Source organism: Mariniflexile aquimaris, from assembly GCF_042676825.1.
GTDB lineage: Bacteria > Bacteroidota > Bacteroidia > Flavobacteriales > Flavobacteriaceae > Mariniflexile > Mariniflexile aquimaris.
The window spans coordinates 692,059-807,401 of record NZ_JBHTIB010000002.1; the positions used below are offsets into that span (position 1 = coordinate 692,059).

The window sequence follows — 115,343 nt, forward strand, 5'->3', positions numbered from 1 at the left end:
CAATAGAATTACCCAAGGCAATAGTTCCATTTGCAAAACTTTCCATTTCGAAAACGCCTAAAGGCCCATTCCAAAGGATGGTTTTACACTGCATTACAACATCGTTAAAGATTTTAATCGTTTTTGGCCCTGCATCAACACCTTGCCATCCATCAGGAATTTTATCTATATCAACTACTTGTGTGTTGGCATCGTTACTAAACGCATCGGCAGCGATAACATCTACAGGAATATGTACTTGTACATTTTTAGCTTTGGCTTTTTTCAAAATCTCTAAAGCCAATTCTTGTTTATCGTCTTCACAAATAGAATCCCCTATTTTACCACCTTGAGCTTTAATGAATGTAAACGACATGCCGCCTCCAATAATTAAATGATCTACAGCATCTAAAATATTTTCGATAATAGTAATTTTTGAAGATACTTTTGCACCACCTAAAACTGCTAAAACCGGTTTTTCGCCAGTTTTTAATACTTTATCGATACTTTCAATTTCTTGAGCTAATAAATACCCAAAACATTTACTTTGTGGAAAAAATTGCGCCACAATTGTAGTAGAAGCGTGTGCTCTGTGTGCTGTACCAAACGCATCATTTACATAAACATCGCCTAATTTGGCAAGTTTTTCAGCAAATCCTTTATCTCCAGCTTCTTCTTCTTTATAAAAACGCAAGTTTTCTAATAATAATACTTGACCTGGTTTTAGGTTTGCAGCAGCAGTTTCAGCCTTTTCACCAATACAATCAGGCACAAATGTTACTTCAACGCCTAAGATATCTTCTACTTTCTTTACAATATGTTGTAATGAAAATTGATCTTGAAAGCCTTTTGGACGCCCTAAGTGAGACATTAAAATACAGCTTCCACCATCTTCTAATATTTTAATAATAGTTGGTTTTGCAGATACAATTCTGGTATCGTCTGTTACTACAAAATTTTCATCTAAAGGCACATTAAAGTCTACACGAATTAATGCTTTTTTGTTTTTGAAATTAAAATCGTTAAGCGTTTTCATTTATATCTATTTTATTTTTTTAAGTATTTGATATACAAAAGTAACTAATTAAAAATAGCTACAAAACCTGTTTTTAAACGAAAACGATGTAGCTTGAAAATAAATTAACAATGTTTCATGTTTTTTGCGTTAGGGATTGAAGTGGCATCCTTTTTTGCCATTAAAAGCAAAAAAGATACAACGGAAAGCCCGACCTTTATTCTGAACTTATTTCAGGATAAAGGTAACGCCCTATTGCTAATTTAGGTTTTACCATCTAACAAAAATTGTGTAGGTTTGTTTCATGCTATTCTCGGAAGTTTTAGGACAAGAACATATTAAAAATCATTTAACACAAAGTGTTGAAAATGGTAGAGTTCCGCACGCGCAATTATTTGTTGGTGCCGAGGGCTGTGGTACCTTACCCATGGCAATTGCTTATGCTCAATATTTGCTGTGTGGCAACACAAATGGCGAGAATACCAATGGTAATGAAGCCTGTAATTTAAAGTTTAACAACATTTCTCACCCCGATTTGCATTTTGCTTTTCCAGTAACTACCAGCGATAAGGCTAAAAGTCATCCCGTTTCGAGTCATTACTTAGAAGAATGGCGCCAACTAATTAAGGAACAGCCTTATGGTAATTTGTTTGACTGGTATAAACTTTTAGGAGTTGATAATAAACAGGGGCAAATTGGTGTTGATGAGGCACAAGATATTGTAAAAGCTTTAGCGCTAAAATCGTACGAAGGTGGTTATAAAGTGATGCTTATTTGGATGGCCGATAAAATGAATACTGCCTGTGCCAATAAACTTCTAAAACTTATTGAAGAGCCACCGAATAAAACCGTTTTTATTCTTATTACGGAAGATGAAGAGCAAATAATAAATACGATAAGATCGCGCTGCCAGGTGTTGCATTTTCCGCCATTAGCTGAAAATGTAATTAAAGACGCCTTGATTAAAAATTACAGTTTAGATTTGGCGGTAGCTACAAAAATAGCGCATCAAGCAAATGGTAATTATAACAAGGCCTGCGATTTGGTGTATCATGATTCTGAAGATTTACAGTTTGAAGAATGGTTTGTTTTCTGGATTCGTAGTGCTTTTAAAGCAAAAGGAAACAAAGCTGCCATTCATGATCTCATCTCATGGAGCGATGATATTGCTAAAACGGGTCGTGAAACACAAAAGCAATTTTTATTGTTTTGCTTAGACTTTTTTAGGCAAGCCATGTTGCTTAATTATAACGCGACAGATTTAGTGTATTTAGAACCTAAAACTTCTACTTTTAAACTGGAAAACTTTGCACCATTTGTGCATAATAATAACATTTTAGAAATTAGCGAAGAGCTACAAGATGCTGTTTATCATATAGAACGCAACGGAAATTCTAAAATTATTCTTACCGACTTATCTATTAAGTTAACCCGCCTGTTACATAAAAAGTCTGAATAATGAGTGCAAGCGCCGATGTGTGGTTTGTTATTATTAATCCAACGTCGGGTAATGGTCGCGCAAAGAAAAAATGGCCCACTATTAAACGCTTATTAGTGCAACATGGGTTCCATTTTAAATACGCGTTTACAGAATACCCTGGTCACGCACAATTACTTGTTAATCAATATATTAAACATAATTTTTCCAGATTCATTAGTGTTGGTGGCGATGGTACTTTACACGGCATTGTAAATGGTATTATGACGCAAACAGATGTGCCTTTTGCAAACATTAAAGTGGGCGTTATTCCGATAGGTACTGGTAATGATTGGGTTAAAACACACCAGATTCCAAGAGATATAGAACGTGCTATTCAACTAATTAAAAAAGAGCAATGTTCACAACAGGATATAGGAAAAATTGAGTTTTTAAATAGCGAGCTCCCTCCTGTTTACTTTAATAATTTAGCAGGAATAGGGTTTGATGCCTATGTTGTTAGCAAGGTTTCTAAACATAAAAATCTAGGTGCCATAGCCTACTTGCTGGCGGCTGTTATTGGTCTGTTTTCATTTAAGAATTTCAATTCTAAAGTCATAATTAATTCTGAAGAAATAAGTGGAAAAACTTTAATGATTCTTATAGGTTTATGTAAATATTCCGGAGGAGGCATGCAACTTACACATCATCCGAATCCGGTTGATGGTTTATTTGATGTTAGCATTGTAGAAAATTTAAGCAAATTCGAGATACTAAAACATCTACCAAAGCTTTTTAACGGTAAGATATATACAGTAAAACAGGTACAACACCTAAAAACAACATCGTTAAAAATTTATGTAGAACCAGATGCATGTCTTTTAGTAGAAGCCGACGGTGAACTTGTAGGAGCGGGCGCTATAGAGCTTAGTCTTATACCCAAAGCGCTTTCGTTTTATTGCTAAAAAAAGCCTCTTTAAACAGGTGTTTAAAGAGGCTTTCGTATTGATTATCAGTTATTTAACTATTTTTTATACTCCTTATTTAATTCTTCTAAAATAGTTTTTGTTAAATCGTTTTCTTCAGCACCATACATTACAGTTGCAGCAGCATCACTAGTACCTAAGATATAAGTATACCCATTCTTTTTACCGTAATCTTTTACGTGTTTTTTAACTTTACTAATTACAGAATCAATTTCAACTTGAAAATCTTGTTGTAATTTTTGTTGCTCCATTTGCATTCTTTGTTGAAGCACTTGTTGTTTTTGCTGTAATCCACCCATTAATTCTTGCGCTTTTGCTTGCGACGATTTTTGAGCCGTTAGTTGAGTTTCTTGAACTTCTAACTGAAACGCTTTACCAACACTATCAGCTCTTTTTCTAAAAGCTTCTTCGATACCTTGATATTTTGTTTCAAGATCTTTCTTTTCTTGATAATCGTTAATAACCGTTCCGTTATTTACAAATCCAATTTTTGCTTGTTGTTGGCATGACGATAGCACTAACATGAATGCAGCTACGTAAAATATATTTTTCATTATTTAATTATTTATGATTCCGACAAAAGTAGTAAAGTAAAGTATATTTCGTGTTGAAAACTCTTGGATTTTAATATATAACATATTTCTATTTTGAAAACAGTTTGTTATAATTAAATACTATTAAAAATGACTTTATAACAAGCTTTTTGACGCATTTTAAAAAATTAGGCGGTAGTTTGGTTGTTTGCACACCTAAAAAGGCTTTAAATCGCCTCAAATTAGTTTTTAGTCGCTTTTATGACATAAATTAACGAAGAAACTTGTTTTGTTTTAACAGAAAACAAATTTGAAAGGGTAGCGACGCGAATTGCATTGAAAAATTTCATTTTTCCATGTTTATATTTTTCAGAAAGCAAACTCACATAAAACGCATCAAAATACATTGGTTTTATTTTTACGAGTTCTAATGAAACTTTGTTTACTAGTTTAGACATGGATGCTTTATTAAAATGCCAAAGGTGTCTAGGAACATCATATGCCGCCCAAAATTCTTTATAATATTGCGCATCGTAACTTTTATAATTTGGAACCGCAATAATTAAAGTGCCGGTAGGTTTTAATAGTTTTTTAAACGTTGCCATATCTTCTTCAAGATTTGGTAAATGTTCCAATACATGCCAAAGTGTAACAACATCAAAACTTTGGGGCTGCAACTTTACTAACTGATCGACATCAAAAACCGAATCCTTATTTTTTTTGTTCGCAATACTTCGGGCCTGCTCATTGGGTTCAACTCCTGTAACCTTCCAATTATTTTGTTTTGCTACTTGAATAAAATCGCCAGTGCCACAACCAACATCTAAAAGTGTTTTAGATTCTGCGTGACAACTTTCTATTAATTTTAATTTTTTCTTTAATGAAATTTTACGAACTAGGTGATAAACTTTTTCAAATAGATTTCGTTTAGCATCGGTATGCGAAATATAATCTTCGCTTTCGTAATAATTAGGTAAATCTTGTGCGGCTGGTTTTGGGAAGGTTTCCAAAAAGCCATATTCTGTATTCTCGATTAATTGAAACATTTCTCCAGAAACGGAATGATCTTTTACTTTTAATAACGGCGTTTTTGATTTTTCTTTAACCACAGATACGAAACTATTATTGATAGAAATTTATGTGTTCCACGTGGAACGTATATTTTTTTACTCCAACTATCGACCCATATATACCAGAAGCACCGATATATCATTTGGTGATACACCGCTAATTCTTGATGCCTGCGAAACCGTAGTAGGTTGTATTTTTTTTAGTTTTTCTCGCGCTTCAAAACTCATCGACTTTATCTGAGAGTAATCAAAATTAGCAGGTATTTTTACATACTCTAGTCTGCTTAATTTATCCGCATTATTTTTTTCCTTTGAAATATATCCTGAATACTTCACCTGGATTTCGGCTTGTTCAATGACTTCATTATCCAAGTCGTTATCTTTGATATAAGTTTCAACTGCTTCAAATTTTCGCATATCTTCTATACCAATATTTGGTCTGGAAAATATTTTAAACATCTTATCCGATTGTCTAATTAATGACGAATCTCTAGATTCTAAAACCGGATTTGCATCTTCAGGCTTTACACTTGTTTCAGCAAAAAACTGAACAAACTTTTCTGCCGCTTCATGCTTCTCCTCCATTCTACGCAAACGCTTTTCACTCGCTAATCCTATTTCGTATCCTTTAGGCGTTAATCGTAAATCAGCATTATCCTGTCGTAATAAGGTTCTGTATTCCGCTCTCGAGGTAAACATGCGATAAGGTTCTTCGGTCCCTTTAGTAATTAAATCGTCAATTAAAACACCAATATAAGCTTCGTCTCTCTTAAGTGTAAACGGGTCTTTTTCTTGAACTTTTAAACTCGCATTTATTCCAGCCATCAAACCTTGTGACGCCGCTTCTTCATATCCGGTCGTTCCATTAATTTGTCCAGCAAAATACAAACCCTCTATAAGCTTAGTTTCTAAAGTATGTTTTAATTGCGTAGGCGGGAAATAATCGTACTCAATTGCATAACCCGGTCTAAAGAATTTTACATTCTCGAAACCTACTACCGAACGCAAAGCTTTGAACTGAACGTCTTCCGGAAGAGATGTCGAAAACCCATTTACATAAACCTCACAGGTATTCCAGCCTTCTGGCTCTACAAATAACTGATGTCTGTCTTTATCAGCAAAACGATTAATCTTATCTTCGATCGATGGACAATAACGAGGTCCTAAACTTTTAATTCTACCATTAAACATAGGCGACCTATCGAACCCTGTTCGAAGTAAATCATGCACTACTTCACTCGTATAAGTCATATAACAAGAACGCTGATTTTGCAATGGTTTTGTTATATCTAAATAAGAGAATTTTTCCGGATTTTCATCACCAGGTTGTTCAATCATTTTTGAATAATCTAACGAGCGTCCATCCACACGAGGCGGTGTTCCAGTTTTCATACGTCCTGAATCAAAACCTAAATCAACCAACTGCTCTGTGATACCTGTAGCTGCTTTTTCGCCAGCTCTTCCTCCCCCAAAATTTTTATCACCAATATGAATTAATCCATTCAAAAAAGTACCGTTTGTTAATACAACGGACTTTGCTCTTATCTCAACACCAAGGGATGTTTTTACACCAACTACCTTATGGTTTTCGATGAGTAATCCCGAAACCATTTCCTGATAAAAATCTAAATTCGGCGTGCCTTCTAGCATTAATCTCCAATCTTCAGCAAAACGCATGCGATCACTTTGAACTCTCGGACTCCACATAGCAGGTCCTTTAGATTTATTGAGCATCTTAAATTGTATCGCAGAGGTGTCTGAAACGATACCCGAATAGCCTCCAAGCGCATCAATTTCTCGTACAATTTGCCCTTTAGCAATTCCGCCCATAGCAGGATTACAAGACATTTGTGCAATATTTTGTAGATTCATTGTAACAAGCAATGTCTTACTCCCCATGTTGGCAGCAGCAGCAGCAGCTTCACTTCCTGCATGTCCTGCACCAACTACAATAACATCGTAAACATCATTAAACATAACTTATATTTTGTATTGTTCCACGTGGAACATAGTTTGATTTTTAATTTTGAATATGCAAATATACACTGAAATCTTTTAATCAGGCAAGTTGCGCTAAGTAGTGGTTTTCTTTGCTTCGCATTAAGGCTGCCTCTTTTTTAGATTTATCCTTGTACCCACAATAATGTAGAATGCCATGCACCATAACCCGATGCAATTCTTCGTGTACCATAACCCCGAAATCTGCAGCGTTATCTATCACTCTTTCAATAGATATATAAATATCCCCCTGTATACTTTTTCCGACCGAGTAATCAAAGCTAATTATATCGGTTAAAGTGTCATGATTTAGGAACTCCACATTCAGTTTATGCAAATATGCATCATCACAAAAGATGTAATTCACCTCTTCTAATTCGCAGCCTTCTTCCTTAATAACTCCGCTAATCCACGCCTCTAATACCGATTCGTTATCCAGCGAAAACTCTGTTTCGTAATTAAAACTAATCATTGCTTTGCTTAAAATACTCTTGTACTTTCATTTTATAAATTTGGCGCAAAGGTAATGTTTGTCTGTTTAATATTTCAGTAGTATTAAAATATTGCTTCGCCGTTGGTATTTGACTATTGGAGTTACTATTGTACTCAACATCATTTGTTTTAGATTGACGCTTATTATCTTCACCTTGCTGAAAACTTGCCTTCTCCAATTTTAATAATTGATGTTTTAAATCCATCATTTTCTGTAGCGTTTGGTTTGTGAATCCTTTGTTTAATAAATCTAATTCTATCTCTTCCATTCTTCTTAATAAAGAATTACTTGTGGCGTTCTTACCTTCCTTCGCCATTTGTTCCTGCAATGCGTTTCGCAACTCTTGTTGTTGTTGGTAAATTTGATATAACAAACCATTTAAATCTTCGCGGGTTCCTTCCTTATTTCCGCCTTCTTTACCATCATTTCCTTTGTTATTTCCTTGCTTCCCGTCCTCGCCTTCCTTTCCGTTTTCACCACTTTGTTTGCCATTCTCTTGCTTAGGTTTTCCAGATTCACCTTTCTTTAAACCTTCTTCCATCATCTTATTAAGTTCTTCCTGACTCATAATTATATCTGGCAATTGCATATCTCCATTACCACCTTTTCCAGCAGACATACTTAAATTTTCCTGCATATTATCTAACACATCACTTAAGAAATCCGTTAAATTATTTGCTGCTGTTATGGTGAATTGCTGATTGGAAATCCCTTGAAAAACGCGACTGTCTGAAAATAATTCGAGTGCCTTATCAATATTATAATACACCTCGGTGATTTGTTTATTAACCTCTTCTGATAACTTTGGTTGACGAAGCGATAACGCAAACAAACTATCGTCTACATGTTCAAAATGTTCTTTTAAACTATTTTGTTTTTTTAAATAACTAGCAAATTTGTTATGATTTTCTTCAACTGATTTAAACTGATTCATCAGCTTTTCTTGGTCGAAAGAGAATACCAAAATATTATCCAGAATTTGTCTTAACATATACACATCTTCTTCCATCTGCTCGCCGCTTCCAGCCTGCATCATACTCTGCATTTGCTGACTCATTTTCTTCATTTTTTGAGCCGCCGCTTTTTGACTTTTTTGTGCATTTTTTAAATTTTGACTTTTATCTGTATCTTGACTTTTCTCTTTTTTAATCAATTCATCAGAAGCATTTTGTTGCTCTTTTTTAATCTCAATTTCCTCTAACTTATCTTGAGGAATATCGATAGGTTTTTTTAAAGCGGCTCCTTCTTTCTTTAATTCTTCTAATTGTTTTTTAAAATCATCAAAAGCTTTATTAAGTGCATCCTGTTCCTCTTTCGTGTTTTTTTCTTCAGGTACGTTTGCTAATTTTTCTTGATCTTTGGCAAGATTTTCTAAATCATCTTTTAGCTTATCGAGTTTCTTTTCAACATAAAACCGCTTCGTTAACTCTAACAATTGTTCAAGACTTCGTTTTTTGTTTTTGTTCTGTTTTCCTAATTCTTGTAATTTCTGAGCTAGTTCTTCCTTGTTAATTTTATCTTGAACTTTTTGCAATTCCTCTAAAAGCTTTTCATCCTTTTTTAGTTGTTCTTCATTCTCTTTTAATCGTTCTTTTAAATCTTCAGCAAACCTATCTTCTTCTTTATTCTCTTTTAAAAAATCTTCGAGATTATCTTTCAACTTTTTATTGAAATTCTTCATTAACTCATCTTGCTGTTCCTGACGTTTTAAAAATGATTCGAGCTTCTTTTTATCATTAAAATTTAAACGTGGTTTTTCCTTTTGTGTTTTTGATAATTCTTCTAATTGCTTTTCCTGTTCATCAAATTTTCCTAAAGATTTATTCAAATCTTTTATTGATTGACTCTGAGCATTCAGCTGTTTTGTTACTTCTTCTTCTTTCGTGCGTTTTCTATAACTAAAGGTATTACTTTTTACACTTTTATACTTGTTAACTTCATCATTATCATATACTTGGAAGTACAATTGATAGGGAATACCTGCCTCAATATTTAAATTATTAGGAAAAGCCGTTATAAAATCTGAAACATTTGAATTTGATACCGGAATAGTAACACTTTTCTTTGAAGATTCATTATCACTTGGATAGTAAACAAGCTCTAATTTATTAAAACCATAATCATCGCTTAGTGTGCCATGAAAGTAAAGTGTTTGTAAATCTAAACTATCCTTTTTCATTTTAACATCAATCACAGGAAATTCATCCTTTACCACATCAATAGTAAAAGCTAGATTTTCATAATCTTTTAGGTTACTATTACTGGTACTTATAGCATAGTTGAAATTATTAAATACGCGTTTCGAAACATTGAACTTTCCAGAATTACCACCAGCAAACGCCACTGTATCCTTAGCATATAATTGCACACTTTCCGTAGATTTGGTTGTTAGTAACCAAGTAATCTTAGTGCCTTCTGGCACCATGGCATTACCAGTACTTTTTAAAATGGTTCGTTTATTTTTAGTGTAAGCTGGATAATCTAAAACCATTTCGAAACTTACCAGCGTCGGCACTGAAATTATCTGTAAAGTATACGGTTTCGAGGTAACATTATTAGCCATTAATTCAAACTCGATATCCTCTTTAGGTTGTGAAAAGATAAATTCGAATTCACCCAACCCTGTTTGTTTTAAAAAATAAACTTCGTCGTTATAAACGATTTGAGCGTTTTCTGGAATTATCTCCCCAGCCGTTTTAATTAGTAATTTAAAATCTTGGTTTTCGATGGCTTTCAAATTTGAATTCACAACAAAAAACTGAAACGGTGCTGGTGGCTCATAAGCTGTTTTATAATGCACAACGCGTTCTAAACTTGAATTTAACCAAGTACCATTTCCAAATAAAAAACTTACCAAAAGTATGATAACAGGTATCACAGCATATTTTACATACTTAATATTCCCTTTAAAATTAATTGCCAGTTTAAATGGAATGGGACTTAATTGAACAGATTTCTGTTCTATACTTGCCATCAATAATTCTGTTTGTAACGGATTCTTATGAAGTTGTAAAACATTCAATAACTTATCGCCTACTTCAGGAAAATGGTTTCCAATAATCTTAGATGCCTGCTCGTGATTAATTCCTTGCTGAAGCTTAAATAATTTTGCTAATGGAATAAAAATGAATTTAACAAGCAACCCTAACTCAACCCCTACGAATAACCAAAATAAAACAGTTCTCGCCAAGGTATTAAGCCATAAAACATGCTCAATAAAAATGGTAACTAAAAAATACAACAACCCAAACGCAATAAACAAAATTGTTCCTTTAAACAATTCGTTAATGTAAAACCGTCTTACGAATGCCTCTAATTTAGCCTCAATATTGTTAAAATTACTTTGCATCTCTTTTAATTAACCCACTAAACTACAATTTTATTTTTTACACTCTTTATAATTATGTGTTAATTGTATCTTTGCAGCAAATTTACAAAACATGACCAAAAATGTTCGTGTGCGTTTTGCACCAAGCCCAACCGGACCCTTACACATAGGAGGTGTTCGTACTGCATTATTTAATTATTTATTTGCTAAAAAACACAACGGTACGTTTATTCTACGCATAGAAGACACCGACCAAAATCGTTATGTGGAAGGTGCAGAACAATATATTATTGATGCTTTAAACTGGTGCGGAATTCCCTTTGATGAAGGTATTAACAAGAATGAAAAATTTGGTCCGTATAGACAAAGCGAACGCAAACATTTATACAAAAAATACGCAGATGAATTAATTGCTAGCGGCAACGCTTATTATGCATTTGATACTGCTGAAACTTTAGATTTCCACAGAACCGATCATGAAGCTAAAGGAAAAACATTTATTTATAACTGGCATAATCGTTTAAAGTTAAATAATTCGTTATCCCTTAGCGCTGAAGAAGTACAGGCTAAATTAGATGCTGGCGACGAGTACGTTATTCGCTTTAAAAGTCCGCAAGACGAAACTTTACATTTAACAGACATTATTCGCGGCGACATTAAAATAGATACCAATATTCTAGACGATAAAGTTTTATTTAAAAGCGATGGCATGCCAACTTATCATTTAGCAAATATTGTGGACGATCATTTAATGGAAATTACGCATGTTATCCGTGGAGAAGAATGGTTGCCAAGTTTAGCCTTACATTACCAATTATACAAAGCATTTGGGTGGGAAACTCCAGAATTTGCACATTTACCATTAATTTTAAAACCAACCGGAAAAGGTAAATTAAGCAAACGCGATGGCGATAAACTAGGCTTTCCTGTGTTTCCGTTATTATGGAAAGATCCAATTACGAACGAAGTTTCACGAGGCTATAAAGAAGATGGGTATTTCCCGGAAGCTATGGTAAATTTCTTAGCATTTTTAGGATGGAATCCAGGAACAGAGCAAGAACTATTCAGTCTTGATGAACTTATTAACGCTTTTGAATTGGAGCGTGTTAATAAATCTGGTGCTCGTTTCGATCCTGATAAAATTAAGTGGTTTAATCATCACTACATGCAAGAGCAACATAATGATGAATTAGCTGAAGCTTTTAAAAATATACAACCAGAATTAGCGACTATCGATGTTAATTACATTTCGATTGTAGTAGGAATGATTAAAGAACGTGCAACCTTTATATCCGATTTTTGGGCACTTAGCTCCTACTTCTTTCAAGCGCCTGAAACCTACGATGAAAAAGCCTCTAAAAAAGCTTTTAAAGAAGGGACAAAGGAACTTTTAACCACTGTAATTACCCTAATAAACACTACAGAAGATTTTTCTGTTGAATCGCTTCAAACAGCTATTAAAGGCTGGATAACTTCAAATAACATTGGATTTGGTCAAGTTATGATGCCCCTACGATTGGCTTTAGTTGGCGAATTACAAGGACCAGATGTGTTTGATATTATGTTTATGATTGGAAAAGTGGAATCTGTTAAACGCATAGAAAAAGCAGTTTCTATTTTGTAATGAAAGCTTACGAAACCCATAATAACATATGGTTAAAAAATAGACCACAAAGCTGTTTTTGTTACGCCATGTAACTCCTGCATTTTGTTAGCACTTTTTAATAGACATTATGTGAGAAATATTTTGTTATAAAACAAGGTATTAATCTCACGAATGCGATGCGTTGTAATTTTTTCATAGTATCTTTAGAGTTAAATTTATAACAACTTTTTAAATAACATACTATGAGTCTATTTTTTCCAATTGTAATTTTCTTCGGATTAATTATTTTAATCTCCTCATTTTTTACAGTAAAACAACAAAGTGCTGCTATTATAGAACGCTTCGGCAAATTTCAAAGCATTCGTCATTCTGGTTTACAATTAAAAATCCCATTAATCGATAGAGTTGCTGGCCGATTAAGTTTAAAAATTCAGCAGTTAGACGTTATCATCGAAACTAAAACTTTAGATGATGTTTTTGTTCGTCTAAAAGTATCTGTTCAGTACCGTGTTTTAAACCAAAAAGTTTACGATGCGTTTTATAAATTAGATTATCCGCACGACCAAATAACCAGCTATGTATTTGATGTAGTTCGTGCAGAAGTTCCTAAAATGAAATTAGACGATGTTTTCGTTAAAAAAGATGATATCGCTTTAGCTGTTAAAGCAGAACTAAATGACGCTATGCTTGATTACGGATTTGATATTATAAAAACATTAGTTACAGATATCGATCCAGATGCGCAAGTTAAAGAAGCCATGAACCGAATTAATGCTGCCGATAGAGAAAAAACCGCAGCACAATATGAAGGTGATGCAGCACGAATCCTAATTGTAGAAAAAGCAAAAGCTGAAGCAGAAAGCAAACGTTTACAAGGCCAAGGTATTGCAGATCAACGTCGTGAAATTGCGCGTGGTTTGGAAGAATCTGTACAAGTATTAAACAAAGTGGGAATCAATTCGCAAGAAGCATCGGCTTTAATTGTGGTTACTCAACATTATGACACGCTACAATCAATAGGTCAGCACACCAATAGCAACCTTATTTTACTGCCTAATTCACCACAAGCAGGTAGCAATATGTTAAATGATATGCTGGCAAGTTTTACCGCAAGTAATCAAATAGGTGAAGCTATGAAAGAAGCAAAACTGAATAAGGAAAAAGAATAATTATTTGTTTCAAATTAATTCAACCCCGGATTTAAATTTCGGGGTTTTTTTATGCCTTAAACGGATGCCGTTCTTCCCATGTTTGTTTCGGATTCATCAATCCGAAAATCTGCTTTAACAAAGCATTCATCACGTAATTTGTATGTTTAATGTAAACAACCATCGCTTCTGCCTTCGCTCCTACAGAACTTTTTATTTCCATAGCAGTTCTCGCATAAACAACCGTTTCAAATTTATTGTGAATACCAAATTCTAGCATGCTGTAAAGCATATTTAAATAGAGCTGATTTTTGTATTGGTGCGCCGTATCATATCCTAAAAAATAAGTTTCAAGATGCTGATTATTCAAAATAAGTGTAAAAAATCCAACAAGCTCATTATTTAGATAATACCCAAAAACCTTAAATTTTTCTTCTAATTGAAGCTTCAAACAATAAAAATGATTTTCGGGCAATATAAAGGTGTTAAATTTAGCGTTGTTAGAAACGTTTAGATAGAGCGCATGTAATCTCTTAGAACACGTTTTAATGGCTTCTAAATCCATTTCTTCGCAAACTATGCCGTTTAGTTTATTTCTAGCGCTTTTAAACCTTTGTTTGTACTTTTTATTCAAGGCATTTAAATAATCCGTTTTCGTTAACCAATCTGGATTCACCTTTAAAATCATATTAGGCTGTACAGAAACTTTATGCAATGTATTGCTGTTGAAAAAATCATTTTCTAAATGAACAGCATCGTTCAAAAAATAATCTTTAAACATAATAACGCGTATGGTTTTGTTTAATTTTTCCTTTATCTCTTTCTTAATGGTTTCAACAGCATCAAAAACCAAATTTAAAAACTCCCTTTGCGTGATGTGTTCTTTCTGAAAAAACAACCCATGTTGCCCTGTATGCGTTATATTACCAACCACTAAAATATTTCCTTTTAAAACTTTAGAAACAGTATCTCGAACAAATTCCTTTAAACAAGAAACTTCTGTTTTTCGAAACATATCTTTTAAATACAATTGCACACGTTGTATGATAGCGACACCGACTAATTGCTCATTTTCAAAAATTCCGACATAAAAAAGTTGAATGTTATTAGGCGAGCCATTTTCGAGTGCTTTTAGATATTTTGATTGTAAAAAAACATCGTGTACCACCAATTGATCCCAAGAATCTGGTAAGCTTTGAAACGATGAATAAATTTTAAATGATTTCAATATGAAAAATAAAAAGACCGAAGTTAAACACCTCAGTCTCTATTTATGTTAATTAATTACAAAAATTATCTCCAGCCACAAATAATTGCTCCCATAACACCTAAAGTAACTATCCAATAGCCACTATTTATAAAAATGTATTTAGCGCTTTTTCGTTCAAATAATGCGTTCGTACCAATAATGGGTAGCGCAATAAATATCCCGGTAAAAACACCATGAAATGCTCCGTGTTTAAAAGTTCTAAAGACATCACTATAGTCTGCTAAAAAAGCAGCGTAAGAAGGTAATGCATTGGCTTCGTCGCCACCAACTAAGCTAAAAGCGCCCATTTGATGAATTACAATTCCTGGTAATGCTGTTGCTAATAGAAATGCGAAAACTAATGCCAAACCAAAAATTTTAAGCATGTTACCACCTTTAATTTGTTCGTCGGTCATGCCTGCTGCCTGCATCCAGGCGGTTCCAAAAACTTTGGGGTTGTACCAAATAAATCCGACAACTAATGCCGAAACAGCTGCAACAACTATTGCAAGCGGGTTTAATAAATCCATAATATTTTAATTTTAGTTAGTAGTTAAATATAGCTAAAATTACAATATGTGTTAAATTATTATGAATACACTAAACATTTTATTTTAAAAGCTTTGCTTCTGAAACTAAAATATCGTTAGAATCTTGTAACGCTGTATTAATGAATGCTTCAACGTCTTCAGTCCGTTTTAATCCGTTTTCAAGCAATACGCCTAAAGTTATCATAGTCGCAATACGCGTTCCAACTTTTTTAGCGGCAGTATTAAACCATGGCTCCAATTCGTCATAACTAACATTTTTAGCTAATGTTTTAATTTCTGCCTTCGCTTTTTGTTGTTTTTCTTCTGGTAAATTCGTGTATTTTTTACCTAATTGCTGAATAACATCAATCGCCTTGCGTTGTGGTTGTGAATTACTTGGTTGTGGCTTAGCAGTTTTAGATTCTTCTTTATTTGAAGTATCTATTTTTGCCCAGGTATCGCGCAATCCAACCGTTTTATTGAAAACTAATTTCGATGCAGTTGCATCTTTATCGACATTAAAATAACCTAAACGTTGAAACTGAAACCTGTCTCCTACTTTCGCTTCGGTTAAACTTGGTTCTACATAAGCTTCGATGATTTTTAAAGACTCCGGATTTAAAAATTCCATAAAATCTTTATCCTCATGACTGTCTGGAGATTCATCCATAAACAATCTATCGTATTCTCTAACTTCTGCTTTTACAGCATGTTTTATAGAAACCCAATGCAAAGTTCCTTTTACTTTTTTAGATGTATCTTCAGAATAGGTACAATGAATTTCTGTAATGTTTCCATCAGCATCTTTTACCACAGATTCCGCTTTAATAATATACGCGTTTTTAAGTCGAACTTCACCACCTAGTTTTAGCCTGAAAAACTTACTGCCTGCTACTTCTTTAAAGTCTTCCTTTTCAATATATAATTCTCTGGAGAACGGAACTTTTCGAAAACCAGCACTCTCATCTTCCTGATTGTTTTCTGCTTCCAACCATTCCTCTTTTCCTTCTGGATAATTAGTGATTACCAATTTCACCGGATCTAAAACGGCCATAACGCGTGGTGCTGTTTTATTTAAATCTTCGCGAATACAGAATTCTAAAAGCGATACATCAATAACATTATCGCGTTTAGCAACTCCCACTGTTTCAACAAACTTTCTAAGCGAATTTGGTGTATAACCTCTTCGGCGTAAGCCAGAAATGGTTGGCATTCTTGGGTCGTCCCAACCACGAACAATGCCATCTTCTACCAATTTAAGCAACTTTCGTTTACTCATAATGGTATAGCTTAGGTTTAAGCGTGCAAATTCACGTTGTTTAGGTCTTACTAAATTAGGGTCTACAATCTGATCTAAAAACCAATCGTACAACTCTCTGTGCGGTTTAAACTCTAAAGAACAAAGCGAATGAGAAATCTGTTCTATATAATCACTTTCGCCATGTGTCCAATCGTACATAGGATAAATACACCAGTCATTACCCGTTCTGTGATGATGCTTTTTTAGAATACGATACATTATAGGATCGCGCATCAACATATTGGGATGCTGCATATCTATTTTGGCACGTAAAATATGAGAACCTTCTTCAAATTCACCGGCCTTCATACGTTCGAATAACTCTAAATTTTCAGCCACACTCCTATTTCTATACGGCCCATCAACACCGGGTTGTGTTGGTGTTCCTTTTTGTTCTGCCATGGCTTCGCTACTTTGCGAATCTACATACGCCTTTCCTTCTTTTATAAACTGTACCGCCCAGTCGTATAATTGCTGAAAATAGTCTGAAGAATACAATTCTTTATCCCACTTATAACCTAACCAGGAAACATCTTCTTTAATGGCATCTACATATTCCTGCTCTTCTTTTGCAGGGTTGGTATCATCAAATCGAAGATTTACAGGGGCATTATAGGTTTCTCCAAAACCAAAACTAATACCAATGGCTTTTGTATGTCCAATGTGTAAATAGCCATTAGGTTCTGGCGGAAAACGAAAACGTAATTTATCTTTTGGCATTCCATTAGCCAAATCTTCTTCAATAATTTGCTCTAAAAAGTTCAGAGATTTTCTTTCTTCAGACATAAAAATGTATAGCAATAGGTAATTAAACTAAAATATTGTGTAAAATTAGGTAATTTTACCGACTTAAAAATGCATAACATGGGAATAATAAAAGTAGAAAACATTCGAATATTTGCGCACCACGGCTGTTTATCTGAAGAAACTAAAATTGGAAGTGATTATCGGGTAGACTTAAAAGTTACAGCCAATTTACAAACCTCTGCAAAATCAGACAAACTATCTGATACTGTGGATTATGTATTTTTAAATCGCATAATAAAACAAGAAATGGCAACCCCTTCTTACTTACTGGAAACGGTTGCAAAGCGTATATTAAACCGAATTTTTTCTGAAGATACCATGGTTAAAAAAGCAACTGTTTGGATTAGTAAAATAAACCCACCAATAGGTGGCGATGTGGAGATGGTAACCATAAAAATGACCGAAAAGCGGAAAAAGTAATTTTAAATGTTGTAAAGTCTTTATTTTTTTTAAATTTGCACACACAATTAGGGTGTCGTGGCCGAGTGGTTAGGCAGAGGTCTGCAAAACCTTGTACAGCGGTTCAAATCCGCTCGACACCTCAAAAAAAAGCTTTCAGTTTATTCTGGAAGCTTTTCTTTTATAGGGCTAATACGTTCTAAACGATCCTTAATAAGTTTCTTTTCTTTAGGAAAAAAGCCTTGTACCAATAGTAAAACACCAAATCCTAAAATAACTAAAGCAATAATTTTTTTGGTTTTATAGATTAGTCTTGGTGTTAATCGACTTCGTAATTTTTTAGCAACCACAATTTTAATAAGATCCACTAAAAAATAAACAATTAAAATGGTGCTTAAAAATACGATCACTCCATCGGTAGACGAGGTTAATGAATTACCTAAAACAATAAAAGCAACCCAACCAAATAATACACCAATATTGATAAAATTTAGCAAAAAGCCTTTTAAAAAGAGTTTTCCGTAGCCTTTTTTAATTTCTACTTTATGGTATTCTTTTACAATACTTCTAAAAGATTTTGATGTTTTAATAAACGTGATAAAGCCATAAGCCACTAATAAAACACCTCCAAAAATTAAAAAACTAGGATCGTCTTTAACTTTCTCTAAAAGCCTGTTGGTACTAAAAAATGCTACTAGAATAAAAATTACATCTGCCAGCATAACTCCACAATCGAAGATTAAAGCGCTTCTAAATCCTTTGGTTGCGCTAGTTTCTAGAAGCACAAAAAATACTGGCCCTATAGTAAACGCTAGAATAAATCCGAAAGGAATGGCTGCGACAATATCATCAAACATAATAGAAAGTAGCTTTACACAAAGTAAAGAAATATTTTAAACTATATTCTTTCTTTTACGTTCTATTTAACAGAAAACCCATTGTTTACAATGGGTTTTCTAATTATTATTTTATAAATTTTAATTGACTCTGCTTATTCGTCCTCCAAGAACTTTACTCTCATTTACAGTTTCAGGGTTGCCATAAATATATACATCGCCACCTGCTCTAATTTTAACATCTACTAACTTTGTAGCATTTACATGTGCTTCACCAGCAGCATTAATGGTTACATCGCTTTTTTCGGTTTCCAAAGCTTCACCGCTATAAACACCACCTGTTAACAACGATACATTTTGAGATTCACACGTTCCTGAGCTTTTAATTTTTCCGCCAGTTACTGCTTTAACAGTCATGTATTTAACATTAACAGGCACATCAATAGAACCGCCTTCTTGAGCTCTTAAATTTAAATCGTATTGTTTAATCGCCTCTTTACTGTATGCCTTGGCGCCTTCATTAACATCAATAATATCAATAGCTTTGTAGTATAAAACAACCTTGGTTTTACTACCATCAAAAATTTTCTCGATATTCATTTTAATTTTAAGCGTGCCGTTTTTGTTGTTGATTAAAACATCTTCGCTGTTATTTCCGGTAATAACGACTTTGTTTTCTTTGGCGTTTACTAATTCGACTTCGATTAAATCGTACACTTTAAGTTCGGTGAAATCACCAATTGATTTTTCTATTGGATTTTGAGCTGTAGTAATTCCTGAAATTAAAATAGCTGCTACTAAGATTACATGTTTCATTTTATATTTTTTTTAATAAACGTATTAAATCAATAATTATTCCGTTGTAAATTAATTTTATGAAAACTTTAAATTTTCTTCAATTTTTTGACTAAACTTTCGGATAAGTTATATAACCATCTTACTTGTTCGGATACTAATTTGGTTTCGTGCAATTGTTGTCTCATTTCTTTTGAAATTGGCAGTCCTATTTCAATTTCTTTATCTCTCGCTGAAGATAAATTTTGAAAATAATCTTCATAACGTTTTGATGCCTGTGCTAATTCATCAGTATCTAAAATTAGGTCTGATGCCTCTTCATTATTTAATAATCTTTTAGCCGCATCTAAATTAAACAAAATATGCTTGATATAAATTTCAAATTGTTGGGGAACTTTGCGAGTTTCATTGGTACGTATAAACATACCTAATGATGAAAGTGACGACAAATACGTGTTTAAAATAGTAATCAGTTCATAAATTACAGCACTGTTTTCTTGCTTAGATTTTGGATCTCTAATTAACCTTTGATACGCTGCATTTAAATTACCGACCTCTAAAAATGCTTCTTTTCTGGCTAAGCTATAGGTAGTTGATATTTCACCTTTTACATGGTAAAATGTATCGATTTCTTTTAAAAAAACTATGAATGCCTGAACGGAATTGCTAAAATATTCTTTAATATTTTTAGATTCCCAGGCTGGCCAGAAAAAGTAATTTCCAATAAATGCTAAAGAAGAACCAATTAAGGTATCAAAAACCCGAAACTTAATAACTGTTAGAATGTTTGGATGGATTAAGGCAAACATAAAAATAACATACATGGTGATAAATACTGCCGCATTACGATAGTTGTTTTTTACTAAAGAAAACCCAATTATTAAAGAAGTGGCAGCAATTATGGCATACAGTAATTGGTTTTGTGTTAATAAAACAATGCCAACACCAATGGCAGCTCCAATTAATGTACCTACAACAAGTTGCACAGTGCGTTCTTTGGTTAACCCATAACTGGGTCTCATAATAACCACGATGGTTAATAAGATCCAATACGATTGCTGCATTTCAATAACATTACCGATAATAAAACCAATTAACATGGTTACCGTTAAGCGTAATGAATGCCTGAATATGGGTGACTTAAAACTAAAGTTGGCCGTTAGTTTTTTAATGTCGTAATCTTGCGGTGTAATAAATTGTTCGGCATCTTTTATAGATCTAATCTTATCGTTTTTAGAGTAATTATCTAATATCCTCACTATATCATAAAGATTACCTATTTGTTTTTCCTGGTAGGTTTTATAGTTTAATAAAAAAATTACACCTTCTCTCGACTTTGGCAAACCAACACTAACTTTATAAGTTTGAATATGGCTTTCTATTTGCTTTAGAATTGCTTTAGAATTATTATTAAACGTAAGCTTTTCTTCTTTTAAGATAACTTTAGAAACATGATTTAATCGTTCTGAAATTTCAAAAATTAATGATTGAAACGCCTCTGAAATCTCATGATGGTCTTTGAATAATGTATCAAACTTTTCATAATCGATGGTATTAGAAATAGCCAACTCATAAAGCTCCATAATTTTAGAAAAAATAAGCTGTTGCCGTCTGGTTCTGTTACTAAAACCTGAGCTAACTCTTTTTTCTAAGATAACTTCCCGAATGGTTTCGTGAAGCTCGTTAATTTCTGTTTGAAGCTTAAAATTTTCTTCAAGAAGCTGGCTTCTATTGTTGGTTTCGACTAAAAGTTGTCCACGATTATGAATAAATTCTGATGTTTTTTCAATCAATTTTACAAACAAAAAATCTACCTGAACTGTTGAAAAAGCTATTTGGGTTAACATGGTTAGAACTAAAAACCAAAATCCTCCTAAAGCTATAAATAGCGCATGTGCTAAAATGGATATTTCTGCACCTTTATGTGTAAATGCTAAAACAAAGGCTAATAACCCTGTTAATGAAATTAATGAGGCTCTAAAACCAAATACCGAAATATAAGAAACCGAGAAAACTACAACAATTAACAACGGTATTAAAACCCAAAAGTAACTACTAAAATAACCAACTAACAGGGTGATGGAAAAAGCTAAAATAATGGAAGTTAGTATGCCGTAAAACTTATGTTTTAAACTACCAGGTACATCGGATGGTGCACATAAAATAGCTCCTAAAGCGATGCTAAACCCAATATCTAACCTATTAAAAGAAAATATTGATATTAGTACAGGTATAGCCATAGCTAAAGCCACTAAAAAGGCTTTAATGAAATGTACACTCTTAAAATATCTAATTAAATTATTAATCATAAACTAAGTTTCAAATTTAATAAGTATTTTTAGGTTAGTCTGTTTCTTATGAAGATTTAAACTTAAATTAGTATTAAAATAAATTTAAACAGATTTACTACTGCATAATTTATAAATGCTTTAAAATAGCATACACTATTTTACAAACTTACACGCTGTATTTAATTAAATCTTATTGATAAAAATTTTAAATGAAAGCCTAAACTTTAATACATAAAGTGCACATGATGCAGCTGCGTTAGGGATTGAACGGTTTGTTTTAAATCCCTTTTTTTTCTTTAAAAAAAGGATTGAGTAGTGAAAGCCCGACGCTAGCTGTACCCAAAAAGTACAGCTAGCGTAACGCCAAAATTTTTAGATTAAAACTTTTATTCTGCCTTACCTATTAAATTAAAATCGAGGTGTTTTTTAACTAAATCGGTGTTTTTAACTTTTACAACGACTTCATCACCAAGTTGATACATGGTTTTTGTAGTTCTACCTATCATAGCATACAACTCTTGATCGAAGGCATAATGATCGTCTTTCATATCGCGAACGCTAACCATACCTTCGCATTTATTCGATATGATTTCTACGTAAATTCCCCAGTCGGTAACGCCTGAAATAACACCTATAAAATTTTCGTCTTTATGATCTTGCATAAATTTAATCTGCATGTATTTTATGGAGTCGCGTTCTGCCTTGGTTGCCAAATTTTCCATGTTAGAGGAATGGTTGCATTTTTCTTCGTAAATATCTTCGTTTACCGAATTTCCACCATCTAAATAATGTTGTAATAAGCGATGTGCCATGACATCGGGATATCTACGAATGGGCGATGTAAAATGGCTGTAATAGTTAAATGCTAAACCATAATGACCGATATTGTGAGTAGAATATTCGGCTTTGCTCATACTTCTAATCGCCAATGTATCTACTAAATTTTGTTCTTTTTTACCATTCACTTCCTTAAGTAAATAGTTAAGTGAAGCCGAGGTGGTTTTACGATCTTTAAAGTTTAATTTGTATCCAAACTTAGACACAATACCTTGTAATGTTGCTAATTTACTATCGTCTGGTTCATCATGAACACGATACACAAAAGTCTTTTTCGGGTCTTTTTTACCAACAAACTCTGAAACCTTTCTGTTGGCTAACAACATAAATTCTTCGATGAGTTTATTAGAATCTTTACTGGTTTTAAAGAAAACACCAACCGGATTTGCATGCTCGTCTAAATTGAATTTTACCTCTACTTTGTCAAAAGAAATGGCTCCAGCACTCATACGTTTTACACGCATTTTTTTAGCTAGTTGATCCATTTTTAAAATGGCTTGTGCTATATCTTGGGTGGTATTATAAGCTTCTCCAGTAAGTGAAACTTCTTTTGGAATGGTTGTATCGATTTTATCTAATTGAGAGGTTTCGTCTGCGCTCAACCTGACATTATTTTCTATAACAGCTTGGGCTTCTTCGTAAGCAAAACGGGCATCGCTATAGGTTACGGTTCTGCCAAACCATTCGTTTTTAATGTCACATTTATCATTCATTTGAAACACTGCTGAAAATGTTAATTTCTCTTCATGTGGTCTCAAAGAACAGGCATTGTTAGATAATACTTCTGGAAGCATGGGTACTACCCTATCTACCAAATAAATAGAGGTGGCGCGTTCGTAAGCTTCGTCATCTAAAACAGTGCCTTCTTGAACGTAATGCGATACATCGGCAATATGAATGCCTATTTCATACAAACCATTTTTTAATACTTTAAACGAAAGGGCATCATCAAAATCTTTCGCATCTTTTGGATCGATGGTAAAGGTTAAATCTTGACGCATATCGCGACGTTTAGCAATTTCTTCTTTTGTAATTGAAGTATCTAATTGATTTGCAAATTGTTCTACCTCATAAGGAAACTCAGAAGGTAAGCCATATTCTGCCAAAATAGAATGTATTTCGGTATTATGATCTCCAGGTTTTCCAAGAACCTGAACTATTTTTCCATAAGGAGAATCGGCGTTTTCTGGCCAATCTTCCAATCTCACCAAAACCTTATCGCCGTCTTCGGCTTTATTAATTTTATTGATAGGTACAAAAATATCTTTGTACATTTTATTACTATCGGCTACTACAAAGGCAAAATTCTTTTTTTCCTGAATTTGAATGGTACCGACATATTCTGTTTTTTCTCGTTTTAAAACCTGAGTAATTTCGCCTTCCATCTTACCACGATGGCGGCGTTTGTAAACATAAAATTCTACTTCATCGCCATTTAAGGCTTTATTCATATTGTTAGATGCAATAAAAATATCGTCATCAAAATCATCCGAAATAATATAACCAGATCCTTTTGCAGATAAATCTAAAATACCAGTATGATATTCGGTGTTAATAACTGCTTTAAATTTACCACGTTCTACTTCTTCTATCTCTTTTTTACCTTGTAAATCGCGTAATTTTTTTATAATTTGATTTCTGCTACTAGCATCGTTAACACCAATTTTAGCAGCAATTTGTTTGTAATTGTAAGATTGATTTCTATCTTTTTTTAAAATACTTAAGATTGTATTTGTAAGGTTGGAAATACCTTTATTGGATTTCCCTTTTTTCTTTCTTGTCATTTAATTTTTTGTAATCATATTCTTTTCCTAAAGATACATAGGAATTTGTTATTTTAAACTTAATAATAGAGAAGATGTTTGCATTAAGTTTATGCAAAGTTACGGTTTATTTAATTAACCATATTTCTTAAAGGTTAAATTAACTTAAAACAAGTTATCCACATTATATATAATATCAAATATTTCTTTTAAAATTTTAAAAAATAAAATGATGATGATGATTGGTTGTTAATAGCGGTATAACTTTTTTAAATTTTATTTTGATAACATTCAATTTACATTCTATTAATAAGTAATTAACATGTTATATTAATTTAAAAGCTTCATTTTTAAGTATTTTAAATTTTATATAAACAGTTGTTAACAACTAAAAAACACGGTTAATTATTAATAACTTTTTTAAAAAAGGCTGTTTATATGCTTCTTTTTATAGCTCATAACATTTCAAAAAAAAGTGACTTAAATTTTTGGTGATTTGGAGTTGATTTTTGATTGAAAAAATTAATGGATTTTCAATATTTTATTTTTAAAAAATTATAAACACTTATTAACAAGTAATGAATAGTATAATACACATGGTTTATAATTATTACCTTTGTAATTGTTTACAATAAATATATAAAAATGAAAATATCTATAGGCAACGATCACGCCGGTACCGATTACAAATTTGCTATTTTAAAACATTTAGAATCAAAAGGTTATAAAGTTATTAACCATGGAACCGATGCTAATGATAGCGTAGATTATGCCGATTTTGTACATCCTGTAGCCGAAGACGTTGAAACTAAAAAAGCCGATTTTGGTATTTTACTTTGTGGTAGTGCTAATGGTGTGGCAATGACTGCTAATAAACATCAAAACATACGTGCTGGGTTATGTTGGAACAAGGAAATTGTACATCTTATACGCAGCCATAATAATGCCAATATTTTATGTATTCCGGCGCGATTTACTGCAGAACAACAAGTTATAGAAATGGTTGATGTTTTTTTAAATACAGCTTTTGAAGGTGGGCGTCATCAATCACGAATCGATAAAATACCAGTTTCTTGCTAAATGGGTCATTCTCATAGTCATTCGCACTCCCATAGCCATAACGATCTTAAAGGACGCAACCTTTTAATATCTATTTTATTAAATATCCTTATTACTGTTTCGCAGGTAATAGGTGGTTTGGTATCTGGTAGTTTGGCGCTTTTAAGCGACGCACTTCATAATTTTAGCGACGTACTTTCTTTGGTGGTGAGTTATGTAGCTAATAAACTGTCTAAAAAACAAGCTTCTATTCACAGAACCTTTGGTTATAAACGCGCCGAAATTTTAGCAGCTTTTATAAATGCCGCCACGTTAATAATTGTGGCTATTTTGTTAATAATTGAAGCTATTAAACGATTCCAAAATCCTGAAGACATAAAAACAGGTTTAGTTATCTGGTTATCGCTACTTGGTATTATTGCTAACGGAGTAAGCGTGCTTTTATTAAAAAAGGACTCTAATTCGAATATGAATATGCGTAGCGCGTATTTACACTTATTAACAGATATGATGGCGAGTGTTGCGGTACTTATAGGTGGTTTATTAATGAAGTTTTACCAGATTTACTGGGTAGATAGTGCCTTAACTTTAGCCATTGCCATTTATTTAATTTGGATGGGTTACGATTTGTTAAAAACGTCCACAAAAGTACTCATGTTATTTACTCCAGAATCGGTGCCTATAAAAGAGATTGTTGCTGAAATTAGTGCTTTTGAAGCTATTAAAAATGTACATCATGTGCATGTATGGCAGTTAAATGAAGACGAGGTTCATTTAGAAGCTCATATTGATTTTAATTATGATATAACACTTTCTCAGTTTGATGCTATTTTAGATGACATTGAAGAATTAATGTATCATAAATACGATATTAATCATGTTAACATTCAACCAGAATTTGGTAAATGCGATGTGAAAGATTTGATTGTTCAGGATTAACAAATCCCTTCGAAAAAGGAATCTGATTAATATTTTAAGATGCACAATTAGTAGTTTAACTTAATAAGATTGCCATGACTTTTTAAAGTTTTGTAATACCATTTATGATAACAACCGAAGTAAAAACCTTTTCAGAATTAACGCTTCAAGAATTATACAGAATTTTACAATTACGAAGTGAAGTATTTGTAGTAGAACAAGATTGTGTGTATCAGGATATTGATGGAAAGGATGAAAAAGCACTACATGTTTTAGGTTTTAAAAACAACAAGATTATTGCTTATACCCGACTGTTTAAAGCGGGCGATTATTTTGAATATGCCAGCATAGGTCGCGTGGTTGTTGCAAAAAACGAACGCGCTTTTAAATATGGCTACGATATTATGGATGTTTCTATAAAGGCAATCAAAACGCATTTTAAGGAGCAAAAAATAAAAATTTCGGCGCAAGCGCATTTAAAATCTTTTTATAACAACTGTGGTTTTATTGAAATTGGCGACGAATATTTAGAAGACGATATTCCGCATATCGCCATGATACGAGAATAACTTTTCGGCATTTATAATGAAGTATTATGTCAGGTTGAGCGCAGTCGAAACCTATTACCGAAATTTTAAACCTCTTGATTGCTCTTAAAGGCACACTTAAAACCAATAAAATTTTAGCGTTTCAGAGCAAAATAGCCTCTAATAGTTTCGCCTGTAGTTAAAGAAATTACATACCAATAAGTATCTGTTTTTAAGAGTTCTCCCTTAAAACTACCATTCCAACCTATCGAATTCGTAGGAAGGTATTTTAATAACTTCCCGAAACGGTCGAAAATGGCGATGTTTTTAATGCTGTTATTAAAATCCTGAACCTTCCAATAATCATGAATACCATCATTATTAGGTGTAAAGTATTTTGGAATATAATAATCTTCGGTGATAATCAACACACTAAAACTACTTTCGTTCGTAGCGCAAAACGATTCGTTATAAATATAAATAATTTGAGAATTGTTAATAATGTCACCTGCAAAAAGAGGCGTTCCAGTACCACCAGATTGTGTAAAATAATTGCCATATGTAAGCGCTGGCAAGGTGTAAGTTGTCTGGGTAAATACACTATCTAAAGTATCAACATTCACAAAAATACGGCATTGGTCTTGTGCAGACACGTAGTTTGAAAACGTTGCCGGATTCCAAATAGCATGCGCTGCAGACGGGTTATCTACCACCACACAATTTAAATTTATATTATCGCTAAAATTTACAATAGTATTACTGTTGTTACCGTTTCTAAGATTTAGCTTACATAATTCGTTGTTGCTGCAATCTAAAGTAGTGAGGCTGGAATTTTGAGTAAAATCAAGTTCCGCTAATTGATTGTTGTTACAATAGATGGTTTGTAAACTTTTGTTATTGGTGACATTTAAAGTGGTTAAAAAATTTTGTTCGCAAGATAAGTAAGTCAGGTTGGTATTGTTATTAACATTCAAACTCGTCAATTGGTTATTACCGCATTGAAATCTGTTTAAGGTTTTGTTATTGGTAACGTTAAGGCTTGTAATTTGATTTTGTTCGCACACCAACACATTTAAGTTTGGGTTGTTTAAAGTATTTAAACTTGTTAAGTTATTATCCCAACAAACTAACGAAATCAACCCCGTGTTTTTTGTAACATCTAAGTTTGATAATTGGTTACTATGGCACCAAAATATTTTCAATTTAGTTAGCAGTGTAACGTCTATGGAAGTTATCTGATTATTATACATAAACAATTCTTCCAGTTTGGTGTTTTTAGAAAGATCTAAACTGGTTAAAAAATTTACAGCACAGTTAAGGGTTATTAAATTTGTAAACGCTTCTATTCCTGTTAAATCTGAAATATTTTTACTGGCCACATCTAAATTGGTAATGCCAATAATATTTGCGGTTGGCACAAACCCATCTATCGGTGCGGTATCGAAGCCCTGAAGAATTAATTCCTGTTCAAAATTTGGGTCGGGAATCGCGGTATTTTGAGACACACCCACAACACCTATAAAGGTTAAAAAAAAACCGACATAGTATTTTTTAGTTACCCACATAGGTTATTAATATTTCTACGCGTCTGTCAAATTTTGGGTCGCCGCCAAGCGGAAATTTGCGGCGTAAACCAATGCGCCTCATACGTTTTTTATCCACCCCTTTTTTTGCAAAATAATCATAAATATATTGCGCGCGCGCTTCAGAGAGGTTTCTAAGATTGGTTTTTCTATCAACCGCATCTCTGCTGTTTTGTGTACAACAAACATGGCCTTGTATGGTAAAATAAATATCCTTTCGCTCCACTAAAACGTTTGCAATCGATTCCAGCAATTTCTTAGATTCTGGTATTACCTGACTGTATCCTGTTTTAAATAAAATGTTTTCAAACACTATTTTATCGCCTACTTTAAGATCGCCTTTTAATAGTTCGGGAACGTCTTTCTTTTTAGTTTCAATAGGTTGTTCTTTCTTTACTTCAACAACGGGTTTAGGAGGTTTCGCTTTTACTAAAATTTCTACTTTTCTGTTTAAACCACGTATTTTAACAACATTTTGTTCATTCACTATTTTTAACAACACCTCCCCTTTTCCATCAACATTACTTATTAAATCTTCACTAATTTCATTGTTAGAAAAAATGGTTTTAATAGCGTTTGCACGATTTTGAGATAGTTTTAAGTTATAGGAATCGGCACCTCTATCGTCGCAAAATCCAAAAATGGAAATCGATTCAATATCGATATCTGCTAAGGATGAAATAAAAAGAAGCAACCGGTTTTCTTCGGTGGAATGTATGTCGTATTTATCGGTATCAAAATACACTTCATGTTTTAATTCCTCTTGAGAAAAAACAAGGGTAGCATGAAGCATAATTAATATTGAAACCAATAGTTTGTTCATAGATTGGAGGATTGAACTCGATATAAATATACTATATTTAATGAATTCTTATAAAAACAAGCCCTCTTTTAAGGCTAATTACAACTTCCGCAGGTCTAAAAACACCTAGATTATTTTAAATAGCCCATATAGTTAGACGAATTACCAAGTATCTCGGTTGCTTTTTTAATTTTTTCGTCGTGGGCTTTATAGTATTCAAATAAGCCTTCTCGATACACGTAACGCTTAATAATTTCTTCGGTTATTAAGTCGAGTAAATACGATTTGTTTTCGTCTATTACAGCCGTTTTAGATTTATTTAAATTTGAAATTAAGGTATTGTAATCTGTCTGAATCTTATCGTTTAGAGATTCTTTTTTAGATGTTTCAAAGGCTTTTTTAAGTGCCTTTTCCGTTTCCGTTTCAAAAGAAAAATTATTGGTTTTTAAATGGTTTTTAAAGTTAACAAAATCGGCATCGGTAAACACTAAATTAGATACGTCTTGTTTTGGGTGTTTGTAATAATAATCGGTTGCGAAATTAAAAATTAAGTCGGTGTTTGCCAGCGCATCAATAACTGCCGATTTTTTAGATGTATTAAAGGCCACATCTGGAAACACGCCACCGCCATCAAAAACTTTTCTTCCATTTTTGGTTTTAAAGACATTGTAGTTTTCTTGTTTTACACGGGTAGCTTCCCCTTTTTCGTCTTTATGTGCGTAATCAAGCGCTTGTATGCATCTTCCTGAAGGTGTATAATAACGAGAAATGGTAATTTTTACTTGAGTGCCGTAAGTAAGTTCTTTTGGGCGTTGTACCAAGCCTTTTCCAAAACTTCTTGTTCCAACAATTACAGCACGGTCTAAATCTTGTAAAGAGCCGGCAACAATTTCGCTTGCCGACGCACTACCCCCATCAATAATAACTACAATGGGTATTTGCGTATCAATTGGTTCGTTTTGTGTGATATAGGTTTTGTTGTATTTTTTAACTTTCGATTTTGTAGTTACCACCAACTGCCCTTTCGGAACAAACAGATTCACAATATTTATAGCTTCGTTAAGCAAACCACCAGGGTTTCCGCGTAAATCTAAAATGATGCGTTCGGCACCTTGGGCTTTTAAATCGCGCAGCGCATAATTGGTTTCGGCTGATGCTTTATCGTTAAATCGGCTTAAAACAATATAACCGGTTTTAGTATTAACCATCGAAAAATACGGAACCGCTTTTATTTCTACTTCGGCGCGTTTAATGGTTGCGGTTTGTGTTTTTCCTTGGCGTTTAAAAGTTACTTCTACAGAGGAATCAGTAGCTCCTTTTAGCAATTCGCCAGCATCTTCTTTATAAGTTTCTATGAGGGTATTACCAACTTTAATAATTTCGTCGCCCGCTTTTAAACCCGCTTTATCGGCAGGATAATCTTTATAAGGTTCTACAATTATAAGTTTGTCTTTTAAGGTTTTTACTTTAGCGCCAATGCCTGTGTAATCGCCTGTATTATTAATTCTAGCCGCTTCAACATCTTGCTCGTTCATAAAATTAGTGTATGGATCTAAATCGGCCAACATACTTTTTATAGCTGTGTCCATTAAATCGCCCGGGTTGGTTTCATCCACATAATTCATGTTGAGTTCTTTAAAAAGCGTGGTGAAAATTTCTAATTGTTTCGCAATTTCAAAAAAATCATTTCTAAACGCTGTGGTTGTTAAAAACAAGACACATGCTAAAGCTGGAATTATTATCCTTTTTTTCAATACATATTTCATGGCTTTTCTATTTTAGGTTCTGAAACAGCTTTTAAAAATTTTTCAAATAGGAGATTCATCTGAGTTTCAATCTGTTTTAAAGTGGGTTTCTCTTTGCCAATATACAAAATCATAAACGCGTATTGTGTTGTAATGTTGTTAAAATAGGCCGCTTTGTTTATTCTATAAGATTCTCTCAATAAACGTTTTATGCGATTTCTATCTACGGCCAATTTAAAATAGCGCTTACTTACAGAAACGCCTGTTTTTGCTTTTACATCATCGTTAAAAGTTGTTGGTATATAAACCAATCTTAACGGATATGCAGAAACAGATTTTCCGGTAGCAAATAACTGATCGATTAGAATTTTGCTTTTTAGTTTGTCTTTTTTAGAATAGCTCGCCACCATAAATTTTATTATAACTGCAAAAGTAACAATATCAGTTAACACTACGCATGTAATGTACTTTCATGATAAAAATCATAGGTAAAATGGGCTAATAATAGTAACTTAACGAAGTTAAACACGTTTGTGCAATAGCGATGGGAGATTTAAATGTTTCTAAATTTAAAACTAAAAAAGACAGAGCTAATTATATTCATCATATTTTAAACGACATTGAAGCGCTTGATTTAATGATTGAAAGAGAGCTGTTTGAAGAAGGCACCTTGCGAATAGGGGCAGAACAAGAACTGTGTTTAGTTAATGAAAATTTTTTACCAGCAAGCAGATCCATTGAAGTACTTGATAGTATCGACGACCCACATTTTACTACCGAAATCGGGAATTATAACTTAGAAATTAATCTGGATGTATTAGAATTAAAGTCCGATTGTTTCTCTAAACTGCACAAACACTTAGATGCATTATTAGAAAAAGCCAAACAAGTTGCTGCTAAAAAAGATATTAAATTGGTGCTTACGGGCATTTTGCCATCACTATCGGTAAGTGACGTGGACGAAGAAAACATCACAAACTTAAAACGCTATGAGTTATTAAACGAAATTATAAAACGTCATAGAAATCAAAGTTTTAATATTCACATAAAAGGGGTAGACGAGCTAAACCTATTGCACGATTCGGTGATGTTAGAAGGCTGCAATACCAGTTTTCAAATGCATTTGCAACTCAATCCTAAAGATTTTGTAGATAATTATAACTGGGCGCAGGCTATTGCAGGCCCCGTATTAAGTATTTGTACCAATTCGCCTTTGCTTTTCGGAAAAGAGCTGTGGCGCGAAACACGCATTGCCTTATTTACACAAAGTATTGATACGCGCGCCAATTCATATTTATTAAACGAAAAACAAGCGCGGGTAAGTTTTGGTCATAAATGGCATACCGGAAGTGTGTCAGATATTTTTAAAGACAACATTTCAAGATACAGAAGCTTTATAACCACCAATTTCTCGAAAGATAGTGTGGATATGATTAACAACAACGAAACACCAAAATTAAGCGCCTTACGTCTTCATAACGGGACAGTTTATCCTTGGAACCGTCTTTGTTATGGCACTTATAAAGGGAAACCCAATTTAAGAATAGAAAACCGCTACATTCCTGCGGGACCTACAACAACCGATGAAATTGCCAACTTAATGTTTTGGGTAGGAGTGATGCTTGGGAAACCTAAAAAATTCAACAACATCCATACGCAATGGGATTTTAAAGATGTTAAAACTAATTTCTTTAATGCAGCACGTTACGGTATGGCAACGCAGTTTTACTGGAATGGTGCCTTTATAAGCAGTCACAAATTAATTTTAAACGAACTAATTCCAATGGCTTACAAAGGCTTATACAGCGTGGGTATTACGCAAAAAGACACCGAGTATTATTTAAAAGTTATAAAAGATAGAGTAGAAGGTACTAACGGATCGGAATGGATTGTTAGAAACTACCGGCAATTACAAAAAAAATTCAAGCCATTTGAAGCGATGCAAGTGCTAACGGCCAACATGTATAAAAAACAAGAAAAAGGCTATCCCGTGTCTACTTGGGGTAAATTGCATGAGTCTGATGAATCACCATTTAAACAACAGCGCATTGTAAAACACGTTATGAGTTCCGATATTTTTTCGGTAGGTAAAAATGATAGTATTGCGTTGGTTTTAAGTATTATGAAGTGGAAAAACATTCATCATATGCCTGTTATTAGTAGCAATCGTAAATTGTTAGGATTATTAAGTTATACCGATGTAAAAGCTTTTGCAGAATCTAAGAAAGGACAGAATGCATCCGTTCAAAGAATAATGAAAAAAGATATTGTAACCATTGATGAAAACACAACCGTTGAAGCGGCTCAAAAAATTATGAAAGCACATGCTATTGGCAGTCTTCCGGTAGTAAGTCAGAATAAATTAGTAGGACTAATTACACATAACGATTTTTGAAAATATGATACATGTTTATAGTAAAGCCCTAGATAACAAAATAGCTGTAAACAAAATACTTGCACATATAAAAGGCCCAAAAAAAGGGCCTACAATAGTATTTTTTGGAGGCATACATGGTAACGAAACTTCGGGTGTTTTTGCCTTAAAAGACGCTTTAGATAGTATTAACCCCGTGCATGTTCACGGAACTATTTATGGTATTGTAGGTAATTTTAGAGCGCTGCAATTACAACAACGTTTTGTAGACGAAGATTTAAACAGACTTTGGACCAAAGACCGCATTACCGAAATTAAAAACAAAACCGAATTAAACACCGAAGAAAAGGCGCTTTTAGAGTTGTTAGATATTTTAAACACTATTTTAGAAAACAACAAACCACCGTTTTACTTTATAGATTTACACAGTACCTCGAGTAAAACCCTGCCTTTTATCACAATTAATGATGCTTTAATAAACAGAAAATTTGCCAGTCAGTTTCCCGTACCTGTGGTATTAGGCATCGAAGAATATTTAAACGGACCCTTATTAAGTTATATAAACGAATTGGGTTATGTAAGTCTCGGGTTCGAATCTGGGCAACACGACGATTTACGCGCCATTACAAACAACATTGCCTTTATTTATTTAAGTCTTGTGTATTCTGGCAGTTTAGAAAAGAAAGGTATTGTAAAATTTAAAAGTTATTACGAGCAGTTAAAAACTCAGGCCGCCAATATGGTTAATATGTTCGAGGTTATTTATCTGCACCGAATACATCCTACCGATTCATTTAAGATGCTTAATGGGTTTAAAAGTTTTCAACCCGTAGTAAAAGGAACACCACTAGCTACCAGTAACAGTGCCGAAATAAAAGCCGCTTATTCAGGTATTATGTTTATGCCATTATACCAGCAACGAGGCGACGACGGATTTTTTATTATCAAGATTATTAACCCGTTTTTATTAAGACTATCCATTGTATTACGCCGCGTTAAGTTTGATGGCTTATTAGTGGCATTACCGGGGGTTTCGTGGCTTAATAAAAAGGAAGGCATTTTGCAAGTAAACCTAAAAGTAGCCAAGTATTTTGCCAAATCGCTATTTCATTTATTGGGCTACAGAAACAGGCATCTTACACCCACACATTTGCGTTTAAATAATCGCGAACGCGTAGCAAAAACGGCCATTTATAAAAAGGAGAAGTGGTATTAAAACCTTAAAGCTAGCACAAACGGTGTGGTTATCTATTAATTTTTTTATTAAGAATTTGGTATGGTATTTTCTAAAAAAAAATGCTGTAGGCAGGTACATTGGTCGTCTAAAAAACCTTCAATTTCTTCAATAAATTCTGGAGTTTGTACTTGCCTGTTAATGGTTAAATGTATTACTAGTTTATTAGGTTCGGGATTCAATCCGGTGGTAATGGTCCAAGCTAGGGCATTCGGGCATTCCTTCAGCGCAAAACGAAATCCACCTTTAATGAGTGCTCGGGTTAATGTAAATTCGCCCCAAATACCGCCAATTTGAGCTTCGGCAGATGCTATATTTCCAATTACAAAAATATCATTTGTTAATAATTCTAACTGGTTTAACGTGAATGTATTTTGAATAAACTGCTCTTGGGTCTGAATGTTAAGAACTCGAAAAAATTCCATAGTAAATACGATTGCTTTTCAATTTTACAAAAAGAGGCTGCTTGTAAGACTTAACGACTGCAGATCTTCATTCTTTTTACCAGTTGCCTGCTCTTTTTCAATGAGAATAGCGATGCTTTTCTTCAGTAAACTGCTTATCTCTTTTGATGGGGCGTAGACAGACATACGTGCTAGGGCATCCATCAAATCCGACACATCGGTGCCATGTATATCGGTGTAAGGCCATGCTTCGCCATTAATTACCGGGGCGAGATACTTAAAAGCCAGCATTAAACTTTTACCATCTTTGGTTTTATAGTTCCACATATCTAATCCAACTTTATCACCAACCATGGCTATACTAGTAAGTGCATCTAAATTATAGCAGCTATAGAAAAAGGAACGGGTACGTGCTATTTCGTGCGTTTGTTTGCCTTCGGCATCCAACTGCTGTTCCAGACTTTGTTGTGCCAAGTTTACCATGTCTTTCGCTAAGGGCTTATTGCCTAAATACAAAGCCAAAGTTGCCACTTGGTATTTGTACCAGGATGCATGGTTATTGTTTTGATTGTTTTCGGTTTTACCTAAGTTGCTTTCTGTTAACCAGGTAACATAATCTGTTAACCATTGGTTTATTTTTTGCGTGTCGTTTTGGGTCCAATGTGCAGACTTTGAAAGTATGGCAACAGCATCGGGTACTACGGCGGCAATAGATTTCCCATCCAGAATGCCCGAGGAGCGTCTTTTGGAATACCCAGGTACACTTTGTGCATATTCCAAATGCGGATGCATACGTGTAGTGTCGTCTAGAAACCAGGTTTTTAGCATACTGGCGGCTTTTTCAGCATAGCGTTCATCGCCTGAAAAATAATAGGCAAGACTTAAGCTTTTTACGCCACCAGTCATGGTGCCCAATCTTTTTCTATCTACCGCATCGGTTTGGGTGTCGGGGTTGGTTTCGCCATCTTTTCGTATCCAAGGCAATCCGTTCGATACTTCTGGATTTGGCCACCAATAACGACTGATACTTAAATAATCGTGTTTGTTTCCCGAAGGCGGCACGATGGTTTTATCCATTACTGTAGGATTCTTGATGCTGAGTAATTTGTTTGCTGAAGCAATAAGTGCTTTATAAGCAATTTGAGTACGCTCTGAAGCGGTACCATCATGCAGTTTTTGCTTCACTTTTGCCAGCACCATGCTATCTAATTGAATACTAACTGTAGAAAATCCTTTGGCGTTTAATAACATAAATAAGGCTAAAACACAGGTAAACTTTTCAACTTTTAACATCTTTTAGTTTTTTTATTAAATACTGATAAGGTACAGATTGCTTGGTTTCTCACATTGTTGTAAAACACTGTAACATGGCTTTTTTAAAAGTACTTATTTTAAATAAATAATCTTATAAGAGAAGCGTATTAATTTTTTCTATCCATGCATCGTTTTCTAGCTTTTTTGCTCCATGATTTGTTTCTACATCATATTGCTTTTGTAAAAGCCGGCATTCCTTATAAAACGCATTATATTCATCCCAATACTTTGAAAATCGTTGTTCTTTGGCAGATTTTAATGCAGCAAACCGTTGTCTAATTTTTCGAGCATAAAGCTCTGCAATATCAAAATGCAGCTGTTCGTGGTTTAATAAATTGACGTCTGCAGAAATAGTCCAAGAATGATTTGTATAAAAATGAGCCTGAACTGTTAAGTCCTGATAATTCAATATATGATCTTGCGCATCTACTTTAACATTTTCTGGAATAATATCTATTTTATAACTGGTAACGGCGTAGGCAAAAATATCAGGATTCATGGTGCCTTTATAATCATGCCACTGTAACTTATTGGTTTTACTCCAAGGGATAATGTTAGCATCAACAGATATCTTATTTTCTTGAGAAAATAAAGAATTGCACACGAAGCAGAGCGTAAAAAATGTTGAAAACAGTTTCAAAATTCACTTTTTATTATTCTCTTTATTAATATCGGCCATAAAGTTTTTGGGATCTATTTCTACGCTTTTCACGTCTTTTTTAGCAGCAAACGTATAGGTAGGGTATGCCCAAGCCCAATCTTTTATAAGGGTTGCGGTAGTTGGTTTTTCGCCACGCATCATTTGTAAAGGGATGTAAAAATCTTCGGTATTTCCATCGTTGTAAGTTACGGTAACATCAATAGGCATAGGCATTAAGCCAATACGTTCTAGAGTTACGTTGTTGCCATCAATGGATTTTACAGCATAATCGATGGTGTTGGTGGTTTGTGCAAAATCTGTTAAATACCAATCGAGCTCTAATCCCGAAACTATTTCGGCAGTACGAATAATGTCCAACGGTTTAGGGTGCTTAAACACGAAGTCGTTAAAGTATTTTTTGATGGTGCGTTCTAAATTTTCTTCACCCATAATATATCCTAACTGCGCTAAAAACACCGCGCCTTTACTGTAAGAGGCAATACTATAGGCTCGGTTAAAGTTATAACGGTCGCCATGCGTAGTTAGAGGTTGTTCTCTACCGGATTTTGCCAGATAAATATAGGCGTTGTAGGCGTCTTCGGAAGGGTTTTGTTTGCCTTCGTTAAAAAGATCGTTTAAAGCTTTATATTCTATATAGGTGGAAAACCCCTCGTCCATCCAAGGATGTTTCGATTCGTTGTTTGCTAACAAAAACTGAAACCAGGTGTGCGCCATTTCGTGTGCTACAACGCCCTTTGTTAAACCTTCGTAAGTGCCTTCACCCAACAAAAGCGTGCACATGCCATATTCCATTCCGCCATCGCCTCCTTGAATAATAGAGTATTGCTTATAAGGATAGTTGCCCACAAGGTTGCTGTAATATTGCATAAACTCGACTGCTTTTGGCTGCATGCGTTTCCAGTTGTCTTTTTGCTCGCTGGTCATGGTGTTTTTATATAAAAAATGCAGCATCGGGCCATTAGGTACCTGCATGGTATCGTGAATATAATCTGGGTCGGCAGCCCAGGTAAAATCGTGCACCATGGGCGCCACAAAATGCCAGGTTAGTTTATTGGTTTTTGGTCTATTCACCTTTCCAGTTTCGTAACCATAACCAATGTCGTTAGGGTTTTGTAAATAACCGGTGCCACCAAGAATGTAGTTTTTATCGATGGTAATTTTCACATCAAAATCGCCCCAAACACCAAAAAATTCGCGCCCAATATATGGGTCGGCATGCCAGCCCTCAAAATCGTATTCGGCCATCTTAGGATACCATTGCGCCATAGATAAGGCGACACCTTCTTTATTATTTCTACCAGAACGACGAATTTGAACGGGTACCTGACCATTAAAATCCATTTTAAAAGTTACACGTTCTCCGGGTTGAATAGGTTTTGCTAACGTAACTTCTAAAATTGTACCTACGGTTTCGTAGTTTAAAGCAACACCATTTTGAGATAAAGCGTTTACTTTAATATAACCAATTTCGTGAGGTTGCAGTTTACTTATGCGGTCTTTTACACGCTGGTCTGGATCGGCAATGGTTCGAGAACGCACATCCATTTCGCTACCAGGTTGAAAAGCATTAAAAAATAAGTGATAAAAAACACGGTTTAAAACATCGGGAGAATTATTGGTATAAACCAGCGTTTGTTTGCCTTTATATTGATAGGTTTTTACATCCATATCAATATCCATTTTATAATCTACATGTTGTTGCCAGTATGCTGAGGTTGCTGTATTTTGAGAGGTTTGGAAACTAGCTGTAGGTGATTGTGCCGTGCTACAAGACCAAATGAAGCAAATACAAAGTAGGGAGAAAATGAAACGTTGCATGTGTTTTTGTTTGAATAAGGTTATAGGTTACTATTGCGTGTTTTTTAATAAATTGCCGTAAAATAATAAAAAAATAGATTCTGAATTTCGCTCAGAATCTATTTTAAATCATTTAATCTGCGTAATAAACTGAAACATTTTCAGTGCTATAAACAAAATTATTGTCTTTAATTTAATTTAGACATTTGATCTGCCATAATTAAGGCATTGTAAGCATTTACAATTCTTTCAGATTTACATAAATCGGCAAATGGTTTTACATTATTGGTGTCGCCACCTACAATGACTTTTGTTTTTACTGGTAATCCGGAATTCATTATTATTTGTTTTACCTGAGCTGCAGATAATTTAGGATAATACGAACGAATTAAAGCGGCAACACCAGCAACTGCAGGAGCCGCCATAGAAGTTCCTCCTTTAGTATCGTATTCGTTTTCTGGAGTCGTTGAGTACACTTTTGCTCCCGGAGCGAAGACATCTACGTTTGCTTTTCCATAATTTGAAAAACTTGCAACCATATTAGAGCCATATTTTGGCTCTAAAGCACCAACACGAATATAGGTATCTGAAATTTCTACACCATTAATATTATCGTCTGGGAAATTTGGTTCTACATCAACATTATTGCTATCGTTTCCTGCGGCATGTACAAATAAAACATCTTTTTCAGCGGCGTATGCAATGGCTTCACGAACCCAGTCGCTGTGTGGAGAAAAACTTTTTCCGAAACTACCATTAATTATTTTAGCTCCGTTATCTACGGCATATCGTATAGCAAGCGCTACATCTTTATCGTATTCGTCGCCGTTTGGAACCGCGCGAACAGACATGATTTGTACATTGTTAGCAACACCATTTGCACCTTTACCATTGTTACGTTCTGCAGCAATAATTCCAGCTACGTGTGTACCATGACTTTCGCTTTTCTTAACTGGTTTTACGTTTCCGTTACCGTAAAATTTAGTACTCAAATCTTCCGGATCATCGCCATTTACGCGACCTTTAAAGCTTTTATTTAGGTTGTAATTTAAGCGTTCGTTAATGCTTTCTAAACCTTCGTTAATTTCTTTTATAGCATCCGCTAAAGAATCCATACCGTTACTATACATGTATTTTGCAATTTGTACAGCTTTATTTAAATCGGCATCTTCAGATTTAATAGCATTTACTTCGGCTTTAGTGTAATCTTTTTTACCTAAATGTTTTGCTAGTAATTCATCGGTATTTGTAAGCTGCATATAAATTTGATCGTATTGTGTTTTTCTACCTAGCCATTTTTGGTATTCAACATCATAAAGTTTTTGTGCAGCTTCATAATCTGGATTTGAAGTATCGCCACTAGCCAATATGCGCACATATTCTAATTGCTCGTCGTATCCATCACCTAAAAAGTTCCATCCATGAACATCGTCAACATAACCATTTTTATCATCGTCAATGCCATTATTTGGTATTTCTCCTTTGTTGGTCCACAGTACATCGTTTAAGTCTTCGTGGTCTATATCGATACCAGAATCTATAACGCCAACAATAACGGTAGCTCCTTTTCTGTTTTTAATAATTTCGGCGTAGGCTTTATCAACACTCATACCAGGTATGGTATCTTTTACTAAATCTAAATGCCCCCAGTTGTGTTTTTCAGCTTCGGTTAATTCCGAAATTTTTAAAGGCGTAGAATCAATATTTTCAATTGGGGTTGACAGGATTGCTGCAGTACCGCCGCAACCTGAGAATAAAACGGCGATAAAAGCCGTTAGTAGCATTGTTTTAATTGTTTTCATCTGTTTTTATTTGAATTAGTCACTTTTATTTGAATATATCTTGTGAAGTAAGGATATTACTTACTTTAAAACCACGTTCGGCAGTATCGATGGTTATAATTTCGTTATGCGCATCGTGTTCTAAGAATAAATAATAGTTGTTTTTTGCCGCTGTACTTAGAAATTTTTCTTTTTCGTCGAGGGTTATTAACGGTCTTGTATCATAACTCATTACAAACGAAATGGGTAAATGTCCAAGCGTTGGTAATAAATCGGCCATATAAGCTATGGTTTTATCTTTGTACTGTATTAGCGGAATCATTTGTTTATCGGTATGTCCGTCTGCAAAAAAGATATCGAATCCGAGTTCAGAATTTTTTAGCGTATCACCTGTTGGAAGTGCCATAAATTTTAACTGACCGCTTTCTTGCATGGGCAATATGTTTTCTTTTAAAAACGATGCTTTTTCTCTTTTATTGGGTTGAGTGGCCCATTTCCAATGGTCTTCGTTCGTCCAAAAATGAGCATTTTTAAAGGCGGGTTCGTAACCTGTTTTATCACGATTCCATTGGATGCTTCCACCGCAGTGGTCGAAATGTAAATGAGTCATAAACACATCGGTAATATCATCGCGATGAAAACCATGTTTTTTTAGAGATCCATCTAATGTGGCATCACCCGATAAATAATAGTATCCAAAAAATTTATCAGATTGCTTATTTCCCATTCCGGTATCAATCAATATCAATCGGTCACCATCCTCAATTAAGAGACTTCGAGTGGTTAAATCGATCATATTATTCGCGTCGGAAGGATTTGTTTTTTGCCATATAGATTTTGGAACTACTCCAAACATAGCGCCTCCATCAAGCTTAAAATTGCCTGTGATAATAGAGTATAAATTCATAGAAATGTAAAATTATGAAAATCGTTACAATTTTACGGGAAAATTATGGTTTTGTTAAGAGATTGTAGGTGATATAAGGCATTTGTTTAGAAAATAAAAAGGATTAATTTTGTGCACATTAGCATCTTCGCACAGCTACATCAAAAATATCTTTGTTACTTAATTTGAATTAATGACGTCTTTGAGTCGTTTACCAAAATCAAAAAGGGCTTTTATTTCTTTTGTACTTGCTAAACGCTCTTTGCCAAACAACAATAAAGCGCGTCCGTTAGATTCTACGTGATAATACGGATTGCTTTCAAAAAAATGGGTGATATCGTCATTAAAAAATTGTTGTATTGCTTTTTCATTGTCGCCTAATAACCGAAATCTATTAGAAAAATCGCTATGGTTTTGTATCGGGATGTCTTTAAAACCCGCAAAAGCGTAAACTTTTTCTAGAAACCCTTCTCTGTCTAGAGTGAATTCTGGAATGGTATTGTTTAATTTAATATGAAGCATCGTGGTTCTAATGACTTCTTTGGCAATAAATTCACCTTCAGAAAATTCAATATCGAATAATTTTATGGTGCTATTTTTATAGTTTAAAACGTTATAAATATGATCGATTGTTTTTGTGTTGAAAAATAGGAAATTGTTTAAAAAATCGACTTCATGAATATTTTTTGAATGATAGCTTAGATTATAATCTACAGCCAAACTTTCCATACTGGTTTGCCGGCGTGTTAAGTTGTTTTTTATGATGTTTGGAACGGGTAGTAACCGCCTTAACGCAAACGGATGTTTGGAATCGGTGTCGTGCATATCCAATCCAATAACATCAAAATGACCACCTCTTTTTTTAAATAATTCTTGGTAACTATGCATATTTTCCATGACCGTATGATCTACAAAACTGCATAATGAAAAATCTACAATAACATCTTGGTCTTCGGGAACTGCGTCTAGTTTGTTTTTTAATTTATAATAATTTAAAAAGCTACAAAAGTGTTTGACGCTGACGTAGAAATTGTGCTGACCTTCTTGTTCGCGATACATTAAAACGTTAGGTTTTAAAACATTTTTAGCGAATAAAGTTATGTTTTTATTGAGAATAAAATGAATGATTAAAGTGGTAATTACACCAGCGATAATACCTGTAATTAAGCCAACTTTTAGGGTAACTATAAGGGTGACAAAAAAGATAATAAGTTGTTCCTTACCTATATAGAAAATTTTTCGGATTACGTTTGGTGAGGCTAATTTATAGCCTGTATAAACAAGGATTGCCATGAGTGCTGGAAGCGGAATGCGCTTTAATTGTGTGCTAAACAAGCCTATAAATAATAATAAAAAAGTAGCATGAAAGAAATTGGACGAGCGGTTCGTGGCGCCATTATTTACATTCACCGAGCTACGAGCAATAACGGTAACCACGTTTAGTCCACCTAAAAGCCCACTAAAAACGGTTGCAATACCAAGGCCTTTAAGGTCTTTATTAACATTCGATCTTCTTCTTTCGGGATCTAACTTATCGACTGCCTTGATACTTAAAAGCGACTCAATACTAGCTATAAGCGTAATGGCGAATACGCTACTCCAAAACGGAAAAGTGGCAAAATTTGTAAAATTGGGCAGTTTTATATCATCAATAATCGTTTGAAACGTTGGAATACCCGAAATCATATATTGTTTCGCAATGGGATTATCTTGGTGAAGTACCAATTCAAAATAATAACTAAAGCCAATAGATAAAATAACAATCCACATTGGAGCTGGAATAAGCTGTAGATATTTATTTCTAATTTTAGAATAAAACAGCATAATCACCAAGCCTAAAACCCCAGCCGAAGCCGCATATATTAGGCCTTCGTTTTTATATTGCAAAGCATCGGCTATGGTAATTGGCGTTTCGAAAAGATAATCGAGGGTATCTTCGCGTTTAATTTTATGCGCCAGCATAATATGAAATTGCTTGCCGAGAATAATAAGTCCAATGGCCGCTAGCATTCCTTGTATGGCAGATGACGGAAAAAAATCTGCCAGCTTACCCATTCTAAAAAAACCAAGTAGCAATATTAAAAACCCCGAACAGATGATAGCGGCATAAGCACTTTCTAAACCAAGCGTTGTGATAGCTACCAAAAGTACCCCGACCATCCCATTTCCTGGTCCGGTAATAGTAACGTTGCTGCCACCTAAAATGGCTACCATGACACCACCTACTACAGCTGCAATAATGCCCGAAATAGGTGGTGCATCGCTAGCCATGGCAAGACCTAAACCAAGTGGCAAAGCAATTAAGCTTACCACGAAACCCGAAAATATATTTTGCGGGATAGTTTTAAAAAAACTTTTTATTTTATTTTTTCTAGGACTCATTGCAGTATTAATACATCGGTTGGCAATTCGGTTAAAATGTGTTCGATATCGTGCGGAAACAATCGATCCCAAAATGTCATTTTGGTAGGCGCATTCATAACTAATAAATCGGCACGCGATATTTGAGCATAATGCCCAATAGAATACCCTTGCTGACCAAAAATAGGTTGTGTTTTTATAGTAATATTTTCGGTGTATTCTTTAGGAATGTGTGCGATAATATCTTTTATTCTGGCGTTTTCTCTAAGTTTTATACGCTCTTTTATAATGTTGGTTCTACGTAATGAGATATCGTCGTCTACTTTAATTTTTATTTCTTCTTGTTTTATTTCTTCAACAATGGTAATCTTTTCGGCTTGCAATTGGTTTGCTACGTAAAACGCTGAAGCTATGGTGCGTTCTGTTTTAGGGTCTTTTAGCCCATTTACTACAATATGTTGGCAGGGAACTCGATTTACCGAAGGCTTTATTAGCAATAAAATAGAACATTTTGCTTTGCGCGTAAGTTTTCGGGCAATAGAACCTAAATAATATTTTAAAAACCGCTCCTGTTGTAAAGCTCCCAGAATTAACAAATCGATGTTTTGTTCTTCAGTAGTTTTTAAAATAACATCTACGGGGTTACCCATTTTAAAAATCACTTCATAATCTAAGGCGTCTTTTTTAAATGGTGCTAAAATAATTTTAAGGGCTTTTATTTTGTCTTCAGAAGGGTCACCAACATGAATTAAAAATAATTTAGATTCAAAAAAAACGGCAAGTCTTGCCGCCTCAAAGAGGTTTGCTTTTAAATTGGGTGAAAAAGCCACACCTATACCAATACTTTTAAAAGGTTTTAGAGACACTTAAATTGTAAATAAATTTCGAAAGACGTAAGATAGTATTTTTTAAAAACATGAAGCCGTTAAATGAAAATTAGATACAAAAAGTGTTGATTTTATGCGTTATTATTGGGTTTCTAAAGAACTATGTAGATAATTGGTTTTAAATAATCTGTTTTTCTTATTTTAGACCATTCAATATAAAACCGATTTATGCTAGAACTCGCAGGCATCATTATTTTAGGCATATTAGCACAATGGGTGGCATGGAAATTAAAAATACCGGCAATTTTACCCTTAATACTTATAGGCTTATTGGTTGGACCTATTGCCTCAGAATTTATTAGTCCCGATGGAAGTAAATGGATAGAACCCGTATGGAATGGCACAAAGGGGTTATTTCCGGGTGATGGATTGTTTTATTTTGTGTCGCTCGCTATTAGTATTATTCTTTTTGAAGGCGGACTAACTTTAAAACGTTCTGAAATAAAAAATGTAGGGCAAGTTATTACCAAGTTAATCACACTAGGGTCTGCAATTACGTTTTTTGGAGCGGGTATTTTAGCGCATTTGCTGTTTAATTTAAGTTGGGACATAGCCTTTCTGTTTTCTGGATTAATTATAGTTACTGGGCCTACAGTTATAACACCCATATTAAGAAACATTCCCCTTAAAAAGGATGTATCTGCGGTATTAAAATGGGAGGGTATTTTAATTGATCCCATAGGAGCGTTAGTAGCTGTATTGGTTTTTGAATTTATTAGCGTTGAAGGCGATAGTGGTTTCACAATTACGGCTTTAATTGAGTTTGGAAAAATTGTACTTTTTGGTACCACCTTCGGTTTCACCTTTGCGCATGCATTGGCGTTTGCTATTAACAGGAATTTTATACCGCATTATCTTTTAAATGTAGTTTCACTTTCCACCGTATTATTGGTTTTTGTAGAATCTGAAGTTTTTGCTCACGAATCTGGTTTATTAGCGGTTGTGGTGATGGGCATGGTTTTAGGTAATGCGAAGTTGGACAACATAAAGGAACTGCTATATTTCAAAGAATCTTTAAGTGTTTTACTCATATCTATTTTATTTATTCTTTTGGCAGCAAACATAAATTATGAAGATTTACTGCTTTTAATTACGTGGAAATCTGCTATGTTATTTGCTGCTGTGGTGTTTGTAATAAGGCCTATTGGCGTTTTTTTATGTACTTTGGGTTCTCCATTAAAAATTAATGAAAAAGTCTTTATAAGTTGGGTTGGACCTCGTGGAATTGTTGCTGCTGGAATCGCTTCGCTTTTTGGTAGCAAATTAATAAGTCAGGGTGTAGCGGGAGCTGAATATATTACACCTTTGGTATTTATGATTGTTTTAGGAACCGTATTGCTTAATGCTACCACAGCGCGTCCTTTTGCCAAACTAGTAGGTGTTTTTCTTAAACGATCTGAAGGTGTTTTAATAGTGGGTGCCTCACTTTTTTCGAGACTTATTGGTAAATATTTAGAGGACAATGGGAGACATGTAGTGTTAATAGATAGTAATCAAGCGAATATACAACTAGCGCAAGACATGGGATTAGAAGCGATGAACGTCGATATTTATTCAGACATCCTGCATGATAATATAGAGCTGAGTGATGTTGGGTTTTTAATGGCACTAACGGGCAGTGGAGACATTAATAATTATGTTATTGAAAAATTTTCGGAACAATTTGGAGAAAGTGGCACCTATAGGTTGGTACACAGAGACGAAATTCTAGATCCAAATAACAGTCCGAAAGAAGGATTATTTTCGCATACAGACGATTATATTTCACTAACCGAGGTAGCAAGAAAATATCCTAAAATTCATGAGATTGAACTTAAGGATCGCGCACATTATGAAGAACTTATTGAAATTACAACACATGATGAAGATATTATACCATTGTTGGTTAAGGATAAACACGGTGTTTTAGAGATAATTTCTTCTTACAATAAAAATGTGGGTAAAATAGAAAAAGGCTTCAAGTTGGTGTACCTTGGGAAGCCTTTTAATTTAAAACCTCATAAAGAAACGTTATAACGTTTATGCTTTTATATGGAGTTCGGTAAATTCTTTACTTACTATTATAGAATTATCTCCATTTAGTTTTACGTCTTCAAATAACATCTCTTCATTATTTATTTGAACTGTAGAAATTTTGAATGGTAACCCATGGAATTTAATCTTTATTTGGTCATAAGGCGTAATGTATTTACCCGATTTAAATTGCTGAATAATTAATGAATTCTCTTTTCCAACTAATTTGAAATTTCTTAGACTATAGCGTCCTTTAATATAATCATAACCATCTTGAGCATCTTCAAAAACCTGCGAGGTTTCCTCCCCTTGTTTGTAATAAACATTTAAAACCAATTGCTCTATTTCTTTTTCACCAACATATTGCTGAACAGGGTATTTTGGTATCATAGCGCCTTCTTTCACAAAAATTGGCATGCTATCTAAATCAGCATCTACCCATAGTTCTTGGCCACCTTCAACCACTTCGTTTGTCCAGAAATTATACCAATTTCCAACAGGGAAATACATACGTCTTCCTTTTGCATTAGGTTCAGTGATTGGGCAAGCCAATATCTTTTCACCAAAAATAAATTCATCGTTTCTGTAGTGGGTGTGGGGGTCGGTTTGGTCGAATAACACTAACGATTTTAAAATTGGAACACCCTCGTTAGCATATCTCCAAAAGGCGGTATATAAATACGGTAATAACTGGTATCTTAGTTCAATAAATTTTCGGACAATGTTGGTAATATTAGTGCCAAAAGCCCAAGGTTCTTGGTCGCCATGATCGCCAGATGAATGAGTTCTGCAAAAAGGATGGAAAATACCTAATTGTATCCAGCGTGCATAAAGCTCACCGTTTGGTTGTTCGGCAAATCCTCCGATATCGGAGCCTATAAAAGAATATCCAGACATACACATACGTTGTGCTTGAATATTGGCGATAGATAAATGCTCCCAAGTGGCAATATTATCTCCTGTCCAGCTAGAGGTATAGCGTTGCGTCCCAGAATACGCTGCACGGGTAATTACAAAAGGACGTTTAGGGAATGAGAATTTTTTAAGTCCTTGATAGGTGGCTCTCGCCATTTGCATGCCGTAAACATTATGTGCTTTTCGGTGGCTGCAAGGGTTACCATCGTAATCGTGTCGAACATCATTTGGAAACGATTTTCCAGGAACATCCATTACCGCAGGTTCGTTCATATCGTTCCAAACACCTTTAACGCCTATATCTTCTACGAGTTCTTTAAATAAATCTGACCACCAATCGCGTACTTCGGGGTTTGTAAAGTCTGGGAAATAGCACTCCCCAGGCCACACTTTACCCTTCATATAAGGACCATCGGCACGTTTACAGAAATAATCATTTTCTAATCCTTCTTGATAAATAGAATATTCTTCATCTATTTTAATTCCTGGATCTATAATAACAATGGTTTTAAAGCCATCGTCTGCTAATTCTTTTACCATCCGTTTCGGATCTGGAAAATATTCTTTATTCCAAGTAAAGCATCTAAAGCCATCCATATAGTCGATGTCTAAATAAAGCGCATCGCAAGGAATTTTTAATTTTCTGAATTTATTCGCGATTTCTTTAACCTTAGATTCTGGATAATAGCTCCATTTACATTGATGGTATCCTAAGGTCCATAAAGCAGGTAATTCGTGAGGTTTTCCGGTTAAGTCTGTATAAATAGAAACCACATCGGCCATGGCAGGTCCATAAATGAAATAGTAATTCATTTCGCCGCCTTGGGCCCAAAAACTGGTAATATTTCTACGTTCATGGCAAAAATCGAAACTAGAGCGGAAGCTGTTATCGAAAAAGATTCCGTAAGACTTATCGTGATGTAATCCGGTGTAAAAAGGGATGGCTTTATATAACGGATCTGTGGTTTTTACATAAGCAAAAGAGTCTGTTACCCAATTATCAAAACGTTTTCCTTTAAGGTTATTATCAACAGGTTTATCGCCTAAGCCGTAGAAGCTTTCACCTTCTTGAGCAGCTTTAGTCATTTTAACAATGTTACCACCAAACTCATAACTTTCTTCCCAGTGAAATCCTATTTCATCTTCGCAAATAAGTGTTTTGTCTTTGACATCAAACAAAGCTATGCGCATATCGTTTTTAGCAACATGACAGATAATTTTTGAAGTCGTAATTATATATTTATCGGCTTCTTCTGTAACTTCAAGAAAATTATAACCTCTGCTGGCGTATTTTGTTATGGCATAAGAGAAATCTTTTTCAAAAATGCCGGTTGTGGTATATCTAAATCTTAAAACACTATCGCGCTGTACGGTAATTTGCAACACAACGTTGTTTTCTGAGGTAAACGATAAGGTGTCAAGGTTTTTTTTGTAAGAAATTATGTTTGTTGGGAATAAATTCCCTTTATATTCTAATTCAGTATTTAAAATCATAGTATGGAACGTGTAATTAAGCGACGAAATTACTAAAAATTAAGCACGTATTACGTTAGATTCTATTAAAAAAATAAGGTCGAAATTATCTAAATTACAATATAACAACTATTTATTTCACAACTTCCTAACAAATGTTATTTAAATTGAAAAACAGTAACCGCTAATGGCGGAAGTGTTATTTCTGCTGAATAATCTTTGCCATTCCAAGCCTGTTTTTTCGCAGTTAATTCGTTAGCGTTTGATACGCCGCTACCTCCAAATGCTTCAGAATCACTATTGAAAATTTCAACAAGTTTACCCTTATGCGGAAGCCCAATACGATAGTTTTCCCTTACAGTTGGTGTTAAGTTGCAAACAACCACCACATTGTCTTCGGGGGTGTTTCCTTTTCTAATATAAGAGATTACACAGTTTTCGTGGTCGCCATAATTAATCCACTCAAAGCCTTCGCCAGTAAAAGCTTTTTCGAACAACGCAGGCGTCGTTTTATAAAAAGCATTTAAATTTTTAAAATAGTTTTGGAAATCTTTGTGAGGTTTGAATTCTAACAAATTCCAATCTAAACTTTCTTGAAAATTCCATTCGTTATATTGTGCAAATTCGCCACCCATAAACAACAATTTGGTGCCTGGATGCGTAAACATGTAACCATATAATAAACGTAAGTTAGCAAAACGCTGCCACTCGTCTCCTGGCATTCTTCCTAAAATAGAGTTTTTACCGTAAACCACTTCATCATGCGAAAGCGGAAGCATAAAATTCTCTGAAAAGGCATAAGCTAAACTAAAAGTAATATCATTTTGATGGAATTTTCTATACACCGGATCTTTTGCGAAGTACTCTAAGGTATCGTGCATCCAACCCATCATCCATTTCATTCCAAAGCCCAATCCACCTAAAAATACAGGTTTTGAAACTCCTGGAAAGGCTGTAGATTCTTCAGCAATCATTTGAATATCGGGGAATGAAGCATAAGCTTCTTGATTTAGTTCTTTAAGAAATTCGATGGCTGCAAGATTTTCTCTTCCACCAAAGATATTAGGCTCCCATTCACCATCTTCACGTGAATAATCTAGGAACAGCATCGACGCCACCGCATCTACACGTAAACCATCGGCGTGGTATTGATCCATCCAAAACAATGCATTACTTATTAAGAACGATTTTACTTCGTTACGTTCGTAATTAAAAATTAAACTTTTCCAATCTTGATGGTATCCTTTGCGTCGGTCTGGGTGTTCGTATAAGTTAGAACCATCAAAAAAGCCTAAGCCATGAGCGTCTTCTGGGAAATGAGATGGTACCCAATCTAGTATAATTCCTATATCGTTTTGATGTAATTTATCGACTAAATATTTAAATTCTTCCGGATATCCAAATCGAGATGTTGGTGCAAAGTAACCTGTTAACTGGTAACCCCAAGACGGATCATAAGGATATTCCATAATAGGCATTAATTCTACGTGTGTAAAATTCATGTCTTTTACATAGGTTACTAAATCGTCTGCTAATTCGTAGTACGATAAAAAACGATCTTCTTCTAAATGGCGTTTCCAAGAACCTAAATGAACTTCGTAAACCGAGTAAGGTGCGTCTAAAGCATTGTGTTTTTTACGCTTTTTCATCCAATCGGTATCTTTCCATTTATAAGAATCCTTCCATACTATGGATGCCGTTTTAGGTGGATGTTCGCATCTGCGCGCATACGGGTCTGCTTTTTCCGTTTTAATGTCGTTATTATGGCTCTGTATTTTGTATTTATAAATATTCCCTTGACCAACTAAAGGAATAAAGCCTTCCCAGATACCACTAGAATCCCAACGCACGTTTAATTGGTGTTCGCCTTCAATCCAATAATTAAAATCTCCAATAACCGAAACTTGTTTTGCGCTTGGTGCCCAAACAGCAAAATACGTTCCCTCAATGCCGTTAACTGTGGTTATGTGAGAACCAAATTTTTCATAAAGTCTGTAGTGTTTACCTGCTTTGAAAAGGTTGATATCGAATTCTGTAAATAAACTGTAAACTTGTACTTGAGCCATAAATTAGTGATTTATAATATTAGAAATTCCTTTTAAGGGAATCACTGCCCATTCTGGGCGTGAATTGAGTTCGTAACCTAGTTCGTAAACTGCTTTTTCTAGTAAGCAGTATTTTAATATAAAAATACGCTCTTGGTTATATCCTAAGTTTAAATTAGCATTTTGAGTTTCGGTAACATAAGTACCTAAAAAGATACCAGTAATGTAATTATATAGTGTTTCTCCTGCCTGAAATAATTGTTCTTGAGACAAGGTATTAAAACTGTCTTTATTGTTGAAAATGGTCGCGTAAATCGCATAATGAAACGACCTAAACAAACCTGCCACATCTTTTAATGGTGGTTGTTTTACTTTTCTATCGCGAATCGTACTTTCGGGTTCGCCTTCAAAATCTAGGATATAAAAATCGTTGTCCTTTACTAGAATTTGCCCTAAATGATAGTCGCCATGAACCCGAATGCGTTCGCCTTTTAATTTGGTCCAATCAAAGTTTGTGAATTGCTTACGGATTTTATTTTTCTTGCTTAAAAAATCCTGAGCCAATTGTAAAACGAAACCATCTAACTTATGCAAGTTATTTTCGATGATGTTGAGTCTGTTTTGAAACTGGTGTATCAATCTGTTTTTTAGCCAAACCGTGTAGTCGCCATTAAATTGAGACGGGGTAAAGGCCGTTTCTTCGAACTCAGAGCCCAACGCGATATGCATCTCAGCGGTTCGTTTGGCTAAGGTTTGAATTTTTGTAAAAAGATTTAATCCTGCCCAATCAATGATTTGTGGAGGTATGTCTGCAATAGTTAATCGCTGATACAGTTCCGTTTCCGGAAGCGTATTAATGTTAATATTTTTTTCTTTGATATTTAAGAATACGGTAAATAGTTCTTTAAGCATATAATCCCAGGCATCGCCTTGGTTGGGCACCATTTCCTGCATTAAGGCAATGGTTATATAATCGTTATCTACACTTACCAGATTGATGCTTCCTAAATAAGATGGCGTGTTTTTGAATTCTTTTTTTTCTGATAAAAACCGACTCATTTCGTAATCGGGGTTTTTATCCGAAAAAATACGCCTAAAAAATTTCAGCACATATTTTTCGTTGTAAACCAGCGATGTGTTGCTTTGTTCTAAGCCCATAAAACGAGAGGACTTGTAAACGGCATCAGTAAACGATAAACTTTTATGATATTGTACTTTTGTGGTATCTTTTGGTAATGCCGTTGCAATTCTTTCAAACACCAATTTTCTAAACGCGTCTAAATTAACAGCATCAATTATATAGCCTTTTTGGTTTTTAATGCTAATTGGTAGAATTCTATCTTTTGGAGCAAAATTTTCGTCGGTTACAAAAGCAATTGGTAAAAAATAATGTTGGTAAAAGGCTTCAATAAAATCGACTTCTAAAATTAAGCCAAAATAAATTTCTCCGTGTTGCTGAATTTTAAAATATTCGGATAACTCAATGTATTTTATGGTGCTAGCTTTACCACCAAACCAACGTTGTTTTACAATATAAGCTTCTAAAACATCCGATAAAAAAAGTTTTAAAAAAGAACCATTATCTAATAACTCCTCCCACGATTCGTTAAAATCGTAAGTCGGTGTTAAATTATTAGATACCGGTTCTTTAAGCATACTATTTAGTTATTTTGAAAATATGAAACGGTAGTGTTGGATGCAACTCTACAAAATTCCATTCGTTGGTCCAATTATAAATATTAAAGGTTATTAAATCTTTAATCTGAATATTATGTCCGGGATTAACACCTAATTCATGTAGCGGTAGCTGAAGCGTACCTTGCTGTAAATTAAAGGCATCTAAACTAATTACGATTAACACTTCGTTTGTTTTCGCATCATTCCATTTATAAAAAGCTATTAAATTAGAGTTTTCTATGAAACAGAATTTTATATTATTGGTTTGCTGAAGTGCTTCATTTTCATGACGGATGTAATTGATTTTTGTAATTAAGGTGGTTAATTTATTTTCAATGTTCCAGTCGTAATGCGTAATTTGAAATTTTTCAGAATTTAAGTATTCTTCACGTCCTAAAAGTGCATCGCTTAACATGTATTCGTAAACCGGACCATAAAGCCCAATACTAGAACTTAGTGTTGCTGCTAACACATAGCGCTGAATATGTTTCGATTCGTTGGCGCCTTGTAAATGCATGGGATTAATATCTGGCGTATTTGGCCAAAAATTAGGCTGCATGTATTCGCGAAGCTCCGTTTTTGTTAACTCTTCAACATATTCTGTAAGTTCGTGTTTATTGTTGCGCCATGTAAAATAGGTGTACGATTGTGTATAGCCTTGTTTTGCTAACTGCGCCATTACTTTTGGTGCTGTAAAGGCCTCGGCTAAAAATATTACATCGGGGTGTTTTGCTTTAACCTGTGCAATAATCCAATTCCAGAAATAAAAAGGTTTGGTGTGCGGGTTATCCACTCTAAATACATGGATGCCGCAGTCTATCCAATACATTAAAATATCTAAGCATTCGTTCCAGAGCGCTTTGTAGTCTTCGGTTTCCCAATAAATTGGAAGAATATCTTGGTATTTTTTCGGCGGATTTTCGGCATATTGTACGGTGCCATCTGGTCGCCATTTAAACCATTGTGGGTGTTCTTTAACCCACGGATGATCTGGCGCTGCTTGTAAAGCATAATCCATGGCAATCTCAATATTCTGTTCTTTTGCTCTGTGAATTAAACTTTTAAAATCGTCTAAAGAACCCAACTGCGGATGGATAGCTTTGTGCCCTCCATAATGCGACCCAACGCCCCATGTAGAACCTACATCACCTTCAACGGTGGTGGTGGTATTATTTTTACCTTTTCTGTTAACTTCTCCAATAGGATGAATAGGAGGTAAGTATAAGGTGTCGAATCCCATTTTAGCTACTCTGGGTAACAAGCGTTCGCAGTCTTTAAAAGTACCGTGTACTCCAGGATCCTCGGAAGCAGAGCGTGGGAAAAACTCGTACCACGTACTAAAACGCGCTTTTTTTCTATCGACATAAACGCGGTATTCTTTGCTGGTATTCGCTAATATTTTTTTCGGATTACTATAAAAAATATGATGCAGACGGCCGCTTGTGGCCTCCTTTATCGCTTCATCATAATTGTTACCGTTAGGAAAAATATTTTTTAGATGGTCTAGATACAGTTTGTCGTCGTGAGATAAACTATCGTAAACTTCATTTAAGTACCCTACGCCTTCTAACAATTCTGAATTTACATGCTGATTATCGGCAATTTTTCGTTCTATACCATGTTGCCAATTTAAAGCATAATCTACCCAAGCCTCTATTTTGTAGCTATAAAAACCTTGTTTTTCAACGGTAAAAGAACCTTCCCATTCGTTATTAACCGTAAGATGAATGCGGTTTTCTCTCCAGTTTTTCTCTCGTTCATGTTTATATAAAACAGATGCCGCTAATACATCGTGTCCATCTGCGAGAATATGTGCTTTTATATTTACTATTTCGTTAACAACACGTTTTATAAAAAAATCACCTCCGTTAATACTAGGATACACATAATCTATTACAACTCTTCTTTGGTCTTGCATGGTGTTTAGTTAGTTTTAAGATAGTAAATGTAGTAAATTATTAGTTTACTACTTTTTATAGAATATACTTACGAATACAATAAGTTACAAATTAAATTACATAACCTACAGGTATGGTTGCGCCTTTTTTAATTACAACAATACCATCTTTAATAACATACATATCGGTTTCTTTGTCTTCTAAATGTTTTCCTCCATTTATTCGTACATCATCGCCTATACGACAGTTTTTATCAATGATTGCATTTTTTATAAAGCAGCGTTCGCCAATTCCCATTAAGATTCTAATCTTATAATTCTCAATTTCTTCAAGGGTTTCGTAATAATCGCAACCCATCATATAAGTGTTTATGATGGTTGTTTCTTTACCAATTCTGGAGCGTACTCCAATAACCGATTTTTCAATTTTTGCAGCACCTATTATACAGCCTTCTGCAATAACCGATTTAGAAAGTGTGCTTCCCAAAATTTTTGAAGTTGGTAGCATTCTGGCGCGTGTATAGATACGTTTGTTTTTGTCGTATAAATCGAATTTAGGAATGTCGTCTGTAAGTCCAATATTGGCTTCAAAAAAGGAGTCGATATTTCCAATATCGGTCCAGTAGCCTTCATATTGATAACTTAATGTTTTGTGTTCTGCGATAGATTGTGGAATAATTTCTTTACCAAAATCTATGGTTGAAGGGTCGTTCATTAAATCAACCAAAAGTTCTCGGTTAAAAATATAAATACCCATAGAGGCTAGATAATTTCTACCTTGAGCTTTCATGTCGTCACTAACCTCAGAGGACCAATCTGGCAACAAACTAGCATCAGGTTTTTCTATAAACGAAGTTACAACGTTTTCGTCATTAGCTTTTAAAATTCCAAATGATGTGGCATCTTTGGCGTTTACCGGAATGGTTGCGATAGATATTTCGGCTTTACTTGCCTCATGAGCATCAATCATTTTATCATAATCCATTTGATAAAGCTGATCACCAGAAAGAATTAACGCATATTCAAAATCGTGTCTTAAAAAGTGGTGCATACTTTGTCTTACGGCATCGGCAGTACCTTGAAACCAGCCTTTATTCGTTGGAGTTTGTTCTGCAGCTAATACATCTACAAAGGCACTGCTAAAAAAACTAAAATGATAGGTGTCTTTAATGTGACGATTAAGTGATGCCGAATTAAATTGTGTTAATACAAAAATGCGTTTAATATCGGCATTAATACAGTTAGAAATTGGGATATCAACTAATCTATATTTCCCGGCGATAGGAACAGCGGGTTTTGATCTTGTTTCTGTTAAAGGGTAAAGTCTTGAGCCTTGGCCTCCACCTAAAATTATGGATAAAACTTTGTTATTTATCATGGTTATATAGTTTAGAATTATACTTCAGTTTAGTGTTAGTTTTAATAGCAGCAATTTTAAATTAACGATTTGTAGAGATCTTCGACTTGTTTTGCAATAGCGCTCCAATCGAAATAATCTTCAACACGTTTTCTACCATTTAAAGCCATTTTATTTCTTAAGGCATCATCATTAATTAAATCGTTAATGCCTTTAGCAAGGTCTCTTGAAAATTTATCAGGGTTTACAGGTTCGAATGGTGCTTCTTTTTGTTGTTCTAGAGGAATTAAAATACCTGTTTCTCCAGGTATCACCACTTCTTTTATACCACCAACAGCACTTGCCACAACCGCGGTGTTACACGCCATAGCTTCAATATTTATGATTCCGAAAGGTTCGTAGATAGACGGACAACAAAATACATCGGCGTGCGAGTATAATTGAATAACTTCCTGTTTTTCAAGCATTTTGTCAATCCAAATAACATTATTACGTGTCTTTTTTACTTCGTTAACGGCGTCTTCCATTTCTTTACCTATCTCTTTGGTGTCTGGAGCGCCGGCACATAAAATAATTTGCGTATCTGGATCTATGTACTTTATGGCGTTTACTAAATGGATAATTCCTTTTTGTCTTGTAATTCTACCAACAAATAATACATAGGGTTTCGTTTTATCTATACCATAGGCATCGAGCGTGGTGGTTTCAGAAGTTACGATATATTGTTGCAGGTTAATTCCGTTATAAATAACCTTAATTTTACTTTCATCAACATTAAAATGTTTTAAAACATCTTCTTTAGTTTCTTTAGAAACGGCAATGATAGCATCTGCCATTTCAATCGCTGTTTTTTCTACCCAAGAAGAGGCATCATAACCTCTGCCTAATTGTTCGCGTTTCCAAGGTCTTAATGGTTCTAATGAGTGCGTGGTAATTACCAAAGGAATGCCGTAGCATAGTTTCGCAATTATGCCAGCAAACTGGGCATACCAAGTGTGGCAATGCACAATGTCGGCATCAACGATATCGGCATTCATATGTACACAAGTACTTAATGTTTGAAATACCGATTTAAGTTGCGGATCTGAATCATTAAATATTGGGTTATCATATGGAAATCCTTTAACCGACAAGTTGTTTGAATTTTCGTTTTGGTCGCCAAAACATCTTACATCAACATCCATTAATTTAGCTAATTCTGCGGCTAAATATTCAACATGAACACCAGCGCCTCCGTAAACATAAGGTGGAAATTCTCTGGTATAAAAAAGTGCTTTCATAATAGTTTTTTAAAATTAAGTTGTGCAGATTTAAACTAAAATTTGGTGATTTGAACTTACAGCTTTGAGTAAAACATTAAGTCATAAAATATTTTTGTTAATATTTAGCCTATGAAATAAAAAACTAAACCTCACTGCGCTTATAAACTTACAAAATTATTGTTAATAACTTTGTTGAAATTGCATTTTTAAGAAAAAAAGAGTAATAAAGAGAATTATTGAAATTATCTTTAAAAAAAAGCAAAAAAACAAGGCAATATTGCCTTGTTTTTTTGCTTTAAGAAATAGAATTGTGAATTAAAGATAAAAATATAGTCTAAATAAGGAATTTAAACAAGGGAGTTATTAACTATTTTAATTAATCGTAATTCCTGCGAAGGCAGGAATCTTTAAACTGGAATTTAAAAAACGTTGAGAAACGATCTTAATTATCACTATAATTAGCCATCCCATTTAGGAGATTCCTTTTTTCAAAGGAATCTCAAACACTGACCTTTAAAAAAGAGGAGTAACTATAATTACAATTAGAAATCCGCGTTAAGAGATTCCTTTTTTCAAAGGAATAGTTAGTCATTCAATTTTAAAACCGCCATAAACGCTTGTTGCATAAATTCCTGCGAAGGCAGGAATCTCAAACCTGACCTTTAAAAAAAAGGAGTAACTATAATTACATTCAGAAATCCGCGTTAAGAGATTCCTTTTTTCAAAGGAATTCTAAGTTAGTTGTTCAATTATAAAACCGTGATAAACGCTTGTTGCATAAATTCCTGCGTAGGCAGGAATCTTAAACACTGACCTTTAAAAAGAAGAGTAACTATAATTACAATTAGAAATCTGCTTTAAGAGATTCCTTTTTTTCAAAGGAATGCTAAATTAATCGTTCAATTTTAATACTGCCATAAACGCTTGTTGCATAAATTCCTGCGTAGTCAGGAATCTCAAACACTGACCTTTAAAAAAGAGGAGTACCTATAATTACATTCAGAAATCCGCGTTAAGAGATTCCTTTTTTCAAAGGAATAATTAATCGTTTAATTTTAAAACAGCCATAAACGCTTGTTGAGGTATTTCTACATTCCCCACTTGACGCATACGTTTTTTACCTTTTTTCTGTTTTTCTAAAAGTTTACGTTTACGCGAAATATCACCACCGTAACATTTGGCGGTAACATCTTTACGAAGTGCTTTAATAGTTTCGCGCGAAATAATTTTAGCTCCGATAGCTGCTTGGATTGGAATATCGAATTGCTGACGCGGAATTAACTCCCGCAACTTTTCACACATTTTTTTACCAATATTTTGAGCATTATCGGCGTGAATTAAGGCTGAAAGTGCATCAACAGGTTGCGAATTAAGTAAAATATCTAAACGCACCAGTTTTGAAGTTTTCATCCCAATCGGATGGTAATCAAAAGAAGCATAGCCTTTAGAAACGGTTTTTAATCTATCGTAAAAATCGAATACAATTTCAGCTAGAGGCATTTCAAAAGTTAACTCTACACGTTCGGTTGTTAAATACGTTTGATTTAATACAATACCACGTTTTTCAATACAAAGCGACATTACGTTACCCACAAAATCAGATTTTGTAATAATGGTGGCTTTAATATAAGGTTCTTCAACACGGTTTACGGTTGAAGGATCTGGTAAATCAGACGGATTATTTACAATAAATGGAACGTCTGGGTTTTTGTTAGTATAGGCGTTATACGACACGTTGGGAACGGTTGTAATAACCGTCATATCGAACTCGCGCTCTAAGCGTTCTTGTACAATTTCCATATGAAGCATACCTAAGAACCCACAACGGAAACCAAAACCTAATGCAGCAGAACTTTCTGGGATAAATACTAACGAGGCATCGTTTAATTGAAGTTTTTCCATAGAACTTCTAAGCTCTTCGTAATCTTCTGTGTCTACCGGATAAATACCAGCAAATACCATAGGTTTTACATCTTCAAATCCTTCTACAATGTTGGTGGTTGGTTTTGCGAAATCGGTAATAGTATCACCTACTTTTACTTCTTTGGCAGTTTTAATACCTGTAATTAAATAACCAACATCGCCTGTTTTTACACTTTGTTTTGCTACTTGTGTTAATTTAAGCGTTCCTACTTCATCGGCATAATAATCTTTATCGGTTGCAACAAATTTAATTTTTTGACCTTTTTTAATCTCACCATGAAAAACTCTAAAATAGGTTTCAATCCCTCTAAAAGAATTATAAACAGAGTCAAAAATTAACGCTTGCAATGGAGCGTCTGGATCGCCTTTTGGAGCTGGGATACGTTCAATAACTGCTTCTAAAATTTTATCAACTCCAAAACCTGTTTTTCCGCTGGCGTGAATAACATCTTCTGGTTTACAGCCTAATAAATCAACAATATCATCGGTTACTTCTTCTGGATTGGCACTTGGTAAATCGACTTTATTAAGAACAGGAATTATTTCTAAGTCGTTTTCTAGAGCTAAATAAAGGTTCGAAATGGTTTGTGCTTGAATACTTTGTGCGGCATCAACAATAAGTAACGCCCCTTCGCAGGCAGCGATAGAACGCGAAACTTCATATGAGAAATCTACGTGTCCTGGGGTGTCTATAAGGTTCAAAGTATATTTTTCCCCTTTATAAATATAGTCCATTTGTATGGCGTGCGATTTGATAGTAATACCACGTTCGCGTTCCAAATCCATGTTATCGAGTAACTGGTTTTGCTTTTCTCTTTCGGTTACGGTACCCGTAAAATCTAACAAACGGTCGGCAAGCGTACTTTTACCGTGATCGATATGTGCAATAATGCAAAAGTTTCTAATGTTCTTCATAAAGGAATCTCTACTTAAAAAGATGCTGCAAAGATAGTTTAATTATTTTCTAAAATCCTCAATCCTGCCATTCAGCTATAAATAAATTGGTATCGCGTCCGCCTCCATTGTTTCTATTTGAAGAAAATGCTAAATATTTACCATCGTTTGAAAACACCGGAAATGCATCAAAGGTATCGCCATGTGTTACACGCTCTAAGTTTTTTCCATCGATATCTATTAAATAAAGATTGAAAGGAAAACCACGCTCTGCTTCAAAATTTGATGAAAATAATATCTTTTTGCCCGAAGGATGAAAAAACGGACTCCAGTTCGCATTTCCTAAAAAGGTTAGCTGTTTTAAATTGCTACCATCGGCATTACAAATATAAAGTTCCATATCGGTAGGTTCTACAAGACCTTCGGCTAATAAATCCTTATAGTCTTTAATTTCTTGTTCTGTTTTTGGACGGGACGAACGGAAAATAATTTTTGTGCCGTCTGGCGAGAAAAAGGCGCCGCCATCATAACCTAATTGGTTTGTTATTTGTTTAACATTGCTGCCATCTAGATTCATAGTATATAATTCTAAATCGCCACTTCTCATAGACGTAAACACAATTTTATCGCCTTTTGGCGATACGGTAGCTTCGGCATCATAGCCTTTTTCGTTGGTTAATTGCTTTACGATGTTGCCTTGTAAATCGGCCATAAAAATGTCGAAACTATCGTAAACAGGCCAAATATATTTGCCGTTTTTCCTCAAAGGTGTTTCAGGGCAATTGTCATCAGCTAAATGGGTTGAGGCATAAATAATATGTTTATTATCTGGCAAAAAGTAAGCGCAGGTAGTACGTCCTTTTCCAGTACTTATCATGGGTGGCGCTATACTATCAAAGGATTCGTCGCGGTTCATTAAAAACATTTGGTCGCAACTTACATTCCATTTCGAGAAATTAGACTGGAAAACTAATTGTTTATCGTCGAAACTCCAATATGCTTCAGCGTTATCGCCTCCATGTGTAACTTGACGAATCGATTTAAAATGAATTTCTCCCGGATAAATCAATGAGTCAGTAACAGTTTCGATTTCAGCGTTTTTATCTACGTTGGTTTTTACCACTTTTTTACAAGCAATAACCACAAAAAGTAATGCAACAATGTATATGCGTTTCATAGTAAATATTAACTAAATTTGTACAAAACTAACATATATACATATGAAATATAGCATTATACTCGTTTTTTTCATCATTTTAGGCGCCTGTAAAAATGTAGATTCTAAAGTAATTTCCATAAAGGAAGATGTAACATTTTTGTCTGATGATAAGTTAGAAGGACGTCAAACAGGTACCAAAGGCGAACAAGCTGCGGCCGATTATATTGCAAACCGATTTAAAACTTTGGGATTAGCACCAAAAGGCACCGAAGGATATTTGCAAAAATTTTCATTTAAACCTAAAACCAATCCGCATCAAGTAGTTACATACACTGTTAAAGATGGCGATAGCACCATTACAGGAATTAATATTGTTGGGTTTTTAAATAATAAAGCGGAAAACACCATAGTTATTGGGGCGCATTTTGACCATTTGGGCTACGGAGCAGAAGGGTCGTTACACCGCGGGGAGCGTGCCATACATAATGGAGCAGACGATAATGCCAGTGGGGTATCGGTGCTGTTAAATTTGGCTAGTAAACTTAAAAATGCTAATACCAATAATAACTATTTGTTTATTGCTTTTTCGGGTGAAGAAATGGGCTTGTTAGGCTCCAATTATTTTGTAAAAAATCCGACTATCGATATTAAAAAAGTCAATTACATGATTAATATGGATATGGTTGGTAGATTAAAAGCCGATAGTACACTGGCTGTTTATGGTGTAGGAACGTCTCCAATCTTAAGGCAAACCTTAAAAGCACATAACACGAAATTTAAACTTATTGATAAGGAATCTGGTGTTGGCCCAAGCGATCACACCTCGTTTTATAATGCAGATATTCCGGTGTTGCATTTTTTCACTGGTCAGCATGAAGATTACCATAAACCCAGTGATGACGCCGATAAATTGAATATTGAAGGCATGGAGCTAATTTCAAACTATATTTTCAATGTTATTTCAGATTTAGACAATAATGGCAAATTAGCGTTTAGAAAAACAAAAAATGAAAGTGAAAATGTGCCGCGATTTAAAGTGGGTTTAGGGGTGATTCCCGATTATTTATTCGATGGAAAAGGCATGCGTATTGATGGAATTAGCGAAGATAAACCTGCACAAAAAGCAGGATTACAAAAAGGAGACATCGTTATAAAAATTGGCGACAGCACCATTGTAGATATGATGAGTTACATGCGCGCTTTATCTGCTTTCGAAACAGGGCAACGAACCAAAGTAGTTGTAGATAGAAACGGAAAACAAGTGGAGGCCGAAATAGAGTTTTAACTAAGTAATTCATTTTCAGTACTTTTGTTAAGCTTTTAATGGCGATTTAGCGCCAATATTTTTTATAGTAACTTTGGAGTTAACAAAAAAATAAGCTTATGAAAATTACCTTTTCGCTATTTGTTTTTGTTCTAGGAATGTTGGGAGCTATGGCTCAAATAAATGGTGCTGCAACAAAATTTGCATTACCTAGTGGTTTAAATGAATCTTCCGGCGCTATTTTTTTCAATAATAGACTCATTACCCATAACGATTCGGGTGGCGAAACTAAGCTTTACGAACTCGATACAATATCTGGAATAATTCAAAGAGAAGTCACCATATCTAACGCCACAAATGTAGACTGGGAAGATCTTGCCCAAGACGAAAACAGCATATATATTGGAGATATTGGAAATAATAACGGAAACAGAACAGATTTAAAAATATACAAAATTAACAAAACCGATTATTTAAGTTCTACTTCTGTTGCTGCCGAAACTATTGCGTTTAGTTATGCCAATCAGGTCGATTTTACTTCAAACACCAATAATACAGAGTGGGATGCCGAAGCACTTGTTTGTTTTGATAATTCTAATTTAATGCTGTTTAGTAAAAACTGGGTGAATGGCACAACGTTGGCCTATTTAGTTTCTAAAACTCCGGGTAACTATGCTTTAAATCCTTTGGCAACATCTTTAAACAGTGGCGGATTAATTTCAGGAGGCAGTTTTAACCCATATACTGGAAAACTTTATTTAGTAGGATATACTCAGGCACTTCAACCCTTTGTATGGGTTAGTGAAAATTACAATAGTAACGATATTTTTTCGGGAACAAACACCCAAACCATATTAAGTGTGTTTGGAATGGAACAAGCAGAAGCCATTACCTACGTAAATGCGAACAGGTATTTTATGACCTCAGAATCATTTTCGCAATCCTTTGGTGGCCTTACTTTTTCAGACAACGCGAAAGTCATGGCATTTAACACCAACGATGCTACTTTGTCATCAAACATGGGATTTATAGAACATAAAAATATAATGTATCCAAATCCCGTAGATACATATTTAAATATGCAACACCCAAATATCGATTTCATAGAAATATGCGATATCAAGTCGGTACAGGTTTATAAAGGAGATGATGAGGTTGTAGATATGAGTGCTTTTAGCAAAGGCGTTTATGTTGTAAAAATTAATTTTAAAGATCAGACTTCAAGGTTAGAAAAGCTCGTCAAAAAATAAATAGTTTCAAAAATATACCCGAGATTTCTTCAATGTTTTATTTTAATTAAAAAACCTTAATTTTGCGCAAAATAAATTTACTTGGTAAAAATAGATAACATAGAACTTCCAGATTTTCCATTGCTGTTAGCGCCCATGGAAGATGTTAGCGATCCACCGTTTCGTGCCTTGTGCAAGGAGCAAGGTGCCGATGTAGTTTATACCGAATTTGTATCGAGCGAAGGCTTAATTCGTAATGCCGCAAAAAGCGTTATGAAGTTAGATATTTATGAAAAGGAGCGTCCGGTTGGTATTCAAATCTTTGGAGCCAATTTAGAAAGCATGCTGCAAACCATAGATATTGTAGCAGAATCTAAGCCAGATATTATCGACATAAATTTTGGTTGCCCAGTAAAAAAAGTAGTAAGTAAAGGCGCGGGCGCGGGCATTTTAAAAGATGTTTGCCTCATGGAACAACTTACTGCCGAAATGGTAAAACGCACCAACATTCCCATAACCGTAAAAACGCGTTTAGGGTGGGATCACGACTCTATTAGAATTGTTGAGGTTGCCGAAAGATTACAAGATGTAGGTTGTAAAGCCATTGCCATACATGGCAGAACGCGCGCACAAATGTATAAAGGCAATGCCGATTGGAAACCCATTGCCGATGTTAAAAATAACCCACGAATGCACATTCCTGTATTCGGGAATGGCGATGTAGATACTCCCGAAAAAGCTGTAGAAATGCGCGATAGCTACGGTTTGGATGGCGCCATGATTGGGCGCGCCAGCATAGGGAATCCTTGGTTTTTTAAACAAGTAAAACACTTTTTTAAAACCGGCGAACATTTAGCGCCAATTTCTATAGAAGAACGTGTAGAAGCTGCTCGCAGACACCTGCAAATGGCCATAGCTTGGAAAGGTGAAACATTGGGTGTTTTCGAAACCCGTCGCCATTATACCAACTACTTTAAAAACATTCCACATTTTAAAGAATTACGAACAAAAATGGTAACCAGCGACCAACCGGAAGATGTTTTTGCAGCTTTTGATGAGGTGCTGGAACAGTTCGCAGATTTCCAATTTACCGAGTAGTTTTTGGGCAAATGGCAAGCCACCGCGCTTTCCGTTATAGTTTTGGCTCGATGCACGCCTCGCCAAAAGCTACCACTGCAATCGCTTTTGCAAGCTAAAGACCTTCGATGATGGTTTATGCAAGTAAAATGTACACAGACTACATTAGTTTTAAAACCCTTCCGTCTTTCAATGCTGGGGCATTGAAATCCACCTTCCCTTGTTAAGGGAAGGAGTTTAGTGATTAACTTAAATAGAATTTATTTTAAAGAAGATTATAAATAGGAAGTAAATTCTCCTCCTTTTAAAGGAGAAGTGGATTCATCTCGATGCGTCAGGAATGAAATCGAGTTGGTTTTTTTAAAAATAAAATAAAGATTATAAAGAAACCGATTTTATCGAATTAACAACAACTTTGGCAAACACCGCGAGAAGGATTGAACAATTGTTTGAGCTCTTTTTTGTTTTTCACAAAAAAAGCGAGTTGTGAAAGCCTGTTTGCCATTTTTTATGGCAACTCGCCCAAATTAATGCCCTTCTACTAACGATTTTGAAATTCGTACCGAGGCTATTTTAGAAGCAATAATGCCTAAAACCGAAATGGTGACAAATACGAGTAACAAATTTTCGGGTTTTACCGTAACAGGATAGGGTAGCGACGGCGTTATCATAACCAACGAAAATGTTTTTTGAAGAAAGATAATTATTAAGCTTACAATTAAACCAATAAAGCCGCCTACAACACTCATTAAGCTACCTTGAAAAAAGAAAATTCGGCGAATATCTCTTACGGTTACCCCTATGTTATATAAGGTGTTTAAGCTTCGTTTTTTGTCGAGCATCATCATAATTAAAGACCCTATTACATTAAAAAACGCAATAATTAATACCAGCGTAAAAATTAAGTAGACCGCTAAGTTTTCTGTATTGAGCATTTTGTAAAGCGCATCGTTTAATTGTGCGCGGTTTTTTAAAACTACTTTTGCGCCTAAAATGTCTTGAATTTTTTGTTTTACAATGGTTTCATCCGCACCTTCTTTAAGCTTAAACTCAATAGCCGAAATTTGATTGGGCTGATAATTCAGTAAGTTTTGAGCTAAATCTATAGAAGCAAATACATATGAGTCGTTAAGTTTTTCGTTAACAAAAAACACACCCACACTAACCGTTTTCACACTATTAAAGGCGTTTTTGGTAGAAGTAATTTGTCCGGTGCCTGGTTTTGGAACATATATGTTTATGGGTTTTGTGAAGTCTAAAATGCCAAGCGATAAATTATTAGAAATACCCCAACCCACTACTATTTGTCGCGATTCTTGTTCTAACCAATTGCCACGATCAATAACAGAATCAATGGTTACAACATTCTGAAATTGGCGGTCAACTCCTTTTAATACAACTAATGCGTTTTTATCTTCGGAGGAAATTACAACACGCTCTTCAACAATTTTCGAATAATGAGCAATATCTTCTAATGTGTTAAGTTTCGCAATTTCACTTTCGGTTAAAATAAAGGATTTTCCTTTGGTGGTTTCGGCTTTTAAATCGGGATCAACAACACTAGAAAATTGCAGCGTAAAATCTTTTAAACCAGCGAAACCAGAAAGTACAATAAATAAAGAAGCAGCACCTAGAATAACACCAACAATAGCTATTATGGTAATAAAATTAATGGCATTGTTGCTGCTTTTAGAGCGTAAATAACGTTTGGCTATGTAAAGAGAAACATTCATAAATTCTAGTATTACGAAAAATATTTAGTTTTAAGAATGTTTAAACCAACCATAAAAAACAATAAAATTTAGGGTTAAAAGTTTAATTACGATTTTTTTCTTTTATCTAGAATACTTGGGTCTTTAATAGGGTTTTCTTCACCTTTTAAAGATTTATCTATTTGGTCGATATACTCTAAAGAGTCGTCTATAAAAAACTCTAAGTTAGGCATGCGTCTTAGCTGGTGCTTGGTGCGTTGCGCTAATTCGTGACGAATTAATGGCGTGTTAGATTTTATACCAACAAGCAGTTCTTTGGCTTTATCGTTAGGAAAAATACTTAGGTATACTTTAGCTACGCCTAAATCTACTGTTACTTTTACTTTTGAAACCGATATTAAAATACCGTGCATACCGCCTTGTGTGGCAGCGCCTTGCAGTACTTCAACCAAATCGCGTTGTAAAACCGATCCTATTTTTTTTTGTCTTTGACTTTCCTCTACGTTACTCATTTTAAAGCTTTAGAATGCAAAAATACGGTTATTTAAAGATTAAATTACTGTTGAGTTGTAAATTTTGTATTGTTCTGTGAATTGCTATTTTTTTAATCATATATAAATACGATTTGTAAATATTATAAATCGAACCAAAAATCGGCATTTGAAAAGAGCGTTTGATTAAGTAAACAGACATCAATTTAAGCGAATATGGCATCGTGATTTGAAATAATGGCGGCTTTTATAAAATGTGTAACAAAAAATGAATTTGGTATTTTAAGAAAATTAAACAAAAAGGATGTTGATAATTAGCGAGTTGATTTTTATATAATAACCCTACTAAGGGTGTACCATTAAAGCTTTGTGAAGAATTTATTTTAAAAGAAAAATTTTCTTGTAGAGTTATAAAAATAGTATTAAATTCGCAGCCAATTTCAATAGGAACACTATTTAAATAGTTTTTCTGCGAAATCGGTCCTATAGCTCAGTTGGTTAGAGCACCTGACTCATAATCAGGTGGTCCCTGGTTCGAGCCCAGGTGGGACCACGTCAACAAAGACAAGCCTTTCAAGAGATTGAAAGGTTTTCTTTTTTTACACCAGTACAACATCTGTACAACAATTGCTCTTACTTTTGCTTTCATTTATTCTTATCTTTATGATATGGAACGATTAGGTGAAATATTGGCAAGTCGGCTATATAAAAGCAGAAAGGATTTGAAACTTCTTTGGCTTAGGCATTCTTCGTTAACAACAAATAGACTTTCTGCTGTCGTAGTAATTATCTTTGGCATATTACCATTGACCCTTTATTTTTTAATTTCCACTTCTACCTATTCTCTCATTCAAGTTATAGCAAGTTATCTATTTGTTATCTTGTTGTTCAGTTTGACCTTATTACTAGTGATTACATGGTTCAAATCCGAGGTATTGTTTAAAAGCAATGTTCAAGGCTTTACTTTTTTGCAATTGTCTATATCAAAAATTGATACTGTTTTTTTTGGTTTTGATAGTTATGATATTGAAAACCTTCTTAGACTGGTTAATGGACTACCCGCAGAACAAAAAATAGTAATCAGGGAAACCCCAAAGAACAAACAAACAGGAAACATTCGCTTTTTATTTACTTTTTTGGATTTGATAATTCGTGGCGGAATCTTTAGGATGGACACAAAACCCAAAGAGTCATTGAATATGCTCATCTCCGAAAGGTTTACGTTTCAAGATGCTGAAATTAATCCAAGCACACTTCCTTCCAGTTATTCAAAATGGTGTTCCAGCACTAATGAAGGTAAGTATGATGATGTGCGAAAAGACATTTCTAAAGCATTAGGTATCGCCTAATAGTTATACTTCTTAATTTTTATAAAGAAAACTTAGAGCAATTCTAAAGCAATCGTTATTTCTCTATTGTTTTTACTGTATTTAACGTCATAAGTTTGTCTTGTACAATCATTGTAAAAGGCCTTTTACTCATTATTAATTCTTAATAAAAAGATTATGAATGAGCAAGAAAATGTGGTGGACTTATTGAAGGATATCAAAGGTCTGCTTTCACACACCAAAAAAGTATTCAACATCGATGACCTTGTTAAATATACAGGTCTATCTAAGAGCAAGATTTACAAACTCTCCCAGTTAAAACTCATACCAACAGGTAAAAACAAGCACATCCGTCAACTATTTTTCAGTAAAGAAGAAATTGATAACTGGCTTTTAGGAGAACCCAACCTATCCGATGAATTTTTAGAATTGCAGTTCAATGAACAACTTCTGCGGAATAGAAAACCAGGATTATGAAAGATACCACATACATCCGAGTTGGAACGAGCTATTATAAATTGGTACATGTTCCAACTATTGCTGGGCATTTTAACGAAATTATTGTGCCGTGGACACTGGAGACAATTCGACAAGATCATGGAAGAAGTTTTATTGGTACAATTAAAAAATATGATGGATTCACCTGTATTCCGAGCCATGTTCACTTTGAACAGGAATGTCATGGTTTCTACAACACCTATGCTCCTTTACCTCATAAACTTGAAGAAGGCGATTTTCCTTATACTTTAGAATTGTTGCATCATATTTTCGGTGAGCAGTTGAATATAGGGATGGATTATTTACAGCTGTTATTCGAAAAGCCTATCCAGATATTACCAATACTTTGCTTAGTCTCCAAAGAACGGTCTACAGGCAAGACTACCTTTCTAAAATGGCTAAAAATGGTTTTCGATAATAATTTGACCTATTTAACCAATGATAGTTTCAGTAGCCAATTCAATGCAGATTGGGCGAATAAGCTTTTGATTTGTATAGACGAGGTGCTTTTCAACAAAGAAGAATTGACAGAACGGATTAAATATCTGAGTACTACCAATTTCAATAAACTAGAAGCTAAGGGGAAAGACAAAAGAGAGGTAGAGTTCTTTGGAAAGTTTATTCTTTGTAGTAACAACGAGGATAATTTTATTAAGATAGATAACAATGAAACTCGTTTTTGGGTATTAAAGATACCTTCCTTAAAAAAAGAGGAAACAAGATTTCTAGAATATTTGAAATCTGAAATAGCAGCATTTCTTTATCATTTGCGACATCGAGAATTAATTAGTCCCAATAAAACCCGGATGTGGTTTTCGCCTTCACAAATTAAGACCAAAGCTTTGGAAAACTTAATGCAGAACAACAGAAATCGTGTAGAGAAGGAACTTGCAAGTATTATTTTTAGTGCCATGGAAACCTTGGAGTTAGAAGAAATACGTTTATGCCCTCTAGATGCTCTTCAGCTATTGAGTCGCACCCGTATCAAAACGGATCTTACTCAATTGAGACATATAATTAAAAAGGATTGGAAACTAGCGAATCAAAAAAACTCAATGGCCTATAGGAAATTAATGATCTGGCAGGACGGAGGGATGGGGTTGACTGATGCTAAGGGAAGATACTATTCCATAAACAAGGATTTTTTGATGGAGCATTTTGGTGAGGCCTAGCAAAAAGATGAAATGATGACTAAATGATGACATGGAAATGTATTGTTTACAGGTAATACAAGCGGTTACTCATCATTTCTAATTATAAACGCTGATGAAAAAGAAATACACCCACCAAATCATTATTTTTTTGATGAAACGATGACAGAGTCTTAGAATCCTAGTGTTTAAAAGGTCTAAGACTGTCATCAAACTGTCATCATTTTGTCATCAAAAAAATAATGATGACAGAGTAAAGTTTTAAAAAATCACCTAAAACACACAGGCTAATGAAAAGAAAAATAAATTGTGAAACAGCCCGAGATTTTTCAGTGATAAAAACACTGGAAAAATTAGGGCACTTTCCCAAAAGGACAACGGAAAAAGAAGCTTGGTTTCTGAGTCCTTTCAGGTCAGAAGCCCAAGCCTCTTTTAAAGTCTCTAAAACCAACAACCGATGGTACGACCATGGCGAAGGAATAGGCGGAAACGTGATAGATTTAGTTTGTAAGATTTTAAAGTGTTCCATAAAGGAAACCTTGGACTATTTAAACAATGACGTAACCAATTTTTCATTTCAGCAGCAAAAGGTTTTTAATGATAATGAAACCCAGATTGATATAACCAAAATTCAAGAGTTAACACATCCTGCCTTAATTCAATATCTAAGTTCCAGGGGAATTTCAATAGCCATTGCCAAGGCCTATTGTAAAGAGGTTTGGTATGGGTATAAAAACGCTCATTTTTTTGCCATCGGATTACAGAATCACAAAAATGGCTGGGAGTTGCGAAACAAGTTCTATAAAAACAGCAGCAGCCCAAAATCTTATACATCTCTCAAAAACAATCATAAGCAATTAATCATTTTGGAAGGTATGTTCGATTTGTTATCATTGGCCATGATAAAAGAAAGTCTGTTAATAGCTTCAGACATCATTGTTTTGAACTCTATTGCTTTTATTAAAGATATGGAAGGGTGCATTCATAGTTATGATAAAATCAACCTCTATTTAGATAATGATGCTTCTGGAATGCATACTACAAAATACCTGTTGGACAAGTATAATAACACTATTGACAAAAGTTCAACCTATAAAAATTTCAAAGATCTAAATGAATTTATTTGTTATGAAAAGCAGAAAATTAGTGGACATTAAAAATCAACAAACGGAAACAGAAAAGGAACGCATATTAATACTTCCGACCGATGCATTTCATAATTCTGATGTTATTGAATTGTGGCTAGAAATAACTAATTCTGAAACGGAAATGGTCTTGGGGAGGAATTCAAGATGTGTGTCTGTGGACACAACCTTGTCTGCTCCCCTTGGTCGCAGTGAAAAAAGAGTGTTTAATGGGAAAGGTGACCTCGTTAAATTTAGATGTTCTATTTACGAAAAGAAGCTTCTGAAAGTTAAAGCAGCAAGATGCGGATTAACCTTAAGTGAATATTTTAGAAGGGTAGCTTTAGAACAAGATATTACAGAACGTTTCACAGATGAGCACATCGAACTTTATAAAATGCTTATCAAATACCACAACAATTTTAAGTCCATTGGCAACATGTTTAAAAAGAGAGATCCCAAACTCATGGAAGCTGTACATGAATTAGCCAACAAAATAAAAGACCATCTTAAAAAATTTCAGGAATGATTGGCAAAGGAAAAAGTATTTCGCATACCAGAGCTTCGATGTCCTACGGATGGAGCCAGGAAAAGGATGCCGAAATTGTATTAAAGGAATTTTTGCATGGCGATTCACCTGCAGAAATCACCAGAGAGTTTAAAATGATCCAGGACCAGAACTATCATTGTACAAAGAACACCTTGTCATTTGTTATTAGTCCAACGATTGAAGATGGCAAACAATTAGAACCAAAGGAGCTAAAGGAAATTACAGAGCGTTTTATACATGAAATGAAACTCGGGGAACGTCAAGCCATTGCTTTTGTGCATCAAGACAAGGAGCATAAGCACATCCATTTATATGTGAATCGGATTGATTTTAGAGGCATTGCTTATAACGATAGTTTTATTGGAAAACGCAGTCAACAAGCAGCAGAAAAAGTGGCGGAACAGATGGGATTGACCACGGTTAAACAAGTGCAATTTGAAAAGGAATTTAATCTAAGAGAAATAAGAACAGAAATTAAAAGAAGACATGACCTGACCATGAAACAATTTCAGCCCAAATCCTTTGATGATTATGTAAAATCCATGCAGGTTAATGGCGTAAAAGTAATACCAACCATAAACAACCAAAACAAATTGCAAGGCTTTCGGTTTGAGTTTGATGGTCAAAACCTAAAAGGCAGTGAAGTCCATCGGAATATGTCTCTAGGTAATATTGGCAAACAGATATCTGGGATTCAAGGTGCACGTATTTTAAAAGAAAACAATGTAAGTATCAAACTCGCTGGTAAAGTAGTTGACTTGACACCAAACTTAGCTTTAAAGATTACCAAGTTCATTATTAAAAGAGCCATCGATAAAGGCATCGACATAGGATATTAATTAAACATAACAATCATGACAAAACTGGAAGAATTATCTGCTTTATTGGTAAATGAACTCCATCAATTCAATAAGAACATCGAAAAACTGGAGTCAATCAGCCAGCAATTAAATGATCTGAAAATCCAAATGGATGTGTCGGAATATAAAACTCTCATTGCTGACCATCAAAAAGAAATGACAAAACTTAAAAACATGATAGAAAGTTTTGAAAGCCGTTTTAATGCCAAAATTGACCAAGCTAAAATTTATCCTACTTGGGCTGTGACCCTCTTTATAATTTGTGTTGTAATTAGTGTAGTATTGGTCTCTTATATGCTTCTAACATAAAATATTTCGAAAGAAATTCATTTATATGAATCATATTCCTACTAATAATATAACTCTGTAATAGTATCTATTTATTTCAAAACTATTATATGATTGAAATTCATTAAGGCTTTATTATCTGCAAAAACTATTTTATCATTAAAGAATATTTTGAGCCTTTACCCGCACTTTCAGACCTTCTTGTGCATTAACTTCTCCATTCTCTTTGTAATCCATAAAGGCTTTTGCTAAGGGATGCGTTGAATGCTCTTCCATAGTCATAAGATATTTATAAACTCTTTTTCATCCCAACCAATAGCTTTGATTACTTTGATTTTGAAAATACCTTTTGCAGCCATTCCTGTTTTGTCCATTACTAAAGTGTTTGTTTTTGGCATGGTATCCAAAAATGAAGCCCTTTAAATAAAATTCCATTTTTTGAAGCTGCTCCCAATCCACAAAATACCCAAAGGAGTAGAAACAACCAAAGCACATGGACCAAAAATTACTAAGAAAATTAAGGCTCTGTACAATCAATCGCTAAAAACTAATCATTTACCAAAAAATATGTTAGTAACGTGATGCCTATTGCAAAAAAGACAAAAATACATTTGTAAATATGTGCAAAAATTCCAATAAAGAAAATATATTTTTCTTTATTATTAATAAAGGTTAACACAAAATGAGGTACGAAAACCATCGGAAACTCCACGGAAATTAGCACGAAAAAAATAAAGATTAGTATTAAATTTATAATCCAATATTAATCTTCCTCAATCGTAGAGCATTTCCAATCACAGAAACCGAACTAAAGCTCATAGCCAGTGCCGCAATCATAGGTGATAACAACAACCCAAACACAGGATATAATACGCCTGCAGCAATGGGTACTCCTAAAACATTGTAAACAAAAGCAAAAAACAGATTTTGCTTAATATTTTTAACAACGCCATGACTTAGTTTCTTTGCTTTAACAATACCTTGCAAATCGCCTTTTACCAGTGTAATCGATGCACTCTCAATAGCCACATCGGTTCCTGTTCCCATGGCTATACCAACATCCGCTTGCGCTAATGCTGGCGCATCATTAATCCCGTCTCCCGCCATAGCAACAACTTTTCCTTCTTCTTGAAGACGTTTAATTTCGTTTAGTTTGTCTTCTGGAAGACATTCCGCTTTATAGTGTTTTAAATTCAACTGCTCTGCTACGGCTTTTGCTGTGTTTGCATTATCGCCCGTTAGCATAATAACATCAATACCTAAATATTGCAATTCTTTAATGGCATTCTTACTGGTTATTTTAATAGCATCAAAAATGGTGACATATCCAACGGCAGCATTATCAACTGCGATATTTGAAACTGTTTTTCCTTGTTGCTGTTCGTTTTCTACTTTTTTGAATAAATCATCAGAAATAGAAATTGATAATTGCTCCAATAACTTTGCATTGCCTAAGGCTATTTTATTACTATCAACGATTCCAACAACCCCTTTTCCAGCAATGGTTTCAAAATCACTCGCTTTAGCAATTGAAATATGCTTCGATTTGCCATAATTTACAACAGCTTCGGCTAAAGGATGTTCGCTATACTGATTTAGCGAAGTAATATATTGAAGCAAAGTCTCTTCATCAAGATTACCTGTAGAAATAACTTTTTCAACCGAAGGTTTACCTTCTGTGATAGTTCCAGTTTTATCAACAATAAGCGTATCTACTTTATTCATTTTTTCAAGAGCCTCTGCATTTTTTATCAATACGCCAGATTGCGCACCACGACCAACGCCTACCATTACAGACATGGGAGTTGCCAATCCTAAGGCACACGGACACGCAATAATTAATACTGCTATAGCATTTACAAACGCAAATACATAGGCTGGCTCTGGACCAAATACTGCCCAAGTAATAAAAGTAATTATAGATACAATTATTACAATTGGTACAAAATATTTTGAAATTCTATCTGCTAATTTTTGAATGGGAGCCTTTGAACGACTAGCCGTATTAACCATATGAATAATTTGTGAAAGCAAGGTTTCTGAACCTACTTTTTCGGCTTTCATAATGAATGATTTTGTGCCATTAATGGTTCCAGAACTCACTTTATCATTAATTTCTTTATCAACAGGAATTGGCTCTCCGGTTATCATCGATTCATCTATATGGCTACGCCCTTCAACAATAATACCATCAACTGGAATTTTTTCGCCTGGTTTTACTCTTAATAAATTACCCTGTTGAATTCTATCAATGGCGATTACTTTGTCTTTTCCATCTTCAACTAATGTTGCGGTTGAAGGCACTAACTTTAATAATTCTTTAATAGCACCACTGGTTTGACTATGTGCTTTTGCTTCTAACAATTGCCCTAACAAAACCAATGTTAAAATTACTGTAGCTGCTTCAAAATAAACGTATACATTGCCGTGCGGTGTTTTAAACGCATCCGGAAACACGCTTGGGAAAAACATAGCAAATACACTAAACACCCAGGCAATTCCAGAACCGATACCAATTAACGTAAACATATTTAGATTCATGGTTTTTAAAGATACCCAGGCACGTTCAAAAAACATCCAGGTTGCATAAAATACAACAGGAATAGATAGTGCAAATTGAACCCAGTTCCAATAGGTTTGTTCTAGAAGTTGATACAGCGGATTATTGCTAATCATTTCTGACATCGCTATCAAAAAAATAGGCAATGTAAACGCCACTGCAATCCAGAACTTTTTTAATAATTTTTTAAAGGTTTTATCTTCTTCTGAAAGACCTGCTTCTAAAGGCACCAAATCCATGCCGCAAATAGGACATGAACCAGGTTCATCTTTTACAACTTCGGGATGCATCGGGCAAGTAAATTGCACACTTGCTGAAGCCATGGTTCGCTCTTCAACCAAATCCATTCCGCATACCGGACAATCTCCAGCCTGATTATATGTTTTTTCACCTTCGCAGTGCATGGGGCAATAAAATACGCCTGTGGCTTTTCCTGCAGGTTTTTCTAACTTTTTTTCTTCATGATGCTGATGTTCTCCGGGATTATGGATGCTATATTTGCCTCCTTCATTTTTTAATGCACCTTGAAATGTTTCAATAGGAATATGAGATGCCATTTCCAGAATAGCTTCGGCTTTTTCTAAATTAACAGATGCTTTTGTAACACCCTTCACTTTTGAAAGCGTTTCTTCAATATGACTCCTGCAACCGTTACATGTCATTCCGTGTATGTGATACGTGTGTTTCATGATTTTAAGTTTTTATTAAGTAAAGGTCATAGTAATCTCAAATATTTTTGTGTACAATTTTGGTTAAATTGTATCCAATTTTTTTCTGGTTCGTATGTTTTTGAATTCAGAAGGCGTTAAACCGGTAATTTGCTTAAACTGCCGCGATAAATGCTGAGGGCTACTGTAATTTAACTCATATGAAATTTGACTTAAATTTAATTCGTTATAAACAATTAATTCCTTTGCACGCTCTATTCGTTGTTCAATGATATAATGCTCTATGGTATTTCCTTTTATTTCTGAAAAGAGTTTACTTAATTGAGAATAATCCATATTAATTTCTGAAGAAATAAACTCGGAAAAATTTTGAAAGCTGGGTTTCTCTTTACCATGATGAATTATTTGAACTATTATAGATTTTATGTTTTCCACTATAATAGCTTCTTTGTCTTCAACCAACTCAAAACCTTCTTTTTCAAGTATGGTTTTTAACTTTTCTTTTTCCTCTTCTAAAATATCCTCCTTAAAATAGATGGTTCCTAAATCAACATGACTGAAATTTATGTTGTTTTTAATCAATTCCTCTTTAACCACTTTTATACAGCGGTTACAAACCATATTTTTAATAGCTAAATGTGCCATGTTGATTTAAAAATTTAAAATTATTTCATTTGATTCATTTCCATTTCATGATCGTATTGGCAACAACCTGGTAACCCATTATAAGCTTCTGTATTTCCAGATACTTTTTCAGTATCATAACCAGACATGGCAACAGCATTGTGAATGGCCATTTCATTGGTTTTTGTGTTGTTATAAATAACATCGATTTTCTTTTTTTCAACATCCCACACCGCGTTTGTGACTCCATCAACAGCATTTGCAGCTTTTTCAATGGTTTTTTTGCACATACCACAATTACCTCTTACGCCAAAACTAATTGTAGTTAAACTTTGGGCTACTTCGGCAGTCATGGTGTCATTTTCTTTTTTGGTCTCACTTTTGCACGATATAGCCGATAAAGCTAAAAATGCTACTAATATAATTCCTGTTGTTACTTTTAAATTTTTCATTTTAATTGTTTTTAATTGTTGTTTTATTTTCTGTTTACTTTAATTCTTTTGAAACCTCTCCGCAAGTCAGCATCGATTTTCCGTAATACGGATTTCTCACTTCTTTTGATGCGCTTATCCAATCTGCTCCCTTATTATTATTTGCCATGGGACAATGCAATACATATAATGGTTTATCATTCGGATTGAAGGTCGTCTCTAAATTGATTATGGATTTAGATACTTGAAGAAAGGCTTTCCGAAGTTCTTCTAAAGTTTTAAAGTGCCCTAAATGTTCAAGAGACGTTTTTAATTCGGTACTCAAACTCATCCAAATATTATGCGATTCGCCTGTAAATAATGCCATATTTACATTTTCAACCGATTTAAGTAAATTATTGCCAGATTTTTTGGCAGCCTCTAAATTATCGTTTGTAAGCGCATCTTTCATTTCCAAATAGTTTTCAAAAATAGGTTTTAGATTATCCTTTGCTTTTTGACTTATCGATACACTTTTAGGGTTCTTATCTTTTGTTTCTGAAACGTTAGATGCTGGTGCGGTTTCGCTGCCATGATTATGCCCTGTTATTGCTTTTCCTCCGTCTGGACTCATCATGCTTGGTTTTCCTGCCAATTGAGATGCCGCATCTACAGCAAACGTACCATTTATAACGATTTCCTCTCCTTCAGAAAGTCCATCTTTAATAATATAAGCATCTCCAAGTGAAGCTCCTAAAGTGACATTTCTTAATTTGAAACTTACTTTATTGGAAACAATACTTTTAATATAAACTACCGAACGTTCACCCGTCCACATAACCGCAGATTTTGGAATCACCATATCTTTTAAGCTTGTAGTCGCTAAACTATTGTTCACGATACCAGAGGCAAACATTTCAGGTTTTAATTTATTTTCAGAATTTTTCACTTCCACACGTGCCGATGCTACTCGTGTTTGTGGATTGATTAAAGGATCTATAAATGTAACTACACCTTCAAAAGTTTCACCGGGTAAAGATTGAATGGTATAACTAATCTTGTTACCTACTTTTACCCATGGCATATCGCTTTCGTAAACATCAAAAAGCACCCAAAGTGACGATAAATCGGCTATTTCATATATGGGCATCCCCTGACCAACATAATCGCCTAGGTCCACTTTTTTAGCCGTAATAATTCCAGAAACATCTGCCGTAATAGGAAACTGTTGAATGGGTTTATTTGAACTTAATATTTTGTTTATTGTAGCAGATCCTATTTTCCAATTACCCAATTTTTGTTTTGCTGCCTCAAACAATTCTGGTTGCGCCTCTTTAATACGATTCGCTTGTAATAATTCTTCCTGAGCTGTAACCAATTCTGGTGAATACACCATTGCCAAGGTTTGGCCTCGACTCACTTTTTCGCCTGTAAAATTGATATGCAAACGCTCAATCCTACCAGGAATATGTGTAGATTGGGTATATAATTTACGCTCGTCAATTTGCACTTTACCATTAAGTGCCAATTTTTTATTCGCGCCGTTACCACCACCTACTGTCATGGTTTGAATATTAGCCAATTTCATGGCATCTTCGGTCATTTGAATCGCATTTGGATCCATGGCCGATTCATTCGACTCCAAAGGAATTAAATCCATGCCGCATAACGGGCATTGACCAGGTTCTTTCATTTGAATTTGTGGATGCATGGAACAGGTCCATATGGTTTCTGTGCCTTCTTTCGCATTGTGGTCATGCTCAAATTTTGAAGCATCATTGCCTCCAAAAATCATCCATCCTAGCAGAAGTCCTACAAATAGAACACCTACCATTTTTATTATATTTTTATTTTTTGTATTCATCTTTATTTCTCTTTAGAAATTAAATAATCTATGGTTGATTGTGCTATAAATTGATTTTTATTAGCCGAAACTGTTGCCGTTTGAAGCATTAATAAATCCTGATTCATTCGTAAAATTTCTTCAAAGTCGGTTCCGGAATTGCTATAAGCCGCTATTAATAAAGAAATGGCTTGCTTCGTGCTTTCGGTTTGCTTTTTGTATAACTCTTTTAATGATTTTGCTTTTGAAACATTATAATTAGACAAACTGTATTTAGACTGCAAATTGTTTTTTACGGCCTGTTTATCAAATTTTGTAGCCTCAAGCATGAAATCTACTTCCTTTTGCATGGCATGGTATTTCTTTCTGAAAATGGGTAAAGTAACTGTTAGCATTGGCATAATAGCATCTTGCCCATTCATTTCCAAATTAGGCACATCGCGTTTTGAAATAATCGAATAATCTATGCCCAATCCAATCATTGGATAACCATCTTTCTTAGCTACCTTTTTTTGTTCTTCAAAGGATGCCATTTTTTTATCTAATGCCAATAATTTTGGGTTGGAATTAAATAAACTGTCTTTTTCAATAGGCATTGTATTTTCAACCAGTGGTAATGCATCCGGTATATTAATAAGTGTATTCAAATCTCTATTCAGCAAACTATTAAATTCTACTTGAAGTGGATGGATTTGATCTTTTAATAATTGAATATTAGTTTCGCTTTCGCTTCTTTTAATATCAATCCTCACCACATCTACCATAGCGCCTTTTCCATTTTTAAATTTGCTCAAGGCTAGCTCTCGATAATCATTTAGAATTTGAAGATTATCTGTTTCAAGCTGAATCATTTTATTGATTTCATAAAGTTCTGAATAGGCCTTCTTAATTTCCAAAAACACTTCATTTCGAGCATCTATAAATCGCTGAAACGATGCTTCTGCCATTAAATTAGCAGCATTCTTTTTAGCTTCCAAAGTACCAAACCATGGAAACATTTGCATTAAGCTAAAACGCGCTTCTTGAGCACCCACTCTGGTTTCTATCATACGTCCAAAGGCACTTACGGTTAAGCTGGGATCTGGCAACGAACTAACTTGAGGAGCCTTTTGTAACGCCGCTTCAAACTCTTTGTATACCGATTGTATCTCAGGGTTATTTTGAGATGCTATACCTAAATAATCCTGCAATGTTTGGCTATTCACATTTGTAGCGTATAACACCAAAACAAGAATTAAATACCTTATATTCAATATCTTATATTTATTTTTTGTTTTCATTATTGATTTCTTTTAATTACGGTCTCTCTCCAAAAAGCTTGTAGCACGGGCACCACGAACATGGTCATAAGCTGAATAATCATCCCTCCAAAAACTGGAATTGCCATAGGAATCATAATATCGGCTCCTTTACCTGTGGATGTTAAAACAGGCAGTAAGGCAATAATGGCAACTGCTGCCGTCATCATTGCGGGTCGTACTCGTTTTTTACCTGCAACCAAAACGGCCTCTCGAACACCCTTAATTGTATCAGGTTGTCGTTCTTCAAATACTTGGTGAATGTAGGTTCCCATAATAACCCCATCATCCGTAGCAATACCAAATAAGGCGATAAACCCAACCCAAACGGCAACACTTAAATTGATTGGATGTATTTGAAACAAATGCCTCATGTTAACACCAGAAACTGAAAAATTCAAAAACCAATCTTGTCCATATAACCACAACATGATAAAACCGCCTGCAAAAGCTACAAACACACCCGAAAAATGGATGGATGAAGCAATGATGGTTTTAAATTGAAAGTACAATAACAAGAATATTACAATCAAGCTTATTGGAATCACAATGGACAATTTTTTAATGGCTCGAATTTGATTTTCATAACTACCAGAAAATTTATAACTCACACCTTTAGGAACTATTAATTCACCTGTATTAATCTTTTCTTTTATTAAATCTTGGGCATTGTTTACAACATCAACCTCGGCGAAATTTTCTTTTTTATCAAATAATACATAGCCAACTAAAAAAGTCTCTTCACTTTTTATCATTTGTGGCCCTCGAACAAATTCCAAACTAACCAATTCACCTAAAGGTACCTGTACCCCTGTTGGTGTAGGTACTAATATTTTTTTAATTTTCTCTGGGTCGTCTCGTAATTCCCTTGGGTATCGAACTCTTACAGGATAGCGTTCCCTACCTTCAACAGTAGTTGAAATATTCATACCGCCAACGGCAGTTTCAATAACTTGCTGAACTTTTTCAACACTTAATCCGTATCGAGCAATGGCGGAACGATTGATATTGATTTGCAAATATGGTTTCCCTACAATTCTATCGGCAAAAACCGCTTCGGCTTTTACGGAAGGTTCTTGCTTTAAAATTCCTTCTAATGCTATACCAAAGTCTTGAATGGTTTTTAAATCGGGGCCATAAACTTTTATTCCCATAGGAGCCCGCATACCTGTTTGTAACATGACTAAACGGGTTTCAATAGGTTGCAATTTAGGTGCAGAAGTAACTCCAGGAAGATTTGAAACTTTAACGATTTCTTTCCAAATATCATCGGAGCTTTTTATGTGGGAGCGCCAATTTCTGAAAAACTCACCATTATCATCTGGCGTTAAATCGGACTCTTTTACATTTTGATTTAAAGCTTCTTCGTTAGATAAAGATGTGCCGTTTTTAAGAACAAACTTTTCGTTTTTATCAACTTTAAAACGCTTTGGTTTCCCATCATAAGTCACTATAAACTCGGGTTTATAATTGATAATATTTTCAAACATAGAAATAGGTGCTGGGTCGATAGCACTTTCAACCCTTCCTAGTTTTCCAACAGCCACATCAACCTCAGGTATATTGGCTAATAACATATCCAGATTTTGAACGATGCTTTTAGTTTCTTCCAAACCTGCATGTGGCATCGCCGTAGGCATCAATAAAAAACTTCCTTCATTTAAGGTTGGCATAAACTCCGAGCCAATACCCGGAAATGTTTTCGATATGGAAGTCCAAACTTTAGTTTCTTTAATCTTCCATCCCATTTTATCGAATCCCTTGGAAACAAACCCAAAAGTGCTATCAAAACCAACCCAAATGAAAACGCCAAACAACAATGTGAACAACGGGATTAACATAAACTTTCCTTTATTGTTCAAACACCACTTAAGCACGGGTTCATAAAAATGTACGATGGTTAGCAATGTTCCTAAAATAGAACCGATTAAAACTAACACAAACAAATAATTTACTATGAGATAGTTTTGAGGTCCTAATGGCATCCATTCTTCTGCTAAGAAAAAAGTGGCAATAAATAAGGTTAATCCAATATTAATATAGTTGGAGTACTTGTTAAATTGAAGTGGTAATTTATGTTCAAAAAAAGAATTTAAACCTAAAACACATAAAACAAGAGGCAGCCAAATATGCATATAAATTGCAAACAACAACCCGCCAACAATTAATATAATTCCCCAGGTTCTTTTAACTTTCTTCTTATCATAATTAATACCGAACACAAAATGCGCCAAGGCAGGCAATACGATAATACCCAATAAAAAGGCTCCTAACAGGGCGAAGGTTTTAGTAAATGCGAGGGGTCTAAACAACTTACCTTCTGCGCCAACCATGGCGAAAACAGGCACAAAACTAACCACGGTTGTTGCTAACGCGGTTGTGATGGCCGATGCCACTTCTTTGGTGGCAACGTAAATAACGTTCATTAATTCTTTGCCTTTTACCCCATGGTTTTCGGGCATTTCTAAGTGCCTAATAATGTTTTCAACGAACACAATGCCTATATCGACCATAACGCCAATGGCAATTGCGATACCAGACAAGGCCACCACATTCGCATCTACCCCTGCATAGCGCATAATAATAAAGGTCATGAGCACGCCTACGGGTAATAAACTGGAAATGATAAAAGAAGCCCTTAAATTCATCATAAGAACAAGAACTACTATTATGCTAATAAGAACCTCATGAGAAAGTGCGGTTTCTAAAGTGCTAATAGTTTCTTCAATAAGATGGGTGCGATCATAAAACGGAACGATGGTGAGCTGACTTACCGTGCCATCTGCTAATGTTTTTTTAGGTAAACCTGAAGAAAAATCTTTTATTTTATCTTTTACATTATTGATAACTTCTAAAGGATTAGAACCATACCGCGCTACAACCACACCTCCCACAACTTCGGCACCACCTTTATCTAAAACACCTCTACGGGTTTCGGGTCCTAAACTTACGTGAGCAACATCTTTAATAAGTATTGGTTTGTTATTATTGACACTTACCACGGTATTTTCAATATCTTGAATGTTTTTAATGTATCCGAGTCCGCGAATAAAATACTCAGCTTTATTGATTTCAATGGTTTTAGCACCAATATCACGATTGGAATTTTTAACTGCCATCATAACCATATCGATGCCAATATTAAAGGCTTTTAAAGCATCCGGATTTACATCAATTTGATATTCTTTTACATAGCCGCCAACCGATGCGACTTCAGAAACACCAGAAACACCATTTAAGGCATACTTAACATAGTAGTCTTGTACCGAGCGCAATTCGTCTAAATCCCATCCACCTGTCACATTTCCTTCTGGGTCGCGACCTTCAATGGTGTACCAATAAACCTGCCCTAAAGCGGTTGCATCGGGCCCTAATGCGGGTTTTGCATCTATAGGCAACAAGTTGTCTGGTAGCGAGTTTAATTTTTCTAAAACCCTAGAGCGCGACCAATAAAAATCTACCTTTTCTTCAAAAATGATGTAGATGCTTGAAAAACCAAACATGGACGTACTTCTTATTGATTTTACGTTTGGGATTCCTAAAAGCGAGGTAGTAAGTGGGTAGGTTATTTGATCTTCAATATCTTGTGGTGAGCGCCCGCTCCACTCGGTAAACACTATTTGTTGATTTTCACCTAAATCGGGTATCGCATCAACAGGCACGGGATCTTTGGGTATAAAACCCGTATTCCAATTGAATGGAGATGTTGATACACCCCAAACAATGAACGTAATTAGAATGAGCACAGTAATTAACTTGTTCTCAAGAAAATATTTTATAATTTTATTTAACATGTAATTTGATTATTAAACAGTTAGACAAAGGAGTATTGCAAAACACCGAATACAACAAATTACCCTCATAACATAACGTTATTGGATAATTGAGTCTAAAGTTTAAAAATCAAATTAAATAGGTCTCGTCGAGCTTGTAGATACGCTTTATGACGAGTGGTGGTTTATATTCTTCATAGGAAGAAACATTACTTTCAAAACCTTCAAAAAGATTTATATAAGAATAAACAAACGAAGCAACAAAAATTTGTTTCTCAAATGAAATTTTGTCTACTTGTAGTTGTAGTTCGTCTTGACCTTGAATTGCTAACTGTTCATCATCGCAACAATTTTTCTTGGCTATTGAACAATCATCGACAGAAGGCTTTTCCATTTCCATACCACAACCTTTAGCTTTATGGAAAACAGCAGTTTCTACTAAGGTATCCCCACAATAATGCATATCAATAGTAAATGACATTGTAGAAAATAAGACTACAAAGGCCATTAAAATAGACGTTATTTTGTGGACGACATTTTTCATTATAGACAAATTTACAAATTTTTCATGCAACATTTTAAATTTAACAGAAGTTTAATGCTTAACTCCAAGTCATTCTTTGTAATCTAACAGCATTCAATATTGCTAACAATGCAACACCAACGTCTGCAAATACTGCTTCCCACATGGTCGCTAAACCACCTGCTCCTAAAATCAGTACAATTACTTTGACACCAAATGCTAAAATGATGTTTTGCCACACAATTTTGCGAGTGGAACGACTTATTTTGATGGCTTTTACCACTTTTGAAGGTTGGTCTGTTTGAATGATAACATCAGCTGTTTCAATAGCCACATCGCTTCCTAAACCACCCATAGCAATGCCTACATCACTTACTGCTAATACCGGTGCATCATTAATGCCATCACCTATAAATGCTACTTTATTCACAGGGTTTTTCATTAAAGTTTCAACTTCATTTAATTTATCCTCAGGTAATAGACCACCTTTAGCCTTTTCAATATTTAATTCTTTTGCGACTTGTTGGGTAATGGAATCTTTATCGCCTGAAAGCATCATTATATTTTTGATACCTACTTTATGTAAGGCTGTAATGGTTTCTTTAGCATCGTCTTTTAATTCATCTGCAATTATTACATAACCTGCGAACTTATTATTGATTGCGACCAATACAATCGATTCTACAATGGTTTCTGTTTCCTGTAAAACATTAATATTATTGGCTGTCATTAAGGCTTTATTACCAACTAAAACAGACTTGCCATTCACGATACCTTTTAAACCTTTTCCTGCTATTTCAAATACTTCGGAAGCCTCATAATCTTTACCTTCAGCTTTATATTCCAAAATGGCTTTGGCGATGGGATGTGTGGATTGCTCTTCCATAGCCATGAGATACTTCATAAATTCGGATTCTTCCCAATCTATAGCTTTAATTTCTTTGATTTTGAAAACCCCTTTGGTAACTGTTCCTGTTTTGTCCATTACCAACGTGTTTATTTTGGTCATGGCATCTAAAAATGAAGCGCCTTTAAATAAAATTCCGTTTTTTGAAGCTGCACCTAATCCTCCGAAATAACCCAAAGGAATAGAAATAACCAAGGCACAAGGACAAGAAATCACCAGAAAAATTAAGGCTCTATATAACCAATCTCTAAAGACATAATCGTCTACAAAAAAGTAAGGTAGCAACGTGACGCCTATGGCTAAAAAAACAACTATTGGCGTATAAATACGTGCAAATTTTCTAATGAATAATTCTGTTTTAGATTTTCGTGCTGTGGCGTTCTGTACCATATCCAAAATTCTGGCAAGGGAACTATCTTTAAATTCTTTGGTGGTTTCTATTTCAATGACACCGTCCAAATTTATGCTCCCAGCAAATACTTTTTCACCTTTTGCTATGGTATTGGGTTTACTTTCTCCAGTTAATGCTGCGGTATTGAACGATCCTTTTTCAGAAAGTAAAATACCGTCTAAAGGCACTTTTTCCCCAACTCTAACCTGAACTTTTTCGCCAATTTCAACCGATTCAGGGTTTACGGATTCATAATCATTGTTGCGATACACCAAAGCTTCCTTTGGCCTGACATCTAGCAAAGCTTTTATGTTTCCTTTGGCTCTGTTTACTGCTGCGTTTTGAAATAATTCGCCAACTGCATAAAATAACATGACTGCAACACCTTCTGGATATTCGCCTATAATAAAGGCTCCAATAGTAGCAATGGACATTAAAAAAAACTCTGTAAACACATCGCCTTTTTTGATGCTCTCCCAACCTTCTTTTACTACAGGAAAACCTACTGGTAAATAAGCAATAGCATACCAAATAATACGAACCCCATTTTTGAAAAAAGTAATATCAAAATAATCTAATACTATCCCAATAAAAAGCATTGAAAAACTTATAATTGCTGGAATATAGGCTTTGAAATTATTGGGTTGACCACTATGGTTGTGACCATCATCATGATTATGTTCCGCTTCTGAATTTGGTTTTAAATCTCTTAAATTGATTTTCTTTTTTTTCATACTTGTTTTAGCAACAACTTTTGTTTTCTTGAATTGGTGGACAAGCAACTGTTCCATATGAACAATAAACACAACAATCGCCCTCTTTTGGTTTTAAAACCGTTTTGCAATTATCACATTCGTAGAAAAATTGACAAGCGTTTGTTGGCATATCTTCTACTTTTTTATGTCCACATTTTGGACATGTAATTTCTGATTTTAATTGGACCTCCATTAGTTTTCTTTTTTGTCGGTTACTTTATAACCTGTCGCATTAATTACTTTCTCGATTTCTGTTTCGTTTGTTTTGGTTTTGTCAAATTCAACGATTACGTTTTCATTTTCATAGGACGCTTTTAAGTTCACAATTCCATTGAGTTTGTTTACTTCGTGATTTACGTGTTCTTCGCAACTCGCACAAGTCATCCCGCTAATTTTAAATTCAGTTGTTTTAACATTCGATTTATCAACCACAATTATTTGCTTTTCTGTGTTTGGATAAAAAATTTCTGAATAGAATGGAAAAGCCAACATCACCATTGCAAAAAAAGTGACTATTGCTAAGAAGGTTTTTGACTGTATAAATTTTGATTTTTCTTCCGTATCACATGCGCAGTCAATTTCCTTTTGAGGTTTTAGCTTATAATACCAAGCAAAACCAAGAACTAAAATTGTTAACCCAATTAGATAAGGTCTAAAAGGTTCTATCCAAGAAAATGTTGAAGCAATTCCACTTGTTCCAGCTATTAGCGCCAAAACGGGTGTAATACAACATAAAGACGCAGTAAATGCCGTTAGCAAACCTACACCTACAAACTTATTTTTCATCATTTATCCGTTTTATACAAAAATGCAATAAAACAAGATGCAATGGAAGTGCAATTATTGCCCACTACATTTGTCGCACATGCCTTTTACAACCAAGTTTACATTTTCTGAAACAAAACCATCTGGCACTTTTATTTGAGGAATTTTGTGGTCTGTTAAGCAAATGGTTTCTCCACAATTATTACAATGGAAATGTAAATGCAAATCTGTTTCTATTTCACAATGACAGCCCTTTTCACATAAGGCATATTTTGTAACTCCAGTACCATCATCTATTTGATGAACAATAGTATTTTCTTCAAAGGTTTTTATAGTTCTATATAGTGTAGTTCTATCTGCTTTTTCGAAGGTATTTTCTATATCACTCAAGGTTACTGCCACTTTCTTTTCTGCAAGAAACTTGTAAATTAATAATCGCATTGCCGTAATACGGATATTTTTTGACTCTAATAATTGTTCTATTGTTTGCATAATTAATGTTCGTGTTCTGCTTCTCCTTTTTTCATTTCTGCAATAAGGTAGTAAGCATTATTATAAGCGAATTTTGTTTTTGGGTTTATATCTTCTGTAAACTGAACCGCTATCCAAGTGCCATCTTTTGCACCCAAAATAACTTCAATGGGTTTAAAACTCCAATTGTTATTTTCTCTTTCTGCTGAAAACACAAAAAACCTATCACCTTCTTTAACTATAGCACTTTCAGGCAACGCCATAGTTTCCGTATTTTCTGTTTGGATTTTTCCTTGAATATACATTCCTGGTATAAGATTTCCTTTTTTATTTTCAATCTCTGCATGTACGTGTACCGCTTTTGGATTGTCCTCAAAAGTTTTACTTACCGAATAAATTTCTGCGGTTAATTCTTCATCCTGGATTGATTGCAGTGTAAATGTTACTTTTTGACCTTTCTTTACTTTATATACATCTTTTTCGAATACCATCAAATCTGCATGAACATGATGCGTGTTTACTATTTCAAAGAGTTCGGTTTGAGGTTCCACATACTGTCCTGTTTTAACGCCGACCTTTTGCACAAAGCCATCAATGGGGCTACGTAATGAAATACGTTGTGCAATACTACCATTACGTACCGATGTTGTACTAATATTTAATAACTGTAATTGAGCCGCCATTCCATTAACCATTGCTTTTGAGGCTTCATACTCTGCCTCAGCTTTTTGGAAATTTGCGCCAGAACCAACTCCGGCATTGAATAATTTTTGTTGACGCTCAAAATTCTTTTTTAAAAAATTACTATCACTATACGCATTTAAATAATTGGTTTGCATTTGAATAATATTGGGATGCGAAAGATATGCCACAACTTGACCTTTGTTCACTTTATCACCTTCAATCACTTCAATAGATACTACGTTAGCACCAACTACCGATGTTATAGCGGCTTCACTTTGTGGCGGCACTTCTAAAGTTCCATTGGCTTCCACATAGCCACTCATGTTGCGCAAGGCAATGCTATCTATTTTCATTTTTAAGGCTTCAAACTGTTGCTGTGTAAGCATCACTTCTTCGCCTTCATTGTGGTTATCTTTTTCTTCAGTTTTTTGTATTTCATCATGAGAATGACCATCACCTTCTTTATGATTTTCTTTATTTCCGCACGCAGTTACTACAATTGATACTATAAAAAGTATGAGGAATTTATTTGTTATATTTTTCATTGTCTAAAATTTTGTATGTGTATTGACCATTATTTGCCAAATGCCCATTATGGGCTTTCATTGTCTTATTGATTAAAGTATTGTAGTTGGAATGTACTTTCTAAATAGTTCGCTAATGCCGTTTGTGCTTCTAATTCTGATTGAATAGCTTCTTTTATAAGTTGTGTAAACGCTGTGTAATCAATCTCTCCTTCTTTATAAGCAAACAAAGCACCAGTTTTTTGTTCTTTAATAAGTGGTAATACTTCATCCTTATAGAACAGCCAAGATGTTTTCCATTTTTGGTGATTTTCTTTGGCTTGCTTAAATTTAGATTGCACTTCCTTTTGCTTAAACTGCATATTTGATTCGGCAATTTGTCTATCAATTTTTGCTGTTCTAATTTGTGCTTTTGTTGTACCAGATAAAAACGGTATGGAAATACCAGCTTGATACGTGTAAAATCCAGAATTTCCATTTACATTTTGTAAACTGCCTTGAAGATTTAACTTTGGTAAATTTTCGGCTTTTGCAGCTTTCAGGTTTGCGTTTGCTTCTGCTACTTCAATTTGTGAAATAGTATACAACGGGTGTGTTTCCAAATTAAAATCGTCTACATCTATTTCGTTCTCTATATCAGTTTCATCTGAAACCGTATAAAATTCATCTGAAACCAACCAAAGGTTTAATTGTTGTAAAGCAATAGCATATTCACTTTTTGATTGCATAAATTTATTCTGAATCTGTAAAGCTTGATTTTTTGCTGCTGCATACTCTAATTTAGAAATGGCTTCGACTTCATAATTTAATGCTACTGCTTCTTCAAAGTTGGTATAAATAGAATCTAACTCTTTGTATAAATTATAATTCCTTTTACTCTGTAAGGCATTTGCCCAGGCCTTTTTTACTTCCAATTCTAAATCTAATTCTGAAAGCTGAAAGGCTTTTTGGGCTAACTGAATACGTTGCTCCTGTAATTTCCTTTTTGGAGAAATTCCAAATACATCGATATTTGATTGACCAACACCAATAGTTGTATAGATACCTGTACCGTCCTTAACTTCTTCACCTCCCGTAAAAATTTGAGTTGTACCAAAATCGAAAGCAGTTCCTTTTAATTGTTGTTGCTTATCAATTTCAAGTTGACGTTGTTTTAAACTTGGATAGTTTTCCTTAGCCAGTTTTACCGCTTCTTGCATTGAAATTATGGGTAACACATCGTTTGCTTGTTGTGCGTTTCCAGTTATTGGTAACAAAAACATAAAAGCTACCATAGCAGTCACTGTAATTGCTTTTTTGTCTGCTCTAAAATTAAATGATTTGTTTTCTACCCAATGATATAATATAGGCAACACGAATAATGTTAATAATGTAGAGGTTAACAAACCACCAATTACAACGGTTGCTAAAGGGCGTTGCACTTCTGCGCCAGCTGATGCCGAAATTGCCATAGGTAAAAAGCCCAATACATCTGTAAGCGCGGTTAACATAATTGGTCTGATTCTTCGCTTTGTACCTTCTACAATTCTATCTTTTAGATTGGTAACACCTTCTTCTTTTAATTCATTCAGACCACTGATCATTACTAATCCGTTTAAAACAGCAACACCAAACAAGACAATAAAACCTACTCCTGCCGAAATACTAAAAGGCATATCGCGCAACCATAATGCCACAACGCCACCAATGGTTGCCATGGGGATTGCAATGTAAATCATTAAGGTTTGCGGCAACGATTTTAGAGCAAAATATATAAGAATAAAAATGAGCAATAACGCAATGGGAACAACGGTTTGTAAACGGTTACTGGCACGCTCTAAATTTTCAAAAGCCCCACCATAGCGAATGAAATAACCCGATGGCAAGTCTAATTGTGCATCTAATTTCGTTTTAATTTCACCTACCAACGATTTTACATCACGACCTCTCACATTGATACCTACATAAGTTCTTCTGTTTGTATTGTCTCTACTGATTTGCATGGGACCGCCTTTATAACTTACATCAGCTACTTCTCTCAATGGAATCTGCGCACCAGACGGCAAGTTGATAAACAAATTTTGCACATCTGTTATGTCTTTACGATTATGAGAACTTAACCTAACCACCAAATCAAATCGCTTTTCGCCTTCAAAAATAGTTCCTGCTATACCTCCTGCAAACGCTGATTGCACAATTTGATTTAAGGTGTTTATTTGAAGTCCGTATTGTGCCAATTTACTTCTATTATAAGTAATTGTCATTTGTGGCAACCCTGTTGTAGCTTCCGCTTTCATATCGCCAATTCCTTCTGTACCAGCAATGATTTTAGATATTTCTTCTGCTTTTTGTGAGAGCACCTCAATATCTTCACCATAAAGTTTAATGGCAATGTCTTCTCTAACCCCTTCAAGCAACTCGTTGAAGCGCATTTCAATAGGTTGGGTAAATTCATAATTAACGCCTGGTACGATTTCTACCGCTTCTTTCATTTTTTCAATCAGTTCGTCTTTAGTTTCAGCAGTTGTCCATTCGCTTTTAGGTTTCAGTATTACAAATACATCTGCTAAATCCATTGGCATGGGATCGGTTGGAATTTCTGCAACACCAATACGACTGACTATTTTTTCTACTTCTGGAAACTTTGCCTTTACAATTTGTTCAATTTTTGTGGTTGTTTCAATCGTTTCTGTAAGCGAGCTTCCGGGTTTTAAAATGGCGTGAAATGCAATGTCGCCTTCATCCAGTTGTGGAATAAATTCACCACCCATTCTTGTGAACATAAAAACTGCAACACCAAATAACACAACAGAAACCCCCATTATAAGTTTGCCTTTCGTTAAAGCTTTTTCTAATAGTGGTTGGTATTTGTCTTCAACCCAATGCACAAATCTATCTCCATACGAGTTTTTGTCGTCTTTTGGTGCTCTTAACACTAATGCAGACATCATTGGAACGTAGGTTAAACATAGCACCATTGCACCAATCATCGCAAAAATGAAGGTCAATGCCATTGGTTTAAACATTTTGCCTTCAATGCCTTCTAATGCTAATATGGGTAGAAATACAATTAAAATAATCAGTTGACCGAAAAAGGCAGCATTCATCATTTTTTTTGAGGCATCTGCTGTTACTTCGTTTCGTTCTTTGGATGTCAAATTCCTTTTCTTTAGTACTTGCGAAGCGATTAGAAAAACGGTGCTTTCTACAATAATCACAGCACCATCTACGATAATTCCGAAATCTATTGCGCCAAGACTCATTAGGTTTGCCCAAACGTCAAACACATTCATTAGTATAAATGCGAATAATAGAGATAATGGAATTGTTGAAGCCACTATTAAACCACCACGCCAGTTTCCTAATAAAAAAATGAGTACAAAAATAACTATTAATGCACCTTCAATGAGGTTGGTTGCAACGGTTGAAGTGGTTTCTGCTATTAATTTGCTTCGGTCTAATAAAGGTTCGATAATCACACCTTCTGGCAACGATTTTTCAATTTGAGCCATTCGCACTTTTACATTCTCAATAACATTGTTTGAATTAGCGCCTTTAAGCATCATTACCAAACCACCAACTACTTCGCCTTCGCCATCTTGGGTTAAAGCCCCATAACGAATGGCCGCTCCATATTGTACTGTTGCAATATCGCCAACAGTAATTGGAATATTGTTCGTGTTTTTAACCGTAATCTTTTTTATATCCTCTAAACTGCGTACCAAGCCTTCTCCACGAATAAAATTAGCTTGATGGTTCTTTTCAATGTACGCACCACCTGTATTTTGATTGTTGGCTTCAAGCGCTTCAAAAACATCGGTAATTGTTAATCCAATTGCTTTTAGTTCGTTTGGGTCTACAGCAACTTCGTATTGTTTAATTTTTCCACCTATGGCGTTTACTTCAACAACACCTTCTACCATAGCCATTTGACGTTGCACAATCCAATCTTGCATGGTGCGCAAATCAGTCACCGAATATTTGTCTTTATATTCTGGTTTTACTTTAAGTGTGTATTGATAAATTTCTCCTAATCCAGAAGAAATTGGCCCCATAGTTGGTTCGCCAAAACCACTCGGAATTTGTTCTTTGACTTCGTTTAGTTTTTCAGCTACTAATTGCCGTGGTAGATAAGTTCCCATATCGTCATCAAAAACGATAGTCACTACAGATAAGCCAAAACGAGAAATGGAACGGATTTCCTGAACATCGGGCAAGTTGCTCATTGCTACTTCTACTGGATAAGTTACAAATTGTTCAATGTCTTCTGTACCTAAATTGGGTGCTTGTGTAATGACTTGTACTTGATTATTGGTAATATCTGGAACGGCATCTATAGGCACTTTGGTCATACTCCAAATGCCTGCTCCAATTATGGTAAGGGTTAGCAAACCAATAATGAATTTATTATTGATTGAAAAATCAATGATTTTATTAATCATAGAAAATGTATTAATTCAGTTAAACAAATCGAGATACGCCCATTTAATGGAAGTAAACCGAAGTAATTCGAACCCATTTAAGGTTCATTAATGGATATAATAATCCTAATAAAACTGAATTATACTTGTGGAGGTTGTAAAATAGAAGCGTTGAAGTCTTTTTCAAGACCATCAAAATGAAAATATACTTTTGTAGAAATATGGTTAATGGCAATTTTAAAATCTACCACCTTAAAATAGGTAGCATGAATATGACAACATTGGCAATTACAAAAAGGCGAACATAAATCTGAATCTTGGTGTTGATGGTTGTCTGTAGCATGTGAAATTTCTGTTTTAGCATCCTCATGAGTAGGGATATAATCAGCACAGGGCGCTAAATTAAGCGCGAAAATGTATATTGCTAATAGGATTGCTAAATATTTCATTGTAGCAAAGATATAAATTATTTAATGCAATGCTGTTGCAAATATGTAATCTTAAGTTTGTCCATTTGAAAATCTGATGGCAGTACGATATCCACTTTATACTTAGTTGATTCAATTAATTTCTAGTGGTTTTTTTTCATAGCCAATGAAGTTTTATTGTTATTCTTTTGTGTTCTCACCCTCCGATATAATTTTAGTAATCTTGTCTAAACAAAACATCTGGTCATGTGGCAAAAGGTCGATGACCAATTCTAGCACCTTGGTCACACTGCTTATGGTTGTCTTATTGCAATGCTTGGGATATATGAAAGAACCATTTCCATCAAGGGCGAAGAAGCAAACTTCCAAGAGTGCCGAAATACTAGTGGTTATATCCTCATGGTCGAATACCTCAAAACTGATGGTCTTTCTAATCCTGTTTCCAAGAGATTCCGTGCTCACACCAGGAAAGTTTTGAATATGTTTCTTTATTGCCTTTAGTTTCTTTTTTTCTTTCATCAGCTTTAGCTTTTCTCGGTTATCGTTAAATCTCTTAATACATCTAATAATTCCATTTCTTCATGAGGAATCAAGTCTAATGCGTATCCTAAAACTTCCTTTACATTATGCAAGGGATCGGGAATGGAACGTGTAGGTACATACTCGTATTCCATAGCAAGAATACATACCTTTAATAGATTTGAAATCATGAACGAGGTCTCCAAATACCCTTCCGTTACAATTCCAAGGGTATATAACCCTTTTTTATAGGGATATGGTTTTAAGGTTGAAAAGTCTTTTGTGGAGAGTGATTTAATAAAATTGGATAGTTCGGTGTCATTTTGTTGAATACATTGGTTTTTTGGTACATTAACTTCATCTTGATTTGATTCTTGCTTTTTACAAGCATCCAATTTGTTTTTAAACAATAAAGTTGCTATAGATTCAATTTTATTGGCTTTCTCCAATATTTTATGGATTTGTTCTAAATTGATATGGTAATTGTTTTCATAACGTGTCGTTATATAAGCATCATCCAATAATTTTAAAAGGTGTTGTTCCTCCTCTATTTCTGTATTGAAAAGGTTTCCTAGTTCTGGAATAAATGTTTTTATATAGGTTTGAAGTTCTTTAATGCTATGGCTTTTACGTTCCTTTCCCATTGTAAAAAGAGCGACATATCGAAACCATAGTTCTATATATTGGTGCAGCATGTAAGCAGCATGGGATAGATTATTTTTTTCGATAAAAAAGGTTGCACCATCCAAAAAAGCAGCGATTTTATCGCGTTCTTTTTCGAAATTTGATTGAATATTATTAAGTGTTTTTTCGGTAACATAATATTCATTAAAATTGTCTAATTCTACATCAGAATTTTGGAAGATAAGGTTGTCCCAAAAGCATCCATGAACAAAAAAAAGGTTTTCTTCTTTTAACTGTTGATGGGCATATTCAAACGAAAATATTCTGTACAAAAAGTCCGTTTCTTCCTGGAATATTTTTGCAACCATGCCCGATAATTCTTTGGTCAATGAACAACATTTTCTTTCCAAGACGACGATTAACAGAGATTTGCTTTTATCTTCAAACTTAATGTCTGACTTATAAATATATTTTACCTCAAGAAAAGTAGTAAGCTTATTTATGACCTGTTCTAGATGTGAATTAGTTTCATGATTCATAATCTTAAAGATTTTAAGTTTAGATATTCAGACATATATTTCATATAATCAGAACTAATGTACATGTAATAAGATAAAATAACAAACAAAAGTTTAGAAAATCGGAAAATTTTATCTTAAATGGTAAATTTATATACCGAAAAATAGATAATACATGACAAATTTAGGTCTCTACTTTGCTAAGAAATCAATTAACAGATCAGATGTGTCTCGCAAAACTGGCATAAGCAAAACACGATTGAGTGAACTTGCAAACAATTTAAATACACAATTAAAAGTGAAAGAACTGTACTTAATTTCTCTTGCTATTGATGAAGATCCTGGGGAATTATTAAAGGAAGTTTGTAAAGACCTTGAGCTGCCTAAGTCCTAAATTTAATAACCAAAATTATACTCAATTGCAAATTTTGTGGATTTAGTATTATCCAAAAGAAGATAGACTACATTTTAGGGAAAGCTAAAGCATTTTTAAACTTGTTTAGTCAACTATATCATTTAATCCATCTGCAATAGCTCGGGTAGTAAAAGAATTATATTCTTCAGATAAACGTATTTGAATATCAGATATATCAGGACACACCTCATTTAAATCAGAATTAATTATATGAGAGTTCACATTATTAAAAAATTCTTTATCATCAATCAAGTATTCAATTGATTCCCATCCTTTTGAAACTTCACCTTTTCTATTTTTAAGAAAATTTTGAAGTTTATATACATATTTTGATGTAATTTCAGTGTTATTAAAATCAAACTTTTTTGCTTCGATATTAATTTTTTCTATTTGTTTTTGGAATTGTTGAATATTAGTAATCTCTCCCATTACTGCTTCATAATATTTAATATTATCATTTTCTTCATTCCAAAATTCAAGTTTTAAATAATCTATTAATTCTTTATCTATATCATCAAAAAAACTAAAAAAACGATACCAATTATCACCATCAAATTCCTCATCTAAATTATGTGTATGAATTTTATATACTTTTTTATTTACTGGCATTCCTTGAATTAATGGTATATAAATAACGGATTGAACATTGTCTCTGACCATTATTCCTTTAGCACTAAAGTAACTAGCACTGAGCGTATTCTGTACAAATACTCTAGCGTATAGTAATGAAGCAAAGTAAATCTCTGAATCAACTTCAGCTGTGAGAACAAGGTTTTTTCTGGTATTCTCTGATAGTTCAACATTAAATAGAATACCAGCTAATTCAAAAACATCTTTTCGTTCTTTTAAAAACCTTTTGCTGAGATTTTTCTTAATATCACTAAACTCTTTCCTTGAATTAATATATACTTTACTACTAATTTTTCTATTTCCTTGATTATAAAGTTGATTCCAACTATAAAATAATGCCTCAAGATTTCTACTTTCTATACTTTCTATTTTCTCCAATTTCTCTGAAGAACAAAACTTAGAAAAATGTTTTTTAAACTCATTTTGAAATTTCGAAACTTTAATTAAAGCTTCAGATATATTACTGTAAAGAATATTTGGATTATAATCTTCTAAATCCTTAACACCTGAATAAAGTTTATAAACAGACAATATGTTGCTCCCTAATTGATTAAAAACATTATCTAAGCTCGAAAAGTAATCTCTATTAATTTTATTAAAATCTAAATACTTTTTTATTGAAGCTATTGTTGTTGCCTTTATTAATGATTCTTCTTTTTCATTAAAAGATTTTTCATTAGTCCCTTCAGAAACATATCCCCATTTATCAACTATATTTTTAGGGAATTTAACCTTGTATACTCCTTCTAACTCCTTTTCCGCTACTTCTAAAGGTTTTATAAACACTTTATAATCCCTTTTTCTAAAATACTCTTGAAACCCTTTAATTACCTCTGTTAATGCATAATTATATTTCCCTCTGTTTTCAATTATTTTTGACACGTATGATTCCCATGAATCAGGTCGAAATTGATAAATAAACAAACTATTAATTAAAACATTTACTTGCACTAAATAGCCTAAAGGCAATAAATTATGCTTTATATTTTTATCACTAGGGTCATAAGGTAACTCAATATCCAAAAAAGAATTATTCACTGCTTTTATAGAGTAAGAATCTTTATCAGGAAAAACGTTTCTCAAAAGCTCAAGAATTTCTGTAGATTTATTTTGCAGATGATTTGTTTCTTTTACTTCTTCAAATTCATACTTTAAATAATCGATAATGTACCTACAAGAAATATGGTTATCATTGCTTTCTTTTAAATCAACAATGCTATATTCTTCTAATAATCGTGATAAGAACAACTTCCTGTAATTATCGATAAAATCAACAGAAAAATTTATCGATTGAAGACCTAGTAACAATACTGAAATATCTTTCAAAGAAACTTCACTATCAAAAAGAGTTAGAAGTACATTTTCATCAATAACTATATTTGCGTCAAGATTTAAATGACCAATCCAAAAAGTATACTCTCCTAAAACAACAAGTTCTTTCTTATCACATAATTCACATGAAATATTGTCTTTAGAACTAATCCATCTTAAAATATATTCAAAAACATCTTCTTTAGGGGATATATTATTTTTAATCTCTTTTATTCTAATACTAAAATCTTCCGATAATATATTTGAAGGTATTAACCCTTCGTCCCCAGTTACATTTGCATAATCATAAGGTAAAACTAACGCCCAAATTGTACCAAACTCATTATATAGAGTTTCAAAAGGTTCTTTATTCTTTATGAAAAGAAAATCACTCACACCTTTCCAAAGAAGAGCATTCAATACATTAATATTTCCAATCCAACTTTTAAAATTATATTCTTTAACTATATCTAAAAAAGTTTCAACATCGTACCCAAAATTGAAACCATTTAGTAAAAAAGAATATATATCTCCTTCATACAATAGTGGTATAGAATCGTTGATATAATCATTAATATCAATGTAATCATTCTCATTAAATAGAATATCACATAAAATTTCTGATCGTATAGGATGCAACCCCGTTAAAAATTCTTTGTTTTCAGTAAACTTTAAGAGATATTCTTTTTCAAGGTTTTTTACAACTCTGTTTGATAAACTTCTATTAATCTGAATAAAATCAATTAGCTTTTTGTAATTAATTTTAGCTCCATAGGAATCAGATAAACACACAAAACGTAATATTTCTAATTCACTTATTTTTTCTTCCTGCTCTAATCGACTAATTTGGCTTTCTAATCTGGCTTTTAAAGTATCTCCTTGATTAATAAAATAAACATATTCTAATAAAAGCCCTTTATTGCCAAACTTTAACCATGATTCTTCAAAATCTGTGAACTTTAGCTCTTTTTTATATTTTGATAAACTTTCATAAATGCTTTCGGCTTCTGTTTTATCAAATATTAATTCCATATCTTTAAAGTTATACTCGGCACCAAGAGTAACTCTATTCCAATCTTCTTGCCTAATAGTAATCAAAAATTGAAGATTCTTTTTTGCAGATAGTTGCTGAAGTAAATCATTCCAATAAACATCTTGAGGTTTTATATCAATATAAATTAATATTGGGAAAAAGAATTCTTTACATAAAGCATTTAAACTACTAATAGTTTCATATAACTCATTATAATTATTGGATAGCTTTAGTTCATATGAAGTATTACTTTCTGAAAAATCATGTATATACCTATACGCTAAAGTACTTTTTCCTTGTCCAGAAGCACCATGGATAAATACAACATTAGTCTCTTTAAAAGCTTTATCTATTGTATATAGCTTTTCAGTTCTGCTAATATCTAAATTTGATAGAATATGTTCATATCTAGTCGAAACTCCATAATAAAACTCTTCTTCTAGTTGAGCCGCATTAACTTCCTTTAATGTCCTATTATTAAATGGTAAAATGGTGTTACCAAACTGGTTTACAAATGATTTTTGTTCATTAAGGAATACTCCTATAGAATCTAAATTTGATATTATTTTCTTAGCATCAATTTTTCTTTGCTCTTCAGCAGATTTATAAATCCAAAAAATTAATAACTCTGTTGCTATAAATGGATTCAAAAAAGGTCTAATATTGTTGAGTAACTCTATTATTTCCTTATACAAAGTTTGTTCTTCAACAATTTCTGGAACTTGATAATTGCTTAAAATTCTATCAATTTCAAATGAATTGAATCCCTTTTTACGTAACTTTTTTGACAATAAAGATTTTTCAATTAGTTCATTACTAACGTTACCAAATGAAACTAGCTTTATAGTAGCTTTTTCTTGATTTTCTATAAGCTTACTTGCTCTCTTAAAAAATGAATCCTTTTTAGAAAACAAATCAGCAAAAACTAATGTTTCAGATTTATTTTTAACCTGTATAACCTCTATGTAATCACCTTTTTCATCAATAATATCTAAATCCTCATAAAACCCTTCTGGCTTGAATGTGTAGTTTTTTCTATAATCCTTAAGAATCCTATATAATGAGTATAAAAATTGTGTTCTATAACCTTTTAACGCTGAAATTGCACCCATATCTTAATGACCATTATTTCTTTATTCTTTTATCCCTCAAATACATTTCTGTTATTTCAGTCTTAAAATCTTTAAATTGCTCTCGCGCATTCCAATCAATAAATTCATTAATATTCTTTCTCATTCCTCTTCTAGTTGTATTCTCAAGTTTATTTTTCCATATCTGTAAAGACTTATGCATTTTTAATAAAACAATTTTTCTACTCGACTCTTTATTGATACCTGACATGACTCTGCTGAAATGTAATCCCCAAAAACTATATATATTTTCATCTTTTGTACCGATGGCTTTTTGATGTATTTTGTGAAAAGCTTCCAAGATTGTCCCGTCAAAAATATCTTCATAGAAATGTTCAGCAGATATTTTAGCCACATCATTATTTATTGCCCAAAGTGTTCCAATGTAGGCTTTTGCTCCAACTGCAAGAAAAGATTCAGAAATGGCTGACCAGGACCAACAAGTATTATTGAATATCAAAGGCGAATGCCCTGAAGCCAAATGATTAAACATAGCTTGAGAATGAAAATCATAACACTTGATGTAGCAAGAACCATCTACAATTACTTTCTTACTTCTATCTTTATCCTTGTTTTTTCTTAGATAATTCTGCATATCCAAAAAAACATAATTTGGATATTCTATAGCTTTTAACTCCTTACTTCTCCAAATATAGCCATCAAAAGTTCTAAAAAAACTTTTGGTAGTAACAGGATGTAGGTCTTGGTAAGGAGATAAAGCAAATGTAGCTACTTCGTCATAAATAATAGTATGTCCATTTCCATCTCTGTCTTTAAAAGTTTCAGTAATTCGAGACCCTTTAATTTCTCCTCCATGACTGCACATGTGGAGTATGCTATAAGGATATTCTTTAATATGATTATCAAGATTGAAAACCGTAGCATTCTTACCAATTAATGACTTCACAAATAGATTTTTATTTTCTAAATACTCGATTACTGAATCCGTTTCTTCATCTTGAAATTCTAACGGAGAAAACACTACTGCACTAGGACTATCAGAAAAGCTATCTATTTGAATATTATTAAAAAGAAAAAAATCTGGAAGCAATTGAAGATTTACATGAGAAATAGGAATCTGGTTTTTAAGAATTAGTCCATAAGGAGCTCCTTTAGTAAAGAAAGTTGCGAATTCATATTTCAAAAAATCAATGTGCTCAATCGATGGGTATATAAGTGCACTTAAATCGTTAAAAGCAATTTGGTCTTCAATTCCGTCAGATGCATTCTCTTTCCACTTCTGTATAAGCACTCTATACTTTGATGGATCAACGTCGGGTGAATCTATTAATTTTAAATTAGCATTTACAGCTGTTGCATAGCTTATGGCTAAAGGTAATGTAGAATTATTAACCCTCTCTATAACTACGACTCCTCTTTTATAAGAATCATCAAATACTACATCTCCTGCGCTTTCATCGATTTGAAGCACTAAGTTATTCTCTATTGCCACATATAGAGCGTCATAGACATTGTTACTATTACAAGGAAGATAACCTGATTTTTCAACTAAATGGCTAAGGCTAAAGTCTGCTTCCTCAATCGTATCTATATATATTGTATTGTAATCATTTAAAAAATCTAAATAGCTTATTTGATCTTTGGATAGACCGATAATAATTAAATATTTGCATCTCCTTAATCGTTTTAGTGAGTTGTGTACTTTAATGTTGAATTCTTGAGACCTAACCCTACTTATATAATGTTCATCAATTTCCCCCTCATGTAGTTTTGTTTCATCAAAATCGTTTGCATTTGAAGTGACTTCAGCAAACTCAAAAGTTGGAACATAATCTCCAACATTGTTCACATAACTTAAAATGACAGCAGTTAATAAGGGTTTTTCATAATTTACAATAAGAAAGTAATCAGAATTTATTTGGGGAGGTTTAAACATTTTAATTGAGTTTTTAAACAGTTAATATCGTACATTTTTTTCTGTAACTAAAACCTCTTTCCATAAAATGGTTTTGACTATCAGTATTCTGTTGTAAAAATAAATAATGTGATATTCGAAAATGGTTTAAATTTAATATAAAAACTAAACTTTTAATTTATAAATAGCTATAATTATAAACTATTCTGTACATTTGGTTTATATTTTTGCTTAAAACTATACTATGAGTTTAGAAAAAGAACATAAAATAAACTCTCTTTTGCGAGGTTGGCCACAAAATGCTGTTTACCTTACTTCATGGTTGGTAGCAAATGGGTATTCTGATCAGTTATTGAGTAGATATAAAAAGAGCAATTGGATAACCCCTATAAATAATGGAGCTTTTGTAAAAAGTGGTGACACTCCAACCATCGAAGGAGCCGTATTTGCTTTGCAATCGCAGGGTAAGTTCGGTGTGCATCCAGGTGGCAAATCCGCTTTAAATCTTTTAGGAAAGGCTCATTATCTAGAATTTTCAAGACAGCAGTTTACACTTTTTGGAAATGAAAATGAGCGCATCCCTTCTTGGTTGAAAAATTATAATTGGGATATGGAGATAAATTATTATTCTACCTCCTTTTTGCCTGTTGATTTAGGTTTGACAGACATAGAAGTTAATGGATTTTCTATAAAAGTATCGGGTGCAGCACGAGCAATAATGGAGTGCTTATATTTAGCTCCTAAAAAGCAAGAATTAAAAGAATGCTATGAGCTTATGGAAGGGTTGAATAATTTACGTCCTAATCAAGTGCAACAACTGCTAGAAGCTTGTACATCCGTAAAAGTAAAACGATTGTTTTTATATCTGGCTAATAAGTGTCACCATCCGTGGCTAGAATTTGTAAACGTTGGTAATATTGACATGGGAAAAGGGAAACGACAAATTGTTGTTGATGGGGTGTATGATCCAAAGTATAAAATAACAATTCCTAAAAATTTGGTCGATGAATAATTATAAGAATCAAGTTCGTTTACTTTTAGGTGTAATTCCTGAAGTAGCAAAAGAAAAGTGTTTTGCACTTCATGGAGGAACGGCTATCAATTTATTTGTAAGGGATATGCCTAGGTTGTCAGTTGATATTGATTTAACATATATACCTATAGAAGATAGAACAACGTCTTTTACTAATATTAATAATGCCTTAGGAGAAATAAAGAAACGTCTGAATATCATTTTTCCAAGTTTATTGTTAGTACATGAAAAAGACAAGCTGAAATTACAAATAAATAATAAAGATGCATTAATTAAAATTGAAGTAAATCAAGGTATCAGAGGTTTGATGGGTGATACTAGTTCATTGGTATTATGTGATAAAGCCCAAGAAGAGTTTGATGCCTTTTGTTCCATTCAAGGAGTATCGTTTGGACAGTTGTATGGTGGAAAAATAGTAGCGGCGTTAGATAGACAACACCCCAGAGATTTATTTGATGTAAAGGATTTGTTGGGAAATGAAGGATTTACAAAGGAAGTAAAGGAAGGTTTTATTTTTACCTTGCTGAGCAGCAAAAGACCTATTAAAGAAGTATTATTTCCTAATTTGATAAATCAAGAACAAGCTTTTGAAAACCAATTTATGGGTATGACTGAAAAACCTTTTACGTATGCAGATTTTGAGCAAACTCGGAAAAAACTAATTGAAATTGTACGAGGAGAACTTACCGAAAGTGATAAAAATTTTATTATAAATTTTGAAAATGCTTCACCTGATTGGAGTGTTTATGATTTTGAAAAGTTTCCAGCCATTCAATGGAAGTTTCAAAACTTGCTAGCACTTAAGGAAAGTAACCCGGAAAAGCATAATTCCAATATGAAGCAACTGAAAAGATTACTTATCTATTAATTTAGATTTGTTGCATTAAGTTATTGAATAGAGCTTTTAGTTTTATTTTCAAAGTTGCCTATAAAAAAGCCCTCTAGAAAATCAGAGGGCAGTTTCTGTGCGGCTATTTATTTTTTAGCATCTTCTATAGAGACTTTTCTAAATTCTTTTAGTAATTTTTCAAGTTCTAAAGTTGATTTACGTGCTCTTGGTCCAGCTGCTTTTACACCATTTTCAATTAATGATGCTGATTCTTTTTTGAATGTTTCAATTTCTGTGTTGATTTTTTCAATTAATTCTTTCATAAAATTTTTTTAATTTAGAGGGCAAAAGTAGTGTGTTTGTTTTTAAAATCTAAACAGATTAGTGTTAAAATAGGAGCTTTTGGTGACGAGTGAAATCTAGCAATGGTTCTTTTTCAATATCGTTTAGGTGTTTAAATGCACCTATATTTTTTCAAAATTGTAATTCTAACGGTTTTAATTTGTCCTCATTATATGAAAAATTTGGCCAATCCTTAGATTGCAAATTCCAGATTTTACGTGCCATGAGCTATAAATATGATTTTTTTTGCTCATATATTAATATGCTAAAACAATTATATTTCCACTAATTTTTTATTATCATCATCCAGTACCTCACTAGGTAATGATTTAAGATATATTTGAGTGGTTGTAAGTCGGTTATGCCCTAGCATGGCAGAAATAGCCAGTAAAGGGACCTCTTGAAGCATAGCTTGAGTTGCAAAACTATGACGAGACACATAAGATGTCAATCGTTGTTCAATATTACATTTTTCTGCAATTTGCTTAAGGCCCTTATTATAAACTTTACGAGCCCATAATACATCTTTGTATTGAAGTTCGTTGGTGTCTCTTTTTATAATAGGTAAGTATCTTTTTTAGCTAAGGAGTGATTTTTTAAAGTTTTTACTCTACCACTTAGTATATTGGTTACCTTTAAATTAGACATTCCATGGCGCATATATAGGTTATCTAAAAGTAATATATAATATTGAGTTAGATTTTTAATAACAGCACATCCTAAAATGCAAAAAATAACCTATATTGCACATATAAATATGCAACATGGAGCAATTACTAGAAAAATCGGCAGCATTGGTTCAACGAATACGTTCTGAAAAGAAACGCTATTTATACAATGAGATTAACTGGAACAACAAATTAATAGGCATAAAAGGCGCTAGGGGTACTGGCAAAACGACCCTTTTGTTACAAAAATTAAAAGAGTTAAAGTTGTTACCAACCCAAGGAACCTATTGGTCCTTAGACGATTTTTACTTCACAACACATTCTTTGGTAGAAACTGCCGAAGCATTCTTTAAAAAAGGCGGGCAATATCTTTTTTTGGATGAGGTGCACAAATACGAAAATTGGTCTATTCATATAAAAAACCTGTATGATTTTTATCCTGACTTAAAGATAGTGTTCACGGGGTCGTCCATAATCGATATTTCTAGAGAAGAAGGCGATTTAAGCAGACGGATGTTAATGTACACCTTATCTGGACTTTCATACCGTGAATATTTGGCGTTTAATAATTTGTATAATTTTGAACCTATTGCTTTGGAAGACATACTTTCCAAAGATCGTAAATGGGCCGAAATGTTTCCTGCAGAGTTTAAACCATTAGTGTATTTTGAGGATTATTTGCAATACGGTTATTATCCATTTTCAATGGAAGATAAACAAGGTTATGCTACACGGCTGCAACAACTGGTGCGCTTAATTGTGGAATACGATATGGCAGAACTAAAGGGTTTCGATGTGCGTAATGCAAAAAAAATGTTGCAATTACTTAACGTGGTTGCCGCTAATGTACCCTTTCAGCCCAATATAACCAATATCGCAAAAAAAAGCGATATCCATAGAAATTCAGTGGTAGGGTATCTTCATTTTTTAGAGCAAGCCCAGTTAATAAAATTGTTGTACGCATCCGGAATCAGTTTGGCAACACTTCAAAAGCCCGAAAAAGTGTATTTGGACAACCCAAATCTAGCCTATGCATTTTCAACATCAAGCCCAAATGTGGGGAATTTAAGGGAAACGTATTTTATTTCCCAAGTTTCAGTAAGACATAAAATTGCATACCCAAAACTAGGAGACTTTTTAGTTGATAATACATTTACTTTTGAAGTTGGAGGTAAAGATAAAACGAGCAAACAGATTGATTCTGTGGAAAACGGTTTTGTGGTTGCAGACGATGTTGAATTTCCCATTACTAAACTACCACTTTGGCTATTTGGATTTTTATATTAATGCCTTATGGATTTTGCAGGATTTTATATAGAAATTTCAATAATAATTTAGCATCAAACCAAAATTTCAATCGCCTCATCTAAAACTGAGTTATCAAATTCCTTAAGATAAGTTTGTGTGATACTAAGATTTTTATGACCCATAGATTCGCTAATAATATCGGTAGCGACTCCTTTTTGTTTTAAACAGTTAGCAAAACTATGTCTCGCTACATAACTGGTTAGGGTTTTATCTATTCCACATATTTCTGCAATCTCTTTTAATTCTTTGTTGTAACGTTGAAGAGTTTTATGTTTTCTGTTTTCCAATTGCGCCGGTGTTAAGTTGTTTTTCAAAAGAATGGGAAACACATATTTAGTATCAATGGCAAACTCTTTGTAATAATTCAAAATCTCTCGAACAGGAGGAAGAATTTTAATTTTAAAATTTCCTTTAGTTTTAGATCTTGTATAATATATTTTATCCTTGTCAATAGCTTTCCATTCAAGTTTCATCATATCGGCAAAATTCATACCTCTAGTATAGAAACTAAATATAAAATAGTTTCTAGTATTAGCATACCAAGGATATTTTACTAGGTCGAAATCTCTAATCTGAATAATTTCCTCCATTCTTAAAGCTTTTTTCAGATTTTTACCTTTTAGTTTCGAAACTTTATAAGTTTTAAAGGGGTAGTCCTGTTCCTTTGCTATTTTTCTTTCAATAGCAAAATTATATAGCGCTCTTATTGTTCGCATTCGCACACCTATTCCGCCATCGCTTCCACCTCTTGACCTCAAGAAAGCTTCATATTTATTTAAAAAGGATGGGGTAATGTCTTTAAAGTTAAGTTTGGTGCTTTTATGAAATAAATTCAAAGAGGCGAACACCTCTTTATTTACGCGTGCATTGCCTGTTCTTCCTGCATAAATCATTTCACCAATAATTTCATCCCAAAAATAGAAAACATTTTGCTGTACTGGATTGGAAACAATTCTAAAACGATTTTCAAAATCTTTTAGAGTGAAATCATTTTTTTCCATTTCCAAATCCGAAAGAATTTTTAATGCTCTATCCTTGAATTTAAGCAGTAACCTGTTATTTTGGGTACTATTTGAATTCTTATTGGTAAAGCTTCCCGTTGTTTGATTCCACTCCATCGGGAATGCTCTAAATATTGTTTGAAAATATTTCGATTTTCTGTCTTTCGATACTCTTAAAGAGATGGGATAACTACCATCAGCAAGTTTTGTTTTTCTCAATACGGTTTTTACGGTCGACATAGTTTTAGAATTAATCAGTACAACATCTGTACAACAAATTGCCTTTTAAAGGTAAATTATATGCAAATAAAAACAAAACAAAAAATCATAAATAATTGATAATGAGAACATAAGGCGCTAAATATTGCTAGATGAAAACTAAAATAATCCGTCTCATAATCAGGTGGTCCCTGGTTCGAGCCCAGGTGGGACCACTGATTATAAGCCTGTTACAAAAAGTAACAGGCTTTTTTTATGTCATTATAGATTGGTTACCAAATAAGTTTCAAATCTAATTTTCAGTCAATTTTTGTTCAATATTATTTATATATTTGGCTGAATGTTAAGAAATGAGGGATTATTTTTTACTTGTAAATACTTTTTGTTCATAAAACTCGTTTTAATACACAAAAAGAAAACAGCTAAATAATGCGCTTTATCGATGAAATTAGGTGTTTCATGGGTGTTTTTGGATTTATTTCCAATGGAGTTGTTTTGCGCGCTCGCTTTTTTTTATACATTTGTTACCCAATGATGATGATACAAAACAAAAGAATAGTTGCCTCAATCTTATTTGTATTAATAAGTTTTGTATGTATAGCACAGAGTCCGCCACCACCTGGACCTCCTATTCCTCCGGGATTTCCAATTGACGGAGGTGTATTGTTTGGCCTATGTTGTGGCTTATTGTATGGGGCAGTGAAGTTAGTAAAGCATAAAAAAGTGAATTAGCTTATCTTTCCTAATTCTAACAATTTAGCTACATATTTCCCTAATACATCAAATTCTAAATTAACAATCGTACCTACTTTAAACGTGTTAAAATTGGTGTGTTCATAAGTATAGGGTATAATGGCCACACTAAAAGAGTCGGGTTTAGAACCAACAACGGTTAAACTCGTACCGTTTACAGTAATCGATCCTTTTTCAATAGTAATGTTATTAAGTGTTGGGTCGTATTTAAAAGTAAAAACCCAACTTCCATTCGCTTCTTCAATATCGGTGCACACCGCAGTTTGATCTACATGACCTTGAACAATATGACCATCTAACCGATCGCCTAGCATCATGGCGCGTTCTAAATTAACCTTATCAGAAACCTTTAATGTCCCCAAATTGGTTTTGTTTAATGTTTCTTTAATGGCAGTCACGGTGTATTCATCGTTATTAATGGCAACCGTAGTAAGGCAAACGCCATTATGGGCAACACTTTGGTCGATTTTTAATTCTGGTGTGATAGCACTTTTTATGGTGATATGCAGGTTGTCAAATTCTTCTTTTAAATTTGAAATAACGCCAATATCTTCAATAATTCCAGTAAACATATTATTATGTGTTTATTTAACTAAATTTGCATCATCAAAATTACAAACAAAAGTTGTTATTCTTAATGAAGAAATCAGAAAATATAATAGTTGGTATTTCAATTGGCGATTTAAATGGCATCGGATCAGAGATAGTTTTAAAAACATTCGAAGATTCCAGAATGTTAGATTTCTGTACGCCAGTTATTTTCGCTTCGGCAAAATCAATGAATTTTTTTAAAACACATTTTAATTCTGAAATTAATTTTAATAATATAAATAGTTTAAATCAACTAGTTTTTGGAAAAGTTAATGTATTAAATTGTTGGAACGAACCTGTTACTATCGAATTTGGTAAAGAAGATGTTAAAATAGGCGAGTATGCCATTAAATCATTACAAATCGCAACAAAAGCGCTCAAAGAAGGCAGTATTGATGTTTTGGTAACGGCGCCAATAAATAAACACAACATACAATCCGCTACATTTAAATTTCCGGGACATACAGATTATTTAGCCCAACAACTAGAAGGTGAAAGTTTAATGTTTATGGTTACAGATGCGTTACGAGTTGGGTTGTTAACAGATCATGTGCCAGTTAAAGATATTGTAGATAATCTTTCTGAAGAGTTGATTTTAAAGAAAATTAACACTGTTTATAACTCGCTTTTAATGGATTTTAATATTGTAAGACCCAAAATAGCGGTTTTAGGTATTAATCCGCATACAGGAGACAATGGTGTTATTGGAAATGAAGACGACACCATATTAAGACCTACAATCCAAAAACTTAAGGAAGAAGGCAAGTTAGTATATGGTCCATATGCTGCCGATAGTTTCTTTGGTTCTAACAATTACAAAAATTTTGATGCCGTAATTGCTACCTATCACGACCAAGGTTTAATTCCGTTTAAAACCCTTTCCTTTGGGCAAGGTGTTAATTTTACGGCAGGATTAAATAAAATTCGAACATCGCCAGACCATGGTACAGCCTATGAAATTGCTGGAAAAGGCGTTGCAGATGAGAACTCTTTTAAGGAAGCTGTTTTTGCAGCAATTCAAATATTTAAGAACCGATTTGAATATAACGAACTTACATCAAATCCCTTAAAAAAGAGCCATCAAAAGATGTGAACAAAAAAATGTTTATAAGTAATGCTGCGTAAATAAAAATTTATATATTTGCAGGCTCAAAATAGATGTGATAATGAAGCCACTGAAAGAGTTTACAATCCCTTTTGTAGGATTAAAGATTGGAAAACATCAATTTGAGTATAAAATAGAGGAACCGTTCTTTGAATATTTTGAGTATGAAGAGTTTAATGATGTTAAGGTTGATGTAAATCTAGAATTAGATAAAAAAGCAACCTTATTAGAATTAAACTTTAAAATAACAGGCGCTGTTAACATTAATTGCGATGTAACCAACGAGCCTTTCAATCAACACATAGAAAATGAGTTTGATTTGGTGGTGAAATTTGGTGACGAATATAATGATGAAGATACTGATATTCTTATTGTTCCACACGGAACTTACGAAATCAACATTCAGCAATATATTTATGAATTAATTGTTTTGGCAGTACCCATTAAACGAATTCATCCAGGTGTTGAAGACGGAACCTTAGATTCAGACATACTTAAAAAATTAGAAGAATTAAGCCCAAAGCTTAAAGAAGAAAAAGACATTGAAGAGGAAGTTGATCCTCGTTGGAATACATTAAAGAAACTATTAACGGATAAATAAACATAAAAAATGGCACATCCTAAGAGAAAAATCTCGAAAACAAGAAGAGATAAAAGAAGAACACATTATAAAGCAACTGCGCCACAGATTGCTACATGTCCTACAACAGGAGAAGCGCACTTATACCACAGAGCACACTGGCATGAAGGAAAACTATATTACAGAGGTCAAGTTTTAATTGACAACTCTGAATCTGTAGAAAACGTCGCATAAAAAACTATGCATGCATATAATAAAACGCTCACATGTGAGCGTTTTTTTTATGATATGCTTTTTCTAAATGACAAAAACACGTATTTTGCATGTTATTTCGTGAAATTTTAGTAGTTTTCATGAAATTACGAGTGTTTTATTCAATTTTAATGATTTTTTGTTCAATTTAGCTATAAAGTTATGAGAAAAATCTCAGCAGCCATAACTGCGGTTGGTGCTTATGTGCCAGATTATGTATTAACCAATCAAATTCTTGAGACTATGGTTGATACGAATGATGAATGGATCACTACTAGAACCGGGATCAAAGAGCGTCGTATTCTTAAAGACGAAGATAAAGGAACTTCTTTTCTTGCTATAAAAGCAGCCCAAGACCTTATAAATAAAAAGGGGATTGACCCTAAAGATATCGAACTTGTTATTGTTGCTACAGCAACTCCTGACATGAAAGCTGCCTCTACCGCTGCTTTTACTGCATCTGAAATTGGCGCTGTAAATGCGTTTTCTTTCGATATGGATGCTGCATGCTCTAGTTTTTTATTCGGTATGTCTATCGCTGCCAGTTATATAGAATCAGGCAGATATAAAAATGTGTTATTAATTGGAGCAGATAAAATGTCTTCAATAATAAATTATAAAGACAGAGCAACATGTATTATATTTGGCGACGGAGCTGGAGCTGTTTTGTTTGAACCTAATGAAGAAGGTTTAGGTCTTCAAGATGAATACCTAAGAAGTGATGGTACAGGCAGAGAGTTTTTACAAGCAACATACGGTGGGTCTTTAAACCCACTAACACATGAAGCTTTAGACAAAGGTGGTCAATACGCCTTTCAAGAAGGAAAAACAGTATTTAAAAATGCGGTGTTTAATATGGCCGATGCCACAGTTAAAATATTAGAGCGAAATAATTTAACAAAAGAAGATGTTTCGTGGTTGGTAGCACATCAAGCTAACAAGCGAATAATCGATGCAACGGCACAGCGTATAGACCTAGAAGAAGAAAAAGTGATGATTAATATTCAAAAATACGGTAATACCACATCGGCAACTTTACCGTTATTATTAAGCGATTACGAATCACAACTTAAAAAAGGAGATAATTTAATTTTTGCCGCCTTTGGAGGCGGATTTAATTGGGGGTCCATTTATTTAAAATGGGCATATAATTCAGTACACTAACCAAGAACTAATTAGTAAAATTATGGATATTAAAGAAATTCAAAACTTGATCAAATTTGTAGCTAAATCTGGCGCAAGTGAGGTTAAATTAGAAATGGATGATATAAAAATCACCATAAAAACAGGTTCAGACCAAGAATCAACAGCGGTACATTACGCACCTATTCAGGCACAAGCGCCACAATTGGTAGCGCCACCGGTAGCCGAAGCAAAAGCGCCAGCAGAAGCTCCAGCGCCAGCAGCAGAGAGTTCAAAATACATTACAATCAAGTCTCCAATTATTGGAACTTTTTATAGAAAACCATCACCAGACAAACCATTATTTGTTGAGGTAGGTCAAACCATTGCCGAAGGCGATGTGCTTTGTATTATCGAAGCTATGAAACTTTTCAATGAAATTGAATCTGAAGTTTCAGGAAAAATAGTTAAAATTTTAGTTGACGATTCTTCACCTGTTGAGTTCGATCAACCATTATTTTTGGTAGATCCGTCTTAATTTGAAGTTTAAAGTTTAAAGTAATAAGTTTAAAAGCCCAGGTTATTAAACTTGTAAACAACTAAACCATAAACTCTTAAACTCAAAAAATATGTTTAAAAAAATATTGATTGCCAATAGAGGGGAAATTGCATTACGTGTTATTAGAACTTGTAAAGAAATGGGCGTCAAAACTGTTGCAGTTTACTCGACTGCAGATGCCGAAAGTTTGCATGTTAAGTTTGCAGACGAAGCGGTTTGTATTGGGCCTCCTTCAAGTAGTTTATCCTATTTAAAAATGTCTAACATTATAGCAGCTGCCGAAATTACTAATGCAGATGCGATACATCCAGGTTACGGGTTTTTATCCGAAAATGCTAAATTTTCTAAAATTTGTGAAGAGCACGGAATTAAATTTATCGGTGCGTCTCCAGAAATGATTGACAGAATGGGCGATAAAGCCAACGCCAAAGCCACCATGAAGGCTGCAGGAGTACCATGTGTACCTGGTAGTGATGGCATTATCGAAACATTCGAAGAGTGTGAAAAAATAGCTAAAGAAACGGGCTATCCAGTCATGCTTAAAGCTTCTGCCGGAGGTGGTGGTAAAGGTATGCGTGCCGTTTGGAAACCAGAAAATCTTAAAGATGCTTGGGATTCTGCACGTCAAGAAAGTAAAGCTGCTTTTGGAAACGACGATATGTACATGGAAAAACTTATTGAAGAACCAAGACATATCGAAATTCAAGTTGTTGGCGATTCTACTGGAAGAGCATGTCATTTATCAGAAAGAGATTGCTCGATTCAGCGTCGTCATCAAAAATTAACCGAAGAAACGCCGTCGCCATTTATGACCGATGAACTTCGCGATAAAATGGGTAAAGCCGCTGTTAAAGCAGCAGAATATATTAAATACGAAGGTGCAGGAACCATCGAGTTTTTAGTCGATAAACACCGCAATTTCTACTTCATGGAAATGAATACACGTATCCAAGTAGAGCATCCAATTACCGAGCAAGTTATCGATTTCGATTTAATTCGCGAGCAAATTCTTGTGGCTGCAGGTGTGCCAATTTCCGGAAAAAATTACACGCCAAAATTGCATTCTATAGAATGTCGTATTAATGCCGAAGATCCTTTTAATGGGTTCAGACCATCACCAGGAACCATTACAACCTTACATGCTCCGGGAGGTCATGGCGTGCGTTTAGATACCCACGTATATGCTGGCTATACCATTCCGCCAAATTACGATTCTATGATTGCCAAGTTAATAACAACCGCGCAAACTAGAGAAGAAGCCATCAATAAAATGAAACGTGCTTTAGACGAGTTCGTTATAGAAGGTGTAAAAACAACCATTCCATTCCATAGACAATTAATGGATCATCCAGATTATTTAGCTGGAAATTATACCACTAAGTTTATGGAAGATTTTGTGATTCAAAAACATGTTGAAGAATAAATAATTAAGACTCCGAAAGCCATTTCGGAGTTTTTTTATGGTGTTCCTTTTGCTTTTTTTAGGGAAAAGCAAAAGTCAGGCTTTCACTACTCGCTTCCCGATAAAAATCGGGAGAGCTCAAACAGACCGTTCAATCCTTAACACGTTATTGCGAGGACAAAGGACGTGGCAAACTGTTTATTTAAAGTAAGGATTATGAGATTGCTTCACGATGTTCGCAATGAACTGTGCTTAAAAACAAATATTTGGTTGATAATTTTCTATATATTTTTGTTTTGAAGTTACTACAGCAAAAACCTGTTTCAATAGTTTGTTTGCAATTGCTACTTTTATGACCCTTTCTGGTTTCCCTTTAGCTTTTAACCTTTCGTACATTTCTCTACATGTTTTATTATATTTTTTAGCGGTCCAGCTACACATATATAATAGTTTTCTTGTCTGTGATTTACCCATTTTACAAATATGCCCTTTTCCTCTAACACTCGTTCCCGATTGATAAACTCTAGGTGCAAAGCCTACATAAGCTATTAACTGTTTATAATGTTCAAACTTGCTAAAATCATCTGTTATTGCAATCAACATCATCGCTGTTTTTTTTCCTACACATGGCACAGAAGTTATCAGCTCCAAGCTTTCCTTATAACAAGAATTGCAAACAACTAGCATCTGATTTTCTATCTTGCTTATTGTTTTTTCCAATGACCTTATGATACTTTTGAGACCCTTTTCTACTTCATGGTCTATAAACCCCGAACTTTTATATGCAGACAATTGATTTTTACTTTGACGCTCCTGTTTATGTAATAATTCAACTGTCGTTCTCATTTGTTTTAATCTTTGCACTCCTTTTGTTTCTGGTTTCCACAATGACAGTGATTTCATCTCTGTTTCTCCATATTCCATAATTACACTGGCCTCTTTCTTATCTGTTTTAGCCCGATAAAACTTCATCTGACCGAACCGTTTTACTATTAATGGATTCACTACACATACCTTAATAGCATGATCATACAAATAACTTGCAAAGCAAACATAGTAAGGACCCGAAGCTTCCATAACAACTATGGGGTTGTCTTTACAAAAATCACTCTCTATGAACTTTTTAAACCCTTTTAAATTATTAGCATAAACTTGATGCAATAATTTGTTCTCTTCTCTAAAACTAACATCAAATGTTTGTTTACTAATGTCGATTCCTATAACTTTACTCATGACAAATGTTTTAATTGTGCTTGTTGTTTATCAATCCTGAATACAGGCTCAACCGCCTAATGAACTGTTCAAACTTTAAGCACGGGAGAAAGGGACAAGCATTGCGAACTGTTTTTTAAACTAATGACGAATTACTGTCTTGCTCTTTCTCCTTTTGTTATTATTTATCTAAAAGTAATAATTGTAAATTCTATGCTTTTACAAACATAGGATGACGCCATAAAAAACCAGGCTTTTCCTAAGAGAAGTCGAAATATTGAAAGCCTTAAAACGAATCAAACTTTCATATATAAATTCACTATTTTTACCAACAACCAACAACCAACAACCAACAACCAACAACCAACAACCAACAACCAACAACCA

General features: G+C 34.1%; 89 protein-coding genes, 2 tRNA genes and 1 pseudogene (1 of these 92 running past the window's edge). 33 read left to right on the forward strand and 59 right to left on the reverse strand.

The window, feature by feature from the left end:
• Positions 1 to 1,015 carry the 5' portion of a phosphoglycerate kinase gene (locus tag ACFQ0I_RS03155; RefSeq protein ID WP_379939257.1) on the reverse strand. It extends 173 nt beyond the left edge of the window, so only the first 1,015 of its 1,188 coding nucleotides appear in the window; it begins with the start codon at positions 1,013 to 1,015; the stop codon falls past the left edge of the window.
• Positions 1,016 to 1,298: 283 nt separating this feature from the next.
• Here ACFQ0I_RS03155 and ACFQ0I_RS03160 point away from each other — a divergent pair, with 283 nt between their 5' ends.
• Positions 1,299 to 2,453 carry a DNA polymerase III subunit gene (locus ACFQ0I_RS03160; protein WP_379939259.1) on the forward strand — a complete coding sequence of 385 codons (1,155 nt, stop codon included), beginning with the start codon at positions 1,299 to 1,301 and terminating at the stop codon, positions 2,451 to 2,453.
• A complete protein-coding gene (locus ACFQ0I_RS03165) occupies positions 2,453 to 3,376 on the forward strand; it encodes a diacylglycerol/lipid kinase family protein (RefSeq protein WP_379939261.1) in 924 nt (307 codons plus the stop codon). Before ACFQ0I_RS03160 ends, ACFQ0I_RS03165 begins: the two co-directional genes overlap by 1 nt.
• A gap of 59 nt (positions 3,377 to 3,435) precedes the next feature.
• Here ACFQ0I_RS03165 and ACFQ0I_RS03170 read toward each other — a convergent pair whose 3' ends face one another.
• The 5 genes from ACFQ0I_RS03170 to ACFQ0I_RS03190 form a co-directional block, all read right to left on the reverse strand.
• Positions 3,436 to 3,951 (reverse strand): OmpH family outer membrane protein, encoded by a 516-nt coding sequence (locus ACFQ0I_RS03170; RefSeq protein ID WP_379939263.1) that lies wholly within the window; start codon positions 3,949 to 3,951, stop codon positions 3,436 to 3,438.
• Between the two features lie 221 nt (positions 3,952 to 4,172).
• Positions 4,173 to 5,039, reverse strand: a complete 867-nt coding sequence (locus ACFQ0I_RS03175) for a class I SAM-dependent methyltransferase (protein WP_379939264.1) — start codon at positions 5,037 to 5,039, stop codon at positions 4,173 to 4,175.
• A gap of 66 nt (positions 5,040 to 5,105) precedes the next feature.
• A complete protein-coding gene (mnmG, locus tag ACFQ0I_RS03180) occupies positions 5,106 to 6,977 on the reverse strand; it encodes a tRNA uridine-5-carboxymethylaminomethyl(34) synthesis enzyme MnmG (RefSeq protein WP_379939266.1) in 1,872 nt (623 codons plus the stop codon).
• Between the two features lie 82 nt (positions 6,978 to 7,059).
• A complete protein-coding gene (gene ybeY / locus ACFQ0I_RS03185) occupies positions 7,060 to 7,470 on the reverse strand; it encodes an rRNA maturation RNase YbeY (protein ID WP_379939268.1) in 411 nt (136 codons plus the stop codon).
• Entirely contained in the window at positions 7,463 to 10,840 is a 3,378-nt protein-coding gene (locus tag ACFQ0I_RS03190; RefSeq protein ID WP_379939270.1) for a hypothetical protein, read from the reverse strand. The genes ybeY and ACFQ0I_RS03190 overlap by 8 nt, the downstream gene beginning before the upstream one ends.
• A 91-nt stretch (positions 10,841 to 10,931) precedes the next feature.
• Between ACFQ0I_RS03190 and gltX the strand changes: the two genes are divergently transcribed.
• Positions 10,932 to 12,443, forward strand: coding sequence for a glutamate--tRNA ligase (gene gltX / locus ACFQ0I_RS03195; RefSeq protein WP_379939271.1), 1,512 nt, complete (start codon positions 10,932 to 10,934; stop codon positions 12,441 to 12,443).
• Between the two features lie 224 nt (positions 12,444 to 12,667).
• Positions 12,668 to 13,594 (forward strand): SPFH domain-containing protein, encoded by a 927-nt coding sequence (locus ACFQ0I_RS03200; RefSeq protein ID WP_379939273.1) that lies wholly within the window; start codon positions 12,668 to 12,670, stop codon positions 13,592 to 13,594.
• A 49-nt stretch (positions 13,595 to 13,643) separates the two neighbouring features.
• Here ACFQ0I_RS03200 and ACFQ0I_RS03205 read toward each other — a convergent pair whose 3' ends face one another.
• From ACFQ0I_RS03205 to ACFQ0I_RS03215, 3 genes are all read right to left on the reverse strand, one after another.
• A complete protein-coding gene (locus ACFQ0I_RS03205; RefSeq protein WP_379939274.1) occupies positions 13,644 to 14,801 on the reverse strand; it encodes a GNAT family N-acetyltransferase in 1,158 nt (385 codons plus the stop codon).
• A gap of 65 nt (positions 14,802 to 14,866) precedes the next feature.
• Entirely contained in the window at positions 14,867 to 15,352 is a 486-nt protein-coding gene (locus ACFQ0I_RS03210) for a DUF1761 domain-containing protein (RefSeq protein ID WP_379939276.1), read from the reverse strand.
• Positions 15,353 to 15,431: 79 nt separating this feature from the next.
• Positions 15,432 to 17,438 (reverse strand): glutamine--tRNA ligase/YqeY domain fusion protein, encoded by a 2,007-nt coding sequence (locus tag ACFQ0I_RS03215; RefSeq protein ID WP_379939278.1) that lies wholly within the window; start codon positions 17,436 to 17,438, stop codon positions 15,432 to 15,434.
• Positions 17,439 to 17,516: 78 nt separating this feature from the next.
• On the opposite strand from ACFQ0I_RS03215, the gene folB reads away from it, so the two are divergent.
• Both folB and ACFQ0I_RS03225 read left to right on the forward strand, forming a co-directional pair.
• Positions 17,517 to 17,879 carry a dihydroneopterin aldolase gene (gene folB / locus ACFQ0I_RS03220; RefSeq protein ID WP_379939280.1) on the forward strand — a complete coding sequence of 121 codons (363 nt, stop codon included), beginning with the start codon at positions 17,517 to 17,519 and terminating at the stop codon, positions 17,877 to 17,879.
• A 51-nt stretch (positions 17,880 to 17,930) separates the two neighbouring features.
• A tRNA-Cys gene (locus ACFQ0I_RS03225) sits at positions 17,931 to 18,001 on the forward strand.
• An 18-nt stretch (positions 18,002 to 18,019) separates the two neighbouring features.
• Here ACFQ0I_RS03225 and ACFQ0I_RS03230 read toward each other — a convergent pair.
• The 4 genes from ACFQ0I_RS03230 to ACFQ0I_RS03245 form a co-directional block, all read right to left on the reverse strand.
• Positions 18,020 to 18,715, reverse strand: coding sequence for a LysE family translocator (locus ACFQ0I_RS03230; protein ID WP_379939282.1), 696 nt, complete (start codon positions 18,713 to 18,715; stop codon positions 18,020 to 18,022).
• 120 nt (positions 18,716 to 18,835) lie between these two features.
• Positions 18,836 to 19,510, reverse strand: coding sequence for a head GIN domain-containing protein (locus ACFQ0I_RS03235; protein WP_379939283.1), 675 nt, complete (start codon positions 19,508 to 19,510; stop codon positions 18,836 to 18,838).
• A gap of 68 nt (positions 19,511 to 19,578) precedes the next feature.
• A complete protein-coding gene (locus ACFQ0I_RS03240; protein ID WP_379939285.1) occupies positions 19,579 to 21,798 on the reverse strand; it encodes an FUSC family protein in 2,220 nt (739 codons plus the stop codon).
• Positions 21,799 to 22,166: 368 nt separating this feature from the next.
• A complete protein-coding gene (locus ACFQ0I_RS03245; RefSeq protein ID WP_379939287.1) occupies positions 22,167 to 24,401 on the reverse strand; it encodes a ribonuclease R family protein in 2,235 nt (744 codons plus the stop codon).
• A gap of 624 nt (positions 24,402 to 25,025) precedes the next feature.
• On the opposite strand from ACFQ0I_RS03245, the gene ACFQ0I_RS03250 reads away from it, so the two are divergent.
• From ACFQ0I_RS03250 to ACFQ0I_RS03260, 3 genes are all read left to right on the forward strand, one after another.
• Positions 25,026 to 25,460, forward strand: a complete 435-nt coding sequence (locus ACFQ0I_RS03250; RefSeq protein WP_379939289.1) for an RpiB/LacA/LacB family sugar-phosphate isomerase — start codon at positions 25,026 to 25,028, stop codon at positions 25,458 to 25,460.
• Positions 25,461 to 26,378 carry a cation diffusion facilitator family transporter gene (locus ACFQ0I_RS03255; protein ID WP_379939291.1) on the forward strand — a complete coding sequence of 306 codons (918 nt, stop codon included), beginning with the start codon at positions 25,461 to 25,463 and terminating at the stop codon, positions 26,376 to 26,378.
• A 104-nt stretch (positions 26,379 to 26,482) separates the two neighbouring features.
• A complete protein-coding gene (locus tag ACFQ0I_RS03260) occupies positions 26,483 to 26,926 on the forward strand; it encodes a GNAT family N-acetyltransferase (RefSeq protein ID WP_379939293.1) in 444 nt (147 codons plus the stop codon).
• Positions 26,927 to 27,039: 113 nt separating this feature from the next.
• Here ACFQ0I_RS03260 and ACFQ0I_RS03265 read toward each other — a convergent pair whose 3' ends face one another.
• The 4 genes from ACFQ0I_RS03265 to rnpA form a co-directional block, all read right to left on the reverse strand.
• Positions 27,040 to 28,449, reverse strand: a complete 1,410-nt coding sequence (locus tag ACFQ0I_RS03265; protein ID WP_379939295.1) for a T9SS type B sorting domain-containing protein — start codon at positions 28,447 to 28,449, stop codon at positions 27,040 to 27,042.
• A complete protein-coding gene (locus ACFQ0I_RS03270) occupies positions 28,436 to 29,290 on the reverse strand; it encodes an OmpA family protein (protein WP_379939297.1) in 855 nt (284 codons plus the stop codon). The genes ACFQ0I_RS03265 and ACFQ0I_RS03270 overlap by 14 nt, the downstream gene beginning before the upstream one ends.
• A gap of 110 nt (positions 29,291 to 29,400) precedes the next feature.
• Positions 29,401 to 31,035, reverse strand: a complete 1,635-nt coding sequence (locus tag ACFQ0I_RS03275; protein WP_379939299.1) for a S41 family peptidase — start codon at positions 31,033 to 31,035, stop codon at positions 29,401 to 29,403.
• Complete coding sequence (gene rnpA, locus ACFQ0I_RS03280; RefSeq protein ID WP_379939950.1) at positions 31,032 to 31,424, reverse strand: ribonuclease P protein component; 393 nt, start codon at positions 31,422 to 31,424, stop codon at positions 31,032 to 31,034. Before rnpA ends, ACFQ0I_RS03275 begins: the two co-directional genes overlap by 4 nt.
• Before the next feature lie 134 nt (positions 31,425 to 31,558).
• Here rnpA and ACFQ0I_RS03285 point away from each other — a divergent pair, with 134 nt between their 5' ends.
• Together ACFQ0I_RS03285 and ACFQ0I_RS03290 are read left to right on the forward strand one after the other, a co-directional pair.
• Positions 31,559 to 33,409, forward strand: a complete 1,851-nt coding sequence (locus ACFQ0I_RS03285) for a CBS domain-containing protein (protein ID WP_379939301.1) — start codon at positions 31,559 to 31,561, stop codon at positions 33,407 to 33,409.
• 4 nt (positions 33,410 to 33,413) lie between these two features.
• Complete coding sequence (locus tag ACFQ0I_RS03290; protein ID WP_379939303.1) at positions 33,414 to 34,604, forward strand: succinylglutamate desuccinylase/aspartoacylase family protein; 1,191 nt, start codon at positions 33,414 to 33,416, stop codon at positions 34,602 to 34,604.
• Between the two features lie 47 nt (positions 34,605 to 34,651).
• Here ACFQ0I_RS03290 and ACFQ0I_RS03295 read toward each other — a convergent pair whose 3' ends face one another.
• From ACFQ0I_RS03295 to ACFQ0I_RS03330, 8 genes are all read right to left on the reverse strand, one after another.
• Entirely contained in the window at positions 34,652 to 35,047 is a 396-nt protein-coding gene (locus tag ACFQ0I_RS03295) for a hypothetical protein (RefSeq protein WP_379939305.1), read from the reverse strand.
• Between the two features lie 24 nt (positions 35,048 to 35,071).
• On the reverse strand, positions 35,072 to 36,319 hold the full coding sequence (locus ACFQ0I_RS03300) for an alginate lyase family protein (RefSeq protein ID WP_379939307.1): 1,248 nt from the start codon (positions 36,317 to 36,319) through the stop codon (positions 35,072 to 35,074).
• A 112-nt stretch (positions 36,320 to 36,431) separates the two neighbouring features.
• Positions 36,432 to 36,944 (reverse strand): DUF922 domain-containing protein, encoded by a 513-nt coding sequence (locus ACFQ0I_RS03305; protein WP_379939308.1) that lies wholly within the window; start codon positions 36,942 to 36,944, stop codon positions 36,432 to 36,434.
• Positions 36,945 to 36,983: 39 nt separating this feature from the next.
• Positions 36,984 to 38,819 (reverse strand): M1 family metallopeptidase, encoded by a 1,836-nt coding sequence (locus tag ACFQ0I_RS03310; RefSeq protein WP_379939310.1) that lies wholly within the window; start codon positions 38,817 to 38,819, stop codon positions 36,984 to 36,986.
• Between the two features lie 167 nt (positions 38,820 to 38,986).
• Positions 38,987 to 40,600 carry a S8 family peptidase gene (locus ACFQ0I_RS03315; protein WP_379939312.1) on the reverse strand — a complete coding sequence of 538 codons (1,614 nt, stop codon included), beginning with the start codon at positions 40,598 to 40,600 and terminating at the stop codon, positions 38,987 to 38,989.
• 25 nt (positions 40,601 to 40,625) lie between these two features.
• Entirely contained in the window at positions 40,626 to 41,486 is an 861-nt protein-coding gene (locus ACFQ0I_RS03320) for an MBL fold metallo-hydrolase (RefSeq protein ID WP_379939313.1), read from the reverse strand.
• Positions 41,487 to 41,645: 159 nt separating this feature from the next.
• Positions 41,646 to 43,847, reverse strand: coding sequence for a SulP family inorganic anion transporter (locus ACFQ0I_RS03325; RefSeq protein ID WP_379939315.1), 2,202 nt, complete (start codon positions 43,845 to 43,847; stop codon positions 41,646 to 41,648).
• The gene (locus ACFQ0I_RS03330; RefSeq protein ID WP_379939317.1) at positions 43,844 to 44,692 is read right to left on the reverse strand and encodes a universal stress protein; all 849 of its coding nucleotides are present in this window, start codon (positions 44,690 to 44,692) and stop codon (positions 43,844 to 43,846) included. Before ACFQ0I_RS03330 ends, ACFQ0I_RS03325 begins: the two co-directional genes overlap by 4 nt.
• Before the next feature lie 189 nt (positions 44,693 to 44,881).
• Between ACFQ0I_RS03330 and ACFQ0I_RS03335 the strand changes: the two genes are divergently transcribed.
• Positions 44,882 to 46,729 carry a cation:proton antiporter gene (locus tag ACFQ0I_RS03335; protein ID WP_379939319.1) on the forward strand — a complete coding sequence of 616 codons (1,848 nt, stop codon included), beginning with the start codon at positions 44,882 to 44,884 and terminating at the stop codon, positions 46,727 to 46,729.
• A 3-nt stretch (positions 46,730 to 46,732) separates the two neighbouring features.
• Here the strand turns inward: ACFQ0I_RS03335 and ACFQ0I_RS03340 are convergent, their stop codons facing one another.
• From ACFQ0I_RS03340 to ACFQ0I_RS03375, 8 genes are all read right to left on the reverse strand, one after another.
• Complete coding sequence (locus ACFQ0I_RS03340) at positions 46,733 to 49,135, reverse strand: glycoside hydrolase family 31 protein (RefSeq protein WP_379939320.1); 2,403 nt, start codon at positions 49,133 to 49,135, stop codon at positions 46,733 to 46,735.
• A 137-nt stretch (positions 49,136 to 49,272) separates the two neighbouring features.
• Positions 49,273 to 51,180: a 1,4-alpha-glucan branching protein GlgB gene (gene glgB / locus ACFQ0I_RS03345; RefSeq protein WP_379939322.1), complete on the reverse strand. Its 1,908-nt coding sequence runs from the start codon at positions 51,178 to 51,180 to the stop codon at positions 49,273 to 49,275.
• A gap of 3 nt (positions 51,181 to 51,183) precedes the next feature.
• A complete protein-coding gene (locus ACFQ0I_RS03350) occupies positions 51,184 to 52,815 on the reverse strand; it encodes a trehalose synthase (RefSeq protein WP_379939324.1) in 1,632 nt (543 codons plus the stop codon).
• Between the two features lies 1 nt (position 52,816).
• Positions 52,817 to 54,754, reverse strand: a complete 1,938-nt coding sequence (locus ACFQ0I_RS03355) for an alpha-1,4-glucan--maltose-1-phosphate maltosyltransferase (RefSeq protein ID WP_379939326.1) — start codon at positions 54,752 to 54,754, stop codon at positions 52,817 to 52,819.
• A 91-nt stretch (positions 54,755 to 54,845) separates the two neighbouring features.
• Positions 54,846 to 56,111 (reverse strand): glucose-1-phosphate adenylyltransferase, encoded by a 1,266-nt coding sequence (locus ACFQ0I_RS03360; protein WP_379939328.1) that lies wholly within the window; start codon positions 56,109 to 56,111, stop codon positions 54,846 to 54,848.
• 56 nt (positions 56,112 to 56,167) lie between these two features.
• On the reverse strand, positions 56,168 to 57,370 hold the full coding sequence (glgA, locus tag ACFQ0I_RS03365) for a glycogen synthase (protein ID WP_379939330.1): 1,203 nt from the start codon (positions 57,368 to 57,370) through the stop codon (positions 56,168 to 56,170).
• 1,023 nt (positions 57,371 to 58,393) lie between these two features.
• Entirely contained in the window at positions 58,394 to 60,190 is a 1,797-nt protein-coding gene (gene lepA / locus ACFQ0I_RS03370) for a translation elongation factor 4 (RefSeq protein ID WP_379939332.1), read from the reverse strand.
• Positions 60,191 to 60,248: 58 nt separating this feature from the next.
• A complete protein-coding gene (locus tag ACFQ0I_RS03375; protein ID WP_379939333.1) occupies positions 60,249 to 61,346 on the reverse strand; it encodes a TolB family protein in 1,098 nt (365 codons plus the stop codon).
• Between the two features lie 43 nt (positions 61,347 to 61,389).
• On the opposite strand from ACFQ0I_RS03375, the gene ACFQ0I_RS03380 reads away from it, so the two are divergent.
• From ACFQ0I_RS03380 to dusB, 3 genes are all read left to right on the forward strand, one after another.
• On the forward strand, positions 61,390 to 62,613 hold the full coding sequence (locus tag ACFQ0I_RS03380) for a M28 family peptidase (RefSeq protein WP_379939335.1): 1,224 nt from the start codon (positions 61,390 to 61,392) through the stop codon (positions 62,611 to 62,613).
• 98 nt (positions 62,614 to 62,711) lie between these two features.
• Positions 62,712 to 63,842, forward strand: coding sequence for a T9SS type A sorting domain-containing protein (locus ACFQ0I_RS03385; protein WP_379939337.1), 1,131 nt, complete (start codon positions 62,712 to 62,714; stop codon positions 63,840 to 63,842).
• An 81-nt stretch (positions 63,843 to 63,923) separates the two neighbouring features.
• On the forward strand, positions 63,924 to 64,919 hold the full coding sequence (gene dusB, locus ACFQ0I_RS03390; RefSeq protein WP_379939339.1) for a tRNA dihydrouridine synthase DusB: 996 nt from the start codon (positions 63,924 to 63,926) through the stop codon (positions 64,917 to 64,919).
• 506 nt (positions 64,920 to 65,425) lie between these two features.
• On the opposite strand, the gene ACFQ0I_RS03395 is transcribed toward dusB, so the two are convergent.
• Together ACFQ0I_RS03395 and rbfA are read right to left on the reverse strand one after the other, a co-directional pair.
• Positions 65,426 to 66,631: an ABC transporter permease gene (locus ACFQ0I_RS03395; protein ID WP_379939340.1), complete on the reverse strand. Its 1,206-nt coding sequence runs from the start codon at positions 66,629 to 66,631 to the stop codon at positions 65,426 to 65,428.
• 86 nt (positions 66,632 to 66,717) lie between these two features.
• Positions 66,718 to 67,122, reverse strand: a complete 405-nt coding sequence (gene rbfA, locus ACFQ0I_RS03400; RefSeq protein WP_379939342.1) for a 30S ribosome-binding factor RbfA — start codon at positions 67,120 to 67,122, stop codon at positions 66,718 to 66,720.
• A gap of 458 nt (positions 67,123 to 67,580) precedes the next feature.
• On the opposite strand from rbfA, the gene ACFQ0I_RS03405 reads away from it, so the two are divergent.
• The 8 genes from ACFQ0I_RS03405 to ACFQ0I_RS03440 all read left to right on the forward strand — a co-directional run bounded on the left by ACFQ0I_RS03405 (position 67,581) and on the right by ACFQ0I_RS03440 (position 72,921).
• A tRNA-Ile gene (locus ACFQ0I_RS03405) sits at positions 67,581 to 67,654 on the forward strand.
• 115 nt (positions 67,655 to 67,769) lie between these two features.
• Positions 67,770 to 68,450, forward strand: coding sequence for a hypothetical protein (locus ACFQ0I_RS03410; protein WP_379939344.1), 681 nt, complete (start codon positions 67,770 to 67,772; stop codon positions 68,448 to 68,450).
• Positions 68,451 to 68,606: 156 nt separating this feature from the next.
• Positions 68,607 to 68,906 carry a helix-turn-helix transcriptional regulator gene (locus ACFQ0I_RS03415; RefSeq protein ID WP_379939345.1) on the forward strand — a complete coding sequence of 100 codons (300 nt, stop codon included), beginning with the start codon at positions 68,607 to 68,609 and terminating at the stop codon, positions 68,904 to 68,906.
• Entirely contained in the window at positions 68,903 to 70,099 is a 1,197-nt protein-coding gene (locus ACFQ0I_RS03420) for a primase-helicase family protein (RefSeq protein ID WP_379939347.1), read from the forward strand. The genes ACFQ0I_RS03415 and ACFQ0I_RS03420 overlap by 4 nt, the downstream gene beginning before the upstream one ends.
• 269 nt (positions 70,100 to 70,368) lie before the next feature.
• Positions 70,369 to 71,235 (forward strand): toprim domain-containing protein, encoded by an 867-nt coding sequence (locus ACFQ0I_RS03425; protein ID WP_379939349.1) that lies wholly within the window; start codon positions 70,369 to 70,371, stop codon positions 71,233 to 71,235.
• A complete protein-coding gene (gene mbpA / locus ACFQ0I_RS03430) occupies positions 71,207 to 71,731 on the forward strand; it encodes a mobilization protein MbpA (RefSeq protein WP_379939351.1) in 525 nt (174 codons plus the stop codon). The genes ACFQ0I_RS03425 and mbpA overlap by 29 nt, the downstream gene beginning before the upstream one ends.
• Positions 71,728 to 72,591 carry a relaxase/mobilization nuclease domain-containing protein gene (locus ACFQ0I_RS03435; RefSeq protein ID WP_379939353.1) on the forward strand — a complete coding sequence of 288 codons (864 nt, stop codon included), beginning with the start codon at positions 71,728 to 71,730 and terminating at the stop codon, positions 72,589 to 72,591. Before mbpA ends, ACFQ0I_RS03435 begins: the two co-directional genes overlap by 4 nt.
• A gap of 15 nt (positions 72,592 to 72,606) precedes the next feature.
• Positions 72,607 to 72,921 (forward strand): DUF6730 family protein, encoded by a 315-nt coding sequence (locus ACFQ0I_RS03440; RefSeq protein WP_379939355.1) that lies wholly within the window; start codon positions 72,607 to 72,609, stop codon positions 72,919 to 72,921.
• Between the two features lie 80 nt (positions 72,922 to 73,001).
• Here ACFQ0I_RS03440 and ACFQ0I_RS03445 read toward each other — a convergent pair.
• The 17 genes and pseudogenes from ACFQ0I_RS03445 to ACFQ0I_RS03525 form a co-directional block, all read right to left on the reverse strand.
• Positions 73,002 to 73,558 (reverse strand): annotated as a pseudogene (locus ACFQ0I_RS03445) (heavy metal translocating P-type ATPase); the annotation flags it as partial.
• Positions 73,559 to 73,650: 92 nt separating this feature from the next.
• Complete coding sequence (locus tag ACFQ0I_RS03450) at positions 73,651 to 76,149, reverse strand: heavy metal translocating P-type ATPase (RefSeq protein WP_379939357.1); 2,499 nt, start codon at positions 76,147 to 76,149, stop codon at positions 73,651 to 73,653.
• 63 nt (positions 76,150 to 76,212) lie between these two features.
• The gene (locus tag ACFQ0I_RS03455; RefSeq protein WP_379939359.1) at positions 76,213 to 76,773 is read right to left on the reverse strand and encodes a helix-turn-helix domain-containing protein; all 561 of its coding nucleotides are present in this window, start codon (positions 76,771 to 76,773) and stop codon (positions 76,213 to 76,215) included.
• 20 nt (positions 76,774 to 76,793) lie between these two features.
• A complete protein-coding gene (locus ACFQ0I_RS03460; protein ID WP_379939360.1) occupies positions 76,794 to 77,204 on the reverse strand; it encodes a heavy-metal-associated domain-containing protein in 411 nt (136 codons plus the stop codon).
• A 34-nt stretch (positions 77,205 to 77,238) separates the two neighbouring features.
• Positions 77,239 to 79,026 carry an efflux RND transporter periplasmic adaptor subunit gene (locus tag ACFQ0I_RS03465; RefSeq protein WP_379939362.1) on the reverse strand — a complete coding sequence of 596 codons (1,788 nt, stop codon included), beginning with the start codon at positions 79,024 to 79,026 and terminating at the stop codon, positions 77,239 to 77,241.
• Positions 79,027 to 79,028: 2 nt separating this feature from the next.
• The gene (locus ACFQ0I_RS03470; protein ID WP_379939364.1) at positions 79,029 to 80,285 is read right to left on the reverse strand and encodes a TolC family protein; all 1,257 of its coding nucleotides are present in this window, start codon (positions 80,283 to 80,285) and stop codon (positions 79,029 to 79,031) included.
• Positions 80,285 to 84,097 (reverse strand): efflux RND transporter permease subunit, encoded by a 3,813-nt coding sequence (locus ACFQ0I_RS03475; protein WP_379939366.1) that lies wholly within the window; start codon positions 84,095 to 84,097, stop codon positions 80,285 to 80,287. Before ACFQ0I_RS03475 ends, ACFQ0I_RS03470 begins: the two co-directional genes overlap by 1 nt.
• Positions 84,098 to 84,206: 109 nt before the next feature.
• Complete coding sequence (locus ACFQ0I_RS03480) at positions 84,207 to 84,620, reverse strand: HYC_CC_PP family protein (RefSeq protein ID WP_379939368.1); 414 nt, start codon at positions 84,618 to 84,620, stop codon at positions 84,207 to 84,209.
• Between the two features lie 58 nt (positions 84,621 to 84,678).
• A complete protein-coding gene (locus ACFQ0I_RS03485) occupies positions 84,679 to 86,631 on the reverse strand; it encodes a heavy metal translocating P-type ATPase (protein WP_379939370.1) in 1,953 nt (650 codons plus the stop codon).
• Positions 86,632 to 86,638: 7 nt separating this feature from the next.
• Entirely contained in the window at positions 86,639 to 86,845 is a 207-nt protein-coding gene (locus ACFQ0I_RS03490) for a GDCCVxC domain-containing (seleno)protein (protein ID WP_379939371.1), read from the reverse strand.
• Positions 86,845 to 87,438, reverse strand: a complete 594-nt coding sequence (merTP, locus tag ACFQ0I_RS03495) for a mercuric transport protein MerTP (protein WP_379939373.1) — start codon at positions 87,436 to 87,438, stop codon at positions 86,845 to 86,847. Before merTP ends, ACFQ0I_RS03490 begins: the two co-directional genes overlap by 1 nt.
• 54 nt (positions 87,439 to 87,492) lie before the next feature.
• Complete coding sequence (locus tag ACFQ0I_RS03500; protein WP_379939375.1) at positions 87,493 to 87,909, reverse strand: Fur family transcriptional regulator; 417 nt, start codon at positions 87,907 to 87,909, stop codon at positions 87,493 to 87,495.
• Between the two features lie 2 nt (positions 87,910 to 87,911).
• Positions 87,912 to 89,117: an efflux RND transporter periplasmic adaptor subunit gene (locus ACFQ0I_RS03505; protein WP_379939377.1), complete on the reverse strand. Its 1,206-nt coding sequence runs from the start codon at positions 89,115 to 89,117 to the stop codon at positions 87,912 to 87,914.
• A 65-nt stretch (positions 89,118 to 89,182) separates the two neighbouring features.
• Positions 89,183 to 93,517 carry a CusA/CzcA family heavy metal efflux RND transporter gene (locus tag ACFQ0I_RS03510; RefSeq protein ID WP_379939378.1) on the reverse strand — a complete coding sequence of 1,445 codons (4,335 nt, stop codon included), beginning with the start codon at positions 93,515 to 93,517 and terminating at the stop codon, positions 89,183 to 89,185.
• Positions 93,518 to 93,636: 119 nt separating this feature from the next.
• Complete coding sequence (locus tag ACFQ0I_RS03515; protein WP_379939380.1) at positions 93,637 to 93,945, reverse strand: DUF6660 family protein; 309 nt, start codon at positions 93,943 to 93,945, stop codon at positions 93,637 to 93,639.
• Positions 93,946 to 94,104: 159 nt separating this feature from the next.
• The gene (locus ACFQ0I_RS03520) at positions 94,105 to 94,443 is read right to left on the reverse strand and encodes a hypothetical protein (RefSeq protein WP_379939382.1); all 339 of its coding nucleotides are present in this window, start codon (positions 94,441 to 94,443) and stop codon (positions 94,105 to 94,107) included.
• 5 nt (positions 94,444 to 94,448) lie between these two features.
• The gene (locus tag ACFQ0I_RS03525; RefSeq protein WP_379939383.1) at positions 94,449 to 95,456 is read right to left on the reverse strand and encodes a HEPN domain-containing protein; all 1,008 of its coding nucleotides are present in this window, start codon (positions 95,454 to 95,456) and stop codon (positions 94,449 to 94,451) included.
• Positions 95,457 to 95,760: 304 nt separating this feature from the next.
• Here ACFQ0I_RS03525 and ACFQ0I_RS03530 point away from each other — a divergent pair, with 304 nt between their 5' ends.
• On the forward strand, positions 95,761 to 95,979 hold the full coding sequence (locus ACFQ0I_RS03530) for a helix-turn-helix domain-containing protein (RefSeq protein WP_379939384.1): 219 nt from the start codon (positions 95,761 to 95,763) through the stop codon (positions 95,977 to 95,979).
• 105 nt (positions 95,980 to 96,084) lie between these two features.
• Here the strand turns inward: ACFQ0I_RS03530 and ACFQ0I_RS03535 are convergent, their stop codons facing one another.
• On the reverse strand, positions 96,085 to 100,086 hold the full coding sequence (locus tag ACFQ0I_RS03535) for a P-loop NTPase (protein WP_379939386.1): 4,002 nt from the start codon (positions 100,084 to 100,086) through the stop codon (positions 96,085 to 96,087).
• 13 nt (positions 100,087 to 100,099) lie between these two features.
• Complete coding sequence (locus tag ACFQ0I_RS03540) at positions 100,100 to 102,001, reverse strand: hypothetical protein (RefSeq protein ID WP_379939388.1); 1,902 nt, start codon at positions 101,999 to 102,001, stop codon at positions 100,100 to 100,102.
• A 223-nt stretch (positions 102,002 to 102,224) separates the two neighbouring features.
• Here ACFQ0I_RS03540 and ACFQ0I_RS03545 point away from each other — a divergent pair, with 223 nt between their 5' ends.
• Positions 102,225 to 102,992 (forward strand): type IV toxin-antitoxin system AbiEi family antitoxin domain-containing protein, encoded by a 768-nt coding sequence (locus ACFQ0I_RS03545; RefSeq protein ID WP_379939390.1) that lies wholly within the window; start codon positions 102,225 to 102,227, stop codon positions 102,990 to 102,992.
• A complete protein-coding gene (locus tag ACFQ0I_RS03550) occupies positions 102,985 to 103,881 on the forward strand; it encodes a nucleotidyl transferase AbiEii/AbiGii toxin family protein (protein ID WP_379939392.1) in 897 nt (298 codons plus the stop codon). The genes ACFQ0I_RS03545 and ACFQ0I_RS03550 overlap by 8 nt, the downstream gene beginning before the upstream one ends.
• Positions 103,882 to 103,988: 107 nt before the next feature.
• Here ACFQ0I_RS03550 and ACFQ0I_RS03555 read toward each other — a convergent pair whose 3' ends face one another.
• Together ACFQ0I_RS03555 and ACFQ0I_RS03560 are read right to left on the reverse strand one after the other, a co-directional pair.
• On the reverse strand, positions 103,989 to 104,165 hold the full coding sequence (locus ACFQ0I_RS03555) for a histone H1 (RefSeq protein WP_379939394.1): 177 nt from the start codon (positions 104,163 to 104,165) through the stop codon (positions 103,989 to 103,991).
• Between the two features lie 293 nt (positions 104,166 to 104,458).
• Positions 104,459 to 104,746, reverse strand: a complete 288-nt coding sequence (locus ACFQ0I_RS03560) for a tyrosine-type recombinase/integrase (protein WP_379939952.1) — start codon at positions 104,744 to 104,746, stop codon at positions 104,459 to 104,461.
• 202 nt (positions 104,747 to 104,948) lie between these two features.
• Here ACFQ0I_RS03560 and ACFQ0I_RS03565 point away from each other — a divergent pair, with 202 nt between their 5' ends.
• Complete coding sequence (locus ACFQ0I_RS03565) at positions 104,949 to 106,139, forward strand: ATP-binding protein (RefSeq protein ID WP_379939396.1); 1,191 nt, start codon at positions 104,949 to 104,951, stop codon at positions 106,137 to 106,139.
• A 53-nt stretch (positions 106,140 to 106,192) separates the two neighbouring features.
• Here the strand turns inward: ACFQ0I_RS03565 and ACFQ0I_RS03570 are convergent, their stop codons facing one another.
• Positions 106,193 to 107,401: a phage integrase SAM-like domain-containing protein gene (locus ACFQ0I_RS03570; RefSeq protein ID WP_379939398.1), complete on the reverse strand. Its 1,209-nt coding sequence runs from the start codon at positions 107,399 to 107,401 to the stop codon at positions 106,193 to 106,195.
• 707 nt (positions 107,402 to 108,108) lie between these two features.
• On the reverse strand, positions 108,109 to 108,705 hold the full coding sequence (locus ACFQ0I_RS03575; RefSeq protein ID WP_379939400.1) for a riboflavin synthase: 597 nt from the start codon (positions 108,703 to 108,705) through the stop codon (positions 108,109 to 108,111).
• Positions 108,706 to 108,770: 65 nt separating this feature from the next.
• Here ACFQ0I_RS03575 and pdxA point away from each other — a divergent pair, with 65 nt between their 5' ends.
• From pdxA to accC, 6 genes are all read left to right on the forward strand, one after another.
• Positions 108,771 to 109,817, forward strand: a complete 1,047-nt coding sequence (pdxA, locus tag ACFQ0I_RS03580; protein WP_379939401.1) for a 4-hydroxythreonine-4-phosphate dehydrogenase PdxA — start codon at positions 108,771 to 108,773, stop codon at positions 109,815 to 109,817.
• 73 nt (positions 109,818 to 109,890) lie between these two features.
• Positions 109,891 to 110,430: a YceD family protein gene (locus tag ACFQ0I_RS03585; RefSeq protein WP_379939403.1), complete on the forward strand. Its 540-nt coding sequence runs from the start codon at positions 109,891 to 109,893 to the stop codon at positions 110,428 to 110,430.
• Positions 110,431 to 110,439: 9 nt separating this feature from the next.
• Entirely contained in the window at positions 110,440 to 110,643 is a 204-nt protein-coding gene (rpmF, locus tag ACFQ0I_RS03590) for a 50S ribosomal protein L32 (protein WP_379939405.1), read from the forward strand.
• A 180-nt stretch (positions 110,644 to 110,823) separates the two neighbouring features.
• Positions 110,824 to 111,825, forward strand: coding sequence for a beta-ketoacyl-ACP synthase III (locus tag ACFQ0I_RS03595; protein ID WP_379939407.1), 1,002 nt, complete (start codon positions 110,824 to 110,826; stop codon positions 111,823 to 111,825).
• Between the two features lie 22 nt (positions 111,826 to 111,847).
• Positions 111,848 to 112,321, forward strand: coding sequence for an acetyl-CoA carboxylase biotin carboxyl carrier protein (accB, locus tag ACFQ0I_RS03600; RefSeq protein ID WP_379939409.1), 474 nt, complete (start codon positions 111,848 to 111,850; stop codon positions 112,319 to 112,321).
• A gap of 91 nt (positions 112,322 to 112,412) precedes the next feature.
• Positions 112,413 to 113,765 (forward strand): acetyl-CoA carboxylase biotin carboxylase subunit, encoded by a 1,353-nt coding sequence (gene accC, locus ACFQ0I_RS03605; protein ID WP_379939411.1) that lies wholly within the window; start codon positions 112,413 to 112,415, stop codon positions 113,763 to 113,765.
• Positions 113,766 to 113,996: 231 nt separating this feature from the next.
• Here accC and ACFQ0I_RS03610 read toward each other — a convergent pair whose 3' ends face one another.
• Positions 113,997 to 114,977 carry an IS110 family transposase gene (locus ACFQ0I_RS03610; RefSeq protein WP_379939413.1) on the reverse strand — a complete coding sequence of 327 codons (981 nt, stop codon included), beginning with the start codon at positions 114,975 to 114,977 and terminating at the stop codon, positions 113,997 to 113,999.
• Positions 114,978 to 115,343: the final 366 nt, after the last annotated feature.

Excerpts from the sequence above, each read along its gene's own strand:
- ACFQ0I_RS03160 (WP_379939259.1), top strand. The coding sequence starts at position 1,299 with ATGCTATTCTCGGAAGTTTTAGGACAAGAACATATTAAAAATCATTTA.
- ACFQ0I_RS03165 (WP_379939261.1), top strand. The coding sequence starts at position 2,453 with ATGAGTGCAAGCGCCGATGTGTGGTTTGTTATTATTAATCCAACGTCG.
- ACFQ0I_RS03170 (WP_379939263.1), bottom strand. The coding sequence starts at position 3,951 with ATGAAAAATATATTTTACGTAGCTGCATTCATGTTAGTGCTATCGTCA.
- mnmG (WP_379939266.1), bottom strand. The coding sequence starts at position 6,977 with ATGTTTAATGATGTTTACGATGTTATTGTAGTTGGTGCAGGACATGCA.
- ybeY (WP_379939268.1), bottom strand. The coding sequence starts at position 7,470 with ATGATTAGTTTTAATTACGAAACAGAGTTTTCGCTGGATAACGAATCG.
- ACFQ0I_RS03190 (WP_379939270.1), bottom strand. The coding sequence starts at position 10,840 with ATGCAAAGTAATTTTAACAATATTGAGGCTAAATTAGAGGCATTCGTA.
- gltX (WP_379939271.1), top strand. The coding sequence starts at position 10,932 with ATGACCAAAAATGTTCGTGTGCGTTTTGCACCAAGCCCAACCGGACCC.
- ACFQ0I_RS03200 (WP_379939273.1), top strand. The coding sequence starts at position 12,668 with ATGAGTCTATTTTTTCCAATTGTAATTTTCTTCGGATTAATTATTTTA.
- ACFQ0I_RS03210 (WP_379939276.1), bottom strand. The coding sequence starts at position 15,352 with ATGGATTTATTAAACCCGCTTGCAATAGTTGTTGCAGCTGTTTCGGCA.
- ACFQ0I_RS03215 (WP_379939278.1), bottom strand. The coding sequence starts at position 17,438 with ATGTCTGAAGAAAGAAAATCTCTGAACTTTTTAGAGCAAATTATTGAA.
- folB (WP_379939280.1), top strand. The coding sequence starts at position 17,517 with ATGGGAATAATAAAAGTAGAAAACATTCGAATATTTGCGCACCACGGC.
- ACFQ0I_RS03230 (WP_379939282.1), bottom strand. The coding sequence starts at position 18,715 with ATGTTTGATGATATTGTCGCAGCCATTCCTTTCGGATTTATTCTAGCG.
- ACFQ0I_RS03235 (WP_379939283.1), bottom strand. The coding sequence starts at position 19,510 with ATGAAACATGTAATCTTAGTAGCAGCTATTTTAATTTCAGGAATTACT.
- ACFQ0I_RS03240 (WP_379939285.1), bottom strand. The coding sequence starts at position 21,798 with ATGATTAATAATTTAATTAGATATTTTAAGAGTGTACATTTCATTAAA.
- ACFQ0I_RS03245 (WP_379939287.1), bottom strand. The coding sequence starts at position 24,401 with ATGACAAGAAAGAAAAAAGGGAAATCCAATAAAGGTATTTCCAACCTT.
- ACFQ0I_RS03250 (WP_379939289.1), top strand. The coding sequence starts at position 25,026 with ATGAAAATATCTATAGGCAACGATCACGCCGGTACCGATTACAAATTT.
- ACFQ0I_RS03255 (WP_379939291.1), top strand. The coding sequence starts at position 25,461 with ATGGGTCATTCTCATAGTCATTCGCACTCCCATAGCCATAACGATCTT.
- ACFQ0I_RS03260 (WP_379939293.1), top strand. The coding sequence starts at position 26,483 with ATGATAACAACCGAAGTAAAAACCTTTTCAGAATTAACGCTTCAAGAA.
- ACFQ0I_RS03265 (WP_379939295.1), bottom strand. The coding sequence starts at position 28,449 with ATGTGGGTAACTAAAAAATACTATGTCGGTTTTTTTTTAACCTTTATA.
- ACFQ0I_RS03270 (WP_379939297.1), bottom strand. The coding sequence starts at position 29,290 with ATGAACAAACTATTGGTTTCAATATTAATTATGCTTCATGCTACCCTT.
- ACFQ0I_RS03275 (WP_379939299.1), bottom strand. The coding sequence starts at position 31,035 with ATGAAATATGTATTGAAAAAAAGGATAATAATTCCAGCTTTAGCATGT.
- rnpA (WP_379939950.1), bottom strand. The coding sequence starts at position 31,424 with ATGGTGGCGAGCTATTCTAAAAAAGACAAACTAAAAAGCAAAATTCTA.
- ACFQ0I_RS03285 (WP_379939301.1), top strand. The coding sequence starts at position 31,559 with ATGGGAGATTTAAATGTTTCTAAATTTAAAACTAAAAAAGACAGAGCT.
- ACFQ0I_RS03290 (WP_379939303.1), top strand. The coding sequence starts at position 33,414 with ATGATACATGTTTATAGTAAAGCCCTAGATAACAAAATAGCTGTAAAC.
- ACFQ0I_RS03295 (WP_379939305.1), bottom strand. The coding sequence starts at position 35,047 with ATGGAATTTTTTCGAGTTCTTAACATTCAGACCCAAGAGCAGTTTATT.
- ACFQ0I_RS03300 (WP_379939307.1), bottom strand. The coding sequence starts at position 36,319 with ATGTTAAAAGTTGAAAAGTTTACCTGTGTTTTAGCCTTATTTATGTTA.
- ACFQ0I_RS03310 (WP_379939310.1), bottom strand. The coding sequence starts at position 38,819 with ATGCAACGTTTCATTTTCTCCCTACTTTGTATTTGCTTCATTTGGTCT.
- ACFQ0I_RS03315 (WP_379939312.1), bottom strand. The coding sequence starts at position 40,600 with ATGAAAACAATTAAAACAATGCTACTAACGGCTTTTATCGCCGTTTTA.
- ACFQ0I_RS03320 (WP_379939313.1), bottom strand. The coding sequence starts at position 41,486 with ATGAATTTATACTCTATTATCACAGGCAATTTTAAGCTTGATGGAGGC.
- ACFQ0I_RS03325 (WP_379939315.1), bottom strand. The coding sequence starts at position 43,847 with ATGAGTCCTAGAAAAAATAAAATAAAAAGTTTTTTTAAAACTATCCCG.
- ACFQ0I_RS03335 (WP_379939319.1), top strand. The coding sequence starts at position 44,882 with ATGCTAGAACTCGCAGGCATCATTATTTTAGGCATATTAGCACAATGG.
- ACFQ0I_RS03340 (WP_379939320.1), bottom strand. The coding sequence starts at position 49,135 with ATGATTTTAAATACTGAATTAGAATATAAAGGGAATTTATTCCCAACA.
- glgB (WP_379939322.1), bottom strand. The coding sequence starts at position 51,180 with ATGGCTCAAGTACAAGTTTACAGTTTATTTACAGAATTCGATATCAAC.
- ACFQ0I_RS03350 (WP_379939324.1), bottom strand. The coding sequence starts at position 52,815 with ATGCTTAAAGAACCGGTATCTAATAATTTAACACCGACTTACGATTTT.
- ACFQ0I_RS03355 (WP_379939326.1), bottom strand. The coding sequence starts at position 54,754 with ATGCAAGACCAAAGAAGAGTTGTAATAGATTATGTGTATCCTAGTATT.
- ACFQ0I_RS03360 (WP_379939328.1), bottom strand. The coding sequence starts at position 56,111 with ATGATAAATAACAAAGTTTTATCCATAATTTTAGGTGGAGGCCAAGGC.
- glgA (WP_379939330.1), bottom strand. The coding sequence starts at position 57,370 with ATGAAAGCACTTTTTTATACCAGAGAATTTCCACCTTATGTTTACGGA.
- lepA (WP_379939332.1), bottom strand. The coding sequence starts at position 60,190 with ATGAAGAACATTAGAAACTTTTGCATTATTGCACATATCGATCACGGT.
- ACFQ0I_RS03375 (WP_379939333.1), bottom strand. The coding sequence starts at position 61,346 with ATGAAACGCATATACATTGTTGCATTACTTTTTGTGGTTATTGCTTGT.
- ACFQ0I_RS03380 (WP_379939335.1), top strand. The coding sequence starts at position 61,390 with ATGAAATATAGCATTATACTCGTTTTTTTCATCATTTTAGGCGCCTGT.
- ACFQ0I_RS03385 (WP_379939337.1), top strand. The coding sequence starts at position 62,712 with ATGAAAATTACCTTTTCGCTATTTGTTTTTGTTCTAGGAATGTTGGGA.
- ACFQ0I_RS03395 (WP_379939340.1), bottom strand. The coding sequence starts at position 66,631 with ATGAATGTTTCTCTTTACATAGCCAAACGTTATTTACGCTCTAAAAGC.
- rbfA (WP_379939342.1), bottom strand. The coding sequence starts at position 67,122 with ATGAGTAACGTAGAGGAAAGTCAAAGACAAAAAAAAATAGGATCGGTT.
- ACFQ0I_RS03410 (WP_379939344.1), top strand. The coding sequence starts at position 67,770 with ATGGAACGATTAGGTGAAATATTGGCAAGTCGGCTATATAAAAGCAGA.
- ACFQ0I_RS03415 (WP_379939345.1), top strand. The coding sequence starts at position 68,607 with ATGAATGAGCAAGAAAATGTGGTGGACTTATTGAAGGATATCAAAGGT.
- ACFQ0I_RS03420 (WP_379939347.1), top strand. The coding sequence starts at position 68,903 with ATGAAAGATACCACATACATCCGAGTTGGAACGAGCTATTATAAATTG.
- ACFQ0I_RS03425 (WP_379939349.1), top strand. The coding sequence starts at position 70,369 with ATGAAAAGAAAAATAAATTGTGAAACAGCCCGAGATTTTTCAGTGATA.
- mbpA (WP_379939351.1), top strand. The coding sequence starts at position 71,207 with ATGAAAAGCAGAAAATTAGTGGACATTAAAAATCAACAAACGGAAACA.
- ACFQ0I_RS03435 (WP_379939353.1), top strand. The coding sequence starts at position 71,728 with ATGATTGGCAAAGGAAAAAGTATTTCGCATACCAGAGCTTCGATGTCC.
- ACFQ0I_RS03440 (WP_379939355.1), top strand. The coding sequence starts at position 72,607 with ATGACAAAACTGGAAGAATTATCTGCTTTATTGGTAAATGAACTCCAT.
- ACFQ0I_RS03450 (WP_379939357.1), bottom strand. The coding sequence starts at position 76,149 with ATGAAACACACGTATCACATACACGGAATGACATGTAACGGTTGCAGG.
- ACFQ0I_RS03455 (WP_379939359.1), bottom strand. The coding sequence starts at position 76,773 with ATGGCACATTTAGCTATTAAAAATATGGTTTGTAACCGCTGTATAAAA.
- ACFQ0I_RS03460 (WP_379939360.1), bottom strand. The coding sequence starts at position 77,204 with ATGAAAAATTTAAAAGTAACAACAGGAATTATATTAGTAGCATTTTTA.
- ACFQ0I_RS03465 (WP_379939362.1), bottom strand. The coding sequence starts at position 79,026 with ATGAATACAAAAAATAAAAATATAATAAAAATGGTAGGTGTTCTATTT.
- ACFQ0I_RS03470 (WP_379939364.1), bottom strand. The coding sequence starts at position 80,285 with ATGAAAACAAAAAATAAATATAAGATATTGAATATAAGGTATTTAATT.
- ACFQ0I_RS03475 (WP_379939366.1), bottom strand. The coding sequence starts at position 84,097 with ATGTTAAATAAAATTATAAAATATTTTCTTGAGAACAAGTTAATTACT.
- ACFQ0I_RS03480 (WP_379939368.1), bottom strand. The coding sequence starts at position 84,620 with ATGAAAAATGTCGTCCACAAAATAACGTCTATTTTAATGGCCTTTGTA.
- ACFQ0I_RS03485 (WP_379939370.1), bottom strand. The coding sequence starts at position 86,631 with ATGAAAAAAAAGAAAATCAATTTAAGAGATTTAAAACCAAATTCAGAA.
- ACFQ0I_RS03490 (WP_379939371.1), bottom strand. The coding sequence starts at position 86,845 with ATGGAGGTCCAATTAAAATCAGAAATTACATGTCCAAAATGTGGACAT.
- merTP (WP_379939373.1), bottom strand. The coding sequence starts at position 87,438 with ATGAAAAATAAGTTTGTAGGTGTAGGTTTGCTAACGGCATTTACTGCG.
- ACFQ0I_RS03500 (WP_379939375.1), bottom strand. The coding sequence starts at position 87,909 with ATGCAAACAATAGAACAATTATTAGAGTCAAAAAATATCCGTATTACG.
- ACFQ0I_RS03505 (WP_379939377.1), bottom strand. The coding sequence starts at position 89,117 with ATGAAAAATATAACAAATAAATTCCTCATACTTTTTATAGTATCAATT.
- ACFQ0I_RS03510 (WP_379939378.1), bottom strand. The coding sequence starts at position 93,517 with ATGATTAATAAAATCATTGATTTTTCAATCAATAATAAATTCATTATT.
- ACFQ0I_RS03515 (WP_379939380.1), bottom strand. The coding sequence starts at position 93,945 with ATGAAATATTTAGCAATCCTATTAGCAATATACATTTTCGCGCTTAAT.
- ACFQ0I_RS03520 (WP_379939382.1), bottom strand. The coding sequence starts at position 94,443 with ATGAAAGAAAAAAAGAAACTAAAGGCAATAAAGAAACATATTCAAAAC.
- ACFQ0I_RS03530 (WP_379939384.1), top strand. The coding sequence starts at position 95,761 with ATGACAAATTTAGGTCTCTACTTTGCTAAGAAATCAATTAACAGATCA.
- ACFQ0I_RS03535 (WP_379939386.1), bottom strand. The coding sequence starts at position 100,086 with ATGGGTGCAATTTCAGCGTTAAAAGGTTATAGAACACAATTTTTATAC.
- ACFQ0I_RS03540 (WP_379939388.1), bottom strand. The coding sequence starts at position 102,001 with ATGTTTAAACCTCCCCAAATAAATTCTGATTACTTTCTTATTGTAAAT.
- ACFQ0I_RS03545 (WP_379939390.1), top strand. The coding sequence starts at position 102,225 with ATGAGTTTAGAAAAAGAACATAAAATAAACTCTCTTTTGCGAGGTTGG.
- ACFQ0I_RS03550 (WP_379939392.1), top strand. The coding sequence starts at position 102,985 with ATGAATAATTATAAGAATCAAGTTCGTTTACTTTTAGGTGTAATTCCT.
- ACFQ0I_RS03555 (WP_379939394.1), bottom strand. The coding sequence starts at position 104,165 with ATGAAAGAATTAATTGAAAAAATCAACACAGAAATTGAAACATTCAAA.
- ACFQ0I_RS03565 (WP_379939396.1), top strand. The coding sequence starts at position 104,949 with ATGGAGCAATTACTAGAAAAATCGGCAGCATTGGTTCAACGAATACGT.
- ACFQ0I_RS03570 (WP_379939398.1), bottom strand. The coding sequence starts at position 107,401 with ATGTCGACCGTAAAAACCGTATTGAGAAAAACAAAACTTGCTGATGGT.
- ACFQ0I_RS03575 (WP_379939400.1), bottom strand. The coding sequence starts at position 108,705 with ATGTTTACTGGAATTATTGAAGATATTGGCGTTATTTCAAATTTAAAA.
- pdxA (WP_379939401.1), top strand. The coding sequence starts at position 108,771 with ATGAAGAAATCAGAAAATATAATAGTTGGTATTTCAATTGGCGATTTA.
- ACFQ0I_RS03585 (WP_379939403.1), top strand. The coding sequence starts at position 109,891 with ATGAAGCCACTGAAAGAGTTTACAATCCCTTTTGTAGGATTAAAGATT.
- rpmF (WP_379939405.1), top strand. The coding sequence starts at position 110,440 with ATGGCACATCCTAAGAGAAAAATCTCGAAAACAAGAAGAGATAAAAGA.
- ACFQ0I_RS03595 (WP_379939407.1), top strand. The coding sequence starts at position 110,824 with ATGAGAAAAATCTCAGCAGCCATAACTGCGGTTGGTGCTTATGTGCCA.
- accB (WP_379939409.1), top strand. The coding sequence starts at position 111,848 with ATGGATATTAAAGAAATTCAAAACTTGATCAAATTTGTAGCTAAATCT.
- accC (WP_379939411.1), top strand. The coding sequence starts at position 112,413 with ATGTTTAAAAAAATATTGATTGCCAATAGAGGGGAAATTGCATTACGT.
- ACFQ0I_RS03610 (WP_379939413.1), bottom strand. The coding sequence starts at position 114,977 with ATGAGTAAAGTTATAGGAATCGACATTAGTAAACAAACATTTGATGTT.